The following is an 84,783-nucleotide window of genomic DNA, read 5'->3' as shown; positions in this document are numbered from 1 at the left end:
GCGTTGCCTTTCTGGATGGCGATCTCGAGGTAGCCGGCGGAGTTGAAGATGGCCAGTTTTTCGCCTTCGCCGACATCGGCGTAGGTCTCGCTGATCTTGTCGATCGTCTCGTCGCGTTTGAAGACGATGCGAAACCCGCGGCCTCTGCGCTGTTCTTCAAACTGTTCGCGGGTGATATTGACGATGACGTTCTCGAAGTGATCGATAAAGATGATCTGTCCTTCGATCCAATTGTCGCCATAAACGGGGCGGAGATGGTTTTTCTCGGTGAATCCGGCGTCGGGGGTGCCGATAGAGAGAAGACCGGCGCCACCTGTCAGCTGCTGGATGGCCTGGCCCATGACGCGGATACAGTAAAGGGTATTCTTGACGGCCATCTTGTCGAGCGGGAGGCCGATGACCATTTCCGGCCGGCCTTCGACGATCATGGAGAGCAGGCCGTTGTCTGCACAAAGCAGGTATTGTTCCTTATGAAAGGCCAGCAGGAGCTGGTCGGGTTTCTTTTCGAAGAGATTGACCAGGATGATATGATAGGTAAACGGGGGAAAATGGCGGATGGCGTTACGGCAGACATAGGCGGCCTGCGGGTAGTTGAACGGGGACAGTTCATGAGAGATGTCCACCAGTTGAAAGGCGGGATCCTGTTGCAGCAGCTGGCCTTTTATAGCCCCAATGAGATAGTCTTTATGACCGATATCAGATGTCAGGGTGATTAGGGCCATGCCGGTTATTTAACGAACTCCCCCTTCTTATTATAATAGTGTTTATAGGTGAGCCTATCGGCCAGGGAGGGCGCCATTTTGTTGAGGAGAACGGTGACTTTGCCGAGCAGGGTGAGCACCAGGGTTCGTTTCCGGCGCTGGATCGCTTTGAGGATATGCCGGGCACATTCTTCCGCGGTCATCAGGCCGCCTTCGTTGAGGATGGTCTCGCCGCGGGCGACGCCGTGTGAGTCGAGCGCCGCGAGGCGGATATTGGAAGCCGTGAAACCGGGGCAGACCCACATGACATGAACACCGCTGTGGAGGAGTTCGGTACGGAGTGACTCCAGCCAGCCCTGCAGGGCAAATTTGGATGCAGAATAAGCGCTTCGGCCGGGCAGGCCGCGGTATCCGGCGGTGGAGGAAACCCCGACGATCGCGCCCTTGTTGGCGAGTATCGAGGGAAGTGCATATTTGGTACAGTAGACCGCCCCGAGGAAGTTGATCTCCATGACCTTTTTTGTGACGTTGAGATCGCAGTCCGTAAACAGCGCACGCATGGAGATCCCGGCATTGTTGATTAGGATATCGATGCGGCCAAAGGTATCGATGGTCGATTCGATGAATTGACGACATTCCTCATCGTTGCTGACATCGCAGGCCACGGCATGGAGCATGACGCGGGCATATTCCATCTGCAGCTTATAGATCTTGTCATGGCTGCGCCCGCAGGTTGCCACTCTGGCGCCAAGCGGGATCAGGGCTTCGATCAGGGCTTTGCCGATGCCGTCGCTGCCACCGGTGATGACGACTACTTTATCCTGGAAGAAAGACATGGATGTCTGCGTTGTTTATGGATGCAAATCTACCTTATTTTTTGTACCAAACGAGCTGGCCCAGATGATACTGTACGTGGCCGGCGCGGTTGATCACGACGGATAGCCGGTTGCGGTGCGGTTCCTTTGCGAAGTCCTCGTCGGAAACGGCGGTATGTTTCTGCAGCCATTCTTCGGGTGACCAACTACGAAACTGTTCGGTGAGGCCGGTGTTGACCTTGTTCCAGGCGTCACGCAGTTCGTGAACGGCCGGGTACGCGGCTTCCGGGTTATCGGGATTGGTCAGGAAGAGATCGTCGAGATGCGGATAAAGGCGATCGCCGAGGGACAGCAGGGGAAACATCCGGTCATGCACGGCGGCCAGGTGGCCCAGCAGATAGATGACGCGGTTCTTGCCCGGAAGGATGGGTTGAAGCAGTTCTTCATCACTGCATTTGTCGAAGAAACCGGTGGCCCTTTTGATGGATTGTTCCCAGGCGAGCAGACCGGTTGTGACGAAAAGATCTTGTTGAATGGTATTCATAGATGCAAGATAGATAAAAAAGCCCCTGCTGTGCAGGGGCCTGGATGAGTTTATTCGGGAGTCGGCCCTGATTCGAGGAGCCGGTACAGTTCGTCGAGTTTCGGGGAGAGGATGATCTCGGTGCGGCGGTTGAGGGCGCGGCCTTCGGGCGTGCTGTTCGGCTGGACGGGATCGTACTGGCTGTGACCGGAGGCGACGATGCGTATCGGGTCAACCTGGTAGTCCGTGGTCAGGATGCGAACGATTGCCGTGCTGCGGGCGACACTGAGGGCCCAGTTGTCGGGATAGCGACCGTGAATGGGAACGGAGTCGGTATGGCCTTCGATGTCGACGGTGATATCGGGGTTGGTATTGAGGACGGTGGCCAGTTTGCCAAGCGCCTCTTTACCCTTGGGGTTGACGGTAGCGCTGCCGGAGGGGAACAGGAGGTTCTCGGAAAGGCTCACATATACCTTCCCGTTTTTTATGGCCACGGAGAGATCGCTGGAGTTAAAGCCGACGAGGGCATCGGTCATCTTCTTACGGATATCCTGGATGGCGCGTTTTTGCTGATCCATCAGGGCTTGCAGCTGCGCGAGGCGGCGGCGTTGTTCGGCGATCTGTTCCTTGCTTTGGTTGAGCTGGTTCTGGGTGAGACCGGATTGGTTTTGGAGATCGCTGATCTTTGTGTTCAAATCCCCAATTTGTTGTTTTAATTGCCCAATGGTGGCTTCATGCTGAGCGACCTGCTGGGCGAGGCGGGAGCTGTCGGCCCGGACGGAGGCAAGAGCCGCTTCGGAGGCCTTCCAACGGCGGGTCGGGACGCAACTAGCTAAAAATAAAGTGGTTGTGGCGGCGAGAGCCAAGAGGTGAAGGACTTTTTTCATACATGTAGATTATTGTGAAACAATGTGTAGTTACAACCCTTGTTTAACAATGATCGGGCCATGCGGACCTTCGTGCAATACCGGTGGAAAACCTGTTTTAGAATGGTTTAGGTGCAGTCCCCGCGGAGTGGCCGCGGGCAAGTTGAACGACCTGCCAGGTCTGGGTCGATCGGAAAAGTTGTTTCCTGCCGCCACCGCCACCGCCGATGAGCGAGCCGGTGCCGATAGAGATCCCGATGCCGCCGCCGCTGCCAAAGGAGCCGAAGCCAAGACCGCCGCCTACGCCGATCTCAGGGCCGCCTCCACCACCGCCACGGGGAACGCGGGCATCGGGGGGAAGGCCTTCGATGAAGATGCCGACGGCGACGCTGTTGGCGGCATAGGAAGCCGACGGATTATGATTGGGGTAGAGTGTCGGGAGCGGGATGGCGGCTTCGTAGATCAGATCGCCTTCGTTGCTATAATCCATGCGCATCTTTACGCCCTGCGGGTTGTCGTCGTTGCCGTAGGAAAAGGTGCCGGCGGTGTCGCGGGTAAAGCCGTAGAGGGCGTAGTCTTTTTTGTCTTCGAGGGTGACCGGCTTGTTATTCTTATAGCGGTCGGGCTGTGCTTCTTCCATGATCTGGCGGTCGCGGTCGACGCGCGCCTCGAGGGGATAGCCGATGCCGACGGAGCCGGATTCGCTTTTATCCGCTTTTGTGTTGACCCAGATGGTCATGCCGCCCTGGATGATCTTTTGTTGTTGCTGCGGGTTTTTTGTTTCGAGAAGGATATAGAGATATTGATCGTCGTTGGTGACGGAGTAGGTTAGCTTCTCCGAGGAAATGCCATAGGGAAGTGGTCTTGTCCAGTCTTTATCGCTGCCGTCGATGGTGAGGGGCAGGCGTTGCCAGTTGTCGGTGCCCGGGTCGGGGCTGGTGGCCTGGCGGGAGGAGCCGCAGGATGCAAGGGCAAGAGTGGTTATGATGAGCGCGGGGATCTTCATATGCATATATACAAAGATACCCGCGCTTTTGTTAAAGAAGCGTTACCAGCGGTCAAGCCCGAGCAGTTTGCGGCCGAGGGGCGAGAGTTCGGCGGTGCTGTAGCGGGTTTGCTCCCAGTTGCGCGGGTCGCCGGGGAACGCATAGCCTTCGGGGGCGATCCTGTCGTGCCAGGAGCGGATACGCCAGTCGCGCAGCGGCCCGTTGTCCTCTTCGGCGGGCATCATCGAGATATATTGCGCGATGCGGACCTTGTCCTGGCTGAGGTTGGGGCGGATGCCATGCGGCTGGCTGCTGTTGAAGATCAGCAGGTCGCCGGCTTCGAGTTTTACTTTGACCAGTTGGAAACCTGTTGTATCGGGTTTGAAGTGGTCGCGGTCTTCGGGTTGGGAGAGCTTCCAGGTGTCATAAGTCTGGAACAGTTCGGGGATACACTGGAATCCGCCCATGTTCTCGTCGGTCTGGTCGGCGAGGGCAAGGACACCCTGTACGTTTTGCGGCTTTGTTTCCGGATCGTAGTCCCAGTGGATAAAACCTTTGTATTCGAAACCGGGCCGGAGGGGGAAATTGAGGTTGGCGCGATCGATGGTGACCCAGAGCTTTTCGGTGCCCCAGATATCGGCGAAGGCTGCATGGACGCGGGGCATCTGGCGGTTGTTCCAGAGTTGTTGATTATTATAGACCTCGACCATGCCGGTATTGGTCAGCTCTTTCATCTGCATCTCGGCGCGGGGCGGGGTGTACCAGGTGGCGGGGTCACCGGCCTGTTTCTCTTCGAATTCCCAAAGAAAGCGGGCCGTTTCGGTGACCTGGTCACGGGATACGGCCTGTTTCACGATGACATAGCCGTTGTGCTGCCAGAACTCCCAGTCGGCTTCGCTGAGGACTCTCAGCGGGGGGCCATCGAGGGTCCGGCGGAGGCGGATCTTGCTGCTGGTGGCGGTGGAGGGGTTGCCGGGGATATCCTTGTGAGCATTATCGGGGATCGTGGGAGCCATGGTTGCGTTGACGGTAGGTGTCTTTTGCATATGAGGTGTTGTTTTGACGATGTAAAGGTCCGGCCCCGTGGATGGGGCGGCAACCCCGTGGATGACCATTTTTTGCTCTGTATTGACCGATTTTGAGGGGTTTTTGCCTAATTTCAGTTTATGAAGGTTCAACGGGAGATCGTGACACCGGGTGAAGGCCAGAGCTTCCGGCTCTTTTCGCCGAGTCTGCGGGACCATTTTTACTGGCATTATCATCCCGAGTATGAATTAGTGTACGTGGAGGCGACGGCCGGGATCCGGCATGTCGGACTTCATGTCTCCAGTTATGTGGAGAGCGACCTGGTACTGATCGGCCCGAATATCCCGCATCTTAATTTTGATTACGGACTGAAGACGGAGTATCACCAGGTGGTGGTGCAGTTGAAAGCCGATTTTCTGGGCGACGCGTTGCTGCATACGCCGGAGTTATCGGGTGTCGAGCGGCTTTTTGCGCGGGCGGCGTTTGGGCTGTCTTTTGGCGGGGCGGTCAAGCAGCGGGTAGGTGAGGAATTGAAGGCGATGTTCGGGCTGGGGCACTTCGAACAGCTGGTGGCCTTGCTGCGCATCTTTTACGAACTGGCGGATGAACGGGCGGATGTCGTGCAGCTAAACGAGGAGCCCACCGGGGTGAAGAGTATGTTGACGGATAAGATCCGGATGTCGTCGGTGTATGAATATATCCATCAGCGTTATGACAATGGCCCCGATGTCAACGAGGTGGCGTCGCAGGTGCATCTGAGCACGGCGGCGTTTTGCCGGTATTTCAAGCGGCAGACGCGGATGACGTTCACGGATTTTGTGAATCAATACCGTATCGGGCAGGCCAAGACGTTGTTGTTACAGGGCCGCTCGGTGACGGAGGTGGCGTTTGATGTCGGCCTGGAGAGTATTTCCTATTTTAATAAGTTGTTTCGAAAGCACGAGGGGATGAATCCATCGGATTTCAAGAAACGCTACCGCGATCACTTCACGGGGTAGGTCTTTTCTTCGAGATTCCAGCCGCGCACCGACACGAGTGGCGTCACGCCGGGTTTGGGCGTGTAGTCCAGCGTGATGGTTTTGGATTCGCCGGGCAATACAGACACATAGTTGTCGCTATAAAAGACCGGGAGCAGGCGTTGCTTTGTGGCGGGATCGACGAGGGATAGCCGGTTGAAGAAGGCGACGGGGCCGCCGGCGGGGTTCTTCAGGGTGACGGTGATGCGGGCCGGGGCGGTGGTTGTGGCGGCCGCCTGCCGGGTGCGGTTGGCGGTTACGACAAGACCGGAGGCGGGCATATGCTGAAGACCGCTATACATCCCTGTGGAATCAGGAAGCCAATATAAGTCATCACTGACGATCTTTTGATTGACGTCGAGAAGCCGCAGGGAGAGGAAGATGCCTTCTTTGCTGCGCAGCCGGTCGAGTTGATGGCCGATGGGCAGATAGTTCTTTGCGAGGGTGGGCCCGACCTCGAAGAATTGCTGGCTGTGGCTCAGGGTTTTTCCGTTCATATCGAGGACCTGTACCTGCATCATGAGATCGCGAACGGTGCGGAAAGTATTGTTGGCGATCATGGTCATGCCGGTGACGGGGTCATACATGATGTGCAGCGGCTGGCTTCCGGTGTGCAGGCCATAGAGACAGGCGTTGGGGTCGAGATAATAATCGTACATCTGGCCGCGGAGGGCGGTCCAGGGATTTTGTGTTTTCCAGATGATGGTACCCGTGTACCATTCCCACATATGGGCGCTGAACCCTTCCATGAGGGCGCGGTACTGGTCGTAGTTGACCAGTTGGGCTTTCTCGGCGAAGTCGCGGAGGTCTTTTATGGGACCATAAGCGTATACCGAGGAGTCGTAGCCGATGTATTTGTGGTAAGTCCAGAGTGGGTCTGCGGTTGCTTCGCCATCTTTTCCCTTGCCGTGATAAACGGGGGCGACGAGATGATCGGCGGGGATAAAGCGTTGCAGGGATTCGTAGTCACCCGTGCCGACCGAGCCTATTTCGGAGTTGAAGGGGTAGGTTCTTTTGCCCCAGAAGGCCTTTATATCCTGGATGCCATAGGGGCCGTCGCCGTTGCCGCCGAAATTATTGAAGGACATGCTGTCCGAATTGGAGTAGTCGATGAAGGTGCGGGTGCCGTCGAGGTCGGGGATGATGGAATCCTTAAGGGCCCGGAAAATGTCTTCGGGCGGGGTGATTTCGTTGCCGCCGCACCAGAAGGCGAGCGAGGGATGGTTGCGCAGCAGTTTTACCTGGTCGCCGGCGGAGGCGATGAAGAGACCGTGGTCATCGGGATATTTTTTGCGGGTCCACTGATCTTCTTTTTTCATCGGGTCTTCCCAGCGGCCATTGCAGTCACCGGAGTTCCAGAAGTCCTGGAAGACGAGGAGGCCATAGCGGTCGCAGGCGTCATAGAACTCGGGGCGTTCGGTCAGGGCGCCGCCCCAGACGCGGATGAGGTTGAGGTTCATGTCGCGGTGGAAGCGGACTTCGGCGTCATAGCGTTCGGGGCTGAGGCGGAGCAGTTCGTCGGAGACGATGTAGTTGCCGCCTTTTATGAAAATCTTTTGGCCGTTGACGGTGAGTTCGCTGGAGTGCGTGGTCGTGTTCCAGACAGTGGCGAGTTGGCGGACGCCGAAGTCGAGGGGGACGGAATCGGCGCCGATGGTAAGGGTCGCATGATAGAGTTCCTGCGTTCCATAGCCGTTTGGCCACCAGAGCCGCGGATGGTTGATAATATGGAAGGGGAGATTGATCTCTTTTGTGACACCAGGAGGCAGTTTAATATCGGCCGAGGTGGTTTCGCCGTCGAGCACATAGGAGAGAACGCCTTTGACGGAGTCGGCGCTGGTATTTTCGAGTTCGGCGCTGACGCGGACTACGGCGGGAGCTTGTTGCGCGGCGGGGACATCGGGGAAACGGATTCCGGATACCTCGGTGACGATATGCGGGTTGCGGATGCGAATCGCTCCGCTGCGGTGGATGGTCACTTTATCCCAGATGCCGGTGTTGCGGTCGCGGATGGGTTGGATCCAATCCCAGCCGGCGACGTACTGATGGGTGACGTTGCGGGCGATCTCACCGTCGCCGCCCTGGCCGCCATTGGGGTTGCCGACGGGATCGGGGGGATAGACGAGAATGGCGAGACGGTTGTCGCCGTTGGGGGCAAGCGCCTTTGTGATGTTATACGATTGGCGCAGGTACATGCCATAGTGGGTCCGCTCGTTCAGCTTGTGGCCATTGAGGAAGACCTCGCAGGAGTAGTTGACGCCGCGGAGGTCAAGCCATACCTGGTCCTGCCCTTTGGGCTCTTTGAAGTTTTTTACGAACCAGTAGGTATAGTGGTCACGGCCGGTGGTATAGATATCGGGGATCTTTTGGTTGTTGAGTCCGAAGAAGGGATCGGGTTCGAGTTTGTTGTTGATGAGCGTTGTCAGGACGGTGCCCGGGACGGTAGCGTCGAGCCACTTGTTGACGGGATAGCCGGATTGGGAGATCTTCTCGCCGGAAGCATGAACGTCGCCGATCGCCTGGCATTTCCAGCCGGTATTCAGTTCGTACTCATTTTGGGCATAGAGAAGGCTCGAAACCGCGAGCAGGAGGGCCGTCAGCAAGGGGTATTTTCTCATCATGGCGTAAAACTACAGGTTGATTTGTTTAGCACAAAAGATAACGGGGAATTTAAACAAAAGGGCCTTATTTTCGGTGTGCGTATCGCAAGCATCGCACTAACCTATGAGCTTTGGAACCTTGAAAGGCCTTCTCAGAGACGACCGCCGGCTTCGGGGGGTATTGCTGGCTTCGCTTCTCGTCCAGCTGATACTCTGTCTGACGGCAGTGGGCATCTATCATCCCGATCAGCATTTTCAGATCATCGAATTTTCTTCGTGGCAATTGCACCGGCCATCGGCGGCGCCCCGGGTCTGGGAGTTTGCGGCGCATCTGCGACCGACGATACAGGTGTATCTTTTCTCGGGATACTCGTCGTTTTGTGGGGCGCTGGGACTGCACGACCCGTATCTGCAATTGGGTTTGTTGCGGTTGCTTTTTGGGCTTGCGCTTTTTGTACTGTACAACAGCATCTGTCTTTATTATTTTCAGCGGGACCGGCGGGTGCTGGTCTATGTATTGCTGATCCTTAATTTCTCCTGGCTTCTTCCGTATACCCGAACGCTGTTCAGCAGCGAGATGCTTTCCTCTTTTTTGTTCTTTGGGGGCTTGTTCCTGTATGATGTCTCCCCGCGCAGTGGCGCCCGCGGATGGTGGGTCGCGCTGCTGACCGGGTTTTTGTTCAGCCTGGCCTTTTATGCGCGGTTTCAGACGGCATTCGCCCTCGTGGGATTTGGCATTTGGATGTTGCTGATGCCGGCGGAACGGCGGCTGATCCTGCCCGTTGTCCTGGGAGGGGTGGCCGGCGCGGTTTTGAATACGGCACTGGATGCAGGGTTTTACCATGAATGGGTGTTTACCCCCTATACCTACTATAAAGTGAACATCATCGAAGGCAAGGCGGCCTCGATGGGTACCGCTTCCTTCCTGCTGTATGCCGGGGTTTTGGCAGCGGTGATCGTCACGCCGCCGCTGAGTCTTGTGTTGCTGTATACCGGGTTCCGAACGGCGTTGCTGCGGCGGCTCCGACACCCGCTGACGCTTGCGGTGCTATTGTTTATTGTGGGGCATTGTCTTGTCGCGCATAAGGAAGAACGGTTTCTTTTTCCGGTGTTGAATGTGTTGCCGGTGTTCGTCGGTTGGGGGCTGGCCGGGCTTATCGATTGGTGGTGGCGGCAGGGGAGTGCGATGCGCCGGTGGTTCAACGGGCTTGTCGTTTTCAGTGTGGCGTTGAATTTGTTTTTGCTGGGGGTGCTGTTGTTTACGCCGTATTCGCAGGCCCTCTATTTTACTTCATTGCTGAAGCGGGAATTCGGCGGCAGGCCGGTGACGATCTCGTCGGTCGGACGGACGCCTTTCGAGACGGAGCATCATTTGCCGTTCGTGTTTTACCGGCAGGCGGTGCCGGAGATCCAATTCCGGCGACTGGGGCCGGGGGATTCGGTGCGATTGGTCACAGGCGAGTACGTTGCGGGCACCTATGATCAGTTGAAGGGCCAGTTGGGATGGCTGGACAGTATGGGTTACCGACGGGTGTTTTGTTCGTCGCGGCTGTTGTGGGGGATCGATAGTTTTTTAGATGCGCGGGGGGTGAATACGATCAATGATATTTGGGTGTTATATCGGAAGGAGTGAGCTAGGGTTTGATTGCCGTATTGGCCTGGTAGGCGGCATACCATTGGCCGAGCGCGGTGAGTTTGCCGTCGGTGCCGATGAGCGCGGAGGGCCAGAGGGCGGCGCTGGTGGGGTCGCCGGAGAACCAGGAATAGCGTTGGACGTAAGGGAGGGCGTCGAGTTTGGGTAACAGCCGTTGCATGAAGCCGAGCGCATCGGCTGCGGTGTAATGGTTGGTGGCGGTGGTGGTGGCGTTCCAGTCGGCAGTGGCGAATTCCGTTATCCAGATGGGAAGATGATATTTGTTGTACACGGTCTGCAGCGTCTGGACAAAGCTGTTGTCATCGGTGCCGACATACATATGCACGCAGATAAAGTCTACGCGCTTTTTTTCGGCGATGACCGAATCCATAAAATCATAAAACCATTGCAGGGTGGGCCAGGAAGCGGCGGGGCTGCCGAGGGGCAGGCCGAGACTCTCCAGCTTCGGCCAGAAGGCGAGGGCCTGTGAGACGGTCATATTGGCCTGATCGGAGCGATCGGGTTCGTTGAAGCCGAGGACATATTTTACCTGTCCCTGCGCCTTCGATTGTTGAATGGCGGCGATATTCGCGTCCGTCATATTGCCCGAGCCCCAGAACATCGACACGAAATCGCAGTTCTGCGGTGTGGGGACCGGTACGAGGGTGCCCCAGGTATAATACCAGAATGCTTTCAGATTTACCACATTCGATTCGTAGGTGCCGTATTGGGTATAGACATTGAAATCGGCGCCCTTTTTTGTGCTGGTACCGGGCGCCACGGGAGTAGCCGGTGCAGCCGTGTCGCCGCCGCCTTCCCCCCGGGACTGCGAGCTGGGGGAATTCTTCTTACAGCTGATAAACAACAGCATGAAAACCAGGCATGACGAAAGGAAGCATCGGGCCATCCTTTTGACATGCAAGATTGGTGCCAATGCGGGGTTCCGCGGAAGACGGGGGTGGAGAAATGGTGGCCGGCAGGAGGGGGTTTCGCAGGTGGAGCGCCGGAGAATGCGGGCCCGCCGGCGGGGGATTCGGGAAAACTCTTCGCTGCGGGGAGGGAAGAGGCAACTTTTATCCCTTGCCGGTACGTATACTATGCAGAAACCTTTCATCATCCAGGCGTGTTCGCGAAACTGCGGTTATATATGAACGAGAACAGGCACATCCCCTTTTTACAAAAGAAGCCGGTCTTCCTGCTGATCCTGGCGATCGTTGCGACTACGCTATTATCCTGGTTCAATCTTAACAGTATTCTGATCATCCTGCTGCTTGTCTGGCGTTTGGCCTACGGGGGCAGGCCGCTGGCGGCCATCCGGACGGCGTTTACCAACCGGTTCTTCCTCGCCTATTTCTCCCTGTTTGCGATCGAAGTGCTGGGGATGCTCTACACGCATGACATTTATACGGCATACAAGCATGTGGAAAGCAAGGCGACCCTTGTGGCGATCCCGTTTGTCTTTTGCGCCGGGGAGCCCATCGACCGGAAGGGTTTCCTGCAGCTGCTGCGGGGATATTGTCTGCTGCTTGCGGGGATCTGCGGGTTTTGTCTGGCGGTGGCGGTGTGGCAGTACCGGCAAACGGGCGATGCGGGACTTTTCTTTTATCATGCCCTGACGGAGGTCATCGGGGTCAACGCGGTATTTTTTTCGGGGTACGTGTTCGTCGCGCAGCTTTACCTCCTGAGTCCGGAAGGAAAAGGAAAGCTGCGAATGGCGTTGACGATCTTTTTTACCGTGATGATGGTGTTGCTTGCGTCGAAGCTGATGCTGATCCTGCAGGCGATCGTTTTCCTCGTTTACCTAAGGGGTTGGAGCCGGGTGAAGCTGAAGACGAGTCAGTTTGTGGGTCTTGCGTTGCTGGTCATTGGCGGTACGGGCACGCTGGCCGTTACCCGAAATCCGGTGGGGGACCGTTACCAGGACATCATGCATGACGATCTGCGTTATGCCGGTAAACACCATGTTCCGCTGCACGCGGTTTTCAACGGGGTGTCGCTACGGTTGCTGATCTGGCAGTTTGCCGAAGAGATCCTCAACGAGCGGCGGGCCTGGGCCATCGGGGTAACCTCGGGCGACAGCCAGGACCTGCTGAACCGGAAATACCTGACGGCGAACATGAGCCGGGGTTTTCTAAGCTACAACTTTCACAACCAGTATATCGAGGTCCTGGTCCGCAGCGGGGTGGCCGGGTTTTGCATTTTCCTGGCGGCCATCGCCCTGCTGGTAGAGCTGGCCCGAAGGACGGGGACGAAGGAAGGATGGTTTATCCTTGCGATGCAGCTCCTGCTGATGTCAACGGAGTCGACGCTGGAGATGCAGCATTCGCTGTTCCTTTTCTGTTTTTTTCCCTTGCTCTTCCGGTATGAGGTCCAGCGCGCGCCTATTCTGTTTTCAGACTTCTGGCGGGGTTCATGGTCGCGGCCCGAAGTGCATGGTAGCTGACGGTCCCGAAAGCGAGCAGCACGACACCCGCGCCGGCCAGGGGGAAGATCCAGACGTGCACCGGGATGCGATAGGCAAATCCCTCCAGCCATTGATTGGCGGCGAGCCAGGCCAGGGGGCTGGCGATCACGATCGCGAGCAGGACCATCCACAGGAACGAGCGGCTTATCAGCAGACAGATATTAAAGAGGTCGGCGCCGAGCACTTTTCGGATGCCGATCTCTTTTGTGCGTTGCACCGTGCTGATCGCCGCCAGCCCGAAGAGGCCGAGACAGGCCAGGACGATGGCGAGGGTGGAGAATACGGTGAATATCGTGGCGGTACGCTGTTCCGTCACATACAGCTTGTTGAAGTCCTCGTCGAGGAAATGGTATTCGAAGGGGCGTTGGGCGATGTATTTTTTCCAGGTGGCCTGCAGCCCTTCGATCAGCCCGGTGAGGTTGCCGCTGCCGATGCGAAGCAGAAGACACTGTAGCTGGGCGGTATCGGCATAAATGAGGATCGGACCGATGGGCTGGTGCATCGAGGCAAAATGAAAATCCTTTACCACACCGCGGATCTCGCCGTTCTGGCCATAGCGGACGATCTTTTTTCCGATGGCCTGTTCGGGTGTCCAGCCAATCTTTTTTGCTGTGGTCTCGTTGATGATGAACGACAGCGTCTGGTTTTTTTCCGCGTCCAGCGGCCGGTTGGCAGGCAGATCGGCCGGGGTGAGATCCGTGCCGGCGATCAGCTGCATATTCATCGTCTTTACAAAACCCAGGTCGGAGGGGATGCAATTGACGGGGAACCGCAGCGGGCCGCTGCCGTTATCAGCGGAAAGCATATCCATCCAGCCGACGGAGGTGGGTGCGCTGCTGGAACCGGTAATCTCCTGTACGCCCGGAAGGGTGCTCATGGCTGTCTTCAGGGCCGTGTATTGCGGCATATCCCGCCAGTTGACGGGGACTACGAGGACGTGATCGCGATCATAGCCCAGGTCCTTGTTGCGGATGTAGTGCATCTGCTGAAGGATGATCGTCGTCGCGATAATGAGAAACAGCGAGATGACGAACTGGGCGACGATGAGTGTCCGGCGCAGACCGGTGTTGCCGCCGGCGACCCGGAAGCCGGAGCGGAGGATCGTTATCAGCCGGGTCCCGGAGAGGAGCAGGGCGGGATAGGCGCCAGCCAGGAACCCGATCAGCAGGGCGGCCCCGAGGATCGAAAGCAGCGTCACCGGTTGGAGTACATCGGCGGCCGACAGGTGTTTCCCGGCCAGCTGGTTGAAGAAGGGCAGGAGCTGGATGCTGAGTACGAGGGCCAGGACGAGCGCCAGGGCCGTCAGCAGCAGCGATTCACCGGCGAACTGAGTAAACAGCTGCCCTCTTGCCGCCCCCAACACCTTACGGACGCCGATCTCGCCTGTCCGGTTGGCGGACTGCGCGATAGTGAGATTGGTATAGTTGAAACAGGCGACCACGAGGATAAGTATTCCGATCGCAAGCAGGATATACAGCGTGGTGACGCTGCCATTGGGCTCGAGTCCCGGGAGTGGCGAGTGCAGATGGACGCGGAGCAGCGGTTCGAGATGGTAAGCGAGATAGTCCTTTCCTTTCAGATCGGCTTGCGCTTTCACGGCCGGAGTTTGCATATAGGCGTTGATCTGCCGTTCGAGCCCGGCACGGCTGTCGGCCCTGTTCAGCAGGAAATAGGTGTACCAGTTGGCGCTGAACCAATCTTCCTTTGCCGCCTGGGGAAGCCTCGTGAAATCGGTGACGAAGTCGAACTGGATCTGGGAGTTGCCGGGTGGGTCTTTCAGCACGCCGGCGATGGCGTAGTTAGTGGTGTATTCGACCCGGAGGGTTTTGCCGATGACGTCTGTTGTACCGAAATACTTCAATGCGGCGCGGCGGGTGATCATCAACTGGCCGGGGTTGGCCAGGCTATGCGGGTTGCCCGAGAGCAGGGGGAAGGAAAAGACGGAGAAGAAGGCGGTATCGGCGTAGAGGAATTGGGGCTCCTTGAAGGATTTATCGCCCACGCCGATCATCCGGGTCGCTTTGTAGGTGCGCACATATTCCCGGACTTCCGGGAAGCTGCGTTTCAACTGGGGGCCGACTTTTGTGCCGGTTACGGCCGTTGTCGAAGTCCGGCCGGCGGAGCCGTACTCCATGGTAGCCCGCACGATACGCGGGGCCTGGGTATGGAAGGTATCATAGCTGAGTTCGTCGGTGATGAACAGGCCGATGAGGATGCAGCTGCTGAGGCCGACCGTAAGGCCGAGGATGTTGATGAGCGTAAAGCTTTTTTGCCGGATCAGCTGGCGGACGGTGAGTTTTAAGAAATTGCGGAACATAAGGCGAGTTGATGTTTTGCCCCCGGAGGGTAATCAAATGTAACGATCCGGGGCAAGATTTGTAACAACAGATGCAACATTTGTCCGGACAAACGCGTCTCTTGGGGCAAACCGGTCAATATGTTCAGAAATTACTTTGTTATCGCCTGGCGTAATATCCTTAAAAGCAAGTGGTACTCCCTCATCAACACCCTTGGGTTGTCGATCGGGATGGCCGTTGCCCTGCTGATCGGGCTTTGGATCTGGGACGAGGTGTCCTTTGACCATTATTACCCCAACCATTCGCAGATCGCGCAGGTGATGACGACGCAGACCTTCAACGGGAATACCGGTACGGGTCAGGCCGTGAGCCTGCCGGTGGCGCCGGAGCTGCGCACCAAATATGGCGCCGATCTGCCAAAAGTATCGCGGACCAGCTGGAATTTCCAACATATCCTGGCGGTGAATGACAAGAAGATAACGGAGAACGGGATGTTTGTAGAACCGGACTTTGCCCAGATCGTGCCGCTCCGGATGCAACGGGGAACGGCGAAAGCGCTGGCTGACCCCAGTTCGATCCTGGTGTGCCAGACCCTGGCCAGGACATTATTCGGCACGGAGGACGTCGTAGGAAAGACGGTCCGGATGGATAATAAGGTGGAGATGAGGGTAGCCGGAGTATTCCAGGACCCGCCCCGCAATTCCTCGTTTTACGACACGAAATGTCTGATATCGTGGGCTCAGTATGTCGCCCAGAATGACTGGATCAAGCGGAACGAAAGTCATTGGGGAAACCACTCCTGGCAGACTTTTGTACTGATCGCGCCGAATACGACGGCAGACAAGGTGACGGCCAAGATAAAGGATATCGCCAAGCCGCATAATAAGGATGGGGACGAACACCTGGTGTTGCAGCCGATGGATAATTTTCATTTGTACAGCGATTTTACGAATGGGAAGGTTACGGGCGGGCGGATAAAATTCGTTTGGCTTTTTGGGATCATCGGGGCCTTTGTGTTGCTGCTGGCCTGTATCAATTTCATGAATCTCTCTACGGCGCGGAGTGAGAAGCGGGCCAAGGAAGTGGGGATCCGCAAGACCGTGGGTTCGTTGCGTGGACAGCTGATCGGACAATTCCTTTGTGAATCGGTTGTAGTAGCGTTGCTGGCCCTGGTGTTCGCGCTTGTCTGGGTGCTGATCTCGCTGCCTTTTTTCAATACGCTTGCGGATAAGGATATGCACCTGCCCTGGGCGCAGCCCCTGTTCTGGCTCATGGTGGTAGGGTTCACCCTTTTCACCGGTCTGGTCGCGGGGAGCTATCCGGCGTTCTATCTTTCGGGTTTTGAGCCTATCCGGGTGCTGAAGGGTACGTTCCGGGTTGGGAAATATGCTTCTTTGCCGCGGCAGGTACTGGTGGTTGTCCAGTTCACCGTGTCGGTGGCGCTGATCATCGGGACCATCCTGGTCTTCGAGCAGATAAATTATGCCCGCAGCCGGCCGGTGGGTTATAGCCGGGAGGGGCTGATCTCGATCAATATGACCACGCCGGAGATCTACGGCCATTATGATGTCATGCGGGCCGATCTGTTGCGGACGGGCGCGGTGGTGGATATGTCGGAGTCTTCGAGTCCGGTGACGAGTATTTATTCCAACCAGATCGGTTTTAGCTGGAAGGGAAAGGACCCGACTACCACGCCCCTGTTCGGGATCGTCGCCTGTACGCATGATTTCGGGCGGACGATGGGCTGGAAGATCAGGGAGGGCCGCGATTATTCGCGGCAGTTTGTCACCGATAGCGGCGCGACTGTCGCGGCGGGTATCGCGGGGCATCCCGACTCGGTGGTAAAATATGGCGGGGCGCTGATCCTGAACGAAGCCGCGGTGAAACTGACGGGGCTGAAGCACGTGGTAGGGGAGATCTTCCAGTGGAATGATCAGCCGCATACCGTGATCGGGGTCGTAAAAGATATGGTGATGGAATCGCCGTATCAGCCGATCAAGCCGACGATCTTTTTTCTGGATTACGGGTGGACGCAGGTGATCACGGTCCGGCTGAGTCCGACGATGACGACAAAGTCGGCGCTGGCGGCGATCGAGCCCATCTTTAAACGATACAATCCCGGGAGCTCGTTTGAATACCAGTTTGTGGATGAGGAATATGCCAAGAAGTTTGATGATGAAAAGCGGATCGGCAGTCTGGCGACCGTCTTTGCGATCCTGGCTGTCTTTATCTCCTGTCTGGGATTGTTTGGGCTGGCTTCTTTTGTGGCGGAGCAGCGGACAAAGGAGATCGGGGTGCGGAAGGTGCTTGGCGCTTCGCTTTTCCATGTCTGGCGGATGCTGTCCAAGGACTTTGTGATGCTGGTAGTGATCTCCTGTTTCATCGCCATCCCGATCTCCTGGTATTTCCTGCATCAGTGGCTGCAGCAGTATGAATACCGGGCGCCGATCTCCTGGTGGGTCTTTGCCTTGTCGGGTGTGGGTGCGTTGGTGATCACGTTGCTGACGGTGAGCTGGCAGGCGATCAGGGCGGGGCTGTTGAATCCTGTAAAAAGTCTCCGAACGGAATAGCGGGAATTGGTATCTTCGTCCGCTATGGACATACAAGGGCTGATAGGCCTGCTGCAATGGACGGCTGTTGTGTTCGGAGTGGCGGAGGTGCTGCTGGCCTGGAAGAATAAGATCCTGCTTTACCCTGCCGGTATCGTGAGCACGGTGCTGACGATCTATATCTATGCCGCGTCGAAACTTTATGCGGAGTCGGTTCTCAACGGATATTATTTTGCGATGAGTGTCTATGGCTGGTGGCATTGGCATAAGCGGAAGAACGAGCCGCCGCTGCCGATCGCGCGGACAAGCCGGGGGGAATGGCGCATTTCGGCCGTCATTATTGCCGGCGGGTTTGTGATCCAGTACCTGTTGTTAAAGCATTATACGGACTCCACCGTCCCGGCCTGGGATGCGTGGGTAAGCGCAACTGCCTGGGCCGGTACCTGGCTGCTGGCGCGGCGCAAGATCGAGAACTGGGTGTTGCTGAATGTCTCCAATTTGTTTGCGGTACCTTTGTTGTTTTATAAGCATCTGCCGCTTTTTGCGGGGCTGACGATTGTTTTGTTCATCGTAGCCTGCTTTGGGTATTTCGATTGGCTCAAACGTTATAAAGCTCAGCCGCTATGACCTTCTTATCTTCTCCTGACTCTTTTTTACCCGATGGGGCAACCGGACTTATCCGGGAACATGCCGCCGCCGCCGAACAGGGGCGGGATCTGCATCCGGCGGTGCTGGAGCTGATCTACCGGGAGGGCTGGTTCCGGCTGCTGGTGCCGCAGCGATGGGGCGGACGGGCCCTGCCTTTGCCGCAGTTGGTGCGGCTGGAGGAGGGGCTTGCGTTTGCCGATGGCGCCGTTGGGTGGACGGTGACGCTTTGCAGCGGCGCCGGCTGGTTTGCCGGGTTCTTCCCCGGCGGCGGGCCATCTGACGAGGACGGCTTCGACCAACTTTTTGCCGACGAGCGGTTGTGCATTGCCGGTAGTGGATCGCCTTCGGGTGAGGCGCGGGTCGTCGAGGGCGGTTATCACGTGAGCGGTCGATGGAGCTATGCTTCGGGGGTTGGCCATGCCACGGCGTATACGGCCAATTGCGTGGTGTGGAAGGATGGAGCGCCGTTGCCGGGACCGGATGGTCAGCCGGTGGTGCGGCCTTTTCTGTTCCTGCCCGGCGAAGTGCGGGTCCATGATGACTGGAAGGCGATGGGGCTTGTGGCGACGGGGAGTCATGGGTTTTCGGTGGAGGGTTTGGTTGTACCTGCGGAGCGAATGTTTGTGATCGAAGCCGCGGCTGCCACGGATGCGAACGTCCTGTACCGATATCCTTTTCTGACGCTGGCGGAGGTCACGCTGGCCGCCAATCTTTCGGGCATGGGGCTGCATTTTCTTGACTGCTGCGCGGAGATTTTTGCCCTGCGGGCGAAGTCGGGCCGGGTGTCGCCTGGGGCGGCGGCGGAGATGGAGCGGTTGCTGGCGGCTGCGCGATCGGACATGGGCGCTATGAGGGGTGAATTCTACCGGGCGCTCGACCGGAGCTGGGCTGCGTTGGAGAAGGGAACGGATGCGCCGGGATTGTACGGCATCGCCGGAAGCATCAGCCATGAGCTGGTCGCAAAGGTCCGAGAGTGGGTGGGGCGGCTCTATCCCTATGCGGGGCTTGGCGCCGCGCGGGTGGATACGGCCATCAACCGGGTATGGCGGGACCTGAATACGGCAGGGCAGCATCCGCTGCTGGTCTTTTGACGAAGTTTGCGCGGCTGCGGCCGGCCTGGTAACAGGCGGCTCAGGCGGGCGGATTTTCCACGATCGAGAGGATATTCCCCGCGGGGTCTGCAAACCAGGCGATGGTGGGTCCTTTCCCTGGTCCGCCGTGCATGATGCCCTTTGCATCTGTTTGCAGTTCCCCATCATAATGTTCGAACTTCACCCCGGAGGCGGTGAGCGCGTCGACGGCGGCTTCGACACTCAATACCTGCAGGTTGAGCACGGTGAAGGTGGCCGGCTGGTGATTCGGTTTTGGATATAAAAAGACGTTGTAATCTTTCCTGACCTGTATGGCAAGGCCTTCCGGGGTTTGATTGACCGGGAAGCCAAGAGCCTTCTCATAAAATTCCTTTGCCTTTGGAAGGTCGTTGACCGAATAGCTGCTGAATACATTTGTGTAGGCTAACATAATTATTCTTTTTTTATACTATTACTGCGAAAGGCGTGCCCGCGGATGAATAATGCTGAAATTTGCCTTATTAAATCAAGGATCATGAAAAAGAGCAGACAAGTATGGGTAGCGGCGGCCCTCGCGGGCGTGGCCCTTATCGCCGGCGCCTTTCTGGCCTTCAGGGGTCGGGAAGTGGGGTCGGGCAGCGGGGATGCGTTGTTGGGGATGAGACCGGCCGTGGGGAATGGCTTTGCGGTGGTGGAGTTGTTCACCTCGGAGGGATGCAGCAGCTGTCCGCCGGCGGATGCGCTGGTAGCGGCGGTTCAGAAGGCGGACAAGGATCTGCCGGTGTATATCCTTTCTTTTCATGTGGACTATTGGGACCGGCTGGGCTGGAAGGATGCCTTCAGCGATGCAGCCTATTCCGATCGCCAGAAAGACTATGCGCGCTGGCTTCATTTGTCTTCCATTTATACGCCGCAGGTGATCGTCAATGGACAGACGGAGTTTGTGGGTTCGGATGCCGGGGCGTTGTATAAGGCGATCGACAACGGTCTGGCCGGGACGCCCGCGGGGAAGCTGTCGTTGGAGGGTGTGAAGCTCAGCGGCGGAAGATTGAGCTGGCAGGCGCATGGGGAAGCAAACGGCGGCGGGAATGGGTTGCGGATCATCGTCGCGGCGGTTGAGCATGATGCGACGACGAAGGTCATGGCGGGTGAGAATCATGGGAAGACGCTATCCCATGTACAGATCGTCAGGAGTTACAAGGTGGCATCGCTGAATGCAAAGGGGGATGCCTCGGGGCAACTGGCCTGGCCGGAGGGAATAACGGCATCCGGGGGCGAGCTGATCGCTTTTATACAGGATACGGGTAACGGAAAGATCGTGGCGGCGACGAGGTCGGCCATTGGAGGATGATCGGTCAATAACGCTAACCATTAGTGCAAGCTCCCCGCAGGATAGACTCAGCGGGGAGCTTTTTTAGTAAAATTTATTTTTTTAAAAAAAACCGATATATTTGTTAATCGGTGGTTAACCAACCAGCTTGATCACTGCGACAACCAAAACTACTACACACACATGAGAAATGCCAATTTCGTGGGCAGTCGTTCGATTGCTCCCAATCACTCCCCCCCAAAAATTATTACCAGATACTATCTTTTGCCGGAAAGCTCATAGGGCCTGAATTTTAACCCAGGCTGTTCCGTTAGTCTATGTTCCTACTCCACGTCAAGTCTCCGAATGGTCGGGGATGAGTACTGCTTTTTATCATGTTTTTTACCAAAACACTTCTTTTATGAGAAAATTACTCGAGATCAAATGGTTTGTTCTCCTGGGTTTGCTGACGCTGGCATGTCAGGTCATGGCACAGACCAGGACCATCACCGGGAAGGTGACCGATGCCAGTGACAACCCCGTCCCCAACGCATCCGTTGTGGCGAGGGGCACCAAGGTGGGTACCAGCACAGGACTGGACGGCAGCTTTACGCTGAAGGTCCCTGCGACTGCCCGTGTTCTTGTTATTACCGGCGTCGGTTTTGCGCCGATGGAATTGGAGATCGCCAACCGCGAAACGATAAAGGCCGTCCTGACCACTGCCGATAAGAGTTTGCAGGACGTCGTCGTTGTCGGTTATGGCACACAACAGAGAAATGCGTTTACCGGTTCGGCTGCGAAGGTGGACGCTGCCAAATTTTCCACCCAGCTGGCACCTGCTTTTGATAAGCAACTGGCCGGCCGGGCGGCAGGTGTGCAGGTGACCAATTCCGGTGGCCTGGTCAACACTCCGGCCGTGATTCGCATCCGGGGTGTACAATCGCTTACCGGCAACAACGATCCGTTGATTGTCGTAGACGGGATTCCCATCACAACGGGTAATCTGGCGGGGACGACGAACTCCAATGCCCTTGGGGATATCAACCCGGCCGACATCGAAAGCATGGACGTCCTGAAGGACGGTTCGGCAACGGCCATCTATGGATCGCGCGCCGCGGGCGGGGTGATCGTGATCACTACCAAGAAGGGAACCCGGGGCAAGGCCAAGGTGAATTACGATGGGACGTTTGGCTGGAGCAATCCGTTGAGAAAATTCAGCCTGCTGAATGCAAAGCAATTCGAAACGATCGCCAATGAAAAACTGACCAATGCCGGTCTCGCGACGCAGGCAGGGATCAACACTGCCGCGGACACGTCCAATACCGACTGGCAGAACCAGGTCATGGTGAAAAATGCGGGTGCTACCAATCAAAACCTGTCCGTTTCGGGTGCAAGCGACAAGCTGGCCTATTATTTTTCCCTTAACTATTCGTTTAACCGGGGGATTATCGTCAGCAACTATAACCGGGCCTATCGCGTTCGGGCGAATATCGACTATGAAGTCAACAAGTTTGTAAGGCTCGGCAACAGCATGACGATCACCCGGCAGGAGAACGGCGACCAGAACAACGGCTCCAACGGCCTTGGCGGGGCGATCGCTTCCTCTCTTCGGTTGTTGCCCAACGTTTCTCCCTTCAGCGCTTCCGGCTACGGCGGGTATAATATCGGGTATCCGACCAACAACCTCATGACCCCCGGGCCCAACGGCAAGACCATCGACGACAATTTCTTCAATGTCGCCTGGAGTCTGCGGAATGATAAGTTGTATGGTGACGACTACCGGATCATCAACAACACGTATATCGAAGTATCACCGGTGAAGGGCCTGAAATTGCATTCGCAGGCCGGTATCGATATGTACAATGACTACGCTTTCCAGGGCCTTAATGCTTTTCATGGCGACGGATTCAGTACCAATGGGTCCACTTTTAACGAGTCCCTGAACATCCTGAACCTTATCTGGTCCAGTTATGGCAATTATACGCTCAAGGCCGGGGATCACAATTTCTCGGTGACGGGCGGCTATGATGTGCAGAAGACCACCAATAAATTCTTCACGGCCAGCGGATCGCAACTGTCCGACGCTTTCTACAGTCAGAAGAACGTCATCAGCGGTGCGGCCACCATCCAGACCATCGGGGGCAACTTTACGAATACCGGTTTCCTGTCCTCCTTTGGCCGGTTCAACTATGATTTCCGGAGTAAATACTTCGCGCAGGCATCTTTCCGGCGTGACGGTCAGAGCGCCCTGGCGCCCGGTCGCCGGTATGGTACTTTCCCCGGCTTTTCTGTAGGCTGGCGTCCTTCGCAGGAAGAGTTCTGGCAGAAGAGCGGTTTCCTGGCCAGGTGGATCAGCGAGGCGAAACTCAAGGCCTCTTATGCAAAGGTGGGCAACACCCTGACAGGGTTCCCTTACCTGACAAACTTCGGGAATGCCGCCTACGGGAACGTCAGCGGGTTGGGCGCTACCGGTGTGGGTAATCCCCTTTTGCAGTGGGAGACGAGTCAGAAATGGGATGGAGGCATCGATCTGGGCATTTATAAGAACCGGTTCAACTTCACCGCCGATTATTTCCTGAACGATGTGAATAATCTGGTGCTGGCGGTACCTACGCCGTTGAGCGCCGGTATTGCCGGGTCGACCGGTTTGAGCGGCGGCAGCATTTCCCAGAATATCGGTACGCTTAGCAACCGCGGGATCGAGCTGTCTCTTGGCGGCAACATCATCCAGCACCAGGACTTTACCTGGAATCTCTCCTTCAACTATTCTCATGTTGCCAATAAGATCACGAACCTGTACCCGATCGGTGGAGTGCCTACCAAGACGCTTACGGACGGGAATTACAATCTGATCCGCGTGGGTGATCCGATCCATATTATCTGGGGCTATCGTTCCGCAGGCGTTAACAAGCAAAACGGGAACGCGATGTTCTACAAAGCCGATGGAACCCTTGTACAGGTGAATCTGCAGGCCGGGTCGAACGCCGGCGTTATCTATGCGGCCAATGGTAAGGATGACGGGACGCTGGGCGCCAAGTCTTCGCTGGCTGCCTCGGATATGACGAAACTGGGCAATGGCGTTCCCACCTGGTATGGCGGTTTGTACAACTCCTTTACGTATAAGGGTATCGGACTGGAATTCATGTTCCGCTACTCGGGTGGTAACAAGATCATGAACGTTACCCGTCAGGATGTGCTGTTCAATCAGAAATTCCAGAACAACGGCGCCGAGATTCTGAATCGCTGGACGCACCCCGGCCAGGTCACCGATGTGCCCAAGGTGATGTATGGCCAGGACGCCAATATCAGCCAGTCGAATATCGGCAATTCCCGGTTCGTCGAGGACGGGAGATTCCTGAAGCTGCAAAATATCATCCTGTCCTACGAGCTGGGTCAGAAGATGCTGAAGTGGAGCAACGGGAATATCCGTTCGATCAAGGCCTTTGCACAGGCTCAGAACGTCCATACCTGGACGAAGTATAAGGGCGCCGATCCGGAGAACATCAGCACAGCCGGTGTCGACAATGCCGTATCGCCGCAGATCAGGAGTGTATCGGTTGGTTTATCGGTAGGCTTCTAATTTCGTAACATTTCAATCAATGCATCATGAAGAAAACAATCATCATAGGATCACTGGTCATCACCGCTCTTTCCGGCTGCAAGAAGGTGCTGGAAACGGCTCCCAATAATTCCGTCACATCCGCAACCGCTTTCTCTACGAAGGCGCGTTGCGATCTCTCCCTGAACGGCGTGTATGACGCCGCACAGAGTGGCCTGTATACGGACGGCAGCCGTCGCGGATATCCGTTTGGAGCCGCCAATATCGAGCAGGGGGATATGCGGGGGGAGGACCTGGTGAATATCGCGACCTTTTACCAGATCGTCTACCAGAACACCCAGAACTCCGTTGCCCCGAACGTAGTTGCTATGTGGAAGGGGTTGTATGCGCTGATCAACGAAGCCAATGTCTGTGTCGCCGGCTTTGAGGGCGCCCAAAAGGTCAAGGTCATCACCGATTCGATAGCGATTCAATACACGGCGGAATGCCGTTTTCTCAGGGCAATGGCGCATCATGAGGCGCTGATCCATTTTGCCCGGCCGTACGCCGATGGCGGAGGCAAGGGCGTCGGGGTACCCTGGCGGGACTCCGCTATCGCTTCCAGCACGGCGGTGGCTGCTATTTACACGAGGCCTCGGATGCGTACGGACAGCGTCTATGCGAATATCCTGGCCGATCTGGATTTTGCCGAAGCTCATCTGCCGGTGACCAACCAGGTCTACCGCGCTACCAAGGCAGCGGCCATCGCGCTCAAGATGCGGGTGAAGCTTCACATGGGGGATTGGGCAGGGGTTATCGCTGAAGGCAACAAGATCATTTCGGGAAGTGGTCCCTTTACCAGCCCCATCGGCGGCTGGACCATGGACGCCAACCCCGATGATCCGTTCAAACTGGGCAATTACAGCACGAAGGAAAGTATCTTCTCCATTAAGAACGATGCGCTTGACAACCCCGGGGTCAATGCGGCCATCTCTACGGTTTATGCCGCCTCCGACCATAAGGGGAGGGGATTGATCGTCGTTTCTCCCATCATCTGGAATGACCCGAGATGGCTTTGTGACGACAAACGGAGAGTTACTGTCGTCAGTAAGGGCAGCGATGCCAACGGCAGCCAGAGCTTGTTTGTTTATAAGTACCGGGATAGCATCGGGCTGGGTGATTACGCCCCGCAGATCCGGTATGCTGAAGTATTGCTCACCATGGCCGAGGCCGTGGCCAGGAGCACCAGCGGTGTCTCGGCGCAGGCGGTCGGCTTGTTGAACGGCGTCCGGAACCGGTCCCTGGGTCTGTCGACGGAAGCGTATACAGCGGGAGGTTTTGCCGATCAGACCGCACTGGTGAAAGCCATCCTCTTCGAAAGAAGGGTGGAATTCCTGGGTGAGGGTAAGCGCTGGGCCGATATCCACCGGTTAGGCACTGATCCGGTCTATTCCGCCGGCGGCGGCATCCCGGCAAAAGCGGTGAATGCTTCCGTGAAGCCGTTCACCGTCTACAACTGTGGCGGGTCCTACACGGCAGGACAGGGCGCCATCCCGTACAGCGACTTCCGGTTCGTCTGGCCGATCCCATTGACGGAGATCCAGCAGAATCCTATTGTCGCGCAGAATCCGCAATACTGATCCGATAACGAATATGGTCCGCAAAAAAGAGGGTGTCTCAATAATTGAGACACCCTTTGCGTTTGTTTCCTCATGTGTAGTAGTTGGTATAGCGCGGCAGGACGACAATTGGAAATTACAGAATTGCCTCTAAAAACCCGGGGTTTTTATGAAAATTACGGTCGTTTGCCGAAAATTAGTGATTCACATCAATGATGCGAGCCTGCAGGATATAATCGAGGCGTGGGAAATTGCGGTGAAGCCAGGCGTTGCCTTCTGCGAATAGGGAATCCTGTTTGCCTCCGCGGATGCCGCCGCCGGCTTTTTCGCCATAGCCGGAGAAAAGAGAGTCGGCGACGTCCATCCCTTCGATGATCCGGGCGATCGGCACAAAGGGTTCGTTGTCATGGGTGCTGCTGTTATCCCGCAGGTTAATGAACAGCTGGGTGGTGCGGCCGTTGGGATCTTTGAAGGCGAAGTCGACCGTGCCGCGGGTGTTGGAGAGGCGGCGGGGATCGTCGGGGATCGTTTCATGGCGCCAGGCGCTTGCGACGGCGGGGTTGGCGGCGACACCGAATTGCGCCCAGTTGGCGTGGCGGATCCGGAAAAAGGCGGCGGAATCATAATAGCCGTGCCGGACGAGCTGGTAAAAGCGATCGGCGCCATGTGGCGACCATTCCCGGTCGACCTGCAACAGGATGACGCCTTTTGTCGTCTTTAACCGTACCCGGTAGGTGGCGGGGGCGGGTTGCTGGAAGGCGGCGGACCGGGGCCGGAGGAGCGAAGACGAGGGATGGCAGCCTGGAATGATAATGGCTGCGAGTAACAGCAGGAATGCTGTGAAGATGGGGATCGGGCGGTGGCGCATAAGGAGTGGTTGTCATCAAATGTACTTTACTGGCGCCGCGGAAGGCCCCCGGATTTTAGCTATATTTAATCAATTATGATCCAATTATGATCCGCAATTATTTTAAAACCGCCTGGAGGAATATCCTCCGCAACAAACTCTATTCGGGGATCAATGTGCTCGGGCTGACCATCGGCCTGGCCGTGGGGATACTGATCCTGTTATGGGTGCAGGATGAAATGAGCTACGATGCGTTTCACCGGAAGGCGGCGAATATCTACCGGGTGAATACGCCGGGTGTCATGGGGGCTACGCGGCAGGTGTACGAAACGACTACGGCAGCTGTGGGGCCCGCTGCGGTAAAAAATATCCCCGGGGTGGTGAATGCGGTGCGGTTCTTTCCCGATTGGCGATACGGGGTTTTCAGCTATGGCGACCGGCCGTTTGACAAGCCGGTGGCCCTCTATGCGGATTCCAATCTCTTGCAAATGCTGGACTTCCGGCTGCTGGCGGGAGATGCGAGGCAGTTGTGGCCAAACACGCAATCCGTCGTCATAACGGAATCGACGGCCAGGAAATATTTTGGCGCCGCCGACCCGATGGGGAAGGTGATCATGGGTGATCATAAGGACCCGTTTGTCGTGAGTGGTGTGCTGGCGGATATTCCGGAAAATTCTTCGATCAAGGCCGATCTCCTGTTCCCGATCACCACCTTCCGGCGGGACTATGACGGGACGGGCCTCAATCCTACCATGGAATCCGACTGGAGCAATTTTGGCTATCTCACGTTGCTGGAGGTTCAGCCGGGGGTTTCTACGAAAGCGATCGGCGAAAAGCTGCTGGCCATCCAGATGAAGGCCGCGCCCCAGATAAGGGTCTCGATGCCCGAGGACGCGTTCCAGCTACAGCCCTTGAAAGATATCCATCTGCGTAAGGCGGATGGCAGCGCCCCGTTGTTGCAGACGGTGCGCATTTTTATATGGATCGCTGTATTCATCCTGTTGATCGCAAGTATCAATTATGTCAATCTCTCCACGGCGCGGGCGATGTTGCGGGCAAGGGAGGTGGGCGTGCGGAAGATCATCGGTGCGGCGAAGCGGCAGTTGTTTGCCCAGTTCGTGGTGGAGACGGTCCTTTTTTACGTGGTTTCGCTGGTGCTGGCTTTTGGGTTGATCTATCTTTTGATCCCTTATTATAATTCGCTTGCCGGCAAACAGGTTCACCCGGACATTACCGATACCGGTTTATGGAAGGTGGTGGCGGTTACCGGTGTGGGTGTGTTGCTGGCTTCGGCGGTGTATCCCGCGTTGCTGCTTTCTTCCTTCGAACCCCTCCGGGCGATAAAGGGGGTGATCAAGGGGGTTGGGAATGTCACTTTCCGGAAGGTGCTGGTGACGACGCAATTTGTTTTTTCGGTGGGGCTGATCATCGCGACCCTGGTGATCGGTGGGCAGCTTAGTTATATTCGTCAGCGTGACCCGGGCTACAACCGGAGCCAGGTGTTTACCTTCTTCGGCCGGCAGATGTGGGAACATTCCCGTGCCGTGTTGGATCAACTTCGGGAAGAGCCGGCGATAAAGGAGGTGGCGGTGTCCAATGACAACCTTGTCGATGTCCATAACAGCACCGGCGAGACGGACTGGGACGGCAAACCCATCAATAGTGTATTCGTCGTCAATTTTCTGAACGTCGACGAGCGGCTGCTCCCGATGATGAAGATCCCGCTTGCCGCCGGTGACAATTTTAGCGGGCGGGCGGCGGACAGCACCCACTTTATCCTGAATGAGACAGCCGTGCGGCAGATGGGGATCGCCGATCCGGTCGGGAAGCGGTTTAAGCTGCACGACGTCAATGGCACTATTATCGGGGTGATCAGGGATTTCAATTTTCAGTCGCTGCATACGGCCATCGCTCCGCTGGTCTTACGGTACCGGGCTGCCGGTTCGGTATACTATGTAAAGACCAACGGTCATGAAGCCTCGAAGGCGATCGCTGCCGCGAAGAGGATCTGGAAGCAGTATAACCCCGGCTTCGCCTTCGACTACGGATTTCTGGATCAGAACTACGAGCGAATGTATCGCGCGGATATTCGTACGGGCAGTCTCTTCTCGTTGTTTGCCGGTGTCGCGGTCTTTCTCTCCTGTCTTGGGCTTTTTGGTCTGGCTACCTATACGGCGCAGGTGCGTACCCGGGAGATCGGGATCCGGAAAGTGTTGGGCGCCAGCGCGGCCAGCATTGTCGCCCTTCTTTCGCGGGATTTTTTACGGCTTGTCATTGTTGCCATCGTCATCGCTTCGCCGTTGGCGGCGTGGGGGATGTACCGGTGGTTGCAGGATTTTGTCTATCGGGTTTCCATTGGGTGGTGGGTTTTTGTCGTGGCGGGTGGCGCCGCGCTTGGGCTGGCGTTGCTGACCATCGGTTGGCAGGCGGTGCGGGCCGCGCTGGCCAATCCAGTGAGGTCCCTGCGTAGCGAGTAAGCCGGTCCGCGACTTTGCGGTGCAATAAGCGCTATTTCCCTTCGTAGGCGGCTTCGAGCGCTTTGATATCGAGCTTTTGCATTTTTAGCATGGCCTGCATGGCGCGGCCGGACTTGACGGGATCGGGACCGCCGAGGATCCGTTGCAGGGCGGTGGGGATGATCTGCCAGGAAAGGCCGTATTTGTCTTTCAGCCAGCCGCACTGGCTTTCCGCTCCGCCGCCGGAGATGAGGGTGTTCCACAGCTTGTCCACTTCTTCCTGGGTCTCACAATTTACATACAGGGATACCGCTTCGGTGAATTTGAACATCGGGCCGCCGTTGAGGGCATAGAAGTCCTGGCCTTCGAGGGTGAAGGTGACGATCATGGCGGTGCCTTTTGGGCCGGGGCCTGCGTCGCCATAGCGGGTGACGTTGTTGATCTTCGAGTTTTTGAATACGGAGACGTAGAAGTTGGCTGCTTCTTCGGCCTGGTTGTCGAACCACAGGAAGGGAATGATCTTTTGCATAATGGTGCTTTTTTTGATTTATCATTTGTTGACGATACAAAACTAGCGACCGTTTGCTTTCCTCATGTTGTGGGAACGCGACAATCCCGAGGGTCGAATGCGTCAGAGATAAGCCGGTCCAGGTGGCGCATCTTCGCGGTAGCGCGGTTATAGGCATCGCTTCCGAGGAAGAGCAGGGTAGGAGGTTCGGGGGAGTCGGCGACAGCGATCACGGCGGCGGCGGCTTTTACCGGATCGCCGATCTGTTTCCCGTCGATGGAGAGATATTTCGTGTGGGACGGGTGTACATCCTCGTAATCTTCGCGTGTGGCGCCGCCAAAGACCAGGGACTCACTTGTGAGGAACTGGGTGCGGAAGGCGCCGGGAGCGACTGCCGTAACGTGAATGCCCAGCGGGCGGACCTCGCGGGCCAACACTTCCGACAGACCGATCACCGCATTTTTGGCGACCGCATAGGCGGACCAGCCGACGACGCCGGCAAAGCCCGCGATCGAAGAGATGTTGATGATATGTCCCGAGCGCTGCCTGCGCAGGTAGGGCATCACTTTCTGGATGACGAGGATCGGAACGAAGATATTCCCTTCAAAGTTGGCGCGGATCTCTTCGAGCGGCAGCTCTTCGATGGCGCCGCCGATGCCATGGCCGGCGTTATTGACGACGACGTCGATGCGGCCAAAGACCTCATAGGTGGTGAGCAATGAGCTTGCGACGGAAGCTTCGTCGGAGAGATTGACCTCGAGAGGGAGGAATTGGTCCGCGGGTGCGTCAGGCAGGGCCTCTTCCAGCGTTTCCAGCACCCGGGAGGTGGCGGCAACGAGCTGGTCTTCGGCGAGGAGTCTTTTGACGAGTGCCAGTCCTAGTCCTTTCGAAGCGCCGGTGATAAACCATACTTTCTTTTCCATACCTTATAATTTTCTCCAGCAAAGGTAGGATCGCGGGCGGGGGGATTGGATGCGAATATCAAACCAATAAGTGCAAAAATCAAACAATGGGATGATTATCCCTGAAGGTGCCGGGGGAGAGGCGGGTGTTCTTTTTAAAAAAGTTGATGAAGTGGGAGCGTTCGGCGAAGCCGAGACAGGAGGCGACTTCGCCGACGTTCCAGGTGGTGTGGCGCAGCAGGGATTTGGCTTCCTGGACGACGCGTTCGGCGATGAGTTTTGTGGTGGTCTTGCCCGAGGTTTCGCGGAGGGCGCGGTTGAGGTGGTTGACGTGGATGGCCATATGTGCGGCGTATTCGGAGGGGGCCCGGAGCGCGATCTGCTGGGAAGGAGATTCGATGGGAAACTGTCGTTCGAGCAGTTCCATAAAGAGTGAGGAGATGCGGACGGCGGCGTTGGAGTTGGCGTAGATGGAGGTGTTGGCGGGCTGCATTTTCAGCGCCAGGTGGATCAATTCGAACACGAGGGTGCGGAGGACGTCGTATTTATAGGCGTAGTCGGAGCGGATCTCGGTGAGCATGCGTTCGTAGAGGGCGGCGATCATGGCGGCCTGATCGGGCGAGAGGGCGAAGACGGGGGTGGAACCCGGCTGGAAGAGCGGATAGTCGCGGATATGGCCGAACTGCCGGAAGAAGGCTTCGGTAAAGATGCAGAAGAAGCCGGTGGGTTCGGGTGACAGGCGTTCCCATTTGTAGGGGATGAGGGGGTTGGAGAAGACGAGGGCGGGGCCGTCGATGTCGAGGACCTTGTCTGCATATTCCAGGCGGTTGCAGCCCATCATCAGGGACACCTTATAAAAATCGATGCGCCGGTAAGGCATGGGGCTATGGGGCTTGCCGAGGACGTCGGCAAGGCGGAATACGTTGAAATGCCCCATCTCCTTTTTGAGATTGGCGGGCAGCCAGTCCAGCTTTTTGTGGTAGAAATCTTCGAGGCTTTGCGAGGGTTCCATGCGGCAAAGATACGAAAATCAAATATCCGGCGCGGACCCGGTTTTGGCGTGCCGATGGAGATGGGCGTCTAGTGGTGAGAAGAGGGTTTTTTGGCCGGCGCCTTCCTTGCGGCAGCCTTGCCGGTCTCCGCGGTGAGCAGGGCCTTTGTGAATTCGCTGGTGTAGAAGGCGCCCTGTTTGAGCTCGCCCCTGCCATTGCCCTTTGTCCAGATCTTGAGTGGGATCTGGGTGTTGGGGACTCCGGGATAATAGCTGACGCTAAAGCGGATCTCGGAACCGCGGCCATACTGGTCGCCGCCCACGATGCCGATGGGTGTGCCCGCTTCGACGGGCTGACCGGGTTTTACGAGGGCGCCGTCCTTTTTCAGGATGCCGTATTGGGCAAAAGAGCCGTCGGCATGATAGATCTCGACGAAGTTCCAACTGGTGGTCGTGGAGGCGCCGGCGTCATTCTCGGTGTTGCTCACGTCTATCGCGGATATGACACCGCGGCGCGCGGCGTAGATAGTGTCACCGGCTTTTGCGCGGAGCCGGACGGAGTAGCCGCTGTCCTGGCCGCCGGGAGTGGAGCCGACGCCTTTGTTGGGGATGCGGTAGGCCTGGGTTTCCAGACCGGGGGCGGTGGGAAGCAGATAGGTGAAGTTGGGATTGACGACGGGATTCATCAGCCCTTTCCGGTTGCTGCTTTTATAATTGAGCTTTGTCGGTTTCGACTTGTCGATGGGGGAGAGCGTGATGATCCTGGCGGAACCCGGCTTTAACTCGATGTCATAGGGCAGCGAGTGATCGGCCTTCAGGTTGTCGAGCGTCGGGAAGTCGATGCGCATGACATAGGGGCAATAGGCCTTGTTGTTCGCGGTGAAGATATAACGGCCCTGGTTATCGGTGCTGTAGCTGATGTCGATGACCTTTTGCGCCTGGGTGCCGAGGGTGGTGAGAAGAAGGAAAAACAGCGCGGACTTTTTCATATTACGGGGATGTGGTTTTCGGTTAAAGATAAGGAAGATACGGGGAAAATGTTTTTGGCGATTTGGGGATTATCCCTACTTTGTGTCATACTAACATAATGCTTATGCCAGCCGCAAAACTCCTTCCCGCCGCAGCGTTGCTGACCCTAACGCTGGGCATTCTCTCCTGTAATCAGATCAATACCGCCGCCAACAAGTATCGCGATCTCAACAAGAATGGAAAGATGGATGTCTATGAGGACAGCAGCCAGCCGGTGGAAGCGCGGGTGGACGATCTGCTGAAACAGATGACGCTCGAAGAGAAAGCAGGTCTGCTCTTTATCAACGGGGCCCGGGTGAATGATGACGGATCGATCGGGGACAAGCCGGCGAAGGGGATGTTTGCGTTTGCGCCAAATGCGTTGAAGCTGGTGCAGGGGCTAAAGATGAATCATTTCAACCTTTGGGCGGTGCCTTCACCGGAGATGCTGGCCAGGTGGTACAATAATATGCAGCATTACCTGCAGGATTCCACGCGGCTGGGTATCCCGATGACCATCGCTTCGGATCCGCGGAATCATTTCAGCAGCAATATTTTTGCGATGTCGGCCCACAGTTTTTCACAATGGTGCGAACCGCTGGGACTTGGGGCGATCGGTGACTCGGCGATGACGCGGCAGTTTGCCGATGTGTCGCGCCGGGAATACCTCGCTGTCGGTATCCGGGAGGCGTTGCATCCCCAGATCGATCTGTCGACTGAACCCCGTTGGCCGAGGATCAGCGGGACGTTTGGGGAGGATGCGCAGCTGACGGCACGGATGGCCAGGGCTTATATCCTGGGTTACCAGGGCGATAAGCTGGATTCCAACAGCGTGGCCTGTATGACGAAACATTTTCCCGGCGGCGGTCCGCAGAAGGAAGGCCTCGACCCGCATTTCCCGTTTCAGAAGGGTCAGGTCTATCCGGGTAAGAACTTCAACTATCATCTGATCCCGTTTGAAGCGGCCTTTGAGGTGCACACCGCGGCGATCATGCCCTACTATGGTGTCCCCATGGGGCAGACGAGCGAGGATGTCGGGTTTTCCTATAACAAGGATATCATCACGGGACTCCTGCGGAACAAATATCACTATGACGGCGTGGTGTGTACGGACTGGGGGCTTGTCACGGACGGGAATATGGGCGGCACGGTGTGGCCGGCGCGGGCCTGGGGGGTGGAGAAGCTGTCGCGGGAGGAGCGGGTCAGAAAGATTATCGATGCGGGGGTGGATCAATTCGGAGGGGAGAACTGCCCGGAGATCGTCGTGCAGCTGGTGAAGAGTGGAAAGTTGACGGAAGCGCGGATCGATTCCAGTGCGAGAAGACTTTTGCGGCAGAAATTCGAACTGGGGCTTTTTGATAATCCGTTTGTCGATGAGTCGAAGGTCTTGCAGGTGGTCGGCAGTGCCGAATCCATGAAGGCCGGAGAAGTCTCGCAACGCAGGGCGATGACGCTGTTGAAAAACGACGGCAAGCTGTTGCCGCTTGCGCCGGGCAAGCTGAAGATCTATGTACGCAACGTCGATTCGGCCGTGGCGGCGCGATATGGTACGGTGGTCGACAAACCCGGGAAAGCGGATATCGCCATCCTCCGGTTGAAGACGCCGTTTGTTCCGGTGGAGTCGCCGATCATGATGGCCCGGATGTTCCATCACGGCGACCTTGATTTTAAAGGAAAGCAGAAGGACAGCATCCTGCAGCTGCTCGGCAAGGTGCCGACGATCGTCGATATCTATCTCGACCGGCCGGCGGTGATCCCCGAGATCAGCGCGAAGGCAAAGGGTCTGCTCGCGGATTTTGGCGCCAGTGATGCAGCCGTGCTGGATGTCATCTTCGGCAAGGATAAGCCGGGCGGACATCTGCCGATCGAATTACCCTCTTCGATGGCTGCGGTGAGGGGACAAAAGGAAGATGTGCCGTACGATAGTAAGAACCCGCTTTATAAATTCGGGTTTGGGTTGAGCTATTGACGGCGCCGCCGATGACGATCAGCAGGAGGGTGACGTTCTTCATGGTCATTTTTTTAGAAGCGATAGCCGATGAATAGCTGGATGACGTTGTTCTTGGGGTTGATGCCGGAGCCGGAGGTCGATCCGCCGCCGGTGTAGGCGGACAGCTGTTGTTTGAACAGACCGGTGAAACTGATATTGTACCGTGCGCCAAAGAGCAGGCCCGCGAAGGGATGGATCTCCAGGCCGCCGGTGGCGCCGAAATCGATGCGATGAAACTGGTCGACCAGGGAATTGATCCCCAGGCTGTCGGTGCTGGTCTTTGTCCCGGCGCTATCCTTTTTTGCATTGAGAAGATAGGCCGTTCGCGCGCCGACCTGGATCTGCACGTATTTGGTGATGTTGATCGCCATCAGCTGGGCGAAATACAGATAGTCGAGCATCACACCTGTGCTGGTCTGGCCGGTGGAATAATCATAGCCCTGCCGGGAAAAGCTCAGCTCGGAGTAAGGGGCGAGGACCTGGCCCACCGGCGAGTAGAAGATGGCGGCATGAAACCCGGTTCGGCTGCTGCTGTTGATCTGCGAGGCGCTGGTGACGTTGGCGAAATTAAGGCCGGCGCGGAAGCCGATACCGATGAAATGATGTTCTGTTTTTGGCTTGACGGTTTTTTGTGTGCTGTCGTTTTGAGCAATACCGAACAGGGGAAGAAGGAGAAAGAGAACCGCGGGGATCTTTGCTTGCTGACACATGGGGTTTTTGTTTTTGCCGAAGCTACGCCCGTGAAGCGGGTACGTCAATAGAACGAAAGTTACTTAGGGGCGAAAGGCTTTGTTGATCGCTTCGGTGCGATTTTGCACGTGGAGTTTTTCGTAGATGCGATGGATGTGTTGCCGGACGGTACTGGTGGAAATGGTGAGTTGATCGGCAATCTCCTTATAAAGAAGCCCGCGGGCCAGCAGTTGGAGGATCTCGTTCTCTCGGGATGACAGGCTTTCGGCGACGGGAGCGGCGTTTTTGGAGGGTGGATCCTGGAGTGTGCGGACCAGCTTCCGGGCGATGTTGGAACTCATAGGAGAACCGCCCTCGTACAGTTCTTTCAGCGCTTCGATGATATTGATCAGTCCGGTGTTCTTTAACAGGTAGCCGGAGGCTCCGGCCTTGAGGGCTTCGAAGACTTTTTCGTCGTTTTCATAGACGGTGAACATCATGTATTGGGTCCGGCTTGTCTTTGCGACGGTTTGCCGGATGCATTCGATCCCGTTGATGCCTGGGAGGTTGATGTCCATGATCACGATGTCTGCCTGGAGGCGGGGGATGGCTTCGATGGCTTCTTCCGCCGTTTTGAAGGTGTCGAGGATGATGAATTCCGGACTCAGGGCGAGAAAGTTCTTTAATCCTTCCCGAACCTCGTCGAGGTCTTCCACTATGATGAGGCTGATGGACATGCGGTGAAACTAATGGTAAATGGGTGATGGGACAATAGTACGAAAGTTAACGAACGGGTGGGCCGGTTTATAGGGGTATGGACAGCCGGATGGTGGTGCCTGGTCCGGTGAAAATTGCCAGGGTTCCGCCGAGGTCGCGGATGCGCCGCTGCATGTTATTGATTCCGTTGGCAAAGGGGCGGATCCTTTCGCGGTCGAAGCCGATGCCGTCGTCGGCGATCGTGATAAGCAGGAACTTGCCGGGCTGGACGGCCATGCGGATGTCGACCTGTTCGGCCTGGGCATGTTTGACGATGTTGTGCAGGGCTTCCTTTATGGTGAGGTAGACGTTGCGGCGGAACTCGCCGCTGACAAAACCGGAGGGCAGGTCGGCCGGGGTTTCCACCTGGCAACGGATGCCGCCTTGCAGCAGGTATTCGGCCGCATAGCTCCGGGTATAGGACAGCAGATCGCTGAGGGAGTCGTTCCTTTCGTTGAGGGCCCAGACGATCTCGCCCATCTTGTCGATCATTTCATGCGAATACCGCCGGATGCCCGTGATCTCCTCTTCGAAGGGCAGTTGTTGCTGTTTTTTTATCCCGATGGTCTCGCTAAGGAATTTTATGCGGGAGAGGCCGGCACCCAGTTCGTCATGCATGTCGGTGGCGATGCGTGTCCGTTCTTTTTCTATCGCCTGCTGGTTCTCCAGTTCGAGCCGCTGGTGGAGCAGGCGACGGCGGATATAGGCGCGGATGCCGAGGAAGGTAAGGGTGGCGATGACGAGTAGAAGGACGGCGCGGAATCCTGCCGTCTGCCACCAGGGCGGATGGATGACGAAGGGGTAGCTGGAGTTCCCGTCGGGGTAATCACCGGCCAGGAACTGGACTTTTACCCGCAGGGTATATTTTCCGGGCGGGAGATTGACGAAGTGGATGGCCGATTCGCTGGTGGGCGGACTCCATTGATGGTTGGAGCTTCCTTCGAGCAGATAGGAATAGCGGGTTTGCGCTTCGTCGATAAAACTGGTCACGCCGATATGGAAGGTCATCGTGTTGTGATCGTAGTGAAGGGACAGCGGAGTGGTGGGCGTATTCGGGGTGAGGACATTGTCTACCAGCACTTCCGAGAAGAGGATCTGCGGGCTGTAGTTCGTTCGCTTTGCGGGAAACGGCCCGATCTTCATGTATCCCTGCATTACGAGGGCCCAGTGGACGCCGTCGCGGGTGGAGTGGATCTTGTAGACGCCCTGGTAGTTATCGTGGTTATAGGTGAGATTATCGATGGTGAAGCAGGAATCGGCATAGCGGATACGGTCGAGTCCCGCCGGGGTACAAACCCATACGGTATTGTCGGCGTCGCATTGAAGATTGCTGATATAATTCTCCGAGAGGCCGTTGCGGGTGGTGAGGTGTTTCCAGTAGAGAAAACGAAGGTCCTTGAAGAACAGACAATAAAGCCCATGATCCCTGGTGCCGATGTACGCGTGACCGGCGTTGTCGACGGTGATGGATCGGGCGCTTCCCGGTGGTCCCTCGAAGGCGGCGAGGAGGTTCAGGCGGGGGCCGGTATCGGTCATTGTCAACCCAAAGACCCGCAGTTCATCGGAACGGCTGACGGTCCAGATGCGTCCCGCGGAGTCGATGGTAACCTGATCACAGAAATAAGGTAGGGGGTATTGCAGTAGCGGGTGAAGCGGGGTGGGCTGCCGGGCGGTGGCGGCGGGGGAGTGATGGGAGGAGACAACTGGGAGTTGACGGGCCGAGACAACGGGGAGTTGACGAGTGAGGACGACGGTGAGCTTATCGGAGACGAGGATGAGGTTTCCCTTTTTGTCGATGCAGCCGCCGCCAAACCGGAAGGAGCTGTCGTGGCGGAAGGGAACCGCCCGGAAGCGGTGGCCCGGGAGAAAATGCAGGGAATAGAGATCGTTGCCCGCGGTGATCCAGCTGTTGACGCCGAAATACACCCGGCTGTTGTTGGGCACGTCACCTTCGGGCAGGAAAAGCTGCCGGGTGCTATCCCGCATCAGCAGGAGGCTGCGCCGGTTGTTGTCATAGAACCAGACGGAATCGGTGCCGGCGACGGTGCAGAGATCGTTTACGGTAAAACCGGGTTGGGGCCGGGCATAGGAGGCGACCCGGCGGCCTGGCCATTTGACGATGCCGTTGCGATCGTTGGCAAACCAGATATTATCTTCCGCGTCCTGGAGGACGGCGGTTGTTGCGCCGGGTGGCAGCCCGTTGGCTGTCGTGAAGCTCTGCAGGCTGCCGGTTGCGGAATCGATCCGTATGAGGCCTTGTTCCAGGGGAAGCCAGAGGTCGTGATGGCGATCGAAATAGGCGTATCCACAGAGGATCGGATCGGCGGCCTGCCAGGGGGCGGACAGATGGAGCAGGCGGATAGAATCCTGTTGAAGTGCGGCCGGGTCGAGCCGGCGGATGCCGGCAGAGGTGGTGACGAAGATGCCGGTGCCGGGGGCCTTTACCAGGTAATAGAAGTCGGCGTGCTTTGCGGCGATGGTAACACGCTGCGTGGTGGGGTCGTAAAGCAGGAGGCAGCTGGGACCGGGATAGGCTCCTGAAAAGCGGTCGGTGAGGATGAGCAGGCGGTGATCGATCTCGACGGCCTGGACAATCGGTCCGTCAACTGTGCGGCCCTGGCCATCCTGAAGCGGCACCCGGATCCACCGGTTGTGCTGATACCGGAAAAGGCCGTAATCGGAGATGCCGTAGAGTATGCCGTCGCTGCAGCGGACGAGCTGGTTGACGACGGGATAAAAACCGTCGGCGGTGTGGATGTCCCTGATCACCCCATGGACGAGGCAATGCAGGGCCGTGCCGTTGGGGGCGATCCAAAGCGAGTCATCACCCATCTCCAGGATGTCGTTGATGAGACTTGTCGCCAGGCCGTTGTCGGTGGTATAGTTGATAAAACGGCTGCCGTCGTAGACGCTCAATCCGCCGTAGGTAGAGACATAGAGTCTGCCGCGGCTATCCTGGTAGAGGAAGCGGGCGCGGTTGTTGATGAGCCCGTCTTTCGGGGTGTAGAGTGCAAAGAGATATTGCTGCGCATAGAGGCTATGAACAAGAAGGAGCAGCCAGATTAAGGTTAGTGGGCGCCGCATGCATGTTGCTTGCCTGATGAAGGTACGAAACCGGGGAGGGATTTGCAAGCGTGCGGAGTACCGGGAAAAATCAGTAGTATTGGTGAAAACGGGTAGTATGAGAACGATGATCTTACTTTTGGGATTTTTTGCCCTGACGATTTTCGGGACAAGGGCTGATGCGACCGGGGGCCATGCGAATGATTTGCACCACGGGGTGAACGTGTTGCCGGCTTCGGCGCTGCATCCTTTTGGACGATGGATGCTTACGGGGGCCGGGGAAGTGGAGATGATCGGCAGTGCCGTTCATTTCGGGTTTCAGTTTTCGGGGACGGGCTGTGCGGTGTATGTGCAACTCCCGGCAGGTGGCGGGCATAACTACCTGCAGTATGAATTGGATGGCGTTTACCAGGGGAGTATCCGGATCGAGGGCGGGAGCCGGCAGCCGCTCGTGATAAAAACGGGTTCGGCGGGCGTTCATACCGTGTGGATCTATAAGATGACGGAGGCGATGAGCGGCGCCATCTTCATTGAAAAGATCGCGGGTCAGGGGTTGCTGGCGCTGAAACGGCCCGAGGCGCCGGTGATCGAGTTTATCGGGAACAGCATTACCTGTGGGGCTTTGGCGGATAAGTCCATGATGGCTTGCGGAATCGGGGACTATTCCGATCATCACAACGGCTATTACGCCTATGGCCCGCGGGTGGCCAGGGCGTTGAAGGTGAACTATCTGCTCAGCAGCGTGAGCGGTATCGGCATCTATCGTACCTGGAACAGGGACGCGCCGTCGATGCCGCAGGTGTATGAACACGCGGATCTCAGCGATACCGGCCGGCGGCGTTGGGATTTTGCGCAATACCGGCCCGTCATCGTCAGCATTGCGCTGGGGACAAATGATCTAAGCAAGGGTGATGGAAAGACGCCGCGGGCGCCTTTCGACAGTGCGAAGTTTGTCGGCGACTATGTTCGGTTTGTACGACTCGTGAAGACGAAATATCCGGCGGCGCAGATCGCGTTGCTGAGCAGTCCGATGGTGCGGGGTGCGGAACGGGAGATGCTGCAGCATTGTCTGATGGCCGTGAAGGCGGCGATTGATGCGCAGTATCCTTCGGGCCGGACCGTTGCGACTTTCTTTTTCGAGCCGATGGTGCCGAGGGGATGTGGCGGGCATCCCAGCGTGGAGGATCATGCGTTGCTGGCGGCGCAGCTGGAACCTTTTTTCAGTCGGTTGCTAAGGGAGTGAGCCGCCGGATCAGGGCCGTGCGCATTTTCAGCTGCGAAGGCTGAACAAGCGGATAGAATTGGTCATGGGTGGAGTGGAAATCCATATAGAAGCACCACCAGCCGAGCGCAAGCCAGGGGACGAGGGCTGCTTCGGCATCGGGCAGGGTGCGGACTTCGCGATAGGCAGTGAGAAAGCTGTCGTAAGATTGGTCGGCGGCTTCGCGGGTCAGCCGGCCGAAATGGACGTCGAGATCGAGATGGACCCGGAAGGTCATCAGGTCGTTGATCAGCCATCCATAGCCGAAGAAATCAAAGTCAAAAAGGGTGAGCTCGTCACCCTCGAAGTGAAAGTTCTTTGGCAGGAGGTCGAAGTGACAGAAGCCGGTTGAAAAAGCGGTTGTATCGGTTTGGGTCAGATGGGCGATCGTTTTTTCGGCAGCCTGCCGCCACCAGGCATATTCTTCGGGGAGATCGGCAAAATAAGGTCTCATCGTTTCGAGCGGTTTTGTCAGGGTTGCGGCCGGATCGAAGGTCCACCGGTTATCGCTAAGCTGGACGGTTGAGGAGACATTGTGAAACCGGGCGAGCTGCCTTCCGAGGTTTTGCAATTGCGCTTTGTTCAGGATGGCCACCGGATTCCCGCGTGCAAAAGAGAAGAGAACTGCATGACGCTCGCCTTCTGCTCCATTGAATTTCTGGATAAATTGTCCCTTGCTGTCGGCGATGGGGTAGGAGAGGGAGACCCCTGCATTCTTTGCAACCAGCAGCAATTCGACTTCGGCCGTTATCTGCGCATAACTGCGATGAGAGGGACGATATACGCGCAGGATGAATCGGGCGGCCGGGGTATCGAGCTGATAGGTATCGCCGACGCCGCGGACGAGAAACCGGCATCGGGCGTTGTCGAAAGAATATCGCTCGCCGATATAGATTGCCAGGGCGGCCGGAGAAAGGGTCGAATAGGAACAGGGGAAGATGGAGGTCATTTTATTTCGTGTCGTAGAACCGGATGCGGTTGAACTTGAACTGGCCGCCTTCGCCTCTTGCCACCTGGTACATCAGCGTACGGGTGCCGCCGGTGGGGGTGTCTTTATCTTCGGGGTTATAGAGCGGGAATCGCTGAAGCAGGTTGCCTTCCAGCAGAGTGAACTTATCGTGGCCCTTATAGCCTTTGTTGACCTTGGGGTCATAGGAAATATCGGGAAGGTAGCAGGGGGCGAGTGATTTGTTGGCCTCGGAGAGCAGGCACATGACGGTGCCATGGATGCTGTTGGAATCGGTGTAGATAAACAGGATCAGGTCGGGATAGCTGTCACTGTTAAGATCGTCCACCTGTGCGGCGTACACCCGGCCTTTTAGCGGAAAGTCCAGGGGGTGGACATCGCTTTCCATGCCGATCGGTCTTATGGCGATTGCGTTATCTGTAACGCTCTTGTTCCGGCAGGTGACGTGGTAGCCTGCTTTACCGATCTTCATCGTTGTATCGATCTTGTTGAAGGTGAGCTGGGCGCTGGCTGACAGGGAGAAAAGGCCGGCGAGCAAGAGAAGAAGGTACTGGCATTTCGGTTTCATAGGATAAAGATAGCCGGAAAAAAGAGTTTTTTCGATGGAATGGGAACTTGTTTTTATATATTTAGAATATGAAATATAACTTATCACTCCTGCTGGCGGCCATCTGCCTTGTTTGCTCCTGCAAACTCCAAACCGAACCTCTTCGCATGAATGGTACCTGGCGGTTGGTATCCGGTACTACGATCACCAAGGGCGTAGCCACGGTTACCGATTACACCAGGGATTCTAAGTTCATCAAGATCATCAACAACACTCATTTTGCTTTTGTGAAGCATGACCTGAATCCGGCAAAGGATTCTTCCAATCATTTTGATGCGGGCGGCGGCAGCTATACGCTCGTCGGCAATCAGTATACCGAGCACCTCGATTTCTACAGCGATCACAACTGGGAGGGAAAGACCTTTCCCTTTACCGTGACCATCAGTAATGATACGCTGATCCAGCGGGGCATGGAGAAGGTGGAGAACGAGAATATCGACCGGGAGATCATCGAGCGGTATGTAAGAGAGTCGAAATAGGCGATCTATCGCTGTGTCCCTTTGATAACGGCGTGGTATAGCCGTTGCAGGAGGCGCTGGTCCATGGTAATGATCAGGGCACGGGATCTCAGCCCGCTGCGGTACTGCAATTCTTTTTTGTAGTTAGTGGAAAGCCCCGCGGGCAGGTCGATGTTCGCCAGGAAGCCGCTATCGGAAGGAATATTACTGATATAGGAGAGCCGCCCTTCCACCACACCGAATTCCTGATAGGGGTAGGCATCAAAACGCAGTTTCACTTTCTGTCCGCGTCTGATCTTGCCGAAATTGTTCTGGGGCAGCATGACCTGGGCATAATACCGGCTGTCGGGCGGGTTGATAAAGCCAACGGTCTTGCCTGTCAGCAGGAATTGATTCTCCTGCAGCGGGACGACGAAAACGACCTTGCCGGCTACGGGAGCGGTAATAAGATATTTTCTCATCCAGTCGTCGACGAGGCTCCTCAGGGTTTCCAGCGCCTGTCTGAAGATGGCTTTCTGTTGGGAGATCGTGTGTTCCAGTTCGTCGATATCCCGCTGTTTGGCTGTCTGCTGGCTTTCGTTGCTGAGCATGGAGGTAGTCAATTGCTGTGAGCTCATTTGTTTGGCCACCAATTTACTCTTCTGGTCGCGGAGATCCTGTTTGGATATAACGCTGTCACGGAACAGCGAATCGTTGGCCTCGGCGGCCTCGCTTGCGAGGGTCAGGTCCTGCTGTGTCAGCCGCTGCTGTTCCTCGAGCGAGCGGTGCATCTTTTGCAGGAAGGCCAGGTCCTCGAACAGACTGGTCTTTCGCTTATAATAGTACCCGTTGACGAGGTAATCGTCGAATTGCAGCCATGCGGTCATGAACAGCTGGTAAGGTGCCTGCAGATCGCCGAGGCCGGAGAAAGGCTTGCTGAGGACGCCTGATACTTTCTCGCTGCTGTTTTGCAGGAGGAAGGATTCCGCCTGGGTCAGCCGGCCAGCGAGGGAGATCACTTCCGAGTGGTCGGCGGTGCTTTCGATCCAGCCGATGACCTGGCCCTGACGCACCGTGCTGTCGTTGGCCACGAACAGTCTTGTCAGTTTACCGTCCTGGCGGACAACGATCTCCTTGGGCGCATTTGCGGAGCTGAGGGTGGCATCGGCTTCGATGATATCGGGATAGCTGATCAGCCAGGTGCCGGCGACGATCAGCATCAGGAACGCAAGGAAGAACCATAACGCCCAATTTTCCATAAATCCGGGCTGGCGGGAAATGATCTCCTGGGCCTTCTCCGACCGTAGTTGCAACCGGACCCCACGCAAATCTTCACCATGGGCGGGTGTTGAAGGGATTCCGTTATGCCGGCGGTGCAGGGTGGTTGGCATGATCAGGTTTGTTTTGTTTAATTGCCCAGCTCGAGTTGATTTTTCACTAGTTCGTAATATCGGCCCTTCTGCTGGGAAAGATTTTGATGTGTTCCATATTCGACGATCCCGCCTTTGTCGAGGACGATGATCTTATCGGCGTTTTTTACGGTGCTGAGGCGATGGGCAACGATGACGACGGTGCGGTCCATGAAGAACCCGCTGAGATTCTCCACGATGGTCTTCTCGTTGTTGGCATCCAGGGCATTTGTCGCTTCATCAAAGAAGAGATATTCCGGTTCTTTATAGATCGCCCGGGCGATGAGCAGGCGTTGTTTTTGTCCCTGGCTCAGGCCGGTGCCGTCGGCGCCGAGTAAGCTGTTGAACCCGTTGGGCAGGGATTCTATGTAGGACAGGATGTTGGCGGTCCGGCAGCAATCGATCAATTTGTTGTGATCGGGTATCTCCTCGTCCATCGCGATGTTCCGGGCGATGGAATCGTTGAAGATATAGCCGTCCTGTAGAACCGAGCCGCATTGTTTTCGCCACCAGGAGGGGCCGAGATAGCGAAAATTCGTTTCGCCGATGCTGATCTCGCCCTCATAATGATCATAGAATTTCAACAGCAGTTTCAGGAGGGTGGTCTTTCCGCTTCCGCTTGCTCCGACAATCGCCGTCACCTTACCGCCGGGGATCTCGAGATCGATATTGTTGAGAACCGGTGGGTTACCCGCTCCGGGATAGGTAAAGGAAAGATTCGAGAACCGGATGGTCCTGTTTTCGGGGAGCTGGCGGATAAAGGAAGTGTCGGCGGGTTCTTCGTCTTTCATCTGATGCACTTCGTTGAGCCGTTCCATGCTGATCCGGGCGTCCTGGGCGTTTTGGACAAAGGAGACAAATTGTTCGACGGGGTTGCTTAGCTGCCCGATGATATATTGAATGGCCAGCATGGCGCCAAGGGTGAGTTTCCCGTCGATGACCATCCCTGCCACGAGGAAGGTGATGACGACATCTTTTCCCTGATTGATCAGCGTTGCCCCGGTTTGTTGGACCTGGCTATAGGTAAGATTTTTGAAATTGAGTTTGAAGATACCCACCTGGATATCCTCCCATTCCCAGCGTTTCCGCTTTTCCGCGTTGTTCAGCCGGATCTCCTGCATCCCCTGCACCAGTTGAAGGGTTGCGTTGTTCTCCCTGGCAGAGTAGCCGAACACCTGGTAGTTGATCTTGCGGCGGACCTTCAGAAAGAACCGTACCCAAAGGAAGTAGAGTATGCTGCCGATGGCGAAGGCCAGGAAGAGCGTCGGGCTGTAGGAGGCCAGGACGATCCCGTAGATGCCGAAAGTCAGAAAAGAGAAGAGGGTATTCAGCGCGCTGCCGGTCAGGAAGGTCTGGATCTGTTTGTTGTCGGCTATACGCTGGAGGGTGTCGCCGGTATGATGGACGTCGAAGTAGCTCAGGGGAAGGCGCGTCAGCTTTATCCAGAAGTCGGAGAGGATGGAAAGGTTGAGGTTTATGGAAATACGCAAGAGCACCCGGCTTCTGATAAAATCGACCACGGTTCTACTGAATACCAGCATGAGTTGCGCAATCAGGATAACGGTTATATAGGAAAGATCCTGGGTGTTGATCCCTTTGTCGACGATGCTTTGGGTAAGGAAGGGGAAGATCAGTTGCAGCAGGGAGGCGACCAGCAACGCGGCAATCACCTGGACCAGCTGACGGCGGCTTTGTTGCAGGTATTGCAGGACCAGGCTCCAGCTGAGTTTATGTTCCTTTTCGTCTTCCTGTTCATAAAACGCAGGGGTAGTTTCCAGGAGCAATGCCGTTCCAAGCTGTTCGCCGTCCGGGTCGACTCCCGAGAGCCAGTGTGACCGGAATTCGGCCACGGTGTAGGTCATGATCCCTTTTGCGGGGTCTGCCACTTTCACCTTTGTATTTCTTTTGGACGAACCGGGAAGGAGTACGACAAAATGATGCTGATTCCAGTGCAGCATACAGGGCAGGGGTGCTTCATCCAATATTTGCTGAACGGTGCACTGTACGCCCCGTGTGCGGAAGCCGATCCTTTCGGCTGCATCGCTGATGCCCAGCAGAGAGGAGCCTTCCTTGCCGAAACCCGATCGCTGCCGGATGCTGTCCGCATTGTAGTGTTTGCCATAATACCGCGCGATCATGCGGAGACAGGTGGGCCCGCAGTCCATCGAATTCAGCTGTTTGTAGAATGGAAAGGCCAATATCGAAACTTTAAAGGATTACAAGATCTTTAGCTGGTCAACTCGATCAACTGGGGTATGAGGATGCCGATATCCGCGAGCGAATAACGACCGGGCATCTTGCGGCCGTTGAGAAAAAAAGTGGGTGTAGCGACAATTTCGCTTTGTTTTATCCATTGCATGTGCTGCCGCATTCTTTCCGTGGCGGCAGTACCCTGTCCGTTGGCGGACTGCGGCTGCCATTTCCGGGACCATTTGTCGTAGTTCATCCAGGTGAACCAGTCCGTCAGCATATCCTGCAACTGCCGGCTATCTTTTGCCGCGGTTGCTCTTTCCAGGATCGCCTTCGTGGCGATGGTGCGTTTATCCGATTCCTGGTCCTCGTTGCAGAGGAGACGCATCTGCACCTTAATCTTTCCTTTATAGTTATGCAGCAATTCGTCGAGGCGGGCATGTTCCCGGGCACAGGGACCGCAATAGGGGTTGCAGGCAACGGTAATCTGTAAGGGGGCTTCCGCGTCGCCCAGCAAAAGGTCGTTCTGCCAGATCGAAGCGTCGATTGTCCGCCCCTGTTTCCATTGATCGATGAATAAACCTCCATCCAGTTTCCATCTCTTCAACTCCTGTAATTTGAATTTATTGGCGGTGTTCACCTTTACCAATCGCTTGACAGGAAGCAGGCAGAGAGTGAATAAGGCGAATAGTCCCAGAAAGCCGGTCTCCGGCAGCGGATCCTGAAAGGATGGCCGTATCAGGAAGGCCAGGGCGGTTTGTGCCGTTAATATGGCTACAATGGCGAGGCAGATAGCGCACCATTGCTTGAGAATCGAGGCCTGTGTATAGACGCTGAGTGCGGCGACGACGATCCCGCCGAATGCGAATGACATTGTCCCCATCAATAATGGCGGGTACCAGCTGCCCGCTAGAAAAAAGACGAACTGGGTTAGAAAATAGGTTGTGGACAGATCGGCAGGGGTAATACCGGCGACTCCTTTTGCATATTTGCTTTTGAGCACTTTCTCACAGCCGCCTTTGCTTACCGAGCCGCATACCTGTTTTACGAGCTGATTCTGGAAGCCCAGTTCGAGGCCCAGGGACAGCATACTGAATACGATGCCTGAAAGGGACAGGAGTCCGAACAGGGGGAGTGCGATGGTGGCGGCAGTTCCAGCTGTGAGGGCGAAAAAGCGGAGGATGGCGGCTGTGAAAAGGCCTGAACCGATAGCGATAAAGGCCAGCGCCAATATCCTGTTGCGCCGCTGTTCCTGCCGGTAGACGTCATTTTGTGCATTTTTCCACCGGGCGTCTTCGCCCGGAAAAACGACGATGCCGGACCAGTAGCCGGTTTCCCCGTTTGCCCATTCTTCGGGGTCGGCTATCATCTTCATATAATTCTCGCCCGGCTTTTTTATGTGTGCAAGCAGCGGATAGTTGAACTGGTGAATGGCATCGAGATCGGCCTGGACTGCCTGGTAGGAGAATCCTCCTATGTCGAGAAAATCGATCATGGACAACAGGGAAGGATAGTCGGGATGGGTGGTAATCTCTTCTTTGCAGAAGTTTTGGCTGATCTTATTGCCGCATGCTCTTAGCCAATCGTAGGTAGTGATCCAGATCTCAAAGGGAGCTTTTTTTTCCGATATCATATGTTCGACTGAATAGAGGGTAATCAAATCAATGCAACTAAAGATCGTCTTTGAAACTGCAGCGATCCTGCAGTATGGAAATTAGTGGAGGTTTTATCCGATGCAATTATCCGGCAGTGGTGTTAATGCAGGGTTACAATGCACGCTGTGTAGCGTTTATTCTTTAAGTTTAGGCAGATGATCATGTCGATCATCGTTTTTTAATTTTTAACCATTTTACCATGAAGAAGAAAAACTTCGCAACCCGGGAAATGGGCAGCTTCAAATCACTGTCACGCGAACAGCTGAAGAACGTGCTGGGTGGTGACCAATGCTGCACCTGTACCTACGGGGACGGTTCACAAGTCGACAACACCTGCGACGATGGCGAGGGTATTTCCGCATGTTGCGGCCCTGCCGGTGTTCAAAAGGTATGCTTCGCATGTGGAACCTAGTTCGGGTAATCGTAACAGGCCGGCAGTTTCTGCCGGCTTGTTGCTTTTTTTTGTAATTTCATTTATTATGAGGTCAGGACACCTACTCTATGCTATTTCGCTGGCGTTTTGCCTGGGACAAGCGGATCTCTCTCTTTCACAGCCGGCGGAGTTGAAAAAAATTTTCTCCGATGCCAGGCAACAGAACAAGGACGTCCTGCTGTATGTTCATGCCACCTGGTGCGTTCCCTGCCGGCTGCTGGAAAAGGATGTTTTTCCCAGGAAAGATATCAGCGACAGCCTGCGGCGGTATGTTTTTGTTCCCACTTCGCTGGACAAGAGCGAACTGGGGTCCCTGATCGCCCGTAAATACGGAATTACGGCCGTACCCTCTTTCCTGCTGTTGTCTCCTTCGGGTGAACTACTGCGTTATATATCGGGGTCGAGCGGAGAGATTACCGGGTTTATCCAGCTGCTGGCTCAGTTGAGAGAACCGGGCAGTCTTCCAGGGTTTTCGACGGATTTTGCCGTTCACTATCCTTCCTTTTATGACCGTTTTTTCCCTTCATTTCAACATGTTGCAGACTCCAATGAGGTGTCGCGGTATTTTGACGGGCAGCAGGACCTGGAGAACGAGGTCAATTTCGATATTTTCATGACGCATCCGGTGTCCAGGAAGTACATGAGTTACTTTTTGATGCATGCCCGATCGTTCACCACGAAATATGGGCCGCTGTATGCCCAGCGGGTCGACCGGATCTATTTGTCGAACCTGAAGCACATGATCGGGGAGAAGGATACGGTTTTGTATACGTTGCTGGATAGGGCGCATTACATCACAGACAGTGTGATGGGGCGTGACCCGGAGCGTCTGCGGCGGTTTAGGTATATCTCCTTCCTTGGAAAGTCCGGCCTCGACTGGTCAAGGTATATCAATGCCGTCGATGAATGGGAAAGCCGGTATGGCCATACCAGTGTCCTGTTGTTTGGTGATGATGTCTACCTGAACTGTCTGGTTCCGTCGGTTTGCCTGAAGATGGCCGGTTATTTGAAAGGCGCATTGGGGGAGACAAAACAACCTACCGAGGATAGCTATTTTAAATATGCCGTGCTTTTACACCGGGGGGGTGAGGATCAGGAGGCGCAGACGGCCTTGCGGCGGGCGCTGGAGTTATCGCCCACCGATGAGCCGAAAATAAAGGCGCAGTGGGCGGTGCAGATGGTTTCGCTTCCGGCGTCACTGGAGGAGGTGAGGGTAGAGGGTGGGGTGATATCCGGAACGGTGGACAAGGCCGGAATAATTCATATCTATAAGGGTGTCCCGTTTGCCGCGCCGCCGATAGGCGCATTGCGGTGGGAACCACCGCAACCGCTTCAGCCCTGGACAGGGGTGAAGCGGTGCGCGGCATTTGGTCCCAGTCCGATGCAAAGTTCTCCGCAACCGTTTAGCATGTGGTCGGAGGAATTCCTGATCCCGAAGAAACCGATCGGCGAAGACTGTCTTTATCTGAATGTATGGACGGGGGCGGTTTCACCGGCGGAAAAACGTCCGGTGCTGGTGTGGATTTATGGCGGCGGCTTTGGCAGCGGGGGCAGCGCCGTACCGATCTATGACGGCGAGGCGATGGCCAGGAAGGGAGTGGTCTTTGTAAGCATCAATTACCGGGTGGGGATCTTCGGATTTTTTGCCCATCCCGAATTGACGAAGGAATCGGCGCATCATGTATCGGGCAACTACGGGCTGCTGGATCAGATTGCGGCGCTGAAATGGGTACAAAAGAATATTGCCGCCTTTGGTGGCGATCCCGGCAATGTGACGATCGCGGGCCAATCCGCGGGTTCGATGAGCGTCAATTGTCTTGTCGCTTCGCCGTTGGCCAGGGGGCTTATGAGGCGGGCGATCGGCGAGAGCGGCGCCAGTTTTACCGATGGCAATGCGGGGCTGGCGAAGGCAGAGCAAGAAGGCGTCGGGACCATGGGGAAGTTAAAGGCGGCGTCGATCCGCGATCTTCGGGCAATGTCTGCCGGGGCCTTGCTAAAGGCGGGAGAAGGCGGCAGGGGCCCGATCATCGACGGTTATGTGTTGCCGGAAGCTATTGCCGATATTTATAAAGAAGGTAAGGAGAACCGGGTAGACCTGCTCACTGGCTGGAATGAGGATGAGGGGTTCGGCCAGGCGAAGAGTGCGGTGGAGTTCAGGAAGGAAGTGGGGGAGAAATATGGCGCGGATGCTGCTGCCCTTTTGCGATATTATCCTGCGGGTACTGACGCCGAGGCGGCGGTGTCGCAGTTGAAGTTGTCTCGGGATATGGTGTTTGGCGTTCATAATTATGTATGGGCGAATAGGCAGTCGGGACAGGGAACGAAGGTCTTTGTATACCGGTTTGCGCGGAAGCCGCCGGCGACGGGTGAGTATGTAAAGTATGGCGCATTCCATACGGCGGAGGTGCCTTATGCCTACGATAACCTGGCTTTTGTCAACCGTCCCTGGGAACCGGTGGATCATGCCCTGGCTACGGAGATGTCGGCCTATTGGGCGAATTTTGCCGCCGCTGGTGATCCGAATGGCAACGGTCTGCCGGTGTGGCGCCGGTATACGGTGGCGGATAAGCAGATCATGGTACTGGACAAGGAGTCGGTGAGCCGGCCGCTAGCGGACAGCGATGGGCTCGATCTGCTTTTTAAATTGCTTTCACCTGCCAACGCGCAAAGTTCACGGCAATATGAATTGAAAGACGGCAAGGTTCAGCTTACCCTGGAAGGGGCCGCGCATTTTGCCGATCTGCCACTACGGTGTATGCAGCGGGAATTCCCCTACAAGACCGGCATTGCCTTTCCGGACAGCACGCTGGCGGTCAAACCAAAGGAATATCATCCCGCTTTTTATGGGTGTTTTGACTGGCATTCCAGCGTCCATGGCCACTGGATGCTGGTCAGGCTGCTGAAATTATTTCCGGGGATGCCACGGGCGGAAGAGATCAGGCAGAAACTGACCGAGAATCTCTCCGCCGAAAATATTGCGGGCGAGATGAAGATATTTTCCATGAAGGACAACCTCAGCTTTGAACGCACCTATGGCTGGGCCTGGCTTCTGCAATTGGAGAACGAGCTGCTGCATTGGGACGACCCGCTGGGCCGGCAACTGGCGGCCAATGTCTCGCCGCTGGCCAAACAGTTGTCCGGGATGTTTGTCGACTATCTGCCGAAGATGAACTATCCCGTGCGCGTTGGTGAACATACCAATCTTGCCTTTGCGTTGCGTCTGGCCTGGGACTATGCTATGGCCGTGAAGGATGAACCGCTGATACGGGTGATCCGGCAAACGGCGTTGCGGTTTTATAAGAACGATGTCAACTACCCGTTCTCCTGGGAACCGGGCGGCAACGATTTCTTGAGCCCGGGGCTGGAAGAGGCGGATCTGATGTGGCGAATCTTACCCGACACGGCCTATCAGCATTGGGTGCGACGCTTTTTGCCCAAGATTACTGACGGCCGTTTTACGATGAAGCCGGGTAAGGTGACGGATCGCTCGGACGGGAAACTGGTCCATCTGGATGGCCTCAACCTCAGCCGGGCCTGGGACCTGTATGGGATCGCCCGGCATCTTCCGGCGAACCGCGCGCGATTGTATGCGCTGGCCAATGCCCATCTCCTGGAAGCATTACCAAATGTCGCCAGTGGCGACTATATGGGCGAGCATTGGCTCGCCTCCTTTGCGGTATACGCACTGACGATGCAATAGCCGGACCGACGGCAGGAATAATAATTGCTTATTCTGTTGTCTATAAATGCATTGTTATGGAAAAAGCAAAGACATCCCGTGCGGTGAAATTCGATCATTTTGGGGGGACCGATGTGTTGAACGTAGTGGAGATCCCGAGGCCGGTGCCGGGAAAAGGGCAGGTTCTTGTGCGGTTGAAAGCGGCCGGGATCAACCCCGGCGAAGGCGCGATCCGGGAGGGTAAGCTGGCGAAGATGTGGCCGACGACCTTTCCTTCCGGCGAGGGCAGTGATCTGGCCGGAACGGTGGAAGAGACCGGTGAGGGCGTACGGCAGGTTGCTGTCGGGGATGAGATCATCGGATTTACTGATGGTCGCGCCAGTCATGCGGATTATGTGCTGGTGGAGGAGGGACATCTTACGCCGCGGCCGGCAAAAGTCCCCTGGGAGCAGGCGGGTGGATTGTTTGTCGTCGGAACGACGGCGTATGCGGCGGTGAAGGCCGTCGGCCTGCGACGGGGTGATGTCGTGGTCATCTCCGGCGCTGCGGGTGGCGTGGGGTCCGTTGCGGTACAGCTGGCCAGAAATGCCGGAGCCACAGTAATCGGTCTTGCCAGCGAAGCACATCATCAATGGCTGAAGGATCATGGAGCCATCGCGTTGTCATACGGAGAGGGAATGATGGAGCGGATAAAGAAAGCGGCCGCCGCAAAGATCAACGCTTTTATCGATACACATGGGGATGGGTACGTGGATCTGGCGATAGAACTGGGTGTTCCTTCCGAGCGCATCGATACGATTATCGACTTTGAAGCGGCAAAGAAATATCGGGTAAAGACCGATGGCAATCAAACGGGGGCAAAAGCCGAAGTGCTGGCAGAACTTGCGGAATTGATCGCGGCGGGAAAGTTGGAGATCCCCATCGCCCGTGTCTATAAGCTGACCGAGGTGCGCGAGGCCTACCGGGAGTTAGAAAAACGGCATACCCAGGGGAAGATCGTGCTGGTGCCGTAAAAGCGGGATATCACCCGCTGATGCAAGCTATTGCTGGCTACTCCCGCCTACTATTGCTGGCTATTCCCGCCTACGCGGCTTTGTTCGTCCCCGGCTCCCCCATTCCTCCGTTGCGGCTGGTTGCCGCTATTTTTCCCAAACCGATAGATAAAGGTCATCACTATTCTGCGGTTGTCCCAGATGCTATGGGAATTCGTGAGTCCCTTATCGAGATGGGTATGACTGGTGAAGTTCATGAGGTAGAAGGGATCGCGAAGATTCAGCTTTAGCGAGCCTTTACCGTTGCATATCTGTTTTGAACCGCCGAGGGAGAACATGCCGCGACCTTCGGCCAGCAGGACCCCGCTGACATAGTTTTTTGCATAGTAGAAGCCGCTGATCTCGGCCGCCCAGCCTTTCTTGAAAGCGTATTGGGAGTTAAAGCTGGCGTTGAAGGAGGTGTAGCTGACGTCGATGATGGTGCTGTCAACGACTCCCTTATAATGATTGTTATAGACGTTGAAGAAGACGTTGAGGTTCCAGCCTTTAGCCAGCTGTTTGCTATAATTGAGGGAGAGACCGATGTTTCGCTGCGAGGCGATATTCTGTGAGGTTTGATATGTCGTATAGTTGGAGTCGCCGGCCGCTTTGAAGCTGATGACCGCGTCGCTGATGATATCGGTGGTCATGGTGTAGTTGGCCGAGATGTTCAGCGCACCCTTATAGTTATAGCTGAGCTCGACGTTGTTGCTGAATTGAGGCTGCAGGTTGGGGTTTCCCTGTTCGTAGGTGTAGCGGTCCAGCTGGAAACGATAGGGGTTCAGGCTTTGATAGGAAGGCCTTTCGATCCGGCGGCCAAAGGAGAGGCCGAAGGTATTGTTGTCATTGGTCTTGTAATTCAGATAGGCGGTGGGAAAGAGTTGGATATAGTTCTTCTTAAAACTGACGCTTTTTACAGTCTGGTCGCCGTTGGTGTTGGTCTGTTCGGCGCGCAGCCCCAGCTGCCAGGAGAATTTTTTGATCTTCTGTTGCCAGTTGACATAGGCAGCGTTTATATTCTCCTTATAGATGAAGTGATTGCTGATCGCCGTGTCCGCCACCCATGATTTTGCGCTGTTATCGTACAGGGTATAGATCGCATTGTTATCGGTGCGGACAAAGCTGGTCTTTATGCCGGCCTCGATGGTGGTGGCGTCGCTTATCACTTTCTTATAATCGCTTTTGAAAGTATAGATATCGATCTTCGAGGGCAGCCGGCCATTTAGCAGGTAGGGGGCGTCGGAGGCGATATTGTCTGCGTTGTAGAGATAGTTGTTGGAGTTGATCGTTCCTTGCGTGTTAAAGAAGATATAGTCGGCATCGGCGGTGAGTTCGCTGCCTTTGCCGTCCAGTTTGCGGGTGAAATTGCCGTTGAAGCCAAGGTGGGTCTGGGGTGTTTTATTCAGGGACTGGGCGACGTTGTACTGGACGAACTGGTGAAGGCTGTCGTAAAAGTCGGTTGTCGATTCCGAGGTGAACCATTCTTTGTCGATCGTTCCGTTAACGGCGATGCCGAAGGTCGTCTTCTTATCGGCGAAATAGTCGACACCGGCGCGGAAGTTCTGACCGCGCTCGGAATATCTTCCATAGGTGTGCTGGAGGGTGTAGCGATCGAAAGGGGTATTGGCGTCGGCCCGAAGGCTGTTGTTCCCCAGGACGTCGTTGAAGCCTTCCCACCAGGCATAGCCATAATTTCCGAAGATGTTGAATTTTCCCTGGCGCCAGTTGAGATTGATGCTGTTGGGCGTTTTGAAGTACCGGGCGATGATCGCCGACAGCGTGATCGAACCGTTGAACCCGTTGTTCTTGTTCTTTTTTGTGGTGAGGTTGATCACCCCGGAGTTACCGGCGGCATCGTATTTAGCGGGCGGCTGGCTCATGATCTCGATCTGGTCAAGCTGGCTGGCGGACATGTTCTTGAGATAGTTAGAGAGATCGGTGGCATTCAGATAGGTGGGTTTGCCGTCGATAAGGATGATCACTCCCTGTTTGCCTTTGAGGCTGATGTTGCCGTCGTTGTCGACCATCACGCCGGGGGATTTTTCCAGCACTTCGAGGGCGGTGAGACCGCCATTGGTCGGCGAGGCGTCGACGTTGACGACGGTCTTGTCGATCTTGTTCTCGATCGGCGGCCGCCGGCCCACTACGGTCACCTGACCGAGGGCGGCATCGGTGGGTTGGAGGTGGATGGGGGGTATGGTCGTTTGCGGATTTGCGGATGACAATACGAAGGGCTGGCTGTAGGAGGTGGTAAATCCGATGTGGGTGAAGGACAAGAGATATTTTCCATTGGGAAGATTGGGGAGAGTAAAGCGGCCTGTTTTGTCGGTGACAGCCACTCTCGCCGTGCTGGAATCGGATCGTTTCAACAGGGAGACCGAGACGCCATCCAGGGGCTTACCCGCGCCGTCTTCGACGCTGCCGGTTATCCTGCCGGTATTGCCAGCCGGGGCTTTGCCGCCGGCTGGTGCCTGACCGTAGGTGAATGTACCCAATAGCAGGACCGTGAGCAGGTTGAGCAGGGTTCTCATCATTCGTTGGTTTTGGCCGTTTTTATCCGGGCGCAATTTTTCACCAATATCCCGAAAGTAAAAGCTAAAACAGGACAGGAGGGATATTTGGATAGATGATTGGCGGCAGATGTAAGGACGATGAAAACGCCCATTGTTGAGGTTGCCTTAAAGAAGGGTGTTCAGGTCTTTTTTCTCATAAACTGTTCTGGCGAGGTCGGCAGCATGCGCATAGACCTTGCTGAAGAGGAAGGGGCCCATGCTGATCCGCTTCACGCCGAGCTGCTGCAGGGTTTGGATCGGCGGCAGACCGGGGATGGCCATGACGTTTATGGGCAGGGTGGTGGCGTTGACTACCTGTTCGATATCGTCCGTGCCGGTGATCCCCGGGACGAAGATGCCGTTGGCGCCGGCGTTTTCATAAGCCCTCATCCGGGCTAGCGTTTCGGGAAGCGCGGTGGGGATGTTGAGCAGGAACCCGTCGGTTCGGATGTTGAGAAACAAATTCTTGTTGTTGCGGCTGAGATGATCGGCGATGGCCGCGATCGTTTTTGCGAAACCGGCGGCGGGCTGGAAGCTGCGGGTCTCGCCGGCGATGGTGTCTTCCAGGTTGATACCGACGGCCCCGGCGGCGTATACCTTGTCGATGTTGGCGAGGATGCCGTCGATGTTCCGGCTGAAACCGCCTTCCATGTCTACGGTGAAAGGGGCGTGGATGGTTTCGGTGATACGGCGGGTCGTTTGCAGCAGGAGATCGAAGGGCAGCCGTTCGCCGTCTTCATAGCCAAGGGCGGTGGAGAGGGCATAACTGGAGAAACCGATAGCGGGATAGCCGGCGTCGGCGAGCAATTTTGCGCTGTGGACATCCCAGCAATTGCCAAGGAGGAGCGGTATTGGCCCTTGGTGGAGTCGGGCGAAGTGTTCGTAGTAGCTCATCTTTTTTTCACAAAGCTACCGGCATGGACTGGTCGAAAATAGTAAGAAAAGGAACTGTTATTGTAACAGCAACTGGTTGACGGGGGAGATGCTCTTCAGATAGGCGGAGGGGGTGAGTCCCGTGAAGGTTTTGAATTCTTTTATGAAATGGGACTGGTCGAAATAGCCGCAGTCATAGGCGATGGCGGTCAGGGGCTGGTCGTGTTTTGCGATAAGTTTCAGGCTGAACTGGAAACGTTTGATCTTGTTGAAAGAGATCGGGGTGAGACCCGTGTGCTGATAGATCAGTTTATTGAGATAGCGGGAGGTGATGCCGTGTCTGGAGGCGATGGCGTTTATCTTTACCCCGGCAGGATCGGTTGGGTCGCTGGCCATGCTTTTGAGGATGTGGCCGACCCGGTCGATACGGAGGATCCTTTTTTCGTTGATCATGAGCCTTTGAAGAAGAAAGGTCTCCAGCAGGGCGATCCCTTTGGCTGTTTCTGCTGTCGCGAGCAGTTGGGCGTGGAGTTGTTTTACGGGCCGGCCGAGGAGTTCGCCCAGATCGGCAACCTGGTCATTGAATTCGCCGATGGTATCCTTGAGAAAATAAGCGGCGGAATGTGGGTAGAATTTGATGCCCAGCATGGTATGGCGGCCGGTGGAATGGATGGCCAGGGGTTTTGTGATCTGCCCCCAGAGTTCGATCAGCGGGTTGGTCTTTCCCTCGGCCGACCAGGTGCCTTCGCCGAGATTGAAGATCATTTCCGGGTCGCCGCTTGGAAAAACGGTGTCCCCGAAGGAGGTGTCCGAGGTGGACTGGAAGAGATAGTAATGCCGGATATAGGGCTTTAAGATCTCGGATGGAGGAAAGTAGGTGAACTCCATGGGTTGAAAGTACGGCATTTGCCGGTTTTGGGCAAAGCTAAGCAGGGCGGTGGGCGGGGAATTGTAAAAAAGGGAACTGTTTTTTGGGGTCGTCAGCGATAGCCTGCCGCCTGGATCTCGAAGAGTTCGGCATAACGGCCGCGGGCGTTTAGCAGTTGTTCGTGGCTGCCCAGCTCGGTGACGCGGCCGTCGGCGATGACGGCGATCCGGTCGGCGATGCGGACGGTGGAGAAGCGGTGCGAGATGACGATGCCGATGCGGCCTTTCAGATTTTCTTTTAGCTCGGCGAAGATACCCGCCTCGGCTTCGGGGTCGAGGGAGGAGGTGGGTTCATCGAGTATCCAGATGTCGGAGTCCCGGTACATGATGCGGGCGAGGGCGAGGCGCTGCCATTCGCCGCCGGATAGATCATGGCCGCCTTCGAAGAGCCGGCCGACCTTCGAGTCGAGGCCATTGGGCAGCTTTTTTACCAGCCATTCGCTGCGGGAATCTTTTAGCGCTTTGGCGATCCGCTCGTCATCGACGGCGGCGTAGGGCCAACCCATGAAGATATTCTCCTTCACCGACAGTTCATAGGTGGCGTAGTCCTGGAAAAGGACACCGATGCGGCTGCGCAGGGTCTCGGGGTCCATCTCTTTTATGTCGACGCCGTCGATGCAGACGGCGCCTTTGTCGACATCATAAAACCTTAGCAGGAGTTTTACGAGGGTGCTCTTGCCTGCGCCGTTCTCGCCGACGAGGGCGATCAGCTCGCCGCTTTTTATATGCAGGTTGAGTCCGTCCACCGCCTGGAGAGTGCCGCCGGGATACGAGAAGCTGACGTTGTCGAATACGATATCGTTGATCTTGCCCGGCGGGATAGACTTTGGCTGCGCCGGTACCGGCAGGAGGGGGTCGATCGCCAGGAAGGAGAAATAGTCATCCAGGAAGGTGGTATGCTGATCGACGGCGACAAAAGTACTGGTGATCTGTCCCAGGGTGCCGGAGACGGCGGTAAACGCCCCGATGATCAGGACGACGCCGCCGGGGTCGAGGGCGCCTGAGATGCCGCGAACGGCTACGAAGACATAGGCCAGGCCGAGTATCGTGCCGGACACGATGCCGCTGATCATCGATGTCCGGGCTCCCGACCGGTAAATTTTTTCGCGCTGGCTGAAGAGGTCTTCGGAGATGTCGTGGTGCCGTTTGAGCAGGTAGTCGCCGAGGACGAAGGCCCGGATCTCTTTGATGGACTTCGGCTGGATGAACATATCCCCTAGATATTGCCGTTCGCGTTCTTCCGGCGTCTCCTTATAAAAGAACTTGTATAGTTTGGAGGTGATGCGGCTTTCGATGAACAGAGAGAGGATGGAGGCGGCGAGTGCGAGGACGACCAGCAGCCAGTGCAGGCTAGCCAGGAGGCCGGCCATGAGGACGATAGTGACGATATTCCCGGACAGGCCCAGCACACTCCAGGTGAGGTCGCCCGGCCGCCAGTTGACGTCTCGCTTGGCGCGGGAAAGCCGGTCGTACCAGTCCGAGTTGTCGAAATGCCCCATATCGATCTTTGCGGCCTTGGCCAGGAGCCGCCGCTCGGCCTCCAGTTCGACCCGGCGTACAAAAAGATTCCGGCCATAGCCGATATAGGCGCCGGCGGAGCGTTGGATCACAACGGTGATCCAGAGGCCGAGGATCAGCGGCAGGATATCCTGGAAGTGGATGGCATGAAAACGGGCCTCGGCGATCTTGTTGACCAACACGGCGCCCAGGTATACGGAGATGGGCGGCATGACCGCATTGAACATCCCCAGGATGGTATAGCGGAGGAGCAACCGCGGGGAAGCTGTCCAGGCAAGGGCCATGCCCATCCGGAGATTCTTTCGGACCCGATGGATGCGGCTGCCTTGTTGGATGAAGGGGATGCCCATTTATACAAGATAAGAGAAAAATGAGTAAGTTGTACCATGAACAAGCGATCTTTAACCTTCATGGTTTCCTCCCCTGTCGGCATGGTTTCGGCGGAGTATTACCTGCCGGAAAGAAGTAAATGTATCATGACGCTTGCCCACGGCGCAGGAGCCGGCATGGATCATCCTTTTATGGTCGAGTTGGCTTCGGCGCTGGCAGAGGCCAGCATTGCCACCCTGCGGTTCAACTTCCCTTTCACCGAGCGTAAGAAGGGCCGGCCGGATACGCCGGCCGTGGCGCATGAGACGATTGCCGCGGCGATCAATCACGCACAGGCATCGTATCCAGGTCTCCCGCTTTTTGTTTCGGGCAAATCCTTTGGGGGGCGCATGAGTTCGCAGTATCTGGCGGAGCATCCCCGGCCCGAAGTAAAAGGGATCGTATTCTATGGATTTCCGTTGCATCCCGCCGGCAAGCCGGGTATCGAGCGGGCCGAGCATCTGCGGAGTCTTAAGACGAAGATGCTTTTTCTGCAAGGGACGAAGGATGAACTGGCGACCTGGGAACTGATCGAATCGGTTTGCTCGTCACTGCCCAAAGCGACGCTGGTGAAGATCGATGGGGCAAATCATATGTTCAAAGCGGGTAAGAAGGATGTTCTTTCCCTGCTGGTGAGTGCGACAAGTGACTGGATGGCGAACGCGAAGTAGACTGTCGTTTTACGATGCGGGCCGTCTTGTGATCGCCCGTATGACTCCATCCCGGCGGCATAAAGATATACAGGATCTTATTCTTCAGGCCGGGCGCCTTTGCAATGTCCTTTGCCAGATAATAAAACTCCCCGAAATAGACATCCAGCAGATTGTTCGGATTCAACTTCCGGGTGATGCCATATTCGATGGCGACCTCCTTCTCCTCCTTTTGAAGTGTTCCGAAGAGCCGGTCCCAGATGTTCAGGAGATTACAGAAATTGGTGTCCATATACAAAGGATTTCTGGCATGATGCACCCGGTGATGGGAGGGGGTGAGGATGATCCGGTTCAAAAAACCAAGCCGGCCGTCCTTAAGGATATTTTCGCCTATGTGGATAAAGGCGCCCCAGGTGCCGTCGATAAACATGATAAAGAACAGCAGGGGCGGGTTGACGCCGGCGAGAATGCAGATGGAGGTGCGGATGACATCGGCATAAGCGCTTTCCAGAAAAAAATGCGCATAGCCGACGAATAGGTTCATGCTTTGTGGGGCATGGTGGGTGGAATGCAGACACCAGAAAACCCTGACCTTGTGTGCGAGGTAATGATAGACGAAGTGTGCAAACTCCCAGATAATATAACCGTAGATCAACCAATACCAGGTGAAGGCGGTTTTCAGTACCGCATATTTTTCCAGAACGCCGATGCAAAAGGCAATCGCGGCGATCGAGATGAACCTTGAAATAAAGCGGTTGAGAAGGAAGATCAGGAACGGCATCTTGTAGTCCTCGATCCTGAACTTTTTATAGATCACCGCCCGCCCGATCTCTATCAACAGGATCAGCGGGATGACCGGCGAAATGGCGCCAAGCACGCCGTTGAGTGTCAACAGGGGACTGTAATCGCCGGTGTGGTACATGTCCAGCAGGGAGCCTAGGCCGAGAAAGGAGATCAGTTCGTGATATAGGACGTTGAGGAATTCCATATGGTTAGCCAGACACACAAGATACAAAAAAAAGCCTTCGGATCAAGTACGATCTGAAGGCTTTTGATGGGGCTTATTTGCCCGTACTGTCCTGTACGATAATCTTTCCTTTCATCACCATATGGATAGCACAATAGTAGGTTGCGCTCCTGGTAGCGACAAGCATCCAATCCTCACCTCCCGGGATCGCCGAGGAGGTCCAGGTCTTGCCGACTTCGGTAACACAATGAGCGACCATGTCCCGGTTGACAAAAATAACCTCATCCCCTTTTTTTACGACGAGAGAGTCCGGGACAAACTTCATATCCTTTATCTCTACGGTGTAAACAGCAGGCTCCGGAGCTTTTGGCGGAGCGGCGGTTGGTTGTTGATCGGGCTTGGAGTTGCACGCGGTGATGAAAAGAAGCGTACACAGCAGGTAAAGAAACCTCCTGCTTGCGGCCGCCGGATCTCTCATTCTATTTCAGGTTTGATTGCACCATTTCCGCGTGGGCCAGGTGGGCTTTTAACGTGGGAACAACTTTTTGCAGGAGACCTTTTAACTCGGCGTTTTGAGCCTGTGGTACCAGCAGCCCTTCGACCGCCGAGATAACGGCTTTGTGATAAGCGACTTCGTTGTCGATATACGCCTTGTCGAACGCCTTACCCGACATGCCCTCCAGCGACTTTCTTTCCTTTGCCGCGTCGGCCAGCAGCTTCTGGCTTACGGCATTGTCTTTTGGCGTGACATTCAGTTTTTTAACCAGCGCCACCGCCTGTGCAATGACCGCTTTGTGGTCGTTGGACATCGTCTGCGCAAATTTCAGGATCTCGGCATCTTTGGATTTCTTCTGGGCTATCTCGGCATAGCCGATGTCATTCTGGTTGGCCACCACGGCTACGGACGCGATCTCCGGGTCGGAGAGCTTCGGATTTGCCTGAGAATAGCCTGGTGTTGCATACAAGAGGCCTAAGACAAGGGCAAGCGATGCTCCGCTTCCAAGTTTTTTGATCATGGAGTTGTGTTTTGATTGTTAATGCTAATAGCTATTGGAGTAACGAGCCGCAAAAAGGTTACAGGAATATTTTTCCCGCGACCTTCACCGACGTCCCGTCGTCCGGCAGGAAGAAAGACTTGCTGGAGTGTCCAATGGTGAGCGTGAGGGTCCCGGCCTTGCGGGATGGGTCGGAGAGATAGGTGCCGTCGGCAGAAGCAAGCAGAAGGCAGGGCTGGTCGACCCCGATGGTTTGGTTGTCGTCCAGGTGCAAGGTGCCCGCGGTATAGAATGCTGCCAGGATCGTTCCATCCCGGAACCGGATGGCCTGGAGTCCCGGGTCGTTGCGGATCACGGTACAGGGAGGCCGGGTGGTGAATGACCGGGTCTGTTCCAAAGTGATGTCGGTGGTGAGCGCGTAAGCGGCGGCGGGATCTGAACCGTGCAACAACAGCGGGGTGAAAGTTTTTTCGGTTACCGGAGCGGCCGATCCGGAGGTATTGATGGATGCCCAGGTTCCGGTGGCTGTGCCGGCATGAATGTCGAGCTGCGCCGGTTTGAAGAAGAGGGTGGTCACCCCGGCGTGGCGGATCCAGTGTACCCCCTTCAATTCGTGATCGCCTTCGTGCAAGGTGGTTTCCGCTGTTCTCTTTACTGTGACCGATCCGGCCCAGCGGCATTGATCGAGTGTCGTGAAAGGCTTTGTTGACAGGGCGCTGTCATGAAGACCGCCGATCAGACAAACTACCCATCCATCATGGCAGGCCCAGAATTTCCGGGTGTCAAGCCGTTGGCCGGTCGTGCCTGTAAGCCCATAGTCCATAACCGTAAGCCCACTCTTGCCATCGCCGACGCTGCCGGTAAAGGAATGGCGGTCGATGTGGGTGGCGCCGTGAAAGGAAGTGACACCCGGCAGTTTCTCCCAGTCCCATACCGGCATCAGATTGAAATACTCGTTACCGGTGCGCAGGACATACCCGTCCCCACTGTTCAGCAGACCTCCTTTCCGGTTCTCGCCGTTGATCGATTCTGTCGGAAGGGTGCGATCGGATATCGTCTTTAGAAACCAGGTGAAATGGGGTTGCTGGTATACGGAGAAATCGGAGCGGGGAAAATATCGAAACCCCACGAGGGCCGGCCCCTGGTCATTCTGCCGGCGGGCGATGGCCTCAAAGGCTTTGGCTTTGGAAGGGCAGAGTGCGCAGAGGTAGGGAATGTAGTCGCGGAGATCGGCGCTGTTCAGGGCGCCGGGCCGGCTCACCGACCGGTCGATCGTACCCGGCACGGTGTGGATACCCCGGGACATCCATTGCCATCCATCGAGTGTGAAGCCGGCCAGAAGAGATATCTTTTCTTCCGGGAGGGCCCAGGAGGTCCCCATCAGTTGCCAGGCCAGGCGGATATTGCCCTGCAGGTAGGCGGCGCCATATTGAAAGACCTGGAGGCGGGCGCCGTGCTGATGAAAGCTGTTGTCGGGTTGCAGTCCGTCGCCGGTGGTGATGTGCACCTCGTCGGCGAGGAGCCGGGCGCATTTCCGGATCAGCTCATCGTTTCCTGTGAGAGCTCCCAGATGCAATCCCAGGTCGGCGCTCCAGACCAGGTTAGCCCCGGCACCGCTTTTCTGCAGCCTGTACTGGCCGAGGACTTCCAATGCCGCTGCGAGCTTCGGTTGGTCCAGCGTATCGCGAAGCAGCACGATGATGTCCCGCATATATTGGGGAACGCCTATCTCGTTATGCCACCAATTGCTGTTGTGGTAACGTTCCCTGAGCCAATGATCGAGAGTGAGGTTGAGCGTTTTCCATAATGCGGGATCATGAAAACGCCGGGATCCCGGGTTCGACCAGGCCAGGGCCAGTGCCCGCACCCGCTGGAGATGTGTCAGCGGCTGCCAGTTGGCCCGTTGGGTATCCCGATAGTCGATATCGGCCCAACGGCCTGCTTTATCGGGTGAGAGGATCAGGGCGTCGCCATCACCGGCAAGCGGGGCTGCCCGGTACAGGAAACGGGTATACCGGTTCAGGATGGTATCCTGTTCCGCCATCCGCTGGTAGCGGAGCAGCGCTTCAACATAGTAGTAGTCGGCGTAGATGAGGGACACGTCCACGTCGGAGTGTTTCGGGAAATTGCCGGTGCCATGGAGGAGGAGAAAGCCACCGTTTGTTCCTTTTGGAGCCAGGTAGGCGGGGGACATGAGGCTGCCCAGCATTTTTCGACCCGCGGCCAGGTATCTCGCTTTCGCTTCCCCCCGCGTATACCCGGACAGTTCGAGCAAGGAGGAGCACATAATGGCTCCGGCTGAAACATCGCGGGGTGTCGACGCTTCGGGACTACCGGTGAGCCGGGGCGCATCAAAATCCCATTCCGGAATGCCGTCGGCGGGCAGGCGGGGCAGGATATAATCCGCGATATGCCGGGCCTGCTCGAGGAATTGCGGGTCCTTGGTTTCGCGATATACCATCGTATATCCATATAGCCCCCATGCCTGGCCTCTGGACCAGGCGGACTCGTCGGCGGCTCCCTGCACCGTCTGTTTCTTTTTTACGGCTCCTGTCACCTGGTCGTAGATGACCAGGTGGTACGAACTATGATCCGGCCGGAAATGGTTCAGCATCGTCGTACGGGCATGTCTGACCGCCATTTTATAGAAGGAGGAGTCGCCGGAGATCTTCGTCGCGGCGAAGAGCAGTTCAAGGTTCATCATATTGTCGATGATGACCATAAACCTCGATGAGTCGGAGTTCCAGGATCGGGTGCATCCCACCTTGTCATTGAACCGGCCGGCGAGGGACCGGGCGCTGTTGAGGATGACCTTCGCATAGTCCTCCCGGTGTTGGAGCCGGAAGGCGTTTCCAAAAGAACAATACATCATGAAGCCCAGATCGTGGGTGTCTTTATTGTATTGTTCCTTTTCCAGCCGCGGCAGTTTCTTCAGCGCCTCCCGTTGGAGGTTATCGTCGCCCGTTGCTTCGGTGAGATAGAGGAGTTCACCGGGATAGAATCCCGACATCCAGGAGGAGGATCGGCCCATGCCCCAGCGGCCGGCCCGGGGATCGAAGGTCTCCGGAAAGCTGTCCGGGGAGGTCTGGCGGATCAGGTACTTTACCTGTGCCGCCGCCTGTTTCAGGCGGTCTTTCGCCCTGAGCAGCAATGTCTCGTTGTCGGGCGCCACCACACGCGCCAGCTGACCGGGGCTGAGGGTCGTGCCGGGAGCAAAGGCCGGGCTTTGCATATACCGTTCGAGGCTGTACCGCAACTGACGGGCCGCCGGGCGCCGGTCGAGATGGTGGGTAAGATCCATCGAGACGAGGATCAGCCTGCCCTTCCCGACTCTGGCCTCGATGATATCGGCCATGCGGCGATTCTTGAAGAAGTTGTCGATCACCCGTACGATCGGCTCCAACCGGGGCAGGGAATCCAGGATCATGGTCTTGGAGGACGTCACCAGGTCCCACCATTGCCAGTCGGACCAGGGTTCCGTGGGGAAGTCCGCGAGGGCGGGGTGGTGGGGGTTGCAGAGGAGGCCCATGGTGCCGGGCTGATCGGGGAAATGAACGGGGCTCCAGAATACCGGGGCGAAGCGGCCGGCGACGCCGTTGATGGAGAGTGTATCGGGATTGAGCAGGACGTTGCGGCCTTCCCGGAGATGCCGGAGGGCATCGTCCAGCGTCGTGTCGAAGATGGGTTTTTGAGATGCGGGCGTTGTCCGCGGATAGACCCAGATGCGCCATTGGTTCTTATAGGGTGTGCCTTTCAGAGCGACCTCGATGATGAGGCAGGCGGCTTTGTGGATATCCTGCAGGGGGAGGGCGAAGCTACCCAGCTGTTGTCCATTACCGATAGCAATGTCCGCCGGTGCCAGGCGGCCGCCGGCGATCCGGTTGCCTGCCGCGTCATTGACGGTCCACTCCCCTTCGGCGGCTTTGAGCAGCCGATCGCTGAAGTTGGCAACTTCCACGTCGGCCCTGAAGGTCTCGTTATTCTCGTAGACGGCTTTTTCATAGCGGATCAGCGGGACGACGGATGAGCAATACATCCGGTGTTGCGCCGGTGTCACCAGGCCCTTGCTGTCCCAGAAAGCGTCGAGGATGCCGACCAGGGCCGTTCCCTGTCCGGGGAAATCGTGCAGGTCCAGCAGGTCGAAGCCGCTGATGCCTTTTGTTTTGAGGGCCCGTTCTATTTCTTCCTTATAGAGATTGGCGGCAAAGCGGCCGCTGGCCATCGTGAAGGCCGGTGAGAGTCCGAGCAGTTGTTTCCGGGTGAGATCCTTCCGTATCGCTTTAAAATTGAGCGGATCCAATACGCCGGTGTATTTGCCGATCTCCGCAAGGCGTGGGTAAACGCTATACTGTCCCATCTCGTGGATGATGATCGGGATGGGAAGGCTGTCGACGGCCTTTGTATAGTCCGTATTGAAAGAAGGAGGATAGGTGTTAAAGATACCCTGGCCCCGGACCCAGCCTTTTTTGGTGTACTGGGTAACGTAAAAGTCATCCCCGGCCTCGGGCCATTTGCCGTGTCCGGGCTGGAAGGTAAACGTGGTGGAGGTATACAGATGGCGGGGATCGGCGTGCCGTAGCTTGGCCACCATTCCGGCGAGCCAGCTGAAATCTCCTTCCAGTTCGTTGCCCATGGACCAGAGACAGAAGGAAGGATGGCTGCCGTATTCCCCGCTGATGCGCCCGGCTTCTTCTTCCAGAAAGGCATTCAGTGCGGCGTCCTTGCCGGCGTTCTTATTCCAGAAAGGAAGTTCTATTTGCAGGTACATGCCCAGGGAGTCGGCGACTTCGAAGGCGGCTTCGGGCGGACACCAGGAATGAAAGCGCAGGTGATTCAGTCCCCATGCTTTTGCCGTGCCAAATACTTTGCGCCAGCCTTTTCGGTCCATCGGAGGATGACCGGTAAGCGGAAAGATATCGCATTCCAGCGTCCCCCGGAGGAAGACACGGCGGCCGTTGATCCATAGCAGGCCATCGCGATTGCTCAACTCGCGCAGTCCCCAGGTGATAGAAGCGGCGTCGAGGAGTTGGGAGGCGGCGGCGGTGTTGGCGGTGTTGGCGGCGGTGGTGACGGTGTTGGCGGGGTTCGCGGTGCTGCCAGTGCCGGTTGCGGCAGTGCTGACGGTGCCGGTTGCGGCAGAGAGTTGTACGCGGACCGAATAGACATGCGGATGGAATTCATCCCATTCCCCGCATCCGGCGACGGGGATGCTGATCTCGCGGCTCGTTTCGCCGGGTTGAAGGCGGATGTCCAACTGTTGCCGGGCGATAGGGCGTTGATGGTCGTCGAACACCTGTGCCGTCAATGTAACGGGAACGGCTGTGGTTTGGTCGTTCTTGAGGATCGTCTTTACCCTAAGGCTTTTGCTTTTTAAAGACGGATAAGCGGCCAGGGAGCCGATGTGCGCCTTATTTCTCGCGATGAGTTGCATCCGGCCGATAATGCCGTTCCAGATGATCTGGGTGCCGTCTGTATAGGCGTGGGCCATGTTCTGGATGGACATATCGTACTGCCGGGTGTTATCGATGCGGATGACGAGCAGGTGGCGGCCGGGTGAGAGGCTTGCGCTTAGGTCCCACCTGTGGGGAGTGGACAGACTTTCCCGGCTACCGGCCTCCTTGCCATCCACCCATAGCTTCGTGGTCCAGAGGACGCGTTCGAGAAACAGTTCTATGTCTTTCCCCGCGAAGCCGCGGGGTATCTCTATTTCCCGGGAATACCAGGCATACCCTATATAGGAATGCTTCCGCGTCAGATGAAGCAGCACCTGCTTGTTCAGCGTATCGGCAGTGAGGGTGGTGGGTTTCCCGATGCCGGCATCGTCGAGGGTTCCGGGAAGATGGATCTTCTGGCCGAGGGAATGTTTGTACCATTGAAGCTGTTCGCCCGTTTTCTGTTCGTCCAGTCTTACGTTCCACTCTCCGGCCAGCGAGATCGTCTCCTGGGAGCGGCCGGCCCGTGCCAGTCCGCACAAGCAGATCAGTAATATCATTATCCGATTCATCGTCATCATCGATTTTGGGTCATCAATAGGTTTTCCTTTTCTTCCCCCTGCGCCAGGAGGGCAAGATGGGTCTTTGCACCGGAGTGCATGCGATCCATTTCCAGCACTTTTTGCAGCGATGCAGCGGCCTCTTCCTTTCTGCCTAAGCCCAGACATCCCAGCCCCTTCATATAATGGCAGTGGATATTATTGCGGCGGTCGAGATCATCTTCAAATATAAGGAGGTCGGGGAGGGAGACGGCGAAATAGTCGATCTGCACTTTGTCATCCAGGTGAGCGTCGCCATATTCCAGCAGTGCGGAAAAGATCTGTCCCGCCTTGCGGCTGTCGCCCAGCTTTTGCCAGGCCAGTCCCTGGTAGAAGATCTTGTCGGGTTGCGTGTCATTGTAAAAGATGGCTGCTGCCGGTGTCGGATCGCCTTCCGTGGCCCGGAGGAAACATGCTTTTGCCGCTGCCGGCTGAGCCATGCGTTCGTATGCGATACCCAGCCAATAGAAGATATCATTCTCCCCGGCGCCCGGCAGTTTGCCCTCGCCCAGGTTGTGGGGATACTCCTGTGCTTGCTCCAGGAGACCTATGGCGACGTCATAACGGCCATCGAGGATGTGGCGCTTTGCGCGTTCGGTCAGGCAGTATACATATTGCGCAGACACCTTTCCTTCGCCGCCTTCCCAGGGATGGAACCGGCGAGCCATGATGTGCCGGAAAGCGGTGTCGTACTCCCCCGTGAAGTTGTAGAGGGCGATTCGTTCCAGGGTCAGGTCATCCCGTTGTTCCACCTGGGGCAGGTGCTGCCCGAGGAAAGCAAGCCGTTCGTCCGGGCGCCTGTTCAACCGCCGGTACAACTGGTCGAGTTCCATCAGCACGCGCGCGTCCGAAGGATCGAGGGCAAAGGCCCGCTCGTAATTCTGCAACGCCTTCTCTGCTGAATTCCGTTTGTTGAACCAGGCGATACCGAGGTTGCGGAATACGGTTGGGAAGGAAGGGTCCCTATTCGCCGATAGCGTCCAGCATTCTATGGCGTTATCATATTGGCGTTTGTCGTACCACAGGTTGCCCAGATAGTAAGGTGCTTTGGCGTCGGATCCGTTCATCGCCATGGCGAACTGCAGGACGGCAATATCCTCCACACGGTTGGGAAAGCAACCGGAAGCATCGGCGTCAGCCGCTTTGAACAGGCATTCTTTTGCTTCCCGATCCTGTTCCAGGCGATGGCGCCACCATCCCAGGTAGTACCAGGCCATGGGATAGGAGCGATGGGCGGATGCCGCATCTGCGATGCCGGTCTCCAGTAATCCGATGGCTTCCGTGTACAGGCCGGCGGCGGCGTAGTCGAGCGCATATTCGATATAGCTTTGTATATCGCCCCTCGCCAGCGTTTTCAGCTGTCGCAGGGAAGCGCCGGAATTACCCTGAACGTCACCGTTATTGTATTGCTCGAAATAGAGGGCCAGGTTGAATGAGTCGCCGGCCAATCCTTCGCGGCAAACCTGCTGCGCTGCTTTTTGTTGTCCCGCGTGTCTCAGGACGGCCGCCCGCAGGGCGAGAGCTTTGGCGTTGCGGGTATTCCTTTCCAGCGAAAGCCGGGTGTGGTCCAACGCCCTGTCCCATCTGCCTTTTGCCGTATCGATCTGCGCCAGCGCGAAATATCCTTTATCCTGCCAGGGGTTGCTCCAGCAGGCCTTGTGGTAACTGTCATAAGCCTCGTCGAGCCGGCCCTGCCATTGCAGGCAAAGCCCAAGATTGTAGAAGGCTTCACCGTCATATGGGTTGGGGTTGCGTTGCGTCAGGGTGACAAGGGCTTTTCGAAAATAGCGTTCGCTTTTGAGGATCTGGCCTCTGCGCAGGTGCCAGAGCCCGAGGGCATTGTTATTCCGGATATCGCCGGGATCGCGGCGCAGGGCTTCTTCGTAATAGGCGATGGGACTATAAGTCGCATGGCGGTATTGTTCGAGGTGGAGGCCGGTGAGATACAACTGCTCGTTGCTGACTATGTCGCGGGGCGCTAATGGCGCCTTTGCCGGATCGGGGATCTCATTCTTTTTGTTTGCGCCCGGCTCATATCGCAGGACCTCGACGCCGGCGGCATTGAGAACCTGTACGAGGAGGGTTTCGTCGTCGCTATCGGGCCGGACCGGACAGGTGCATTGATAGACTTCTTCCGGCGAGGCGTCGAAGTTTTCCTGCATGCATTCGCCTGCCTGCCAGACCCGCAGGGTGTTGCCTTTCTGCAGGGAGGTGGCGAATATTCTCAGCACCCAATTTCCCGTCTCCTTTTCGATGTTCAGCAGCAGGTCTTTGGTGGCGTTCTTGACGACACCGAGTTCCCGGTACGGCAGGAAGTATTGGACGAAGGACTTCTCTTCGTAGGGCATCAGCCATGCGAAGTCGGGTTGATTGTCCGTAAAAACACCCGCCATGAGTTCGATGTACGGTCCGTCCTCATCGGTGAGGTTCCTGTCCCATGACCTGCCGAAATCGCCATGACCCCAGGTCCATTGCTTCTTGCCGGGAGAGACATGGTGATCGGCCACGTGCAACACTCCCGCATTGCTGTCGTGTTCATAGCCGCCGACGAAATCATAGTCGGAATGGATGGCCATATAGGACGTCGGCACGGGGATATTCCGGTAACGGGAGATATCCGTGCCCGGAGAATAGTCGACCTTGTAATAGGTGCCGGTCGCGATGGGGAAGGCGGAGACGTCCCGTTTGCCGTGATCGAAGACGGCATTCACGTCGGGCGGGAACACCGATTGGTAGTCGTCGTTGACCTTTACAGCAGGGTTGGCCCACCAGAGGAAGGTCTGTGGCAGGGCGGTCCGGTTGAAAAGCTTTACGCGGATCTCCAGGTACGCCTTTCCCGGATAGAGGGTAAGACCGGCCATCCCCTTGGTGCGCGACATCCGTTCGATCTCGCTGACCCAGACGGTCTTGCTGCCATCCGCATTCTCTTCGACGGAAAAATCCACCGGTGAAAAGGTACTGGGGCGATGGTGTTGGGGCCAGTTGAACTCGATGCCCCCGGATATCCAGGGACCGCAAAGTCCCACCAACGCGGGCTTGATGACCTGGTTGTAGTAGATGAAATGGCGATTGGCGATCTTATCGTATGCCATCTGCACCCTACCTCCGAGTTCGGGCAGGATCAGGACCTTCAGGTAAGCATTTTCCAGAAAGAGGCCGGTGTATCGCTCTTCTGTTCTTTCGTCATGGATCTTTTCGATCACGGGGTAAGGATAGACCACTCCGCTGCTGCCCTGATAGATTCTCTTTTCGAAGAACATGGGGTTCTTGTCGGGTTCTCCGGCCCGATAGGTAGGGATCATGATCTGTTCCTGCCAAACTTTTACCGATGGATCGCTCATGTAATCGTTCTTTTTATTTTTGTGGTTTTGTTTTGTCAATGGTGCATCAGCGATGTTTCTATTTCTTCGAGGGTTTTGCCTTTTGTCTCTTTTACGCGGCTGCGGATAAAAAGAAAGCCCAGTCCGCAGATGCCGGCATACAGATAGAAGGGGCCGAAGGCCCCCAGATGGGAAGCCAGCACGGGAAAGGTGAAAGCGAGTATGAAATAGGCCCCCCACAGCGAGACGACGGCTACGGAAGTGGCTTTCCCGCGAATGCCTGTGGGAAAGATCTCCGAGATCAGCACCCAGGTCACCGGCGCCAGAGAAGTGGCATACAAAGCGATGGCGGCCAAAACGCAGATGGAGACAATGCCCGCGCCGGCATTGCCCTGCAGGGCGAGGGCCAACGCGATATAGACGATGGCGAGGCCCGCCGATCCCAGCAGCATCAGCGGCTTACGACCCAGCCTGTCGACCTGCCACATCGCGACGAGGGTGAAGATAAAGTTGACGATGCCGATGGAGATGGTCTCCAGCAACTGATGATCCAGGGACGCGCCGATGGACCGAAAGATGGTCGAGGTGTAATTGAATACCACGTTGATGCCGCAAAATTGCTGGAATACCGCCAGCGTGATGCCGACGATCACGGCGGGACGGGCGGCGCCGGATAGGATCTCCCTAAGTTTTACGGTTGGGGACTCTTTCAGGGAAGCGCTGATGTCTTCCGATGTGCGGCTGACAAAGTTGGCATCGCCAATTTTCCCCAGTACTTTCAGGGCTTCGGCCTTTCGACCCACCTTCATCAGCCATCTCGGGCTTTCGGGCAGCCACCATACACCCAGCAGAAAGAGAGAGGAGGGAACGGTACCCAGCCCAAACATCCACCGCCAGACTTCGGGCCCCTTGGCGGCCAGAAGATAATTGACCAGGTTGGTGATCAGGATGCCGAGGACGATCGTCAGCTGGTTGATAGCGACATTCCGGCCTCTGACCGCCGCGGGAGAGACCTCCGCGATATAGAGCGGGCTCAGCATGGACGCCATGCCGACTCCGATGCCGGCAGCGGCGCGGGTGGCGATGAATGCCGGGAGGCTCTGAGAAAAGGCCATCCCGAGGGATGAGCAGGCGAACAGGAGTGCTGCGATCATCAACCCGGCTCTCCGGCCATATTTATCCGCCAAACCGCCGGCGAGGACACAGCCGGCCATACAACCCAGGGCAAGCGATCCGGTGAGGAAGCCTTCCCACCAGTCGGTGAGGTGGAATACGGTGCGCAGAAAAGGCAGGGCTCCCGAGATGACGGCGAAGTCAAACCCAAATAGATAACCGCCCAGCGCCGATATAAATGAAATGCCGAGGATATAGCCGTTGTGGAAAGTTGGTCGTTGCTGCATAGAGGGTATCTTTTACCGGAAATACTTCATTATCTCTTCCGCGATCAGTGCGTGTCCCTTTCGGTTAGGATGATTGGACTGGGCCATGTATTCGTGGATATTCCCGTTGCGTTCTTCTATTTGTTTGAATCTTGTGTAGCTGTCCGCCAGACCGGTGCCATATTGTTGCGCCAGTTGGCGGATCTGCGTGGCGAATCCTTCGAGTTCATTGCCGGGTTGCAGCAGGTTGACCTGCTCGTCGGCGGATGGGGTCAGCAGAATGACTTTTATATGCCGCCTCAGGGCGGCCCGGATCATCTTCTCCATATTGCTTTTAGATCGCCGGAGTCCTATTTTCCGATCGTTCAGCGCATAGTCGATGAACAACACATCGGGTTTATGGATCAGTACGTCCTTTTTGAATCGTTTGGCGCCCTGCTCCGAGTTCTCACCTCCTATGGCGGTGACGATGATGTTGATGACGGCATAGGGATATTGCTTCTTCAGTTCCTGGCCCACGAGATAGGGATAGGCGTCGAAGGTATGTACTTCCGGCGTCCGGCCGTATCCGGCCGGTACCGAGTGCCCATGAAAGACGAGGTTGATGGTCCGGTTGGCCGGCCATTTCTTTTGCAGCTGGAGCTTGATATCCCGGAGATAGGAACTGTCCTGCGCGGTTGTCTTTTTCGAAAGGCAGGTGAGAAGCGTCAATGCAATGAGGATATACTTTTTCATGGGCGATCTCCTTTTTTGAACAGGGTGTCGATTTGGGACTCGACGAGGATGCCGGCCGGCTGGAAAGCATCGCTTGTCATATATTTCTCCAGGCTATACAGCAATTGCGCTGCCACCGGCCGGGTTTCGAGGTTGGCCCGGAGGTCGATGGAGGAGACCAGCAGGCGTCCCTTGCCCACCCGCGCTTCAAAAAGCAGTCCCAACTTCTTATTACTGTTCCAGTCGGGGATCATCTGCACCAATGGCCGGAATTCCATGGGTGTCCCATCCAATTCCATCGGCTTTGAATGACGGACGATGTCCCACCATTGCCAACTGGTATGGAAAGAGGTCGGGAAAGAAGCAAGGGCGGGGTGTGCGGGATCGCAGAGGATACCCAGCAGATCGGGGGGCATTCCGGACCAGACCGTGTTCCAGGAAATGCCGGAAAAGACTCCTACGGCGCCGGATCGTATTTGGGTGGTGTCGGCGAGCAGTAATACCTTGGCGCCGTGACGCAGGGATGCTTTCACTGCCTCGGTCCATTCGTGGGCGATCGTCAGACCTGTGGTATCGACCGGCGGAAGCGATTTGGGATACACCCAGAGCTCCCATTGATTATGGCACACGGTGCCGGGCAGCCGCAGATGGAATACCAGGGAGCCCGCTTTTTTGATGTTTTTTAGGGTTGCCCGGATATGTCCCAGGTGGATGGGGCTACCGAGGGGGATGGTGGTTTTTGGCATTTGTCCTTTTGCGTAGACGGACCCATCGGGATATTGCAAGTCCCATTCGATGACGGCGTCTTTCACGGGTCCACTGCCGAAATTGGCGAAATCGATATCGCCCGTAAACTCCTGGTCATTCGTCCAGGTGAAGGAGCCGGTGCGTAGCAGCGGTACCTGGGCCGATTGGAATTGCCGGAACTCCTCGCCGCTGGAATAGAATTTCGGTCTCCAGAAATCGTCTACGACCCCGACGGGTGCGGTGCCCTGTCCCGGGAAATCATTCAATTGCAAAAGATGGTATCCGCCCATGCCGGGTGTCCGGAGATAGGATTCGATCTCTTCTTTTTTTTGCAGGACCTGCCATCGCCCGGAGGCCAGCGTGAAGCGCTTTGCGAGATCGGCCATGCCGTGTTGCCGGAGGGATTCGCGAAACAATTCATAGTTATAGGGCTTCAATACGCCTATATAGTCGGGGATCTGGTCAAAGTCAGGATAGACGCACCATTGACCGATCTCATGGGTGATCATTGGGATGGTGAAGCGGCGTACATATCCGGAGTAGTCATACCGGGTATCGAGGGGTTGCGCGTTGAAGCGGCCATTCAGGCCTTCCTTCCAATGCTGGGGCCTGGCGCCGTAAAAGTCATTGTACTGATTACCTGCGACGACGGGATAACCGGAGCTTCCCGTATACAGATGGCGGTTATCTTTTTTCCAGGTGGCGAGGAGGCCGATGAGGAAGTCGTTTACAGAGGGCCCCACCAGTTCATTGCCTTCGCAAAACATCGTAAAGGAAGGATGATTGCCGTAGGTGGTTAGTATTCTGGCCGCCTCTTCCTGCAGGTAGCGGTTGACGGCGGTATCTTTTCCGACGGTGAAGCGCCAGTCGGTGTTCTCCACCTGCAGATAGATACCGGTCTGGTCGGCTGCGGCAAATGCCGCTTCCGGCGGGCACCAGGAATGAAAGCGCATGGTATTGAGCCCATAATCCTTACAGACCGAAAAGATATGTCGCCAGGCCGTTTCATCCATGTCGGGATAGCCTGTGAGGGGAAATTCGGCGGAATTGACGGTGCCCCGGATAAAAGTCGGCCGGCCATTGATGGTAAAACGGGTGCCGTCGGCTGAGAACTCGCGCATGCCGAATTGTGTTTGTGCGGAGTCGGTATAGACGGCCTTGTTTTCGGAGGTGGAGGTGAGTACGGCCGTTAGCCGGTACAGGAAGGGATGGAACTCATCCCAGGTGGATAGTTTGTCGCCGAGCGACAGGAAGCCGGAAAGCTCGATGAGCGAATCATTGCCCGAGAAGGGTAGGAAGGGGACCGGCGGTTGTCCATCGACGGACAGCCGGAGTTGCCCTTTTATGTTTTTTTTCGATCCGTTGACGATCGGGATGCGATAAGCTACGCCCTTGCGGGTGAGGTCGGGAACTACCTGCACGTCACCGATATGGACCTTATCGAAGGACTGCAACTCTATCCTGCCGATGATGCCATTCCAGTCGGTTTGGGTCTCGGCGCTGGCGGCATGGCTATATTCGATGTTATAGATCATGTTGTTGTCAACCCGGATGCGGATGATATTCTTTTGGCCCGGCACAATCCATGGGGTGAGATCATAGATATGGGGTACGGAAAGACTTTGTCTTTTGCCTATGGGGTGGTCGTTGATCCATATGGCTGTTTCCCAATGGGCCCTTTCGAGAAAAAGCCGGATCGTTTTTCCCTGCCAGCTATCCGGGACCCGGATCTCCTTTTCGTACCAGGCTGCACCTTTGTATTCGAACAGGCGGGTCAGGCGGAGAGAGCTCATACTCTGCGACCGATATCCTTTTGCGGCCTGGTCCGTCGACCCCGGGAGCGTGATCTCTTCTGCCATGCGGGGCAGAAATTGTACGCCATTGCTGCTGATCCCTGTCTGGAAAGGGTCCAACTGAAATTTCCAGATCCCGGCGAGGGATAAAGTGTTTGACGGCCGGTCGGGCGGCTGCGAGGGCTGCGCGGCTGACGGCGACTGTGCCCATGCCCGTGGGGTGATGCCCGCGAGGACCCAAACGATGCTGAGTGTGACCAGAGGTTTCACTGATAGGTACCGGTTAAAGTTACGATCGACCGGGGGCCGATGACGATATTGCCGGTTGTCGTTGCGGACCGTTTCAGGCTGTTCCGGCTATCGGTCGTATAGACGTCGAGGATCGTCGTAGCGGAGGTGTTCACACCCGTCAGCCTGAGGATATCCTGTGCGGTGGAATAGTTGACGATCACGATGACCAGCGTTTTGTGGGTCTCGTCCTTGTAGGCGGATACCATCAGGGACTGTGCAGCCGTGGCAGGGTCTTCCATTCCCTGTATGGATGCAGATACTCTTTTCATTCCCGGCCGGATGAAGCGGGAATAGTTTCCCAGCGACCAAAGTTGTTTCGAGTCGAGTACGATGCCGTCCTGTTTGCAGTTGTCCACGTTGATCTGGCCCGACGGGTCGTTTATATAGACCAGGCCGTCGCTGTAGTTATAAGGACTTACGGCCAGCCACCATTGCCAGGTGGTGGTGTTGGCGATGGTCAGGTCATGGTGGATCGTTTTGGCGACATACAGGCCGTAGTCGATGTTGGTCGTTCTGGGCGATCCGTTCAGTACATTGCAGATATTTCCGAGGATGCCGAATTCCGTTTGCCAGGTCTCCAGCGTGGGGTCCACCTGTTTTACCCTGGCGGCCACCTGCTGACGGATACTGATCTGGGTGTTGTCCGGGCAGGTGGTGTAGTAGCTATGAGCGGAGATCGCGTGTTGAACGTTGGGGAGGTTACCCAAATAATTCGGTGAGGATGCGGACCAGAACTGGTTCACCTGGTCGCCTCTGCCGTCCGTGTTCCGGCCGTCAAGAAAGTCCCATTGTCCGGCCTCCCCGATGACGGTCTTTGCTGAGACACCGTGGGCTGTCAACTTGCCGGAGAGGGCCCGCACGAGGTCGGCGATCTCGGAATTCTGGGCCTGGCTGCCTTCCTGACCGGCGGTGACGCCTGCTGTTCCCCAGGTCCATTGCGGTTCGTTTACCGGGCTGACATAGTCGAGTTGCAGGTGCTGTGCCGTCTGCGCCAGGAAATCGGCGAAATCGGACAGCCGGCCATCGGCGATATTGAGGCTGGTGGTGCCACTGGTATTATAGGCCCTGCCGTTCTTCGTCATCGATACGGGCGGGGAAAGGGCGAAGCCCAGGCTGTATTTTACACCGCGCCGGCGGGCCGCGTTGAGGAACCATTGTTGTCCGGCCTGCTTGCTCCAGTTATACGTTCCATCGGCGTTCAGGAAGCACTCTTCTCTTCGCCAGTCGGTGGCAATGCCGCTGGTATCCCCCTGTTCATAACTGCCCGCACCGATATTGAAGCGCCATAGGGAAAGACCGATGCCTTTCGGGGTCCCGTCGGCCAGCGTGTCCATGCTGAACAGCAGATCGGCGATGTGATCCTTTTTTGTCTCGTCGGCCCATTTTCCGATGAACTTGCAGGTCCAGCCATCGGAGGCGCCGAAACTATGGATTGTCTGCTGCACGCTATTCAGGTCGACGGTCAGGCTTAGCGGGGGTGTTGCCTTGTTGCAGGTATCTACACCGTTGAACACGCAACTGTTGCCCCCGCCTGCCGGAGCGGGCTGTGCGGACTTCTTACATTCACCCGACAGGAGTATCGCCGGGAGAGCCAGCAGGGATATGAGTATGGATCGCATGGTTCTCATCTTTAGTAGCCCGGATTTTGTTTTAGTACGCTGCCCGAAGCCACGATCTCGCTGGTGGGGATCGGCCAGAGCAGATGGATGGCAGGATTGAAATGGGCTCCTTTGTTTTGCGGTTCTATCGTATTGTGCGTCTCGAAGATATCGGTGCTTGTCTGGGTATTGTATCGTACGAAGCTGCCGTTGGGGCCGAGAATGCTGTTGATCACCGGCGTGCCGCTCTGATCCTTCCATCTTCGAAGGTCGTAGAGGCGGTCGCCTTCGAAGGCCAATTCCAGCCGTCTTTCGTTGCGGACGGCGGTGATGAGGTCCCATCCGCTAAGCGACATATCCGTGGTCAGTCCAACGCGGCTGCGCACTTTTTGCAGGGAGGCGAGCGCGTCGCCGGGCTTATTCTGCATGGCGCAGGCTTCGGCGTGGATCAGCAGTACGTCGGCGAACCGCAGGATGATATCGTCCCGGGAGAACAGGTTATTGGCGGGCCGTTGCGCTTTGGGGACATACCATTTCCGGGGGAACCTGCCGGACTTGGATTGATTGGCGGGATAGCCGCCGGCGTTGAAGTTCGTGTTGTTTGGATCTCCGGCTACCGGTCTCCCCTGGCGATTGATCGTCCACACTCTCCGGATGCTGTCTCCTGCCGTCAGATAGGCATTCTCCAGGTCGCTGGTGGGACCGTAATAACCCCATCCGCCATCGGCGACGGCATTCATCATGTACAGGGCGCTGGCCGGGAGGGCGGGGTTCTGGGAGGATGCGTTCTGGACCTCGAAGATCGACTCCTGGCCATTCTTGTACGCGTAGTCCCAGAGTTTGCCGAAACTCGTTTCCAGTTGGTAGTCGCCGGAATTGATCACTTGCAGGGCGGCCGCTTCCGCGTTGGCCCAATCTTCCTTATAAAGATAGACCTTGGCCAGCAGCGCCTGTGCAGCGCCTGAGGAAGCCCTGAATTTGTCTGAAGCGGCATAGGCCGACTTGCGCGGCAACACCGCGATGGCGGCATTAAGATCGGTGATCACCTGGTCATAGACCTCATTCACCGAATTACGCGGCAGGTGGGTATTCGCGGGATAGGTCTTCAGCACGATGGGTACGCCGCCGTAGTTACGAACCAGATCGAAGTAAGACCAGCTCCGGAGGAATTTCAGCTCCGCGATGAACTTCGTCTTGCTGGCTGAATCGATAGGCGCGCCCTGGATGCCTTCGATGGTGTTGTTGAAGATGCCGATCGCCTTATACAGCTGGATCCATTGGGCCTCGTTGCGATCGTTGCCGGCATCCAGCGTGTATTCCGATACGGCATTATACGTGGCATGCGAACCCTGATACGTATTGTTGATCCAAGCGTTATCGCTGGCGGCCTCCCCGGAGAGATAGCGCCAGTTGAAGGTCTGCCACCAGCTGTTCCAGTCGATATACTGGTAGCACACCTGCGTAGACGTATTACATTGATCCGCCGTAGTGAAGTATTCAGAGGTCTGCACAGCCGAGGAATTATTCTCCACCGTCAGGAGAGATTTCTGGCAGGCGGTGGTCGCCGTTAGCAGGACGAGACCGGTGATCAGGAAGAAAGAATTGCGTTGCATACAAATATATTTACGAGGCATTTGATTATAAATTGAGGTTCAGGCCGACCAGGAAGACCCGGGAAGGGAGCGCCTGATAGTTGTCCACGCCATTGTAGCCGACATTATTATACCAGGGCAGGTCGGGATTCAGGCCGGGATACTTCGTGACCGCGAAAAGGTTCTGCGCTGCGACAAAGATGCGCAGGTTCTGTACGCCCCTGATCCATTTGGGTATCGTATACCCGAATTGCAGCAGGTTGCATTTCACAAAATCGGCTTTGGCGAGGAAGAAACCGGACATCTTGCTGAAATTTCCGTTCTGGTCCGGATAACGGAGGACAGGGAATTTGTTGCTGGTGCCGGGTCCATGCCAGAACTGGTCGGCAAAACCGGACTTGAAGTTGAGGTGTGAGTTCGGGTTCATGTTCAGACGATAGCTTTGGAAATATTCCGCGCCGAACGATCCGTAGAACTCCGCACGCAGATCGAAGTTGCCGTAGTTGAATGTAAGGGTCAGGTTGCCTGTGAATTTCGGCCAGGGTGATCCCAGGTCGGAAAAGTCCTTGCTATCGAGGACCGAGTCTCCGTTGGTATTCCTGAATTTCAGGTCGCCGGCTTTTGCCGTCGGCTGCAGGCGGGTTCCGTTCTTGTTGACATAGGCAGCGGCTTCGGCATCCGACTGGAAGACGCCGTCGGTGACGTAGCCATACCATGCGCCGGGCTCGTGTCCTTTGGTCAGGCGCGAGCGGAACGTGGAGATCGCGTCATTGGCTTCGTGCCCCAGGATGGGGTCGGCCGTGCCGAGATCTTTTACGATGGATTTGGAATGGCTGACGGTGAGATTGGCGCTAAACCGGAGCTTCCGGGTGATATTGTCTTTGTAGCCGATGGAAAGGTCCCAGCCATTGGTGGTCATCTTTCCGATATTCGCCAGTTGGGTGGGATAATAGCCCTGCGGGTAGCCAAGGATGTAGTCGACCGTGATGTTCTCGAGGAGATTGCTGGGGTTGCGGATGAACTTTTCTGCCGTGATGTCCAGCTTATTGTTCAGCGCCCTTGCCTCGAGGCCGAAGGTATAGTCTTTTTGTATCTCCCAGCGGATCTCGGGGTTGGCGATCGTCGCGGGTGCATATCCCTGGATATACCCGCCGGTTGCATTGGGGTAGGTCGTAGCGCCGAGGACCGTCAGATACGCTCCGGAAGCCGGGGGAAGGTTGCCGCCGGATTTACCCCAGCTGGCGCGCAGTTTGAGATAGTTTATCGCTTTATCGGCCAGTTTGCCGAAGAAAGGTTCCTCGGAGACGATCCAGGCTCCCGATACGGTGGGGAAGTAGCCCCAGCGGTACAGCGGGTTGACCAGCGAGGAGGCATCTGCGCGCATGGTGCCCGCGAGGTAATATTTCTGTTTGTAGTTGTAGCGGAGCGAGCCGAAATAGGAGACCATATTGCCCCAGGGCGTCGCGCCGGGCTGATACGATCCCCCGCCGCCGGTGATGGTTCCGGTTGCCGCCGAAATGTACTGGAAGGACGGATCGTCGAGGGGGATCGCCGTGGGGCCCTGGCGGGCGGCGCTGGTGGCCTTCACAAAATATTTGTCCGTGCTTTGGCCGGCCAGGAGGTCGAAGCTGTGGTCTTTGACCGTGATCTTATAGTTGGCGGTGTTGGTGATCTTCCAGCGGGTGTACAAGGTCGTTTGTGAGCTTAGCTGGGCATTTACGTTATAGCCGTTTGATGCGAGATAGTATTTAGGAACGTAGTTATTGTATTGGCCGACATTTACGAAGCCTTCGATCGCCGTCTTCAGCACCAGGCCTTTCACCGGGGCCACCTGCAGGTAAGCGGCATACTGGCTGCCGAAATAGTCATTCTTGCCGAAATTGGTGAGATAGTTAAAGGCGGGGTTGGTGATCGAATTATAGGTGGAGCGATTGGGCGTACTATACAACGGATTGAAGGCGGTCATATCCATAAAACCATTGGGGATGGATTTTCGCACGGAATCCTGGGATTTGAAGGGCAGGACGGTAGGGTCCATGGAATAAGCCGCATAGGTGTTGTTTGGCGATGACAGCCAGGTCTCGTAGCGCGGGGCGACGCTGAAGCCGATCTTCACTGCTTTGTTCAGCTCCATGTCGGCATTCAGGCGGGCGGTATATTTCTGCCAGTTGCCGCCGAGGGAAGTGGCGTTGTAGGCGTCCTCCCGATAATAACCGAAACTGCCGTAGAGAGAGGTGCCGTTATGGCCGCCGGTGGCGCTTACGACGTAGTTCTGGGTATGCCCGTCGTCGAATGTATTTTTCCAGTAGTCGGCGCTGGTCAGTTTGGAGGGGTCGGGGAAGGGAAGGGTGCGCTGGCCGCTGACGGCTGCCTCCTGGTTCATGACACCGGCATATTCCTGGGCGCCGGCGAGCCTGATTCGGGGCAGCTTGTTGATCCCATAGGTGCCCGCGACATTGATGGTGGGAGCGCCTTTCCCGCGTTTGGTGGTCACCACGATAACGCCCTGGCCGCCACGGGCGCCGTAGATCGCGGCCGCCGATGCGTCCTCGAGGACATCGATGGTGGCGATATCCGACGGGTTGATAAAGTTCAGGTCATTGAATTCGGATTCAACGCCGTCGACGATGATAAGGGGATTATTATTATAGTTGATGCTGCTGAGACCGTGGATGAGGATCTTCGGCTGGGCTCCCGGCAAACCTCCGCCGGACACCACCTGCAGACCCGGCACTTTTCCCTCGAGGGCGTTGCCCACGTTGCCGGTTGTATATGATTCGATATCCTTTGCGGATACCGAGGCGATCGAGGTGCTGACGCTTTTTCGCGAAGCCGTCTGATAGCCGATCACTACTGCATTCTCCATTTCCTGTCCGGAGATGGTCAGGGCTTCCGTGATGAAGGTCTTTCCGGTCGTGTGGATCTCTTTTGTGTGATATCCGATATGGGACACCACGAGAATGGCGCCGGGCCGTGCCGACAATGAGAATTTTCCCTGATCGTCCGTGATAACCCCTTTGCTTTCGCCTTTGATGGCGACATTCGCTCCCGCCAGGGGGGTGCCGGCGGAAGCGGTGATCACCCCACTGATGACGACGGGGCCCTGTTGGGAAAGGACGCTCCCGCCAAGAAAAAAGGTGAGGAGGGACAGTAGCAGCAGTCTTCTTTTCATAAATGGCAATTTTGGTCGTTTTTTTTCTGCCGGGAATTCCGGCATTTTCCGATCCGCAAGTTTAGGCAGGAATGGCCGGGTACAGAATGGAGTTTTTTATTAAAAGCATGGACAATCTTATTATATCTTTACCGGAAGGCCATCACTAAATGCGACAGCATGCTCAAAAAGAAAGAGGGGTTTGCGGGACAGCGATCCATCGTGTTACCAAGGAAGATATTGACCGGCGTCTGCCATAAGCAGCCGCTGATCGAGCGGTTGTATGTGACCGATATAGGTTATTATCCAAAGGCTCAATACCACTACCGGCAAAGGGCCCACGGAATCGACCAGCACATCCTGATCTATTGCGCGGAAGGAAGGGGCAATGCTGTGGTGTCGAAGAAAAAATACGAGCTTGAACCGGGCTCGTTCATCATCATACCGGCCGGCGAGCAGCATTCGTATTCCGCGAACGAAAAAGACTACTGGACAATCTATTGGGTCCACTTCAAAGGCTCCGATGCGCAGCGGCTGGTCTCCTCCCTGCTGGAGAAGACGCATCATCACCAGGGTTCCGCAGCCTTCGAGCCGAGGCGGATCAGCCTGTTCGAAGACATCTATGCCTGTCTGGAGAGGGGATATGGCAACGATAATCTATGTTATGCCAATGTCTGTCTGCATCATTATATCGCGTCGTTCATCTACCAGGACAAATTTAATCTCACCGATAACCGGCAGGGCGGGGATGCCGTCGAGCAGTCGATCAATTTTATGCGCCAGAATCTGGGGCGGGCGCTTTCGCTCGAGGAACTCGCGGGGGCTGTGAATTTCTCTGCGTCGCACTATTCGGTAATTTTCCGGAAGAAGACGGGTTTTTCGCCTATCGAGTACTTCAATCATCTGAAGGTTCAGAAGGCCTGTCAGTATTTGCTTTATACGGAATTACGGATCAAGGAGATCGCCGACAAGTTGGGGATCGAAGACCCGTTCTATTTTTCGAGGATGTTCAATAAGCTGATGGGGATGTCGCCGAATCAGTATCGGGGAAGGAAGCATTTATAGAGGGCCGTTTTTTTACCTGATGAGCATCATGGTGCCTTTTTTGGTGATCACCCTGCCGGTATAATCGGTTCCGCGCAATATCCAGAGATAGGCATTGCTTTCCTGCAATCTCCCCTGGATCCGGCCATCCCAGCCCTGGCCGATCTGCGAGGTGCTGAAGAGCAATTGTCCCCAGCGGTTGTACACCCGGAAATAGTCGAGTGAGGAAATGCCCATGCAAACCGGCCGGAACAGGCTGTTGCTGGCGGTTCCGGGTGTGAAGGCGTTGGGCACAAAGATATCCGGCAGTGTACGGGCGACCGTTACTTTCACGGAACCGGTGCCGTAGCAGCCGAAACTATCGATTGCAGTTACCTGATAGGTGATGGTGCTCATCTCCGAGCCGTACTGGCCGATGGGATCGGCGATGTCGGGGTTGCTGAGATCGGTGGAAGGGGTCCAGTGGTATTCGTCCTTAAACAGATCGCTGCTTGTCGCCCGGAAGTGAAGGGGTTGATCGATGACCACCAGGGTGTCATTCCCGGCATCGACCCGGATGGGCGGGACGATGTTCACGGTAACCGATTCGGAGACGGTGATGGGACAGCCTGCATTCCGGATGCTCAATATATAATCCGTCGTTTCTTTTGGCGCGGCGAGGATGTCGGTGGTGAAGGGTACGGAGGGGATGGAGCCATGCCTTTCGCCGGTAAACAATCCGCGGCTTACCCAGGTGTACTCGGTTCCGGTGGTGACCAGGGCATGCAAGGGTGCGGCTTGGCCGTAGCAGACAGTGGTATCGCGGGGAGTGATCGCGGCTTTTGGAAGGGCCCCCGGATAAAGGTGGACGAATAAGCTATCGGTCAGGAGGGTGCAGCTGTTCTTCTCTTTGGCGACGATCCAGCCGGATTGCGGACCAATGGATACCGTGATCGTATTTCCGTTGCTGCCCGAGTCGATGGTCCAGCCGGCGGGGGCCGACCAATCATAGGTCGCGCTATCCAGGGAAGGAACGGAATACTTCCCGACACTATTGGCGCAGGCAAGGGTGTCTCCGCTTATCTGGAGACCCGCGCAGACGTCCCGCAAGGCGAAATAGGCATAGGCAAAATGCCCGCCCGGCACGCAGTTGTCGGCTTCGAAGGTCAGGGATATCTGTTGCCCGCGGTAGGCCGACAGATCGAATGTAACCTCTGTCCAGCCCTTTGTCCAGACATCCTGCAGGTGCACGTCGTCACCGCCCTGATTGGGCGAGGAGTTTGGAGTAGGCACCGAGCTTGGGGAGAACCCGTTGGCCCGGGCCGTTGCCGAATCGAGCCCTCCATTGGTCGGGAGGTAGTAGGCCGGCGAGGCGCAATCGATCACTCCACCGGGAGTACTCACAATTGCGCGGGCCATCGGCTGATCCAGCGAGGCATGGGTGCCGTTTTCCAGCACCATGGCATAGGCATAGGTCATGGTATAGGGGAGTTCGGGCGCACCGGCGGGGACGCTGATCAGGTACGTTATCCCCCGGACGTACCCGCCCTGGGGACCTGTCACGGGAATCGCCGTTGGGGAGTTTGGCGCGTTGGACGGATCGCTTGCCTGGCGTTTGGCGACGGAGGTCGAACCCAACAAAATGGAATACCGATAAGCATAGCCGTTGATCGTGGGGATCGCCGGGAAGCCGCCAAAAATGTCGGTTCCCTGGCTGGTGATCACCCGGATGCCGCTTATGCCCGGGAGATTGTATTCCGGAAAGGCGGTTGCG

At 56.3% G+C, this 84,783-nt stretch carries 57 protein-coding genes (1 of these 57 cut by a window edge); 18 read left to right on the top strand and 39 right to left on the bottom strand.

Annotated elements, in window-relative coordinates; genetic code table 11:
* The 6 genes from VGM48_RS09130 to VGM48_RS09105 all read right to left on the bottom strand — a co-directional run.
* A partial coding sequence (locus VGM48_RS09130; RefSeq protein ID WP_331578246.1) for an SAM-dependent chlorinase/fluorinase occupies nucleotides 1–722 on the bottom strand: 722 nt, incomplete at its 3' end.
* Nucleotides 723–727: 5 nt separating this feature from the next.
* Nucleotides 728–1,537 (bottom strand): SDR family oxidoreductase, encoded by an 810-nt coding sequence (locus VGM48_RS09125; protein ID WP_331578244.1) that lies wholly within the window; start codon nucleotides 1,535–1,537, stop codon nucleotides 728–730.
* Between the two features lie 34 nt (nucleotides 1,538–1,571).
* Complete coding sequence (locus VGM48_RS09120) at nucleotides 1,572–2,060, bottom strand: DinB family protein (RefSeq protein WP_331578242.1); 489 nt, start codon at nucleotides 2,058–2,060, stop codon at nucleotides 1,572–1,574.
* A 50-nt stretch (nucleotides 2,061–2,110) separates the two neighbouring features.
* Nucleotides 2,111–2,926 (bottom strand): OmpA family protein, encoded by an 816-nt coding sequence (locus VGM48_RS09115; protein ID WP_331578240.1) that lies wholly within the window; start codon nucleotides 2,924–2,926, stop codon nucleotides 2,111–2,113.
* A gap of 97 nt (nucleotides 2,927–3,023) precedes the next feature.
* Nucleotides 3,024–3,917, bottom strand: coding sequence for a hypothetical protein (locus VGM48_RS09110; RefSeq protein WP_331578238.1), 894 nt, complete (start codon nucleotides 3,915–3,917; stop codon nucleotides 3,024–3,026).
* A 36-nt stretch (nucleotides 3,918–3,953) separates the two neighbouring features.
* Nucleotides 3,954–4,937, bottom strand: a complete 984-nt coding sequence (locus VGM48_RS09105) for a phytanoyl-CoA dioxygenase family protein (protein WP_331578236.1) — start codon at nucleotides 4,935–4,937, stop codon at nucleotides 3,954–3,956.
* A 120-nt stretch (nucleotides 4,938–5,057) separates the two neighbouring features.
* On the opposite strand from VGM48_RS09105, the gene VGM48_RS09100 reads away from it, so the two are divergent.
* Nucleotides 5,058–5,915: an AraC family transcriptional regulator gene (locus tag VGM48_RS09100; RefSeq protein WP_331578235.1), complete on the top strand. Its 858-nt coding sequence runs from the start codon at nucleotides 5,058–5,060 to the stop codon at nucleotides 5,913–5,915.
* Here VGM48_RS09100 and VGM48_RS09095 read toward each other — a convergent pair.
* Nucleotides 5,900–8,554 carry a glycoside hydrolase family 2 protein gene (locus VGM48_RS09095; RefSeq protein ID WP_331578234.1) on the bottom strand — a complete coding sequence of 885 codons (2,655 nt, stop codon included), beginning with the start codon at nucleotides 8,552–8,554 and terminating at the stop codon, nucleotides 5,900–5,902. The genes VGM48_RS09100 and VGM48_RS09095 overlap by 16 nt on opposite strands.
* Nucleotides 8,555–8,657: 103 nt before the next feature.
* Here VGM48_RS09095 and VGM48_RS09090 point away from each other — a divergent pair, with 103 nt between their 5' ends.
* On the top strand, nucleotides 8,658–10,166 hold the full coding sequence (locus VGM48_RS09090; protein WP_331578233.1) for a hypothetical protein: 1,509 nt from the start codon (nucleotides 8,658–8,660) through the stop codon (nucleotides 10,164–10,166).
* Nucleotide 10,167: 1 nt separating this feature from the next.
* Here VGM48_RS09090 and VGM48_RS09085 read toward each other — a convergent pair whose 3' ends face one another.
* Nucleotides 10,168–11,073 carry a glycosyl hydrolase gene (locus tag VGM48_RS09085; RefSeq protein ID WP_331578232.1) on the bottom strand — a complete coding sequence of 302 codons (906 nt, stop codon included), beginning with the start codon at nucleotides 11,071–11,073 and terminating at the stop codon, nucleotides 10,168–10,170.
* 9 nt (nucleotides 11,074–11,082) lie between these two features.
* Here VGM48_RS09085 and VGM48_RS09080 point away from each other — a divergent pair, with 9 nt between their 5' ends.
* Nucleotides 11,083–12,609 carry an O-antigen ligase family protein gene (locus VGM48_RS09080; protein ID WP_331578231.1) on the top strand — a complete coding sequence of 509 codons (1,527 nt, stop codon included), beginning with the start codon at nucleotides 11,083–11,085 and terminating at the stop codon, nucleotides 12,607–12,609.
* Here VGM48_RS09080 and VGM48_RS09075 read toward each other — a convergent pair.
* Complete coding sequence (locus VGM48_RS09075; RefSeq protein WP_331578230.1) at nucleotides 12,548–14,947, bottom strand: ABC transporter permease; 2,400 nt, start codon at nucleotides 14,945–14,947, stop codon at nucleotides 12,548–12,550. The two genes, VGM48_RS09080 and VGM48_RS09075, sit on opposite strands and share 62 nt — an antisense overlap.
* Nucleotides 14,948–15,067: 120 nt before the next feature.
* On the opposite strand from VGM48_RS09075, the gene VGM48_RS09070 reads away from it, so the two are divergent.
* From VGM48_RS09070 to VGM48_RS09060, 3 genes are read left to right on the top strand one after another with little or no spacing between them, the layout of a single operon-like run.
* Nucleotides 15,068–17,497 carry an ABC transporter permease gene (locus VGM48_RS09070; RefSeq protein WP_331578229.1) on the top strand — a complete coding sequence of 810 codons (2,430 nt, stop codon included), beginning with the start codon at nucleotides 15,068–15,070 and terminating at the stop codon, nucleotides 17,495–17,497.
* Nucleotides 17,498–17,521: 24 nt separating this feature from the next.
* The gene (pnuC, locus tag VGM48_RS09065) at nucleotides 17,522–18,103 is read left to right on the top strand and encodes a nicotinamide riboside transporter PnuC (RefSeq protein WP_331578228.1); all 582 of its coding nucleotides are present in this window, start codon (nucleotides 17,522–17,524) and stop codon (nucleotides 18,101–18,103) included.
* Nucleotides 18,100–19,215 (top strand): acyl-CoA dehydrogenase, encoded by a 1,116-nt coding sequence (locus VGM48_RS09060; RefSeq protein ID WP_331578227.1) that lies wholly within the window; start codon nucleotides 18,100–18,102, stop codon nucleotides 19,213–19,215. The genes pnuC and VGM48_RS09060 overlap by 4 nt, the downstream gene beginning before the upstream one ends.
* A 40-nt stretch (nucleotides 19,216–19,255) precedes the next feature.
* Here the strand turns inward: VGM48_RS09060 and VGM48_RS09055 are convergent, their stop codons facing one another.
* On the bottom strand, nucleotides 19,256–19,645 hold the full coding sequence (locus VGM48_RS09055) for a VOC family protein (RefSeq protein ID WP_331578226.1): 390 nt from the start codon (nucleotides 19,643–19,645) through the stop codon (nucleotides 19,256–19,258).
* Nucleotides 19,646–19,729: 84 nt separating this feature from the next.
* Between VGM48_RS09055 and VGM48_RS09050 the strand changes: the two genes are divergently transcribed.
* From VGM48_RS09050 to VGM48_RS09040, 3 genes are all read left to right on the top strand, one after another.
* On the top strand, nucleotides 19,730–20,545 hold the full coding sequence (locus VGM48_RS09050) for a DUF1223 domain-containing protein (protein ID WP_331578224.1): 816 nt from the start codon (nucleotides 19,730–19,732) through the stop codon (nucleotides 20,543–20,545).
* Nucleotides 20,546–20,924: 379 nt separating this feature from the next.
* The gene (locus tag VGM48_RS09045) at nucleotides 20,925–24,083 is read left to right on the top strand and encodes a TonB-dependent receptor (protein WP_331578222.1); all 3,159 of its coding nucleotides are present in this window, start codon (nucleotides 20,925–20,927) and stop codon (nucleotides 24,081–24,083) included.
* A gap of 26 nt (nucleotides 24,084–24,109) precedes the next feature.
* Nucleotides 24,110–25,681: a RagB/SusD family nutrient uptake outer membrane protein gene (locus tag VGM48_RS09040; RefSeq protein WP_331578220.1), complete on the top strand. Its 1,572-nt coding sequence runs from the start codon at nucleotides 24,110–24,112 to the stop codon at nucleotides 25,679–25,681.
* 175 nt (nucleotides 25,682–25,856) lie between these two features.
* Here VGM48_RS09040 and VGM48_RS09035 read toward each other — a convergent pair whose 3' ends face one another.
* A complete protein-coding gene (locus VGM48_RS09035) occupies nucleotides 25,857–26,528 on the bottom strand; it encodes a peptidylprolyl isomerase (protein ID WP_331578218.1) in 672 nt (223 codons plus the stop codon).
* 86 nt (nucleotides 26,529–26,614) lie between these two features.
* On the opposite strand from VGM48_RS09035, the gene VGM48_RS09030 reads away from it, so the two are divergent.
* Nucleotides 26,615–28,984, top strand: coding sequence for an ABC transporter permease (locus VGM48_RS09030; RefSeq protein ID WP_331578216.1), 2,370 nt, complete (start codon nucleotides 26,615–26,617; stop codon nucleotides 28,982–28,984).
* Between the two features lie 31 nt (nucleotides 28,985–29,015).
* On the opposite strand, the gene VGM48_RS09025 is transcribed toward VGM48_RS09030, so the two are convergent.
* The 4 genes from VGM48_RS09025 to VGM48_RS09010 all read right to left on the bottom strand — a co-directional run bounded on the left by VGM48_RS09025 (nucleotide 29,016) and on the right by VGM48_RS09010 (nucleotide 32,353).
* Nucleotides 29,016–29,492 carry a VOC family protein gene (locus tag VGM48_RS09025; protein ID WP_331578214.1) on the bottom strand — a complete coding sequence of 159 codons (477 nt, stop codon included), beginning with the start codon at nucleotides 29,490–29,492 and terminating at the stop codon, nucleotides 29,016–29,018.
* A 62-nt stretch (nucleotides 29,493–29,554) separates the two neighbouring features.
* Nucleotides 29,555–30,394, bottom strand: coding sequence for an SDR family oxidoreductase (locus VGM48_RS09020; protein ID WP_331578212.1), 840 nt, complete (start codon nucleotides 30,392–30,394; stop codon nucleotides 29,555–29,557).
* Nucleotides 30,395–30,473: 79 nt separating this feature from the next.
* A complete protein-coding gene (locus tag VGM48_RS09015) occupies nucleotides 30,474–31,385 on the bottom strand; it encodes a helix-turn-helix transcriptional regulator (RefSeq protein ID WP_331578210.1) in 912 nt (303 codons plus the stop codon).
* Nucleotides 31,386–31,453: 68 nt separating this feature from the next.
* Complete coding sequence (locus tag VGM48_RS09010) at nucleotides 31,454–32,353, bottom strand: M23 family metallopeptidase (RefSeq protein ID WP_331578208.1); 900 nt, start codon at nucleotides 32,351–32,353, stop codon at nucleotides 31,454–31,456.
* A gap of 104 nt (nucleotides 32,354–32,457) precedes the next feature.
* On the opposite strand from VGM48_RS09010, the gene VGM48_RS09005 reads away from it, so the two are divergent.
* Nucleotides 32,458–34,341: a glycoside hydrolase family 3 protein gene (locus VGM48_RS09005; RefSeq protein ID WP_331578206.1), complete on the top strand. Its 1,884-nt coding sequence runs from the start codon at nucleotides 32,458–32,460 to the stop codon at nucleotides 34,339–34,341.
* 53 nt (nucleotides 34,342–34,394) lie between these two features.
* On the opposite strand, the gene VGM48_RS09000 is transcribed toward VGM48_RS09005, so the two are convergent.
* From VGM48_RS09000 to VGM48_RS08990, 3 genes are all read right to left on the bottom strand, one after another.
* Nucleotides 34,395–35,072, bottom strand: coding sequence for an outer membrane beta-barrel protein (locus tag VGM48_RS09000; protein WP_331578204.1), 678 nt, complete (start codon nucleotides 35,070–35,072; stop codon nucleotides 34,395–34,397).
* 63 nt (nucleotides 35,073–35,135) lie between these two features.
* Nucleotides 35,136–35,768 (bottom strand): response regulator transcription factor, encoded by a 633-nt coding sequence (locus VGM48_RS08995; RefSeq protein ID WP_331578202.1) that lies wholly within the window; start codon nucleotides 35,766–35,768, stop codon nucleotides 35,136–35,138.
* A gap of 67 nt (nucleotides 35,769–35,835) precedes the next feature.
* Nucleotides 35,836–38,871: a sensor histidine kinase gene (locus tag VGM48_RS08990; RefSeq protein ID WP_331578200.1), complete on the bottom strand. Its 3,036-nt coding sequence runs from the start codon at nucleotides 38,869–38,871 to the stop codon at nucleotides 35,836–35,838.
* 97 nt (nucleotides 38,872–38,968) lie between these two features.
* Between VGM48_RS08990 and VGM48_RS08985 the strand changes: the two genes are divergently transcribed.
* Nucleotides 38,969–40,093: an SGNH/GDSL hydrolase family protein gene (locus tag VGM48_RS08985; RefSeq protein WP_331578198.1), complete on the top strand. Its 1,125-nt coding sequence runs from the start codon at nucleotides 38,969–38,971 to the stop codon at nucleotides 40,091–40,093.
* Here the strand turns inward: VGM48_RS08985 and VGM48_RS08980 are convergent.
* Entirely contained in the window at nucleotides 40,071–41,060 is a 990-nt protein-coding gene (locus VGM48_RS08980) for a phosphotransferase enzyme family protein (RefSeq protein WP_331578196.1), read from the bottom strand. The two genes, VGM48_RS08985 and VGM48_RS08980, sit on opposite strands and share 23 nt — an antisense overlap.
* A 1-nt stretch (nucleotide 41,061) precedes the next feature.
* Entirely contained in the window at nucleotides 41,062–41,646 is a 585-nt protein-coding gene (locus VGM48_RS08975) for a hypothetical protein (RefSeq protein WP_331578194.1), read from the bottom strand.
* Between the two features lie 68 nt (nucleotides 41,647–41,714).
* Between VGM48_RS08975 and VGM48_RS08970 the strand changes: the two genes are divergently transcribed.
* Nucleotides 41,715–42,164 carry a hypothetical protein gene (locus tag VGM48_RS08970; RefSeq protein ID WP_331578192.1) on the top strand — a complete coding sequence of 150 codons (450 nt, stop codon included), beginning with the start codon at nucleotides 41,715–41,717 and terminating at the stop codon, nucleotides 42,162–42,164.
* Nucleotides 42,165–42,169: 5 nt separating this feature from the next.
* Here VGM48_RS08970 and VGM48_RS08965 read toward each other — a convergent pair whose 3' ends face one another.
* The 3 genes from VGM48_RS08965 to VGM48_RS08955 are packed head-to-tail and all read right to left on the bottom strand — an operon-like array spanning nucleotide 42,170 to nucleotide 47,354.
* Nucleotides 42,170–43,513, bottom strand: a complete 1,344-nt coding sequence (locus VGM48_RS08965; RefSeq protein ID WP_331578190.1) for an HlyD family secretion protein — start codon at nucleotides 43,511–43,513, stop codon at nucleotides 42,170–42,172.
* Between the two features lie 17 nt (nucleotides 43,514–43,530).
* Complete coding sequence (locus VGM48_RS08960; RefSeq protein ID WP_331578188.1) at nucleotides 43,531–45,729, bottom strand: peptidase domain-containing ABC transporter; 2,199 nt, start codon at nucleotides 45,727–45,729, stop codon at nucleotides 43,531–43,533.
* Between the two features lie 29 nt (nucleotides 45,730–45,758).
* Nucleotides 45,759–47,354: a thioredoxin domain-containing protein gene (locus VGM48_RS08955; RefSeq protein ID WP_331578186.1), complete on the bottom strand. Its 1,596-nt coding sequence runs from the start codon at nucleotides 47,352–47,354 to the stop codon at nucleotides 45,759–45,761.
* A 221-nt stretch (nucleotides 47,355–47,575) separates the two neighbouring features.
* Between VGM48_RS08955 and VGM48_RS08950 the strand changes: the two genes are divergently transcribed.
* The 3 genes from VGM48_RS08950 (at nucleotide 47,576) to VGM48_RS08940 (ending at nucleotide 52,501) form a co-directional block, all read left to right on the top strand.
* A complete protein-coding gene (locus VGM48_RS08950; RefSeq protein WP_331578184.1) occupies nucleotides 47,576–47,788 on the top strand; it encodes a hypothetical protein in 213 nt (70 codons plus the stop codon).
* A 67-nt stretch (nucleotides 47,789–47,855) separates the two neighbouring features.
* Complete coding sequence (locus tag VGM48_RS08945; RefSeq protein WP_331578182.1) at nucleotides 47,856–51,509, top strand: DUF2891 family protein; 3,654 nt, start codon at nucleotides 47,856–47,858, stop codon at nucleotides 51,507–51,509.
* Between the two features lie 56 nt (nucleotides 51,510–51,565).
* Entirely contained in the window at nucleotides 51,566–52,501 is a 936-nt protein-coding gene (locus tag VGM48_RS08940) for an NADP-dependent oxidoreductase (protein ID WP_331578180.1), read from the top strand.
* A 50-nt stretch (nucleotides 52,502–52,551) separates the two neighbouring features.
* Here the strand turns inward: VGM48_RS08940 and VGM48_RS08935 are convergent, their stop codons facing one another.
* The 4 genes from VGM48_RS08935 to VGM48_RS08920 all read right to left on the bottom strand — a co-directional run bounded on the left by VGM48_RS08935 (nucleotide 52,552) and on the right by VGM48_RS08920 (nucleotide 58,739).
* Nucleotides 52,552–55,053: a TonB-dependent receptor gene (locus tag VGM48_RS08935; RefSeq protein ID WP_331578178.1), complete on the bottom strand. Its 2,502-nt coding sequence runs from the start codon at nucleotides 55,051–55,053 to the stop codon at nucleotides 52,552–52,554.
* Nucleotides 55,054–55,197: 144 nt separating this feature from the next.
* Nucleotides 55,198–55,965, bottom strand: coding sequence for an isocitrate lyase/phosphoenolpyruvate mutase family protein (locus tag VGM48_RS08930; RefSeq protein WP_331578176.1), 768 nt, complete (start codon nucleotides 55,963–55,965; stop codon nucleotides 55,198–55,200).
* Nucleotides 55,966–56,022: 57 nt separating this feature from the next.
* Entirely contained in the window at nucleotides 56,023–56,850 is an 828-nt protein-coding gene (locus tag VGM48_RS08925; protein ID WP_331578174.1) for an AraC family transcriptional regulator, read from the bottom strand.
* A 74-nt stretch (nucleotides 56,851–56,924) separates the two neighbouring features.
* Nucleotides 56,925–58,739, bottom strand: a complete 1,815-nt coding sequence (locus VGM48_RS08920; protein ID WP_331578172.1) for an ABC transporter ATP-binding protein — start codon at nucleotides 58,737–58,739, stop codon at nucleotides 56,925–56,927.
* Between the two features lie 36 nt (nucleotides 58,740–58,775).
* On the opposite strand from VGM48_RS08920, the gene VGM48_RS08915 reads away from it, so the two are divergent.
* Nucleotides 58,776–59,429, top strand: a complete 654-nt coding sequence (locus VGM48_RS08915; RefSeq protein WP_331578170.1) for an alpha/beta family hydrolase — start codon at nucleotides 58,776–58,778, stop codon at nucleotides 59,427–59,429.
* Here VGM48_RS08915 and VGM48_RS08910 read toward each other — a convergent pair.
* From VGM48_RS08910 to VGM48_RS08860, 11 genes are all read right to left on the bottom strand, one after another.
* Entirely contained in the window at nucleotides 59,356–60,396 is a 1,041-nt protein-coding gene (locus tag VGM48_RS08910; RefSeq protein ID WP_331578168.1) for a sterol desaturase family protein, read from the bottom strand. The two genes, VGM48_RS08915 and VGM48_RS08910, sit on opposite strands and share 74 nt — an antisense overlap.
* Before the next feature lie 73 nt (nucleotides 60,397–60,469).
* On the bottom strand, nucleotides 60,470–60,853 hold the full coding sequence (locus tag VGM48_RS08905) for a cupredoxin domain-containing protein (protein WP_331578166.1): 384 nt from the start codon (nucleotides 60,851–60,853) through the stop codon (nucleotides 60,470–60,472).
* A gap of 1 nt (nucleotide 60,854) precedes the next feature.
* Entirely contained in the window at nucleotides 60,855–61,391 is a 537-nt protein-coding gene (locus VGM48_RS08900; protein ID WP_331578164.1) for a DUF4142 domain-containing protein, read from the bottom strand.
* 58 nt (nucleotides 61,392–61,449) lie between these two features.
* Nucleotides 61,450–67,374, bottom strand: a complete 5,925-nt coding sequence (locus VGM48_RS08895; protein WP_331578162.1) for a polysaccharide lyase family 8 super-sandwich domain-containing protein — start codon at nucleotides 67,372–67,374, stop codon at nucleotides 61,450–61,452.
* A 5-nt stretch (nucleotides 67,375–67,379) separates the two neighbouring features.
* Nucleotides 67,380–70,742 (bottom strand): DUF5107 domain-containing protein, encoded by a 3,363-nt coding sequence (locus tag VGM48_RS08890; protein ID WP_331578160.1) that lies wholly within the window; start codon nucleotides 70,740–70,742, stop codon nucleotides 67,380–67,382.
* A gap of 35 nt (nucleotides 70,743–70,777) precedes the next feature.
* Nucleotides 70,778–72,121 (bottom strand): sugar porter family MFS transporter, encoded by a 1,344-nt coding sequence (locus VGM48_RS08885; protein WP_331578158.1) that lies wholly within the window; start codon nucleotides 72,119–72,121, stop codon nucleotides 70,778–70,780.
* 12 nt (nucleotides 72,122–72,133) lie between these two features.
* Nucleotides 72,134–72,835: an SGNH/GDSL hydrolase family protein gene (locus VGM48_RS08880; RefSeq protein WP_331578156.1), complete on the bottom strand. Its 702-nt coding sequence runs from the start codon at nucleotides 72,833–72,835 to the stop codon at nucleotides 72,134–72,136.
* Entirely contained in the window at nucleotides 72,832–75,624 is a 2,793-nt protein-coding gene (locus VGM48_RS08875) for a sugar-binding domain-containing protein (RefSeq protein WP_331578154.1), read from the bottom strand. The genes VGM48_RS08880 and VGM48_RS08875 overlap by 4 nt, the downstream gene beginning before the upstream one ends.
* Nucleotides 75,621–77,264 (bottom strand): glycoside hydrolase, encoded by a 1,644-nt coding sequence (locus VGM48_RS08870; protein WP_331578152.1) that lies wholly within the window; start codon nucleotides 77,262–77,264, stop codon nucleotides 75,621–75,623. Before VGM48_RS08870 ends, VGM48_RS08875 begins: the two co-directional genes overlap by 4 nt.
* A gap of 11 nt (nucleotides 77,265–77,275) precedes the next feature.
* A complete protein-coding gene (locus VGM48_RS08865; protein ID WP_331578150.1) occupies nucleotides 77,276–78,856 on the bottom strand; it encodes a RagB/SusD family nutrient uptake outer membrane protein in 1,581 nt (526 codons plus the stop codon).
* Between the two features lie 25 nt (nucleotides 78,857–78,881).
* Nucleotides 78,882–82,007, bottom strand: coding sequence for a SusC/RagA family TonB-linked outer membrane protein (locus tag VGM48_RS08860; RefSeq protein WP_331578148.1), 3,126 nt, complete (start codon nucleotides 82,005–82,007; stop codon nucleotides 78,882–78,884).
* Nucleotides 82,008–82,166: 159 nt separating this feature from the next.
* Between VGM48_RS08860 and VGM48_RS08855 the strand changes: the two genes are divergently transcribed.
* Nucleotides 82,167–83,051: an AraC family transcriptional regulator gene (locus tag VGM48_RS08855; protein WP_331578146.1), complete on the top strand. Its 885-nt coding sequence runs from the start codon at nucleotides 82,167–82,169 to the stop codon at nucleotides 83,049–83,051.
* Nucleotides 83,052–83,063: 12 nt separating this feature from the next.
* Here the strand turns inward: VGM48_RS08855 and VGM48_RS08850 are convergent, their stop codons facing one another.
* Nucleotides 83,064–84,783 carry the 3' portion of a hypothetical protein gene (locus tag VGM48_RS08850; protein WP_331578144.1) on the bottom strand. Its footprint extends 206 nt past the window's final position, so the window shows 1,720 of its 1,926 coding nt (coding positions 207–1,926); its start codon lies off the right edge, out of view; it ends in the stop codon at nucleotides 83,064–83,066.

Source organism: Puia sp. (assembly GCF_036500295.1).
Lineage (GTDB): Bacteria > Bacteroidota > Bacteroidia > Chitinophagales > Chitinophagaceae > Puia.
The sequence above is the reverse complement of the archived record's forward strand: the minus strand, read 5'-3'. Positions and strand labels throughout refer to the sequence as shown.

Excerpts from the sequence above, each read along its gene's own strand:
- VGM48_RS08905 (WP_331578166.1), bottom strand. The coding sequence starts at position 60,853 with ATGAGAGATCCGGCGGCCGCAAGCAGGAGGTTTCTTTACCTGCTGTGT.
- VGM48_RS09115 (WP_331578240.1), bottom strand. The coding sequence starts at position 2,926 with ATGAAAAAAGTCCTTCACCTCTTGGCTCTCGCCGCCACAACCACTTTA.
- VGM48_RS08970 (WP_331578192.1), top strand. The coding sequence starts at position 41,715 with ATGAAATATAACTTATCACTCCTGCTGGCGGCCATCTGCCTTGTTTGC.
- VGM48_RS09080 (WP_331578231.1), top strand. The coding sequence starts at position 11,083 with ATGCAAGATTGGTGCCAATGCGGGGTTCCGCGGAAGACGGGGGTGGAG.
- VGM48_RS08855 (WP_331578146.1), top strand. The coding sequence starts at position 82,167 with ATGCTCAAAAAGAAAGAGGGGTTTGCGGGACAGCGATCCATCGTGTTA.
- VGM48_RS08985 (WP_331578198.1), top strand. The coding sequence starts at position 38,969 with ATGAGAACGATGATCTTACTTTTGGGATTTTTTGCCCTGACGATTTTC.
- VGM48_RS08980 (WP_331578196.1), bottom strand. The coding sequence starts at position 41,060 with ATGACCTCCATCTTCCCCTGTTCCTATTCGACCCTTTCTCCGGCCGCC.
- VGM48_RS09000 (WP_331578204.1), bottom strand. The coding sequence starts at position 35,072 with ATGTGTCAGCAAGCAAAGATCCCCGCGGTTCTCTTTCTCCTTCTTCCC.
- VGM48_RS09025 (WP_331578214.1), bottom strand. The coding sequence starts at position 29,492 with ATGCAAAAGATCATTCCCTTCCTGTGGTTCGACAACCAGGCCGAAGAA.
- VGM48_RS08860 (WP_331578148.1), bottom strand. The coding sequence starts at position 82,007 with ATGAAAAGAAGACTGCTGCTACTGTCCCTCCTCACCTTTTTTCTTGGC.
- VGM48_RS08965 (WP_331578190.1), bottom strand. The coding sequence starts at position 43,513 with ATGCCAACCACCCTGCACCGCCGGCATAACGGAATCCCTTCAACACCC.
- VGM48_RS09070 (WP_331578229.1), top strand. The coding sequence starts at position 15,068 with ATGTTCAGAAATTACTTTGTTATCGCCTGGCGTAATATCCTTAAAAGC.
- VGM48_RS08885 (WP_331578158.1), bottom strand. The coding sequence starts at position 72,121 with ATGCAGCAACGACCAACTTTCCACAACGGCTATATCCTCGGCATTTCA.
- VGM48_RS09120 (WP_331578242.1), bottom strand. The coding sequence starts at position 2,060 with ATGAATACCATTCAACAAGATCTTTTCGTCACAACCGGTCTGCTCGCC.
- VGM48_RS09015 (WP_331578210.1), bottom strand. The coding sequence starts at position 31,385 with ATGGAACCCTCGCAAAGCCTCGAAGATTTCTACCACAAAAAGCTGGAC.
- VGM48_RS09050 (WP_331578224.1), top strand. The coding sequence starts at position 19,730 with ATGAAAAAGAGCAGACAAGTATGGGTAGCGGCGGCCCTCGCGGGCGTG.
- VGM48_RS09060 (WP_331578227.1), top strand. The coding sequence starts at position 18,100 with ATGACCTTCTTATCTTCTCCTGACTCTTTTTTACCCGATGGGGCAACC.
- VGM48_RS08975 (WP_331578194.1), bottom strand. The coding sequence starts at position 41,646 with ATGAAACCGAAATGCCAGTACCTTCTTCTCTTGCTCGCCGGCCTTTTC.
- VGM48_RS08950 (WP_331578184.1), top strand. The coding sequence starts at position 47,576 with ATGAAGAAGAAAAACTTCGCAACCCGGGAAATGGGCAGCTTCAAATCA.
- VGM48_RS08865 (WP_331578150.1), bottom strand. The coding sequence starts at position 78,856 with ATGCAACGCAATTCTTTCTTCCTGATCACCGGTCTCGTCCTGCTAACG.
- VGM48_RS09035 (WP_331578218.1), bottom strand. The coding sequence starts at position 26,528 with ATGCGCCACCGCCCGATCCCCATCTTCACAGCATTCCTGCTGTTACTC.
- VGM48_RS09105 (WP_331578236.1), bottom strand. The coding sequence starts at position 4,937 with ATGCAAAAGACACCTACCGTCAACGCAACCATGGCTCCCACGATCCCC.
- VGM48_RS09090 (WP_331578233.1), top strand. The coding sequence starts at position 8,658 with ATGAGCTTTGGAACCTTGAAAGGCCTTCTCAGAGACGACCGCCGGCTT.
- VGM48_RS09110 (WP_331578238.1), bottom strand. The coding sequence starts at position 3,917 with ATGCATATGAAGATCCCCGCGCTCATCATAACCACTCTTGCCCTTGCA.
- VGM48_RS09040 (WP_331578220.1), top strand. The coding sequence starts at position 24,110 with ATGAAGAAAACAATCATCATAGGATCACTGGTCATCACCGCTCTTTCC.
- VGM48_RS08915 (WP_331578170.1), top strand. The coding sequence starts at position 58,776 with ATGAACAAGCGATCTTTAACCTTCATGGTTTCCTCCCCTGTCGGCATG.
- VGM48_RS08920 (WP_331578172.1), bottom strand. The coding sequence starts at position 58,739 with ATGGGCATCCCCTTCATCCAACAAGGCAGCCGCATCCATCGGGTCCGA.
- VGM48_RS08870 (WP_331578152.1), bottom strand. The coding sequence starts at position 77,264 with ATGCGATCCATACTCATATCCCTGCTGGCTCTCCCGGCGATACTCCTG.
- VGM48_RS09045 (WP_331578222.1), top strand. The coding sequence starts at position 20,925 with ATGAGAAAATTACTCGAGATCAAATGGTTTGTTCTCCTGGGTTTGCTG.
- VGM48_RS08940 (WP_331578180.1), top strand. The coding sequence starts at position 51,566 with ATGGAAAAAGCAAAGACATCCCGTGCGGTGAAATTCGATCATTTTGGG.
- VGM48_RS08945 (WP_331578182.1), top strand. The coding sequence starts at position 47,856 with ATGAGGTCAGGACACCTACTCTATGCTATTTCGCTGGCGTTTTGCCTG.
- VGM48_RS08935 (WP_331578178.1), bottom strand. The coding sequence starts at position 55,053 with ATGATGAGAACCCTGCTCAACCTGCTCACGGTCCTGCTATTGGGTACA.
- pnuC (WP_331578228.1), top strand. The coding sequence starts at position 17,522 with ATGGACATACAAGGGCTGATAGGCCTGCTGCAATGGACGGCTGTTGTG.
- VGM48_RS08910 (WP_331578168.1), bottom strand. The coding sequence starts at position 60,396 with ATGGAATTCCTCAACGTCCTATATCACGAACTGATCTCCTTTCTCGGC.
- VGM48_RS08930 (WP_331578176.1), bottom strand. The coding sequence starts at position 55,965 with ATGAGCTACTACGAACACTTCGCCCGACTCCACCAAGGGCCAATACCG.
- VGM48_RS09075 (WP_331578230.1), bottom strand. The coding sequence starts at position 14,947 with ATGTTCCGCAATTTCTTAAAACTCACCGTCCGCCAGCTGATCCGGCAA.
- VGM48_RS09125 (WP_331578244.1), bottom strand. The coding sequence starts at position 1,537 with ATGTCTTTCTTCCAGGATAAAGTAGTCGTCATCACCGGTGGCAGCGAC.
- VGM48_RS09020 (WP_331578212.1), bottom strand. The coding sequence starts at position 30,394 with ATGGAAAAGAAAGTATGGTTTATCACCGGCGCTTCGAAAGGACTAGGA.
- VGM48_RS09095 (WP_331578234.1), bottom strand. The coding sequence starts at position 8,554 with ATGATGAGAAAATACCCCTTGCTGACGGCCCTCCTGCTCGCGGTTTCG.
- VGM48_RS09005 (WP_331578206.1), top strand. The coding sequence starts at position 32,458 with ATGCCAGCCGCAAAACTCCTTCCCGCCGCAGCGTTGCTGACCCTAACG.
- VGM48_RS09030 (WP_331578216.1), top strand. The coding sequence starts at position 26,615 with ATGATCCGCAATTATTTTAAAACCGCCTGGAGGAATATCCTCCGCAAC.
- VGM48_RS08990 (WP_331578200.1), bottom strand. The coding sequence starts at position 38,871 with ATGCGGCGCCCACTAACCTTAATCTGGCTGCTCCTTCTTGTTCATAGC.
- VGM48_RS08880 (WP_331578156.1), bottom strand. The coding sequence starts at position 72,835 with ATGAAAAAGTATATCCTCATTGCATTGACGCTTCTCACCTGCCTTTCG.
- VGM48_RS08890 (WP_331578160.1), bottom strand. The coding sequence starts at position 70,742 with ATGAGCGATCCATCGGTAAAAGTTTGGCAGGAACAGATCATGATCCCT.
- VGM48_RS08900 (WP_331578164.1), bottom strand. The coding sequence starts at position 61,391 with ATGATCAAAAAACTTGGAAGCGGAGCATCGCTTGCCCTTGTCTTAGGC.
- VGM48_RS09010 (WP_331578208.1), bottom strand. The coding sequence starts at position 32,353 with ATGAAAAAGTCCGCGCTGTTTTTCCTTCTTCTCACCACCCTCGGCACC.
- VGM48_RS08895 (WP_331578162.1), bottom strand. The coding sequence starts at position 67,374 with ATGAATCGGATAATGATATTACTGATCTGCTTGTGCGGACTGGCACGG.
- VGM48_RS09055 (WP_331578226.1), bottom strand. The coding sequence starts at position 19,645 with ATGTTAGCCTACACAAATGTATTCAGCAGCTATTCGGTCAACGACCTT.
- VGM48_RS08955 (WP_331578186.1), bottom strand. The coding sequence starts at position 47,354 with ATGATATCGGAAAAAAAAGCTCCCTTTGAGATCTGGATCACTACCTAC.
- VGM48_RS09100 (WP_331578235.1), top strand. The coding sequence starts at position 5,058 with ATGAAGGTTCAACGGGAGATCGTGACACCGGGTGAAGGCCAGAGCTTC.
- VGM48_RS09085 (WP_331578232.1), bottom strand. The coding sequence starts at position 11,073 with ATGGCCCGATGCTTCCTTTCGTCATGCCTGGTTTTCATGCTGTTGTTT.
- VGM48_RS08995 (WP_331578202.1), bottom strand. The coding sequence starts at position 35,768 with ATGTCCATCAGCCTCATCATAGTGGAAGACCTCGACGAGGTTCGGGAA.
- VGM48_RS08925 (WP_331578174.1), bottom strand. The coding sequence starts at position 56,850 with ATGCCGTACTTTCAACCCATGGAGTTCACCTACTTTCCTCCATCCGAG.